Source organism: Ruegeria marisflavi (assembly GCF_025673445.1).
Taxonomy (GTDB): domain Bacteria; phylum Pseudomonadota; class Alphaproteobacteria; order Rhodobacterales; family Rhodobacteraceae; genus Ruegeria_B; species Ruegeria_B marisflavi.
The window spans coordinates 1-112,327 of the sequence record NZ_JAOVQN010000008.1 but is presented as its reverse complement, the minus strand read 5'-3'; the positions used below and the strand labels follow the sequence as shown (position 1 = coordinate 112,327).

103 protein-coding genes and 3 tRNA genes are annotated in these 112,327 nt (G+C 62.5%); 33 read left to right on the top strand and 73 right to left on the bottom strand.

Annotated elements, in window-relative coordinates; genetic code table 11:
- Window positions 1-97: 97 nt before the first annotated feature.
- The 3 genes from OEZ49_RS09730 to OEZ49_RS09720 all read left to right on the top strand — a co-directional run bounded on the left by OEZ49_RS09730 (window position 98) and on the right by OEZ49_RS09720 (window position 3,070).
- Entirely contained in the window at window positions 98-1,183 is a 1,086-nt protein-coding gene (locus OEZ49_RS09730; protein WP_263388179.1) for a flagellar motor switch protein FliG, read from the top strand.
- Between the two features lie 96 nt (window positions 1,184-1,279).
- Complete coding sequence (locus OEZ49_RS09725; protein WP_263388123.1) at window positions 1,280-2,134, top strand: DMT family transporter; 855 nt, start codon at window positions 1,280-1,282, stop codon at window positions 2,132-2,134.
- A 9-nt stretch (window positions 2,135-2,143) separates the two neighbouring features.
- Window positions 2,144-3,070 carry a lysophospholipid acyltransferase family protein gene (locus OEZ49_RS09720; protein ID WP_263388122.1) on the top strand — a complete coding sequence of 309 codons (927 nt, stop codon included), beginning with the start codon at window positions 2,144-2,146 and terminating at the stop codon, window positions 3,068-3,070.
- Here the strand turns inward: OEZ49_RS09720 and OEZ49_RS09715 are convergent, their stop codons facing one another.
- The gene (locus OEZ49_RS09715; protein WP_263388121.1) at window positions 3,071-3,769 is read right to left on the bottom strand and encodes a DUF1223 domain-containing protein; all 699 of its coding nucleotides are present in this window, start codon (window positions 3,767-3,769) and stop codon (window positions 3,071-3,073) included.
- A 250-nt stretch (window positions 3,770-4,019) separates the two neighbouring features.
- Here OEZ49_RS09715 and acnA point away from each other — a divergent pair, with 250 nt between their 5' ends.
- Window positions 4,020-6,710, top strand: coding sequence for an aconitate hydratase AcnA (gene acnA, locus OEZ49_RS09710; RefSeq protein WP_263388120.1), 2,691 nt, complete (start codon window positions 4,020-4,022; stop codon window positions 6,708-6,710).
- Between the two features lie 138 nt (window positions 6,711-6,848).
- On the opposite strand, the gene OEZ49_RS09705 is transcribed toward acnA, so the two are convergent.
- The 10 genes from OEZ49_RS09705 to yajC form a co-directional block, all read right to left on the bottom strand.
- Complete coding sequence (locus OEZ49_RS09705; protein ID WP_263388119.1) at window positions 6,849-7,385, bottom strand: DsbE family thiol:disulfide interchange protein; 537 nt, start codon at window positions 7,383-7,385, stop codon at window positions 6,849-6,851.
- Window positions 7,378-7,536 carry a heme exporter protein CcmD gene (ccmD, locus tag OEZ49_RS09700; protein WP_263388118.1) on the bottom strand — a complete coding sequence of 53 codons (159 nt, stop codon included), beginning with the start codon at window positions 7,534-7,536 and terminating at the stop codon, window positions 7,378-7,380. Before ccmD ends, OEZ49_RS09705 begins: the two co-directional genes overlap by 8 nt.
- Window positions 7,533-8,306, bottom strand: a complete 774-nt coding sequence (locus OEZ49_RS09695) for a heme ABC transporter permease (protein WP_263388117.1) — start codon at window positions 8,304-8,306, stop codon at window positions 7,533-7,535. Before OEZ49_RS09695 ends, ccmD begins: the two co-directional genes overlap by 4 nt.
- A 45-nt stretch (window positions 8,307-8,351) precedes the next feature.
- On the bottom strand, window positions 8,352-9,008 hold the full coding sequence (gene ccmB / locus OEZ49_RS09690; protein WP_263388116.1) for a heme exporter protein CcmB: 657 nt from the start codon (window positions 9,006-9,008) through the stop codon (window positions 8,352-8,354).
- Window positions 9,005-9,619 carry a heme ABC exporter ATP-binding protein CcmA gene (gene ccmA / locus OEZ49_RS09685; RefSeq protein ID WP_263388115.1) on the bottom strand — a complete coding sequence of 205 codons (615 nt, stop codon included), beginning with the start codon at window positions 9,617-9,619 and terminating at the stop codon, window positions 9,005-9,007. Before ccmA ends, ccmB begins: the two co-directional genes overlap by 4 nt.
- Window positions 9,620-9,761: 142 nt before the next feature.
- The gene (locus OEZ49_RS09680; RefSeq protein ID WP_164132669.1) at window positions 9,762-10,115 is read right to left on the bottom strand and encodes an Mth938-like domain-containing protein; all 354 of its coding nucleotides are present in this window, start codon (window positions 10,113-10,115) and stop codon (window positions 9,762-9,764) included.
- Window position 10,116: 1 nt separating this feature from the next.
- Window positions 10,117-10,872 carry a sulfite exporter TauE/SafE family protein gene (locus OEZ49_RS09675; RefSeq protein WP_263388114.1) on the bottom strand — a complete coding sequence of 252 codons (756 nt, stop codon included), beginning with the start codon at window positions 10,870-10,872 and terminating at the stop codon, window positions 10,117-10,119.
- Between the two features lie 68 nt (window positions 10,873-10,940).
- Window positions 10,941-11,909 (bottom strand): protein translocase subunit SecF, encoded by a 969-nt coding sequence (secF, locus tag OEZ49_RS09670; RefSeq protein ID WP_263388113.1) that lies wholly within the window; start codon window positions 11,907-11,909, stop codon window positions 10,941-10,943.
- 1 nt (window position 11,910) lies between these two features.
- Entirely contained in the window at window positions 11,911-13,572 is a 1,662-nt protein-coding gene (gene secD / locus OEZ49_RS09665) for a protein translocase subunit SecD (protein WP_263388112.1), read from the bottom strand.
- 33 nt (window positions 13,573-13,605) lie between these two features.
- Window positions 13,606-13,890 (bottom strand): preprotein translocase subunit YajC, encoded by a 285-nt coding sequence (gene yajC, locus OEZ49_RS09660; RefSeq protein WP_164132673.1) that lies wholly within the window; start codon window positions 13,888-13,890, stop codon window positions 13,606-13,608.
- Between the two features lie 177 nt (window positions 13,891-14,067).
- Between yajC and OEZ49_RS09655 the strand changes: the two genes are divergently transcribed.
- The gene (locus tag OEZ49_RS09655; protein ID WP_263388111.1) at window positions 14,068-15,702 is read left to right on the top strand and encodes a mechanosensitive ion channel family protein; all 1,635 of its coding nucleotides are present in this window, start codon (window positions 14,068-14,070) and stop codon (window positions 15,700-15,702) included.
- Window positions 15,703-15,864: 162 nt separating this feature from the next.
- The gene (locus tag OEZ49_RS09650) at window positions 15,865-16,281 is read left to right on the top strand and encodes an SET domain-containing protein (protein ID WP_263388110.1); all 417 of its coding nucleotides are present in this window, start codon (window positions 15,865-15,867) and stop codon (window positions 16,279-16,281) included.
- Window positions 16,282-16,332: 51 nt separating this feature from the next.
- On the opposite strand, the gene OEZ49_RS09645 is transcribed toward OEZ49_RS09650, so the two are convergent.
- Window positions 16,333-17,148 carry a class I SAM-dependent methyltransferase gene (locus OEZ49_RS09645; protein ID WP_263388109.1) on the bottom strand — a complete coding sequence of 272 codons (816 nt, stop codon included), beginning with the start codon at window positions 17,146-17,148 and terminating at the stop codon, window positions 16,333-16,335.
- 193 nt (window positions 17,149-17,341) lie between these two features.
- Here OEZ49_RS09645 and serS point away from each other — a divergent pair, with 193 nt between their 5' ends.
- On the top strand, window positions 17,342-18,634 hold the full coding sequence (gene serS, locus OEZ49_RS09640; protein ID WP_263388108.1) for a serine--tRNA ligase: 1,293 nt from the start codon (window positions 17,342-17,344) through the stop codon (window positions 18,632-18,634).
- 34 nt (window positions 18,635-18,668) lie between these two features.
- Here the strand turns inward: serS and OEZ49_RS09635 are convergent, their stop codons facing one another.
- The 5 genes from OEZ49_RS09635 to OEZ49_RS09615 all read right to left on the bottom strand — a co-directional run bounded on the left by OEZ49_RS09635 (window position 18,669) and on the right by OEZ49_RS09615 (window position 24,034).
- The gene (locus OEZ49_RS09635; RefSeq protein ID WP_263388107.1) at window positions 18,669-19,223 is read right to left on the bottom strand and encodes a helix-hairpin-helix domain-containing protein; all 555 of its coding nucleotides are present in this window, start codon (window positions 19,221-19,223) and stop codon (window positions 18,669-18,671) included.
- A gap of 84 nt (window positions 19,224-19,307) precedes the next feature.
- Window positions 19,308-20,294 carry a fatty acid desaturase gene (locus tag OEZ49_RS09630; RefSeq protein ID WP_263388106.1) on the bottom strand — a complete coding sequence of 329 codons (987 nt, stop codon included), beginning with the start codon at window positions 20,292-20,294 and terminating at the stop codon, window positions 19,308-19,310.
- A gap of 170 nt (window positions 20,295-20,464) precedes the next feature.
- Window positions 20,465-21,940, bottom strand: coding sequence for a ribosome biogenesis GTPase Der (gene der, locus OEZ49_RS09625; protein WP_263388105.1), 1,476 nt, complete (start codon window positions 21,938-21,940; stop codon window positions 20,465-20,467).
- 49 nt (window positions 21,941-21,989) lie between these two features.
- Window positions 21,990-23,267 carry a PQQ-like beta-propeller repeat protein gene (locus OEZ49_RS09620; RefSeq protein WP_263388104.1) on the bottom strand — a complete coding sequence of 426 codons (1,278 nt, stop codon included), beginning with the start codon at window positions 23,265-23,267 and terminating at the stop codon, window positions 21,990-21,992.
- 101 nt (window positions 23,268-23,368) lie between these two features.
- Window positions 23,369-24,034 (bottom strand): hypothetical protein, encoded by a 666-nt coding sequence (locus tag OEZ49_RS09615; RefSeq protein WP_263388103.1) that lies wholly within the window; start codon window positions 24,032-24,034, stop codon window positions 23,369-23,371.
- 248 nt (window positions 24,035-24,282) lie between these two features.
- On the opposite strand from OEZ49_RS09615, the gene OEZ49_RS09610 reads away from it, so the two are divergent.
- Window positions 24,283-25,524, top strand: a complete 1,242-nt coding sequence (locus tag OEZ49_RS09610) for an efflux RND transporter periplasmic adaptor subunit (protein WP_263388102.1) — start codon at window positions 24,283-24,285, stop codon at window positions 25,522-25,524.
- On the top strand, window positions 25,521-29,339 hold the full coding sequence (locus OEZ49_RS09605) for an efflux RND transporter permease subunit (RefSeq protein ID WP_263388101.1): 3,819 nt from the start codon (window positions 25,521-25,523) through the stop codon (window positions 29,337-29,339). Before OEZ49_RS09610 ends, OEZ49_RS09605 begins: the two co-directional genes overlap by 4 nt.
- A gap of 42 nt (window positions 29,340-29,381) precedes the next feature.
- Here the strand turns inward: OEZ49_RS09605 and OEZ49_RS09600 are convergent, their stop codons facing one another.
- From OEZ49_RS09600 to OEZ49_RS09590, 3 genes are all read right to left on the bottom strand, one after another.
- The gene (locus OEZ49_RS09600) at window positions 29,382-30,935 is read right to left on the bottom strand and encodes a phospholipase D family protein (protein ID WP_263388100.1); all 1,554 of its coding nucleotides are present in this window, start codon (window positions 30,933-30,935) and stop codon (window positions 29,382-29,384) included.
- Between the two features lie 326 nt (window positions 30,936-31,261).
- A complete protein-coding gene (locus OEZ49_RS09595; RefSeq protein ID WP_263388099.1) occupies window positions 31,262-33,088 on the bottom strand; it encodes an ABCB family ABC transporter ATP-binding protein/permease in 1,827 nt (608 codons plus the stop codon).
- A 60-nt stretch (window positions 33,089-33,148) separates the two neighbouring features.
- On the bottom strand, window positions 33,149-34,843 hold the full coding sequence (locus tag OEZ49_RS09590; protein ID WP_263388098.1) for a LysM peptidoglycan-binding domain-containing protein: 1,695 nt from the start codon (window positions 34,841-34,843) through the stop codon (window positions 33,149-33,151).
- 137 nt (window positions 34,844-34,980) lie between these two features.
- Here OEZ49_RS09590 and OEZ49_RS09585 point away from each other — a divergent pair, with 137 nt between their 5' ends.
- Window positions 34,981-35,532, top strand: a complete 552-nt coding sequence (locus tag OEZ49_RS09585; RefSeq protein ID WP_263388097.1) for an LOG family protein — start codon at window positions 34,981-34,983, stop codon at window positions 35,530-35,532.
- Here the strand turns inward: OEZ49_RS09585 and rarD are convergent.
- The 3 genes from rarD to OEZ49_RS09570 form a co-directional block, all read right to left on the bottom strand.
- Window positions 35,469-36,389 carry an EamA family transporter RarD gene (rarD, locus tag OEZ49_RS09580; protein WP_263388096.1) on the bottom strand — a complete coding sequence of 307 codons (921 nt, stop codon included), beginning with the start codon at window positions 36,387-36,389 and terminating at the stop codon, window positions 35,469-35,471. The genes OEZ49_RS09585 and rarD overlap by 64 nt on opposite strands.
- Window positions 36,390-36,461: 72 nt before the next feature.
- Window positions 36,462-37,232: an enoyl-CoA hydratase-related protein gene (locus tag OEZ49_RS09575; protein WP_263388095.1), complete on the bottom strand. Its 771-nt coding sequence runs from the start codon at window positions 37,230-37,232 to the stop codon at window positions 36,462-36,464.
- A gap of 182 nt (window positions 37,233-37,414) precedes the next feature.
- Complete coding sequence (locus OEZ49_RS09570; protein ID WP_263388094.1) at window positions 37,415-38,014, bottom strand: superoxide dismutase; 600 nt, start codon at window positions 38,012-38,014, stop codon at window positions 37,415-37,417.
- A gap of 102 nt (window positions 38,015-38,116) precedes the next feature.
- On the opposite strand from OEZ49_RS09570, the gene OEZ49_RS09565 reads away from it, so the two are divergent.
- Window positions 38,117-38,869 (top strand): FkbM family methyltransferase, encoded by a 753-nt coding sequence (locus OEZ49_RS09565; RefSeq protein ID WP_263388093.1) that lies wholly within the window; start codon window positions 38,117-38,119, stop codon window positions 38,867-38,869.
- A 9-nt stretch (window positions 38,870-38,878) separates the two neighbouring features.
- Here the strand turns inward: OEZ49_RS09565 and OEZ49_RS09560 are convergent, their stop codons facing one another.
- From OEZ49_RS09560 to OEZ49_RS09530, 7 genes are all read right to left on the bottom strand, one after another.
- Window positions 38,879-39,289 carry a hypothetical protein gene (locus OEZ49_RS09560; protein WP_263388092.1) on the bottom strand — a complete coding sequence of 137 codons (411 nt, stop codon included), beginning with the start codon at window positions 39,287-39,289 and terminating at the stop codon, window positions 38,879-38,881.
- A 52-nt stretch (window positions 39,290-39,341) separates the two neighbouring features.
- Window positions 39,342-39,824: a hypothetical protein gene (locus tag OEZ49_RS09555; RefSeq protein WP_263388091.1), complete on the bottom strand. Its 483-nt coding sequence runs from the start codon at window positions 39,822-39,824 to the stop codon at window positions 39,342-39,344.
- A gap of 63 nt (window positions 39,825-39,887) precedes the next feature.
- Window positions 39,888-40,454, bottom strand: coding sequence for a sarcosine oxidase subunit gamma (locus OEZ49_RS09550; RefSeq protein ID WP_263388090.1), 567 nt, complete (start codon window positions 40,452-40,454; stop codon window positions 39,888-39,890).
- On the bottom strand, window positions 40,447-43,479 hold the full coding sequence (locus tag OEZ49_RS09545) for a sarcosine oxidase subunit alpha family protein (RefSeq protein ID WP_263388089.1): 3,033 nt from the start codon (window positions 43,477-43,479) through the stop codon (window positions 40,447-40,449). Before OEZ49_RS09545 ends, OEZ49_RS09550 begins: the two co-directional genes overlap by 8 nt.
- A gap of 45 nt (window positions 43,480-43,524) precedes the next feature.
- The gene (locus tag OEZ49_RS09540) at window positions 43,525-43,854 is read right to left on the bottom strand and encodes a sarcosine oxidase subunit delta (protein WP_263388088.1); all 330 of its coding nucleotides are present in this window, start codon (window positions 43,852-43,854) and stop codon (window positions 43,525-43,527) included.
- 272 nt (window positions 43,855-44,126) lie between these two features.
- Window positions 44,127-44,459 (bottom strand): hypothetical protein, encoded by a 333-nt coding sequence (locus tag OEZ49_RS09535; RefSeq protein ID WP_263388087.1) that lies wholly within the window; start codon window positions 44,457-44,459, stop codon window positions 44,127-44,129.
- 64 nt (window positions 44,460-44,523) lie between these two features.
- Window positions 44,524-45,768 (bottom strand): sarcosine oxidase subunit beta family protein, encoded by a 1,245-nt coding sequence (locus OEZ49_RS09530; RefSeq protein WP_263388086.1) that lies wholly within the window; start codon window positions 45,766-45,768, stop codon window positions 44,524-44,526.
- A 177-nt stretch (window positions 45,769-45,945) separates the two neighbouring features.
- On the opposite strand from OEZ49_RS09530, the gene ccmI reads away from it, so the two are divergent.
- The 3 genes from ccmI to OEZ49_RS09515 are packed head-to-tail and all read left to right on the top strand — an operon-like array spanning window position 45,946 to window position 47,873.
- Window positions 45,946-47,169 (top strand): c-type cytochrome biogenesis protein CcmI, encoded by a 1,224-nt coding sequence (ccmI, locus tag OEZ49_RS09525; RefSeq protein ID WP_263388085.1) that lies wholly within the window; start codon window positions 45,946-45,948, stop codon window positions 47,167-47,169.
- The gene (ruvX, locus tag OEZ49_RS09520; RefSeq protein WP_263388084.1) at window positions 47,166-47,630 is read left to right on the top strand and encodes a Holliday junction resolvase RuvX; all 465 of its coding nucleotides are present in this window, start codon (window positions 47,166-47,168) and stop codon (window positions 47,628-47,630) included. The genes ccmI and ruvX overlap by 4 nt, the downstream gene beginning before the upstream one ends.
- A gap of 12 nt (window positions 47,631-47,642) precedes the next feature.
- Window positions 47,643-47,873: a DUF1289 domain-containing protein gene (locus tag OEZ49_RS09515; RefSeq protein WP_263388083.1), complete on the top strand. Its 231-nt coding sequence runs from the start codon at window positions 47,643-47,645 to the stop codon at window positions 47,871-47,873.
- A gap of 71 nt (window positions 47,874-47,944) precedes the next feature.
- On the opposite strand, the gene OEZ49_RS09510 is transcribed toward OEZ49_RS09515, so the two are convergent.
- From OEZ49_RS09510 to OEZ49_RS09490, 5 genes are all read right to left on the bottom strand, one after another.
- Window positions 47,945-48,730, bottom strand: a complete 786-nt coding sequence (locus OEZ49_RS09510; protein WP_263388082.1) for a hypothetical protein — start codon at window positions 48,728-48,730, stop codon at window positions 47,945-47,947.
- A complete protein-coding gene (locus tag OEZ49_RS09505; protein WP_263388081.1) occupies window positions 48,724-49,548 on the bottom strand; it encodes a sulfite exporter TauE/SafE family protein in 825 nt (274 codons plus the stop codon). Before OEZ49_RS09505 ends, OEZ49_RS09510 begins: the two co-directional genes overlap by 7 nt.
- Before the next feature lie 435 nt (window positions 49,549-49,983).
- Window positions 49,984-51,582 (bottom strand): tripartite tricarboxylate transporter permease, encoded by a 1,599-nt coding sequence (locus tag OEZ49_RS09500; RefSeq protein WP_263388080.1) that lies wholly within the window; start codon window positions 51,580-51,582, stop codon window positions 49,984-49,986.
- A complete protein-coding gene (locus OEZ49_RS09495; protein WP_263388079.1) occupies window positions 51,582-52,136 on the bottom strand; it encodes a hypothetical protein in 555 nt (184 codons plus the stop codon). Before OEZ49_RS09495 ends, OEZ49_RS09500 begins: the two co-directional genes overlap by 1 nt.
- 63 nt (window positions 52,137-52,199) lie before the next feature.
- Window positions 52,200-53,150 (bottom strand): Bug family tripartite tricarboxylate transporter substrate binding protein, encoded by a 951-nt coding sequence (locus OEZ49_RS09490; protein ID WP_263388078.1) that lies wholly within the window; start codon window positions 53,148-53,150, stop codon window positions 52,200-52,202.
- A gap of 119 nt (window positions 53,151-53,269) precedes the next feature.
- Between OEZ49_RS09490 and OEZ49_RS09485 the strand changes: the two genes are divergently transcribed.
- Window positions 53,270-53,761 (top strand): MarR family winged helix-turn-helix transcriptional regulator, encoded by a 492-nt coding sequence (locus OEZ49_RS09485; protein WP_263388077.1) that lies wholly within the window; start codon window positions 53,270-53,272, stop codon window positions 53,759-53,761.
- Window positions 53,758-54,924, top strand: a complete 1,167-nt coding sequence (locus tag OEZ49_RS09480) for a CaiB/BaiF CoA transferase family protein (RefSeq protein ID WP_263388076.1) — start codon at window positions 53,758-53,760, stop codon at window positions 54,922-54,924. The genes OEZ49_RS09485 and OEZ49_RS09480 overlap by 4 nt, the downstream gene beginning before the upstream one ends.
- 500 nt (window positions 54,925-55,424) lie before the next feature.
- Here OEZ49_RS09480 and OEZ49_RS09475 read toward each other — a convergent pair whose 3' ends face one another.
- Together OEZ49_RS09475 and OEZ49_RS09470 are read right to left on the bottom strand one after the other, a co-directional pair.
- Complete coding sequence (locus OEZ49_RS09475) at window positions 55,425-56,969, bottom strand: alanine/glycine:cation symporter family protein (RefSeq protein ID WP_263388075.1); 1,545 nt, start codon at window positions 56,967-56,969, stop codon at window positions 55,425-55,427.
- 23 nt (window positions 56,970-56,992) lie between these two features.
- Window positions 56,993-57,427, bottom strand: coding sequence for a universal stress protein (locus OEZ49_RS09470; protein WP_263388074.1), 435 nt, complete (start codon window positions 57,425-57,427; stop codon window positions 56,993-56,995).
- Window positions 57,428-57,573: 146 nt separating this feature from the next.
- Here OEZ49_RS09470 and OEZ49_RS09465 point away from each other — a divergent pair, with 146 nt between their 5' ends.
- On the top strand, window positions 57,574-58,029 hold the full coding sequence (locus tag OEZ49_RS09465; protein ID WP_164132707.1) for an Lrp/AsnC family transcriptional regulator: 456 nt from the start codon (window positions 57,574-57,576) through the stop codon (window positions 58,027-58,029).
- Between the two features lie 12 nt (window positions 58,030-58,041).
- Here the strand turns inward: OEZ49_RS09465 and OEZ49_RS09460 are convergent, their stop codons facing one another.
- Both OEZ49_RS09460 and dusA read right to left on the bottom strand, forming a co-directional pair.
- Window positions 58,042-58,458 carry a VOC family protein gene (locus OEZ49_RS09460; RefSeq protein ID WP_263388073.1) on the bottom strand — a complete coding sequence of 139 codons (417 nt, stop codon included), beginning with the start codon at window positions 58,456-58,458 and terminating at the stop codon, window positions 58,042-58,044.
- Window positions 58,459-58,487: 29 nt separating this feature from the next.
- The gene (dusA, locus tag OEZ49_RS09455) at window positions 58,488-59,426 is read right to left on the bottom strand and encodes a tRNA dihydrouridine(20/20a) synthase DusA (RefSeq protein ID WP_397545657.1); all 939 of its coding nucleotides are present in this window, start codon (window positions 59,424-59,426) and stop codon (window positions 58,488-58,490) included.
- Between the two features lie 341 nt (window positions 59,427-59,767).
- On the opposite strand from dusA, the gene OEZ49_RS09450 reads away from it, so the two are divergent.
- Window positions 59,768-60,442 carry an ankyrin repeat domain-containing protein gene (locus OEZ49_RS09450; protein WP_263388071.1) on the top strand — a complete coding sequence of 225 codons (675 nt, stop codon included), beginning with the start codon at window positions 59,768-59,770 and terminating at the stop codon, window positions 60,440-60,442.
- 26 nt (window positions 60,443-60,468) lie between these two features.
- Here OEZ49_RS09450 and OEZ49_RS09445 read toward each other — a convergent pair whose 3' ends face one another.
- The 8 genes from OEZ49_RS09445 to pdxR form a co-directional block, all read right to left on the bottom strand.
- Complete coding sequence (locus OEZ49_RS09445; protein ID WP_263388070.1) at window positions 60,469-62,094, bottom strand: GMC family oxidoreductase; 1,626 nt, start codon at window positions 62,092-62,094, stop codon at window positions 60,469-60,471.
- Window positions 62,095-62,101: 7 nt separating this feature from the next.
- Window positions 62,102-63,394 carry an NAD(P)/FAD-dependent oxidoreductase gene (locus tag OEZ49_RS09440; RefSeq protein ID WP_263388069.1) on the bottom strand — a complete coding sequence of 431 codons (1,293 nt, stop codon included), beginning with the start codon at window positions 63,392-63,394 and terminating at the stop codon, window positions 62,102-62,104.
- 100 nt (window positions 63,395-63,494) lie between these two features.
- Complete coding sequence (locus OEZ49_RS09435) at window positions 63,495-64,322, bottom strand: ABC transporter permease (RefSeq protein ID WP_263388068.1); 828 nt, start codon at window positions 64,320-64,322, stop codon at window positions 63,495-63,497.
- A complete protein-coding gene (locus OEZ49_RS09430) occupies window positions 64,322-65,206 on the bottom strand; it encodes an ABC transporter permease (protein ID WP_263388067.1) in 885 nt (294 codons plus the stop codon). Before OEZ49_RS09430 ends, OEZ49_RS09435 begins: the two co-directional genes overlap by 1 nt.
- A 1-nt stretch (window position 65,207) precedes the next feature.
- Window positions 65,208-66,311 carry an ABC transporter ATP-binding protein gene (locus OEZ49_RS09425; protein ID WP_263388066.1) on the bottom strand — a complete coding sequence of 368 codons (1,104 nt, stop codon included), beginning with the start codon at window positions 66,309-66,311 and terminating at the stop codon, window positions 65,208-65,210.
- 61 nt (window positions 66,312-66,372) lie between these two features.
- Entirely contained in the window at window positions 66,373-67,413 is a 1,041-nt protein-coding gene (locus OEZ49_RS09420) for an ABC transporter substrate-binding protein (RefSeq protein WP_164132289.1), read from the bottom strand.
- A 194-nt stretch (window positions 67,414-67,607) separates the two neighbouring features.
- On the bottom strand, window positions 67,608-68,915 hold the full coding sequence (locus OEZ49_RS09415; RefSeq protein ID WP_263388065.1) for an NAD(P)/FAD-dependent oxidoreductase: 1,308 nt from the start codon (window positions 68,913-68,915) through the stop codon (window positions 67,608-67,610).
- 125 nt (window positions 68,916-69,040) lie between these two features.
- The gene (gene pdxR / locus OEZ49_RS09410) at window positions 69,041-70,516 is read right to left on the bottom strand and encodes a MocR-like pyridoxine biosynthesis transcription factor PdxR (protein WP_263388064.1); all 1,476 of its coding nucleotides are present in this window, start codon (window positions 70,514-70,516) and stop codon (window positions 69,041-69,043) included.
- 121 nt (window positions 70,517-70,637) lie between these two features.
- Here pdxR and OEZ49_RS09405 point away from each other — a divergent pair, with 121 nt between their 5' ends.
- Window positions 70,638-71,741: a mandelate racemase/muconate lactonizing enzyme family protein gene (locus OEZ49_RS09405; RefSeq protein WP_263388063.1), complete on the top strand. Its 1,104-nt coding sequence runs from the start codon at window positions 70,638-70,640 to the stop codon at window positions 71,739-71,741.
- 6 nt (window positions 71,742-71,747) lie between these two features.
- Here OEZ49_RS09405 and OEZ49_RS09400 read toward each other — a convergent pair whose 3' ends face one another.
- The 7 genes from OEZ49_RS09400 to OEZ49_RS09370 form a co-directional block, all read right to left on the bottom strand.
- Window positions 71,748-73,178: a C69 family dipeptidase gene (locus OEZ49_RS09400; protein ID WP_263388062.1), complete on the bottom strand. Its 1,431-nt coding sequence runs from the start codon at window positions 73,176-73,178 to the stop codon at window positions 71,748-71,750.
- Window positions 73,175-74,827, bottom strand: coding sequence for an amidohydrolase (locus tag OEZ49_RS09395; RefSeq protein WP_317853165.1), 1,653 nt, complete (start codon window positions 74,825-74,827; stop codon window positions 73,175-73,177). Before OEZ49_RS09395 ends, OEZ49_RS09400 begins: the two co-directional genes overlap by 4 nt.
- Window positions 74,782-75,765, bottom strand: coding sequence for an oligopeptide/dipeptide ABC transporter ATP-binding protein (locus OEZ49_RS09390; RefSeq protein WP_263388061.1), 984 nt, complete (start codon window positions 75,763-75,765; stop codon window positions 74,782-74,784). The genes OEZ49_RS09395 and OEZ49_RS09390 overlap by 46 nt, the downstream gene beginning before the upstream one ends.
- On the bottom strand, window positions 75,762-76,733 hold the full coding sequence (locus OEZ49_RS09385) for an ABC transporter ATP-binding protein (protein WP_263388060.1): 972 nt from the start codon (window positions 76,731-76,733) through the stop codon (window positions 75,762-75,764). Before OEZ49_RS09385 ends, OEZ49_RS09390 begins: the two co-directional genes overlap by 4 nt.
- A complete protein-coding gene (locus tag OEZ49_RS09380; RefSeq protein ID WP_263388059.1) occupies window positions 76,733-77,611 on the bottom strand; it encodes an ABC transporter permease in 879 nt (292 codons plus the stop codon). Before OEZ49_RS09380 ends, OEZ49_RS09385 begins: the two co-directional genes overlap by 1 nt.
- A 10-nt stretch (window positions 77,612-77,621) precedes the next feature.
- Window positions 77,622-78,566, bottom strand: coding sequence for an ABC transporter permease (locus tag OEZ49_RS09375; RefSeq protein ID WP_263388058.1), 945 nt, complete (start codon window positions 78,564-78,566; stop codon window positions 77,622-77,624).
- A gap of 75 nt (window positions 78,567-78,641) precedes the next feature.
- A complete protein-coding gene (locus OEZ49_RS09370; protein WP_263388057.1) occupies window positions 78,642-80,210 on the bottom strand; it encodes an ABC transporter substrate-binding protein in 1,569 nt (522 codons plus the stop codon).
- A 177-nt stretch (window positions 80,211-80,387) separates the two neighbouring features.
- On the opposite strand from OEZ49_RS09370, the gene OEZ49_RS09365 reads away from it, so the two are divergent.
- Window positions 80,388-81,167, top strand: coding sequence for a helix-turn-helix domain-containing protein (locus tag OEZ49_RS09365; protein WP_164132298.1), 780 nt, complete (start codon window positions 80,388-80,390; stop codon window positions 81,165-81,167).
- Window positions 81,168-81,271: 104 nt separating this feature from the next.
- On the opposite strand, the gene ribD is transcribed toward OEZ49_RS09365, so the two are convergent.
- The 13 genes from ribD to OEZ49_RS09300 form a co-directional block, all read right to left on the bottom strand.
- Complete coding sequence (ribD, locus tag OEZ49_RS09360; protein ID WP_263388056.1) at window positions 81,272-82,342, bottom strand: bifunctional diaminohydroxyphosphoribosylaminopyrimidine deaminase/5-amino-6-(5-phosphoribosylamino)uracil reductase RibD; 1,071 nt, start codon at window positions 82,340-82,342, stop codon at window positions 81,272-81,274.
- 20 nt (window positions 82,343-82,362) lie between these two features.
- Window positions 82,363-82,833 carry a transcriptional regulator NrdR gene (nrdR, locus tag OEZ49_RS09355; RefSeq protein ID WP_263388054.1) on the bottom strand — a complete coding sequence of 157 codons (471 nt, stop codon included), beginning with the start codon at window positions 82,831-82,833 and terminating at the stop codon, window positions 82,363-82,365.
- Window positions 82,834-83,003: 170 nt separating this feature from the next.
- Complete coding sequence (locus OEZ49_RS09350; protein ID WP_263388053.1) at window positions 83,004-83,414, bottom strand: secondary thiamine-phosphate synthase enzyme YjbQ; 411 nt, start codon at window positions 83,412-83,414, stop codon at window positions 83,004-83,006.
- An 18-nt stretch (window positions 83,415-83,432) separates the two neighbouring features.
- Window positions 83,433-83,846, bottom strand: coding sequence for a hypothetical protein (locus OEZ49_RS09345; protein ID WP_263388052.1), 414 nt, complete (start codon window positions 83,844-83,846; stop codon window positions 83,433-83,435).
- Window positions 83,847-84,010: 164 nt separating this feature from the next.
- A complete protein-coding gene (gene rpoD / locus OEZ49_RS09340) occupies window positions 84,011-85,996 on the bottom strand; it encodes an RNA polymerase sigma factor RpoD (protein WP_263388051.1) in 1,986 nt (661 codons plus the stop codon).
- 110 nt (window positions 85,997-86,106) lie between these two features.
- Complete coding sequence (dnaG, locus tag OEZ49_RS09335) at window positions 86,107-88,056, bottom strand: DNA primase (RefSeq protein WP_263388050.1); 1,950 nt, start codon at window positions 88,054-88,056, stop codon at window positions 86,107-86,109.
- A gap of 82 nt (window positions 88,057-88,138) precedes the next feature.
- Window positions 88,139-88,435, bottom strand: a complete 297-nt coding sequence (locus OEZ49_RS09330; RefSeq protein WP_164132304.1) for a hypothetical protein — start codon at window positions 88,433-88,435, stop codon at window positions 88,139-88,141.
- Between the two features lie 35 nt (window positions 88,436-88,470).
- Window positions 88,471-89,016, bottom strand: coding sequence for a sarcosine oxidase subunit gamma (locus tag OEZ49_RS09325; RefSeq protein ID WP_263388049.1), 546 nt, complete (start codon window positions 89,014-89,016; stop codon window positions 88,471-88,473).
- Window positions 89,009-91,942 (bottom strand): sarcosine oxidase subunit alpha family protein, encoded by a 2,934-nt coding sequence (locus OEZ49_RS09320; RefSeq protein ID WP_263388048.1) that lies wholly within the window; start codon window positions 91,940-91,942, stop codon window positions 89,009-89,011. Before OEZ49_RS09320 ends, OEZ49_RS09325 begins: the two co-directional genes overlap by 8 nt.
- Window positions 91,939-92,202, bottom strand: a complete 264-nt coding sequence (locus OEZ49_RS09315) for a sarcosine oxidase subunit delta (protein WP_263388047.1) — start codon at window positions 92,200-92,202, stop codon at window positions 91,939-91,941. The genes OEZ49_RS09320 and OEZ49_RS09315 overlap by 4 nt, the downstream gene beginning before the upstream one ends.
- A gap of 54 nt (window positions 92,203-92,256) precedes the next feature.
- Window positions 92,257-93,510, bottom strand: a complete 1,254-nt coding sequence (locus OEZ49_RS09310) for a sarcosine oxidase subunit beta family protein (protein WP_263388046.1) — start codon at window positions 93,508-93,510, stop codon at window positions 92,257-92,259.
- A 245-nt stretch (window positions 93,511-93,755) separates the two neighbouring features.
- Window positions 93,756-94,655 (bottom strand): hypothetical protein, encoded by a 900-nt coding sequence (locus OEZ49_RS09305; RefSeq protein WP_263388045.1) that lies wholly within the window; start codon window positions 94,653-94,655, stop codon window positions 93,756-93,758.
- Between the two features lie 122 nt (window positions 94,656-94,777).
- The gene (locus tag OEZ49_RS09300) at window positions 94,778-96,208 is read right to left on the bottom strand and encodes a Glu/Leu/Phe/Val family dehydrogenase (RefSeq protein WP_263388044.1); all 1,431 of its coding nucleotides are present in this window, start codon (window positions 96,206-96,208) and stop codon (window positions 94,778-94,780) included.
- Between the two features lie 311 nt (window positions 96,209-96,519).
- Here OEZ49_RS09300 and OEZ49_RS09295 point away from each other — a divergent pair, with 311 nt between their 5' ends.
- Genes OEZ49_RS09295 through OEZ49_RS09285 form a run of 3 tightly spaced genes read left to right on the top strand, consistent with a single transcriptional unit; the run spans window position 96,520 to window position 99,279 of the window.
- A complete protein-coding gene (locus OEZ49_RS09295) occupies window positions 96,520-98,193 on the top strand; it encodes a TadE/TadG family type IV pilus assembly protein (protein ID WP_263388043.1) in 1,674 nt (557 codons plus the stop codon).
- Window positions 98,190-98,723, top strand: a complete 534-nt coding sequence (locus OEZ49_RS09290) for a TadE/TadG family type IV pilus assembly protein (protein ID WP_263388042.1) — start codon at window positions 98,190-98,192, stop codon at window positions 98,721-98,723. The genes OEZ49_RS09295 and OEZ49_RS09290 overlap by 4 nt, the downstream gene beginning before the upstream one ends.
- 4 nt (window positions 98,724-98,727) lie before the next feature.
- Entirely contained in the window at window positions 98,728-99,279 is a 552-nt protein-coding gene (locus OEZ49_RS09285; protein WP_263388041.1) for a TadE/TadG family type IV pilus assembly protein, read from the top strand.
- Between the two features lie 3 nt (window positions 99,280-99,282).
- On the opposite strand, the gene OEZ49_RS09280 is transcribed toward OEZ49_RS09285, so the two are convergent.
- Window positions 99,283-99,768 carry a hypothetical protein gene (locus OEZ49_RS09280; RefSeq protein WP_263388040.1) on the bottom strand — a complete coding sequence of 162 codons (486 nt, stop codon included), beginning with the start codon at window positions 99,766-99,768 and terminating at the stop codon, window positions 99,283-99,285.
- Between the two features lie 97 nt (window positions 99,769-99,865).
- Between OEZ49_RS09280 and OEZ49_RS09275 the strand changes: the two genes are divergently transcribed.
- Entirely contained in the window at window positions 99,866-101,056 is a 1,191-nt protein-coding gene (locus tag OEZ49_RS09275) for a 4Fe-4S double cluster binding domain-containing protein (protein ID WP_263388039.1), read from the top strand.
- A gap of 117 nt (window positions 101,057-101,173) precedes the next feature.
- On the top strand, window positions 101,174-102,085 hold the full coding sequence (locus tag OEZ49_RS09270; RefSeq protein ID WP_164132316.1) for a pirin family protein: 912 nt from the start codon (window positions 101,174-101,176) through the stop codon (window positions 102,083-102,085).
- 24 nt (window positions 102,086-102,109) lie between these two features.
- Here the strand turns inward: OEZ49_RS09270 and OEZ49_RS09265 are convergent, their stop codons facing one another.
- Entirely contained in the window at window positions 102,110-102,694 is a 585-nt protein-coding gene (locus OEZ49_RS09265; protein ID WP_164132317.1) for a TetR/AcrR family transcriptional regulator, read from the bottom strand.
- A gap of 102 nt (window positions 102,695-102,796) precedes the next feature.
- On the opposite strand from OEZ49_RS09265, the gene OEZ49_RS09260 reads away from it, so the two are divergent.
- The 6 genes from OEZ49_RS09260 (at window position 102,797) to OEZ49_RS09235 (ending at window position 107,777) form a co-directional block, all read left to right on the top strand.
- The gene (locus OEZ49_RS09260; RefSeq protein ID WP_263388038.1) at window positions 102,797-103,081 is read left to right on the top strand and encodes a hypothetical protein; all 285 of its coding nucleotides are present in this window, start codon (window positions 102,797-102,799) and stop codon (window positions 103,079-103,081) included.
- Between the two features lie 103 nt (window positions 103,082-103,184).
- The gene (locus tag OEZ49_RS09255) at window positions 103,185-104,471 is read left to right on the top strand and encodes a homoserine dehydrogenase (protein ID WP_263388037.1); all 1,287 of its coding nucleotides are present in this window, start codon (window positions 103,185-103,187) and stop codon (window positions 104,469-104,471) included.
- Between the two features lie 90 nt (window positions 104,472-104,561).
- The gene (glpX, locus tag OEZ49_RS09250; protein WP_263388036.1) at window positions 104,562-105,524 is read left to right on the top strand and encodes a class II fructose-bisphosphatase; all 963 of its coding nucleotides are present in this window, start codon (window positions 104,562-104,564) and stop codon (window positions 105,522-105,524) included.
- A 107-nt stretch (window positions 105,525-105,631) separates the two neighbouring features.
- A complete protein-coding gene (gene recJ, locus OEZ49_RS09245) occupies window positions 105,632-107,371 on the top strand; it encodes a single-stranded-DNA-specific exonuclease RecJ (RefSeq protein WP_263388035.1) in 1,740 nt (579 codons plus the stop codon).
- Between the two features lie 111 nt (window positions 107,372-107,482).
- A tRNA-Glu gene (locus OEZ49_RS09240) sits at window positions 107,483-107,557 on the top strand.
- A 145-nt stretch (window positions 107,558-107,702) separates the two neighbouring features.
- Window positions 107,703-107,777, top strand: a tRNA-Glu gene (locus OEZ49_RS09235).
- Window positions 107,778-107,981: 204 nt separating this feature from the next.
- Here OEZ49_RS09235 and OEZ49_RS09230 read toward each other — a convergent pair.
- A tRNA-His gene (locus OEZ49_RS09230) sits at window positions 107,982-108,058 on the bottom strand.
- A gap of 46 nt (window positions 108,059-108,104) precedes the next feature.
- A complete protein-coding gene (locus OEZ49_RS09225) occupies window positions 108,105-108,587 on the bottom strand; it encodes a GNAT family N-acetyltransferase (RefSeq protein WP_263388034.1) in 483 nt (160 codons plus the stop codon).
- 78 nt (window positions 108,588-108,665) lie between these two features.
- Between OEZ49_RS09225 and OEZ49_RS09220 the strand changes: the two genes are divergently transcribed.
- Complete coding sequence (locus tag OEZ49_RS09220; protein ID WP_164132323.1) at window positions 108,666-108,857, top strand: DUF6324 family protein; 192 nt, start codon at window positions 108,666-108,668, stop codon at window positions 108,855-108,857.
- Between the two features lie 9 nt (window positions 108,858-108,866).
- Here OEZ49_RS09220 and OEZ49_RS09215 read toward each other — a convergent pair whose 3' ends face one another.
- Entirely contained in the window at window positions 108,867-109,319 is a 453-nt protein-coding gene (locus OEZ49_RS09215) for an MmcB family DNA repair protein (RefSeq protein ID WP_263388033.1), read from the bottom strand.
- Between the two features lie 400 nt (window positions 109,320-109,719).
- Between OEZ49_RS09215 and ctaD the strand changes: the two genes are divergently transcribed.
- Complete coding sequence (gene ctaD / locus OEZ49_RS09210; RefSeq protein ID WP_263388032.1) at window positions 109,720-111,378, top strand: cytochrome c oxidase subunit I; 1,659 nt, start codon at window positions 109,720-109,722, stop codon at window positions 111,376-111,378.
- 101 nt (window positions 111,379-111,479) lie between these two features.
- Here the strand turns inward: ctaD and OEZ49_RS09205 are convergent, their stop codons facing one another.
- Window positions 111,480-111,944, bottom strand: a complete 465-nt coding sequence (locus tag OEZ49_RS09205; RefSeq protein ID WP_263388031.1) for an L-2-amino-thiazoline-4-carboxylic acid hydrolase — start codon at window positions 111,942-111,944, stop codon at window positions 111,480-111,482.
- Window positions 111,945-112,327 lie beyond the last annotated feature (383 nt).

Here is a 112,327-nt window from a genome sequence, read left to right as displayed (position 1 = left end):
TTCTTTACGCCCACGGCGCTAACCTGGCTGCGACTCAGATCACGGATGACGCAGACAGATGCAGGACAGAAATGCGCTGGCGCCCCTGGACGCCGAGATGTTTGACATCGACACTCCACCCGCGCGGTCGAAGCGCGGTGATGTCTCGCGGCCCGACGACGCTCCCCGCCGCGTTCCGCGCGCGCTCTCCAATCAGGAAAAAGCGGCCGTTGTGGTACGTCTGCTGCTAAACGAAGGGGCCGACATTCCGCTCGAGGCATTGCCAGAAGACTTGCAGGCGTGTCTGATCAAGCAGATGGGCAGCATGGGCCTTGTCGACCGGGTGACGCTCGATGCGGTGGCCGAGGAATTTGCCGAGGCGCTGGAAGGGATTGGCCTCAGCTTTCCCCATGGGCTGGCAGGCGCCTTGTCTGCCATGGACGGCAAGATCAACCCGACCACCGCCGCGCGCCTGCGGCGCGAGGCAGGCGTGCGCCAGATGGGCGACCCCTGGCAGCGTCTGCGCGCCCTGCCCCCCGAGGAACTCGCCGAAATCGCCGAGGCGGAAAGCACAGAGGTCGCCGCCGTTATGCTGTCCAAGCTCGACACCACCAAGGCGGCGGCATTGTTAGGGAAACTGCCGGGTCCGGTGGCCCGGCGCATCACCTATGCCATCTCGCAGACAGGCAAGGTGACGCCCGAAGCAGTTGACAGGATCGGCTGGTCGCTGGCCGCGCAGATCGACGCACGGCCAATCCAGGCCTTTGCCGACCGGCCCGAAAAACGCGTGGGCAATATCCTCAACCAGTCGCCGCAAACCACCCGAGATCAGGTCATGAGCGCGCTGGACGAAGAGGATGCCGCCTTTGCTGTCTCGGTGCGCAAGATGCTGTTCACCTTTGCCGACATCCCTCGCCGCGTCGCCACGCGCGACGTGCCCGCCATCATCCGAGTCGCAGAACCGAATAAATTGGCGGTTGCCCTGGCCGCCGCGACCGAAGGCGACGAAGCCGCTGTGGCCGAGTTTCTGCTGAGCAACATGTCGGCCCGGATGGCCGACAACCTGCGCGACGAGATCCGCGAACGTGGCAAGATCAAGCGTACCGACGGCGAGTCCGCGATGACCGCACTGGTCGCCGGCATTCGAACGCTAGAAGAGGAAGGCGCGCTGAAGCTGCTCGACATCGACGAAGAAGAGAGCTGAGCACTCGCAGACAGCGGCCATGGACAGTGGACGGCGTCACCGCTATCAGCTTCACATGTTCAGCGAACTTTCCTTCAAGGCCCGGAGCGCCGCCCGATGAGCCAGTCTTCCCGCCAGGCCATCGTCTACATGGTGCTCGCCATCCTTTTCTTCACGCTGATGGACGCCTCGGTCAAGGCACTGGCGCCGCGCATTGGCGTGATACCCTCTCTCTGGGCGCGTTACACCGGCCAGATGGCGCTGGTCCTGGTGCTGGTCCTGCCGCGGCTGCGCCGCGTCGCGCGTACGAAATACCCGCGCCTGCAACTGTTGCGGTCTCTGATGCTGATGGGCGCGACCTGGTTCTTCTTCATAGGCATCAGCCGCATCCCCTTGACCGATGCCAGCGCATTGATGGCAGTCAACCCGGTGCTGATCACTCTCGGCGCGGCGCTATTCCTAGGTGAAGCGCTTGGCCCACGGCGCATCCTCGGCATCGCCATCGCGATGATCGGAGCCCTGATCGTCCTGCGCCCAGGCACGGGCTTGTTCCAACCCGCTGCTCTGTTCCCGCTGGCCGCGGCTGCATGTTACTCGACCTATGCGCTGCTCACCCGCCGCGTCGGCCCGGACGAGGATGTCTGGACCTCGCTGCTCTATACCGGGCTGGTCGGCACCATCATCCTCAGTCTGATCGTTCCCCCGTATTGGCAGACACCGGACACGGTCGGATGGGGCCTGATCGTGCTGGTCGTGGGGTTCGGCACCATGGGCCAGCTCAGCCTAATTCGCGCCTTTTCGCAGGGTGAGGCGGCCATGCTGGCCCCCTATGCCTATTGCGGTCTGGGTTTCGCTGCTGCCTGGAGTGCTGCATTTTTTGGCGAGTATCCGGATATCTGGACGGTCCTGGGTGCGCTTGTGATCGCGGGGGCGGGCCTATATGTGTGGCATCGCGAAATGCACAACCGGTAAGAGACCCCGATGCCCCTGGAAAAATCCGAACTCAGCCGTGGCGCACGCGCGTCCTACTATGCCCAGTATCTGGTGTTGCGCGGACTGATCGGCAGCATGCGGTTGCTGCCCTATGACACGCGGATCGCCGCCATGGGCCGGGTGATGAGCGGGCTCGGACCACTGGTGGGGTTCAGCAAGCGCATCCGCGACAACCTCTCACTGACCTGCCCTGACCTGCCCGAGACCGAGGTTCGCCGCCTGTGCCGCGCCGTGCCGGACAATGCGGGACGCGCAATCATGGAACATTTCTCGCCAGAAGGGTTCACACAACGCCAGAAAGGCGCCGAAATCACCGGCCCCGGCATTGCCGCCTTCGATGCGGCGGTTGCCACGGGCAAGCCGGTGATGATGATCACAGCCCATTTTGGCCACTACCTCGCCGCACGCGTCGCGTTGCAGGCCCGGGGCGGGAAACCGATTGGTTGCCTCTATCGCCGCATGGCCAACCCCTATTTCAACGAGATCTACGTAGACGCTTTTCACAAGACCGGCGAGCCGATGTTCGAACAGGGACGGCGCGGTATGATGGAAATGGTCCGGTCGCTGAAACAAGGCGGGATCATCGCGATCGTCTCGGATCTGCACGCTCATGGCGGCGAGCAACTGACGTTCTTTGGTCAGACTGCGGTCACTTCGGTTCTAAATGCCGAGCTGGCCCTGAAGTACGATGCGGTGATGATCCCCTGCTATGCGGTACGCAAGGCCAACGGGCTGGATTTCGAGATCGTTCTGCACGACCCCGTGCCGCATACCGACGCCACCACAATGACCCAGTTCATCAACGATGACCTGGAGAAGATGGTGCGCCAACACATGGGGCAATGGTTCTGGATCCACCGCCGCTGGAAACCCTGGTTCGACGCCGAATCCCAGCCGGCTACGGATGCCGCCTGATCACTTGACCCGGGCTGCGGCCACGATGGGACCGGCGCCAGCCTGCTGCACCAGCACGACGATCGGCAAGTTGCCTTCGACCGGTACGATCAGATCCATCTGCGACCGGCCATCCCAGCGGCCCACGACGCTCAGGCTTTCGACCACATTCGCATAGTCCAGATCGTGTCCTGCAAGCTCACCCCGTTTGATCGACGCATGGCGCAGCGGCGTATAGCGGAACAGTTGTACCACATGATCCTCCGCGACGCTGGCCCCGGTGGGCGCCAGTGCAACCGATAGCTCCTGCCCCATACGAGACACCGAAAGATCAGCCTGCGCGGGCCGTTTCTTGTGCGCTTCGATCAGAGAAACAACGTCCTGTTCCCGCGCGCCTACCACGTCCTCGACTCCCTGCACCACCATCTGCGGGGTATAGATCATCGAGCGTCCGCCAGACCGAGCATAGGCCTGTTGCCGAAGCGTATGGGCCGGGTTGGCAAAAGCATCTTTCCAACCGATGTAATCCCAATAGTCCACATGCAGCGCCAACCCGATCACGTCATCACGCGCTGCAAGCCGATGCATGATCTCATCCGCTGGCGGGCACGAAGAGCATCCCTGCGAGGTGAACAACTCCACCACAACCGGCTGCTCGGCCCGGGCGGCGGCGGACATGAACAGCACGGTCAGCAGAAGACACAGGGCGGTGGATTTCATGACGGTTATCTTTCCTGTCCGGGGGAACTTGCCCAAGCCTACCGTCTGTCCAATCACGGCGCCAATCAAGGTTGCTTGAGTACGTCAAAGCAAATTGTATACCATTGCATGCAGCATATTGCGGTCACATGTGTGCAATGGTATACCATAATTGACGCACCCCCCGTCTTGGAGCTTGAACACAAGGCGGGCGTGATGCAGATAACCCGCAGCGAATCCCATTTCCACGTTCCTTCAGAGGGAGGCCAAGATGCCCATCACAGTCGGACAGGATACCGCCAAGACGCGCCGCACGCTTAGCGTCAATGGCAAATCCATTTCCTATTATTCCATTCCCGCCGCGACCGAAGCCGGTCTTGGCGATTTCTCGAACCTGCCCGCCTCGCTGAAAGTGGTGCTGGAAAACATGCTCCGGTTTGAGGATGGCGGATTCTCGGTTTCGGTCGAGGACATCAAGGCATTCGCCGAATGGGGCGCCAAGGGTGGCAAGAACCCGCGCGAGATCGCCTATCGTCCAGCCCGCGTGCTGATGCAGGACTTTACCGGCGTGCCTGCCGTGGTCGACCTGGCCGCGATGCGTGACGGGATCAAGGGCCTGGGTGGCGACGCGCAGAAGATCAACCCGCTGAACCCGGTCGACCTGGTCATCGACCACTCGGTCATGATCGACGAGTTCGGCAACCCGCGCGCCTTCCAGATGAACGTGGACCGTGAGTACGAGCGGAACCTGGAACGCTACACCTTCCTGAAATGGGGCCAGAACGCGTTCAACAACTTCCGCGTGGTGCCGCCGGGCACCGGCATCTGTCACCAGGTCAACGTGGAGTACCTGGCGCAGACCGTCTGGACCGACACCGACCAGAATGGTGACACCGTTGCCTATCCTGACACTTTGGTCGGCACCGACAGCCACACCACCATGGTCAATGGTCTGGCCGTGCTGGGCTGGGGCGTCGGCGGTATCGAGGCCGAGGCCGCGATGCTGGGCCAGCCGATCTCGATGCTGATCCCCGAGGTTGTGGGCTTCAAGCTGACCGGCGAGATGGTCGAAGGCACCACCGCCACCGACCTCGTGCTGAAAGTGGTCGAGATGCTACGCAAGCACGGCGTGGTGGGCAAGTTCGTCGAATTCTATGGCCCCGGCCTCGATAAACTGCCCCTGCCCGACCGCTCGACCATCGCCAACATGGCGCCCGAATACGGTGCGACCTGCGGTTTCTTCCCGATCGATGACGAGACCCTGCGTTACCTGCGCCAGACCGGCCGCGACGAAGACCGCATCGCGCTGGTCGAAGCCTATGCCAAGGAGAACGGTTTCTGGCGCGGCGCCAACTATGCGCCGATCTACAGCTCGACGCTGGAACTGGATATGGGCACTATCGTGCCGGCGATCTCGGGTCCGAAGCGTCCGCAGGATTACCTGCCGCTGACCGGTGCCAAGTCCGCGTTTGCCCGCGAAATGACCGAGACCTTCAAGCGCCCGGCCGACAAGGAAGTCGCCGTCGAAGGCGAGGATTACACCATGTCCTCGGGCAAGGTCGTGATCGCCTCGATCACCTCCTGCACCAACACCTCGAACCCCTATGTGCTGATCGGCGCCGGTCTGGTTGCCCGCAAGGCACGGGAACTGGGCCTGAACCGCAAGCCCTGGGTCAAGACCTCTCTGGCCCCCGGCAGCCAGGTTGTGACCGAGTACCTGGAGGCCGCTGGCCTGCAAGAGGATCTGGATGCCATCGGCTTCAACCTCGTGGGCTATGGCTGCACCACCTGCATCGGCAACTCCGGCCCGCTGCAACCCGAGATCTCCAAGGCGATCAACGAGGGCGACCTTGTTGCCACCGCCGTTCTCTCGGGCAACCGCAACTTCGAAGGACGCATCAGCCCCGACGTGCGTGCAAACTATCTCGCCTCGCCGCCGCTGGTCGTCGCCTATGCGCTGGCCGGTGACATGAACATCGACCTGACCACCGAGCCGCTCGGCACCTCGAAGGATGGGCAGCCGGTTTACCTGAAAGACATCTGGCCCACCAACAAGGAAATCGCCGACCTGGTGCACGCCACCGTGACGCGCGAGGCGTTCCTCAAGAAATACGCCGACGTGTTCAAGGGCGATGCCAAATGGCAGTCGGTCGAGACCACCGACAGCGAGACCTACGACTGGCCCGCGACCTCGACCTATATCCAGAACCCGCCCTACTTCCAGGGCATGTCCCCTGAAAAGGGTGAGATCACCAATATCGCGGGGGCCCGCGTTCTGGCCATTCTCGGCGACATGATCACCACCGACCACATCTCGCCCGCCGGTTCGTTCAAGGTTGACACCCCGGCAGGCAGGTACCTGACCGAGCGCCAGGTTCAGCCGCGCGAGTTCAACTCCTATGGCTCGCGCCGCGGCAACCACGAGGTGATGATGCGCGGCACCTTCGCCAACATCCGCATCAAGAACGAGATGCTGGACGGTGTCGAAGGCGGCTTTACCAAAGGCCCCGATGGCGCGCAGACTTCGATCTACGATGCCTCGATGGCCTATCAGGAGGCCGGTACCCCGCTGGTGATCTTTGCCGGCAAGGAGTACGGCGCCGGTTCGTCGCGCGATTGGGCGGCCAAGGGCACCGCACTGCTGGGCGTCAAGGCCGTGATCGCGGAAAGCTTCGAGCGTATCCACCGCTCGAACCTGGTCGGCATGGGCGTCATCCCGTTCGAGTTCACCGGCGGCGATACCCGCCAGTCGCTGGGCCTGAAGGGCGACGAAACCGTTTCGATCCGGGGTCTGGACACCATCCAGCCGCTTCAGACCGTACCTTGCGACATCACCTATGGTGATGGCAGCAGCAAGACGATCGAGGTCAAGTGCCGGATCGATACCGCGCCCGAGATCGAATATATCGAGAATGGCGGTGTGCTGCATTACGTGCTGCGCAACCTGGCTAAGGCCAGCTGAGACCGCAGCAAAGAAAAGACAGCGGGCGCCGTTTCGGCGCCCGTTTTTGTTGCGAGGCTCTGCCTCGCGCTCCGGAGTATTTCTTATCAGAAAGAAGCCGGAATGCAGGGCCTGGGAGAATTTCCGCCCCTGAACCGTCTACTGCGCGGCTTTTTCCAGCGCCGGTCGGATGGTGCTGTCTATCACCCGCGAAGTGATCGGACCGGCAAAGCGCAGCACGATGGTTCCGTCGCCCTTAATGACATAGGTCTCGGGCACGCCGTAGACGCCCCAGTCGAGGCCGGTCCGCCCCTGCTCGTCCCGACCCAGGGCCCGAAACGGATTGCCAAGCTCGTCCAGAAACCCTTGCGCGTTCTCGACCTTATCCTTGTAGTTTACACCATAGATCGGGATGCCTTCGGCCGCGAGTTTCTCCAGACTCGGGTGCTCGGCGCGGCATGGCGCGCACCAGCTGGCCCAGAAATTCACCAGCTTGACCTCGCCATCGCGCAGTGTTGCATCGTCGAACCCCGGCGCGCCCGGAAACTCGGTCATCGCAAGTGCCGGAGCAGGTTGTCCTTCACGCGCCGACGGCAACGACTGAGGGTCTTCCCGGAACATGCCGACAGCGGCCAGCAGAACAAAAGCGCCGAAAATCAGCGGCGGCGCCAGCATCAGCGGCGAGACCTTAGCCATTGCGCGACATCCTCTGTTCGACTTGTTCCATTTCCGCCCGGACCTTGCGTCCCCGGCGAATGCTCAGCGCGACCAGTGCCACCAGCAGCACGATGGACGAGCCATAGGCGGACAGCACCGTGCCCGCGTATTTTCCAAGATCCGGGATCATCCGTTTACCCTTTCCCGCGCCAAGAGCGCCTTGATCCGGCGGGCGCGGATTTCGGTTCCCGTCCGATAGAAGACCAGCGCCACGAACAGCAGGAAGAAGCCCGCCATCGAAAACAGCAACGGATAGGCATAGACATTGCTGACCTTTTCAGTGGTATCGGTCCCGGCAACAGCGCCAGCGCGCAGAACAGAGGCCCCCTGATGCAGCCCCTGATTCCAGAAATAGACAGCATAGCGGCTGAGCACGGCAAAAACCGACCCGACAAGGCACAGCACCGAAGTCAGATCGGCAGCGGTATCTGGATCCTCGATCGCCTCCCACAGGGCCATGTACCCAAGGTAGAACAGGAACAGCACCAGAAACGAGGTCAGGCGCGGGTCCCATTCCCACCAGGTGCCCCACATCGGCTGGCCCCAGATCGCCCCGGTGACCAGCGCGATCAGGGTCATCACCGCCCCGATTGGCGCCGCCGCACGCGAAGCCAGCGCGCTGACATGATGCCTGCGGATCAGCCAGACCAGAGAGGTAATCAGCATCATGAACCAGGCACTGGTCGCCAGAAAGGCCGAGGGCACGTGGATATAGATGATCTTGACCGTCGATCCCTGCCGGTAATCGTCGGGCGTGAAGAAGAAGCCCCAGACAAGCCCGCCAATCAGCGTGACAGCCGTGAGCAGCCACAGAACCGGCAGCACCCGCTCGGTGGTGGCCAGGAACTTGCGCGGGTTGGCATATTCCCAGAGCGCGTTGAGTCTCGTTGATATCGACATAGGCCTTATCTAGTCCGAAGCGGTGGCATTCTCAATTGACTTGCGTCAACGCAGATTGACGCGGAGCACGGCAGCGCTGGCAAAGGGCAAAAGCGCGATCACCGCGGCGCTGATCCCCGCCAGCATCATCAGCGGAGTTGCCACCGTCATGCCCTCGGCGCCACGGCGCGCGACCTCGGCCCCGTAGATCAAGGTTGGGACATAGAGCGGCAGCACGAGGAGCGACAATAGCAGTCCGCCGCGTTTCAGCCCAACGGTCAGCGCCGCGCCAAATGTGCCGATGACGCTGAGCGCCGGGGTGCCAAGCGCCAGCGAGATCACCATCCACAAGAAACCCGGCCCGGGCAGGTTCAGCAGCACACCCAGCACCGGCGCGGCCAGCACAAGGGGCAAGCCGGTCGTCAGCCAATGCGCCAGCGCCTTGATTGTGACCACCGATTCCAGCGGCAGGGGCGCCGTTGCCAACAGGTCGAGCGTGCCATCCTCCCAGTCGAGCGCCAGCAGACGGTCGAGCGACAGGAGGCAAGCCAACAAGGCCCCCAGCCACAGCACGCCCGGTGCGATGGTCCCCAGCAGCGACGACTGTGGCCCGACCGAGAAGGGCACCAGAACCGTCACGATCAGAAAGAAGGCAAGGCCCAGCCCGAACCCGCCACCGGCGCGCAGCGCCAGCACAAGGTCGCGTTGCAACAGCGCGATCACAGGAAACCTCCATCGAAATCGCTGTCCAGAACCGGCTTGGCCTTGTAAGGCCCCACGTCCAGGATGGTACCGTCAAGCCCAAGGTCGATATGGGTGGCGATCAAGGCCGACCCGCCCTGGGCCAGGTGGGTCCGCACCGCGTCGGCAAACATTGCAACCGCCTCGCGATCAAGCGATACGGTCGGTTCATCCAGCATCCAGATCGGCCGCCCGGTGACCAGCAGCCGCGACAGGCCTAGGCGACGCTTCTGCCCGGCCGACAGATTCCCCGCATGGCGATCGGCCAGATCATCCAGACGAAACGCCTTCAGGGCAGGACCGATATCGCGCCCGCCAAATACAGAGGCCCAGAATGTCAGGTTCTCGGTCACGCTGAGCGTCGGTTTCAGCCCGTCGGAATGCCCGGCATAGGCGATCCGGTCCTCTGCCCCGTCGATGCGTCCCCCCAGCGGGCGTTGCAGGCCTGCAAGGGTACGTAGAAGGGTTGTCTTTCCTGCACCATTTGGACCGCGCAGGATCAGAGCCTGGCCGGACTCGAGCCTGAAGCTCAGCCCTTCCAGCACAGGTATGCCGCCGCGGGCAATGGCAAGGTCGGTGACGGTAAGTGTCATGTCTTCCGCTTATCTCATTGGTGTCGGGGGCAAAAGGCTGGAAATGACGTATCCACCGCCAGAGCCCTGCAAGCAGGCGCAAGCGAGGGGCCAGCCCCTCGCGCTCCCCGGAGTATTTCTAGCGAAATGAAGTGAAGCGCGCTCAGACAGGCAAAACTGCCAACGCGATCCGGCGGCCTTCGGACAGGAGCACGTTATAGGTGCGGCAAGCGGAGGGCGAACTCATCACCTCGACACCAATTTCTTGCCCTTCCAGCGCCGCACGCAGCGCAGACGGGATATGCGCAACCTCGGCGCCCGTGCCGATGAACAGTACGTCCACCCGGCCCGCGAGCGCCAGCAAAGGCGCCGCATCCTCGTATCCGCCCCAGGCGGAGGTTCCTTCCGCGCCAGTCAGCACAGCACCCTGCCGCACAACGCCGCCAATCCGAAAGAAACCCGGGCCATAACCGTCGACCGGCTGCGCGTCGCTGTAGTTCATTTCGGTCAGGCGCATTTTATTCTCCTGCACTCCAGAAGGGCAACCCCGACAGAGCCGCGCCCAGGATCAACCCGTAGGCCGCCAGCCGGTAGGCCCGCTCGTACCCGGGTACGAATAGCGCCGCGCCGGACACGGTGCCAAGCATATTCGGCACGATCAACATCAGACCGGTCACCAGAAAGCCCGGATCGAGCCGCCCGGCCAGCCCCATCATCGCAAGAACCATCCAGTCATAGCCAAACAAATAGAACGTGATATTGGCCCGGATCGACGTGGCAGGCTTTGGGCTGGCCATGTAGACAAAGATCACAGGTGGTCCAGGAACGCCCACCACGCCCCCGAGAAAGCCGGATGCCGCGCCAGTCGCGGCAACCGCGCGTGGGGGCAGCGCCCCGGCATAGCGCCAGCCCAGGACAAGACCGGTGAGCATGATCAGGGAGGCACCGGACACCAGATAGCGGAAGTCCTGCGAATCCAGCAGGAACAGGGCATAGAGCCCCAGCGGCAATGCGACAACCGCCCCCCCCAGCAGACGGGCAAGATCGCCTTTGTCCACGTGGCGGGCAGCGCGTGGCAGCATCGGCAAGGGGCCCACGATGTCCATCAGCACCAAGACCGTGATCGCCTGTACGGGTGACAGAACCATACCGGCGAAGGGCAAGAAGATCAGCGCGGTCCCAAAACCGGCAAACCCCCGGACCAGCCCGGCAAGATATGCCGCGCCGACCAGTATCCACATTTCAGAAAGCGGCAAGCCCGATCCGAATACCATGACAGCCACCCTTACCTGTTCCGCCACCGGACCTTAGTGCCACCGGCGGCGCAGGTATGACGCCAGCATCAGGCGTCGATATCGGCGAACTGGTTGCCGGTGGTGTTCGTCGGTTTCGACCAGTCGCGCTTGACTCCCAGCCAAAGCAGGATGGTCGACGCCACGAAAATCGACGAATAGGTACCGACAATAATCCCCCAGATCATTGCAAATACGAACCCGCGGATCACGTCACCGCCCAGCACGTACAGCGAGATCAGCGCGAGAAGTGTCGTCAGCGAGGTCATCAACGTCCGGCTGAGGGTTTCGTTGATCGACAGATTCAACAGGTCCTTCAGCTCCATCTTCTTGTATTTGCGCAGGTTTTCCCGAACCCGATCAAACACGACCACCGTATCGTTCAGCGAATAGCCGACAATGGTCAGAAGCGCCGCGATGATGGCCAGATCGAAACGGATCTGAAGCTCGGAAAAGACACCGATCGTCAGGACCACGTCGTGAATGAGCGCAGCAACCGCCCCCACGGCGAATTGCCATTCGAACCGCAGCCAGATGTAGACGAGAACCGACAGGATCGCCAGGGAGACAGCCAGAACCGCCGTCTGGATCAGTTCGCCCGAGACCTTTGGACCAACCGATTCCACCGACACGAATTCGATATCCGGGGTCGTGGCGGCCAGTGCCGTCTCGACAGCGGCAATAGTCTCGGCGCTAACCGCCTCGGCCTCGTCCTGGGCCTGAATTCGGATCATCGCCACGTTTTCATCCGGGCCAAAGGTCGGGTCGAAAATCTCGGTGATGGTCACATCACCCAAACCAAGCGGCGCGATAGCGTCGCGATAAACGCCCACGTCGATGGCTTGGGTGCTTTGCGTGCGGATCGTTGTGCCACCGCGAAAGTCGATGCCGAAGTTCAGTCCTTGCAGGGCAAAGGAGGCAAACCCTATCACCACCATCAGGGCCGAGATGCCCAGCCACAGCTTCCAGCGGCCGAAAAAGTCGAACGAGGTTTCGTCCGGTACGAGTTTCAAGCGCATGTCAGACCTCGATCGTCTTGGGGCGGCGACGTTCGAACCACATCACCACCAACAGGCGGGTGACGAAAATCGCGGTAAAAACCGAGGTCAGGATCCCCAGACCAAGGGTAATGGCAAAGCCGCGCACGGGGCCGGAGCCCATTGCGAAAAGGATCACGGCGGTGATGAACGTGGTTATGTTGGCATCCAGAATGGCGCTTAGTGCCTTTTCATAACCCAGTTCGATGGCGCGTGCCGGGCCTTTGGCGGTTTTCAGCTCTTCCCGGATACGTTCAAAGATCAGAACGTTGGCATCGACTGCCATACCGACGGTCAGAACGATACCGGCAATCCCCGGCAGCGTCAGTGTCCCGCCAATCACGCTGAGAAGACCAAAGATCAACCCGACGTTTATGATCAGTGCCACATTCGCAAAGATCCCGAAGAGACCGTAACTGGCCCACATAAAGCCCAGAACCGCAACAAAGGCGACGACGGTCGCGACCTTGCCTGCGTCGATACTGTCCTGACCCAGTTCTGGCCCGATTGTACGCTCTTCAAGGAAATCGAGCCCAGCCGGCAGAGCGCCCGCGCGCAAAAGGACAGCAAGGTTGGTGCTTTCCTCGACCGTGAAATTGCCGGTGATGATACCCGAACCACCGGGGATGTGGGATTGGATGACAGGAGCGCTGATGACTTCGTTATCCAGCACGATGGCAAAGGGCGCCCCGATATTGTCGCGGGTATAGTCACCAAACTTGCGGGCACCCGAGGTGTTGAAGCGGAAGTTCACCGCAGGCCGGCCGTTCTGGTCGAACGCAGGCTGTGCATCTACCAGTTCTTCGCCAGTCACGACCGGAGCAGCTTCGACAGTATAGAAGACGCCCTGTTGATCCAACGAAGGGATCACCTTTTGCCCGACTTCGGCGCGTGCCTCGGCATCCGTACCGCGCGAAACCACAGGACTGAAGGTCAGCTGCGCCGTGGTGCCGATGATTTCCTTCAACTCGCTGGCGCTGCCGATACCCGGCACCTGGATCAGGATTCGGTCAGTCCCTTGACGTTGAATGGTCGGCTCACGCGTTCCAACTTCGTCGATACGGCGGCGCACGATTTCCAGCGCCTGTCGGACCGTTCTGTCATCCGTGGCCAGTTTCTCGGCCTCGCTTAGGGTCACGACAATCTCGTCGCCTGTACCGCGCACCTCGATATCGTTTGATCCGGCCCCTGTCAGTGTCTGGATCGGGCGGCCCAAACCGCGAACCACTTCCAGAGCGCGCGCCATGCCTTCGGGCTTGCTGATCTTGATCCGAATCTCGTCTCCTGGGGACGGCTGCTTGCGAATTGTACCAACCGTGTCCCGTTCACCGCGCAGCGCGTTGCGGATTTCGGGCCACATGGCTTCCATGCGGGCCTCATAGACATCCGCCACCTGCACTTCGGCCAGCAGATGAGCGCCGCCGCGCAGGTCCAGACCAAGGTTGACCAGCGAAGACGGCATCCAGGACGGCCACTGCCCTGCTGCCGCGGTCAGCTCGGCGGTTTCGCCCTGAACCTCGATCGCCGCACGGGCGTCATTGCTTTGTTCGACGCGGGTGTAGAACGCGTTCGGCAGGGCCAGCAGCAGACCGGCCACACAGACCAGCAGAACCAGCACCCTCTTCCAGGAATCAATTTGCAGCATTACCCTGCCTTTTCAGGAGGTTGAGGCGATAGTTCACTTGGCCGGTTCGGTCTTGTTCAGAACCTGGGCAATGGTCGCCTTGACAACACGCACTTTCACGCCCTCGGCAATCTCGACTTCAAGCTCGCCATCGTCCTTGACCTTGACAACCTTGCCGACAAGACCGCCTTGGGTGATCACCTGATCGCCGCGACGCAGCGCAGCCACCATCGCCTGATGTTCCTTGACCTTCTTTTGCTGCGGACGGATCAGAAGGAAATACATGATCGCAAAGATCAGGATAAGCGGGAGAAACTGGGCGATTGCGCCACCTTCCATGGGAGAATCCTTTGTGCTGGCTGGCGGGAGAGCCCCGCAGATTTCGCCGGGAACCTATGCGCAGAACCGTTCCTTTGCAAGTCGAGCACAAAAGCAGGTTTCTTTGCGCATTTTCCCTTCTGGTCAGGTTTCAATCCGCAGGTATAGTCGGTTCGACAGCTGAGGGGAAATCCAGCCATGATCCGCCTGTTGGTGATAGCGGTACTTGTTGTTCAGACACTCTGTGTATCAATGGCATCGGCACAGGAAACATCGGCCTCGGCGCCAATGTCGTCGGGTGTGTTTCAGGCCCCTGTCATCCTGGACGGGTCCGAGCTTTTCCTGTTGCGCGGCGTCAGTGGCATGCCCGCCGAACGGCGCGCGCTGGAGGTACATGAACGGCTTGTTCAGGTTGCCACGGCCTCCAACAGCACTACCGTTAACATCCAGAAACGAGAAGAACGCTTTGGTTTCGTCATCTTGGCGGATGGCGTTGAAATCCTGACGGTCACACAAGCCGACGCCGCTCTGGAAAAGATCGACCTGGCGTTGCTGGCCGACGTGCATGCCAAGGTCATTAAAGAGGCGATCTTGTCCTACAGGTCGGAACGATCCGACAAGGCCCGGATCGAGGGCGCGATCTATGCCCTGGGGTGGACATTGGCCTTTGCGCTCTTCACCTTCCTGGGCTTCCTTCTTCGCAGGTTCCTCAACACCCGGATCACAAGACTGGTCCACAGAAACCTGGCCGAGGTTGAATCTGCCACCCGGGCCCATGTTCGCGCCGATGCCATCGCCGCGCTGATCCGGTTCGGGATCAACTTCGTCCTGTTGTCGATCTTCTTCCTGGGCGTCTACTACTACCTGTCGTTCATTCTTCTGGCTTTTGCCGAAACGCGTTACGTGGCTCAGCTTCTGCTGACCTATGTCACACGGCCGGTTCTGAACATCGTCCTTGGTTTCTTCAACTACCTTCCCAATCTCGTCACGCTGCTGATCATCGCGGCTGTCACGCAATACATCATCCGCGGCCTGCGGATATTCTTCGAGGCGGTCGAAGCGGGAAGTTTCGAAATCGGCAACTTCGAACGGCATTGGGTCATTCCCACATTCAACATCGTCCGGGCCATTCTGATCCTGATCGCTCTGGTGTTTGCCTTTCCCTATATCCCCGGCTCCGAGTCGGCTGCCTTTCAGGGGTTGACGATCCTTGTCGGGGCGATGCTTTCGCTCGGTTCTAACTCGGTCATGAACAATCTGATTTCGGGGCTTTTCGTGATCTATCGCCGGTCCACCTCGATCGGAGACCGGATCAAGATCGGCGAGCACTTGGGCGATGTGGTCGAAATCAAGATGATGGAAACGCATCTGCGCTCGATCAAGAACGAGCTGATCTCGATCCCGAACGCGCAGCTGCTGAATTCCGAAGTCGTCAACTATTCCAAACACGCCGACGCCAACGGCCTTCTGGTTCATACAACCGTGGGCATCGGCTACGAGGAGCCCACCGAAAAGGTCGAGGCCATGCTGATCGAAGCGGCCAGGCGTACCAATGGCCTCAAGAACCGCCCTGCCCCTTTCGTGCTGTGGGCAGCGCTGGCAGACTATGCAGTCAATTATCAAATCAACGCCTACACGACCCAAGGTGCGATCATTCCTCGGATAAAATCCGATCTTCATCGCAACATACTTGATGTGTTTACCGAAAACGGCGTCCAGATCATGACCCCGTCCTATGTCGCCGACCCACCTGATGCCAAGGTCGCGACGGCGCCCTGGGATGGCAAGCTGGCCCATCAGGACAGCGGCGAAAAGGAACAATCCAAAGCCTAGCCGCCAGACACAGAGCATCGCGGCAAAATACGTTAATTTCCGTTGCGTTGCGACGCGAATCAATGCCTTGATTTCCTGGCGCGAACCGCTGTGCGCAATACAATTTCCTCAGTGTTCCAGACCGGGAAGCGGCCCGGCCAATCTGCTAGAAGGAACAGGCGCATGATGATGGTGCGCTGCTATCTCGCCCCCTCCGAAATCGAAGGACTGGGGGTGTTTTGCCATGACGACATACAACGCGGCGACAAGGTCTGGCGACACGACAGAATGCTCGATGTCACCTTCCCAGAAGCCAAGATCGACAATGTCGAACCACATGTTCGCGAGTTTCTGGAGCGCTACAGCTACCCCGACATACACCGCCCCGGATACCGGATGCTCGAAGGCGACGAAGGCCGCTTCATGAACCATTCCATGTATCCCAACCTGGACTATTCGGATGGGATCTGGGGCATCGCGCTGACGGATATTCCGGCCGGAACCGAACTGACCCGCGACTATGCCGATTTCATGACCGGCGAGATCCGCATGTACCCGCCGCGCCACCGAATGACGCCCCCCAAGGTGGTATTCAACTAACAATCCGCATCGGGCCGGTTCCAAACCGGCCCGAGGTCACACCGTACCGGATCAGGCGCGCGCCGTGACGATATAGGAGACGTGGGGAAACTTTATTCCAACCCCGTCGAAACAACTGCCCAGCCCTGCCATGAAATACTCGATGCTTTCATTACGCTCTTCTTCGGACATGCGAGACATCTTGTCCCCGGTGTGCATTCCCCCCATCGCGCCTCGTGCAAAGGCACGCCCGTCTGGGTGCGAAGGGGTCAGGGTGACGCTTTCGATCTCGATCTCGGCCATGCCGGCATCCTGAAATAGACGGCGCAACGCCTGCTCATCATCAAAGGCGCAAATTGCACGCACTGCATTACCGGCGTCCCTGCCGGCGTATTTGTCGAGCGTCGCTGCCTGCGCCTTGAGTAACGGGTTCAACTCCAGCTTCCGGGACACGCAAAACACAGTCCGCCCTCCCGGCGCCAAAACCCGTTTCAACTCACGCAACGCGGCCGGACGATCGGCAAAGAATTGAAGCGCCTGTTGGCAGAAGGCTACGTCGAAAGAGTTGTCCGGAAACGGCAGGTTGTCGGCACTCGCTTGTAGATACTCCGCTTCGATGCCTGCCTCAGATGCTCTTGAGCGCGCAACTTCAAGCATGCCTTCGCTTATGTCCGCACCGATCAGGACCCCGGGTTCGACGCCCGAGGCGAAAACTTCTCGACCGACCGCGCCGGTTCCGCAAGCAAGATCCAGAATACGTTCGCCACTTTCCGGCACAATCCGCCGGATCAGTTCACGTGCCCAAGGTCGAAAGATGACCGGCACTAGTGTTGTTTCATAGCGCTCGGCAAAAGTACTTGATGCTCCAAACTTATCGTGCCCGCCCATCACGCCCTCCTTAACGGGTTGATGACATGTCACCGCGAAAGGATACCATGTTTTACCCGAACCGTGTGCAGGTAAGCGACCGTCACGCGGTATCCACGTCTCGAATCCAGTACCGTTGCAACGACGCGCTACACCCCGTCCGTCATTTGGTGCATAACCCCGTGCAGTGATTCACCTTTCGAGGACCAGACCCATGCACGACATCCGCGCCATTCGCGAAAATCCCGCAGCCTTTGACGCCGCCCTGGCGCGCCGCGGAGATGCGCCGGTGTCGTCGCAGATCCTGGCTCTGGACGAAGAGCGCCGTGCGCGCATCCTGGCGGCCGAAACCGCGCAAGCCGAACAGAACAAGGCTTCCAAGGAAGTGGGCGCAGCCAAGGCACGTGGTGACGAGGCCGAGTTTGAGCGCCTGCGCGCCCTGGTGACCGAGAAAAAGGCCGAAATAGCCCAGATGCAGGCCGAAGCAAAAGACCTCGACACTCAACTGGCTGACATGCTGTCGCGCATCGCCAACCTGCCCGCCGATGATGTACCAGACGGGGCGGATGAGGCCGACAATGTCGAGATCAACCGCTGGGGCATTCCCCGCAGCTTTGCTTTTGCTCCCAAGGAGCATTTCGAAATCCCCGCCGTCCAGAACGGGATGGATTTCGAAACCGCCGCCAAACTGTCGGGCGCTCGGTTCGTTCTGCTCTCGGGTGGTGTCGCTCGTATCCACCGCGCGCTGGCGCAGTTCATGCTCGACACCCACACCGGAGAGAACGGGCTGACCGAGGTCAATGGCCCGGTTTTGGTGCTGTCCGAGATGATGCAGGGCACTGGCCAGTTGCCAAAGTTCGGCGAAGACAGCTATCAGACCCGCGAGGGCTGGTGGCTGATCCCAACGTCCGAGGTGTCGCTGACCAATATCGTCAATGGCAGCACGATCGAGGAAAGCTATCTGCCCCGCCGCTACACAGCGCATTCGCTGTGCTTCCGGTCCGAGGCAGGGTCGGCAGGTCGCGACACCCGCGGTATGTTGCGCCAGCACCAGTTCGAAAAGGTCGAGATGGTTTCGATCACTCATCCGGACAAGTCGGATGAGGAGCAGAAACGCATGCTGCGCTGCGCCGAAGGTATCCTGGAAAAGCTGGGCATCCCCTACCGCACCGTGGTGCTCTGCACCGGTGACATGGGGTTTGGCGCCCGCCGCACCTACGACATCGAGGCTTGGCTGCCCGGTCAGGACACCTATCGCGAGATCAGCTCGGTCTCGACCTGTGGCGATTTCCAGGCGCGGCGCATGAACGCCCGTTTCAAACCCACCGATGGCGGCAAGCCGCAGTTCGTTCATACGCTGAACGGCTCGGGCCTTGCCGTGGGGCGCTGCCTGATCGCGGTGCTGGAGAACGGTCAGAACGAAGACGGCACCGTCACCCTGCCCGTGGTACTGTCGCCTTACCTGGGTGGCAAGTTGACCCTGGCACTGGACGGCACCCTGATCTGACGCCCACCAGAACCGGACCAAAAAGGCGGAGAAGTTACTTCTTCGCCTTTTTCTTTGCCTTCTTTTTTTTCTTCTTGTCGGACTTCTTCTTGTCGGACTTCTTCTTGACCTTTTCCTTGGCCTTCTTGATCTTTTCCTCGAAGTCCTTCTTCTTCTGTTTAGCCTTGGCTTCCTTGGCTGCAGCCTTGGCTTTTTTCTTGTCCTTGGCCTCATCCTCGGTCAGTTCCGCCACAGCCGCAGCATCCGCTTGTGCGATCTCTGCCTCGCTGCGCGCGGTTGCGGGCCGTTGGACCGGTACGACGGGCGCGCTGCGCGGCGCCTTGCCCCGCGCCGAGCGCCCGGGCCGCGCAACCGGGTTTCGCCTTTGCGACGGGGTTCTTGCCGCAGTGGCCTTACCCGTCGTCGAACTGCCGACCAGCGCTTGAGCCGCGGACAGGATCGCGGCACCCCGTGCCGCTCCAATTCCCGGTATCGCACACAACTGCTCCAGGCTGGATTTCGCGACGGCTTCCGCGCTCTTGAACCCGGCTTCTGTCAACAACTTGCCCAAAGCCGGGCCAACGCCTTCAATCTCGTTTACCGATTTCATCTCAGCTCTCGTCCTGTCCACTATCTTCCAGAAACTGTTCGATTTGTGTTTTTCAAATCCGCCTCATACGCGGCTCCGCCCGTTTTACCCGGCGGCCCGAGCCTTGGCCACAGGGCGCCCCGGCGGGAACGGCACCAGCCGCCGTGTGTCCTCGTCCCACAACTTCAGGTTCAACGCCGCGACCGCTTCCCCGAACTTGATCCGGCGCGGCGCACATTCGGGCGGCAACCCGTAATGGCACGCACGCAACCGGTAAGACGGGATGCGCGCATTGAAATGGTGAATGTCATGCAGGGTGATGCAGGCCACGGCGTTGTCGAACCACCATCCGAAATCCAGCGCTGACGATCCCTGTAACGCCGCAAGCTGCGGATCGAGATCGGGGCGGCGATCCCAGTATGTGTCCTCGAAATTGTGCTGGAGATAGACAAGAAACACCCCCAGCATCCCGCCCAGGAACGAGAAGATCAGCCAGACCAGCACCCCCGTCGTTCCCGCCATCCACCACAGCAAGCCCAGGAAAACCGCGATAGCGCCATTATGCGCAACCACCCCAAAGGCACCAAAGCGGGTCGCGTTCTTGGGCCATCTGTAGCGGATAAAGTACGTAAACGCCGCTCCCAGCGGGATCAGGATGAACGGGTTGCGATACAGCCGATAGATCAGGCGGGTCTTCCAGTCGGCGGCCTGCCATTCCCGCAGGGTCATGGTATGGATCTCGCCGGTCTCCCGATGCTCCAGATTGCCCACACCCGCGTGATGCAGGTTGTGGTTCTGCTTCATCACCTCGAAGGGTGCGAACGTAAACGGTGACAGGACGTGACCCGCGATCTCGTTCTGCTGCCGTGTCTCGAACAGCGAATGATGTCCGCAATCGTGTTGCAGGACGTATAGACGCACTGCGGCAAAGGCAAAGGCCACGCCTGTGGGAAGCAATACATACCAGCGGTCCACATAGGTGATCGCCAGATAGAGAGCGGTAAAATACACCGCAAATGTCCCGAAATAGCTGAGACCCGCCAAGCGATTGTCTTGAACGGCAAACTGGCGTGTATAGGCCCTCAGATCCATGATCGTCTGCTCCCCCAGACCTGACCGCTAAACGACTTTCATCACAACTTAATAAAGCTCCCCCCGCAAACAAGCCGCCCGCGGATGAATTGCGCCCGATGCGCGAATGCTATCGCGAAGCAAGCGGCGCTGTCACGCCCCTTGCGAAAATATGTAGCACTTCGCGGGCCTTAAGACCTCGCCTTGAGGTGCTTGGTCAAAGCACCGGCATTCTTCTTGCGGCGCCCCTTATAAGGGTTCTTATCGCCCTGTCCGCGCAGGGTCAGTCGGATTGGCGTGCCGGGCATGTCAAAATCGGCTCGCAGCCCGTTGACCAGATAGCGCGAATAGCTTTCTGGCATCTTGTCGGGATGGCTGCACATCACCACGAACCCCGGCGGCCGGGTCTTGGCCTGGGTCATGTAGCGCAGCTTGATCCGCTTGCCCTGCGGCGCGGGCGGCGGGTGCTGTTCCAGCATGCCGATCAGCCAGCGATTGAGCGCAGCGGTGGGCACGCGCCGGTTCCAGACCGCATGTGCCCGCAGGATGGCGTCGTGCAACCGGTCCAGCCCCCGGCCCGTCTTGGCCGATACCGTGACCAGCGGCGCACCGCGTAGTTGCGGCAAGAGGCGCTCAAAGCTTTCCTTCAGTTCCCGCAGCTTGTCCTGCTTGTTTTCCTCGACATCCCATTTGTTAACCGCGATCACCACGGCCCGCCCCTCGCGCTCAGCCAGATCGGCGATGCGCAGGTCCTGCTGCTCGAAGGGAATGGCGGCGTCCAGCAGGACCACGACAACCTCGGCGAACTTGACCGCGCGCAAGCCGTCGCTGACCGACAGCTTTTCCAGCTTTTCCTGTACCTTGGCCTTCTTGCGCATACCTGCGGTGTCAAAGATCCGCATCGGCGTGCCATCCCAGTCGATGCGGAGCGAAATGGCATCCCGGGTGATCCCAGCCTCGGGGCCGGTCAATAGCCGTTCCTCGCCGAGGATCTTGTTGATCAGCGTGGACTTGCCCGCGTTCGGGCGCCCGACCACAGCGACTTGCAGGGGCTTTTCGGCAGTGATCGCAGGGGGTTCATTCACACGCGCTTCGGCGTCTTCCTCGTCCTCGCCATCATCCGCAACGTCGACATCCGTTTCGGGCGCCTGGTCTTCGGCCTCTTCCTCCATAGCGTCGGCCAAGGGCATCAGCCGCGAATAAAGGTCGTTCATCCCCTCGCCATGCTCGGCCGACAGGCGGATCGGTTCACCTAAGCCCAGCCCATACGCCTCCAGCACACCGGCATCGGCCGCCGCGCCTTCGGCCTTGTTGGCTGCCAGGATCACATGGGCCGATCGGCGGCGCAGGATATCGGCGAAAATCTCGTCATTGGGGGTGACACCGGCGCGTGCGTCGATCAGGAACAGACAGATATCGGCCATGTCGACCGCGCGTTCGGTCAGCCGTCGCATACGGCCCTGCAAACTGTCGTCGGTGGCGTTTTCCAACCCCGCCGTGTCAATCACGGTAAAGCGCAGGTCGCCCAGCCGTGCCTGCCCTTCGCGCAGGTCGCGGGTCACGCCCGGCTGGTCATCGACCAGCGCCAGCCGTTTTCCGACCAGACGGTTGAACAGGGTGGATTTGCCCACATTGGGCCGCCCCACGATGGCGAGGGTCAGAGACATGGCACTCTACTTTTCTAGACTCAGACGCGCCCTATAGCGCGTCCGCGCGTCAACGGAAAGCGTGCAGTTGGCCCTTTGTGCCCACAACATAGAGCGTGCTGCCCGCCACAACCGGCCCGGTGGTGGCCCCGCCGGGAACCTCGATGCGCTGCAACAACGCGCCGTCCTCGGGGTTGTAAAGCCGCAGAAACCCGTCGTTCGAGGCGACAATAACCCGACCACCCGCCAGCACCGGCCCGTAATGCGCATAGGTCGCGCCACGCTTCTTGGGCTTGTCCTTGACAAACCCCGGCAGGTCTTGGGCCCAGATCACGCTGCCATCGGCGGCATTCATCCGAATTATCTGGTTGCGGTCGCTTACCAGGAAGATGCTGTCACCAGCGGGCCAGACCGGCCCCAACGCACCTTCGGTCGCTGTCCACAACCGCTCGCCATTGTCGACCCGAAAGGCCACGGTGCGGCCGGAATGGTTGCCCGCGTACAATGTGCTGCCAACGATGACGGGGCTGCCGGTCACATCACCGATGCGCGACGCCGCGCGACCCTTGCGCTCTCCGGTGACCGAGGCGCCCCAGCGCCGCACGCCACCTTTGCGGAAAGCCCCGACCAGATCGCCTGAGCCAAACGCGAAGATCGCCAGATCGCTGCTGAGCGCTGGTGCCGGCGCACCCAGAACGTTGCCGACGCTCGGCGTGGCCTGGATCTGCCAGGCGATCCGGCCATCCTTGGTGTTGACCGCCCAGGCGGTATCGTCCCCAGCCACAAGATAGATCAGCCCGTCGCGGATGGTCGGCGCGCCAGAGCCTGTGGCGTTCAGCTTCTGCCGCCAGCGCACACCCCCGGTTTTGGCGTCCAGCGCTGTCAGGTTGCCATAGCCCGAGGACACATAAAGCACACCATCGGCATAGCCCATGCCACCCCCTGTGGCCTGACCCTCGGCCTCTCCAGGCTGGATTAGGTCGGTCTGCCAGACCAGCCCACCGCCCGGCGTTACGGCTGATACACGCTCTGCGCTATCCAAGGTATAGACCAGCCCACCAGCGACCACAGGATCTGCGGTAATACGTTGCCGCTTGCTGTCTCCGGACCCGATTGGCACTGACCAAATCAACTGCGGCGACGACCGCAAGGCGGGATGCGCCGTGCGAAACGCAGGCGTTCCAAAACTCTGTGCCCATTCGGCATTAGATTGCTGCGCAGCCAGCTTTAACGCCCGCGACTGATTAACCTGTTCTGCCTCTGCCGTCGAGCGGATGTCTTCGCGAACGCCGGGCAGGATCACCTCTGGTTCCTCACATCCTGCAAGCAGCAGAAATGCTCCACCCATCAGGGCCATCCCGATCCGGGAGAATGAGCTGGTCACCATGGTCGAACTCGCCTGTCTATCGTTTTTGTTCCGCACCTTCGCCGCCGTCCACATGCCCGGTATCAGCCCTGCCGCGCCAGCGGTGCGGGATCGGCCCCCAGCGCCACCATCAACTGAGTTGCGCGCTGTTGCAAGTCTGAGCTGACTTCGGCGTCTTCCCGGATAGCCCGCAAACGCGTCAGGGCCGCGTCCACGTCTCCTTCGGAAATGTCGATCAGGGCCAATTGTTCAGCCGCAAGCAAGCGCAGCGGCGCACCGGGCCGGGCCAGTGCCTCGAACCGCTGTCGCAAGTCGGCGGCAGACAAGGTTTTCACTTGTAAAATCAGTGACTTGAACCCTGCGATCTCGCGATAGATTTCGGGCAATTCTCCGTTTGTAGCGATTGCCTCCAGCCGCAGCACTGCCGCGGCCTTGTCATCCGCGCTTTCGGCCGAGGCGGTCAGCATGCCAAGTACGGCCGAACCACCCGCAGTGTCCGTTTCAATCTGGCTCAGCGCCGCAGCGCGCCCGGCTGTGTCATCCGCGGCCAGGGCCGCAATGATATCGTCGCCAAGTTTCTGCGCCTTGGCTGTCGCCTGGGCCTTGGAATACTCATTCCACGCTGCCCCGCCGACAATGGCGACCACCGCCAGCGCCCCGACCCAACCCCATCGCTTGAGAAGCAAGAACATACGGTCACGGCGAACTTCTTCGGTGACCTCGTCGATGAAACTGTCAGTGTCGCTCATTCCGGTCCCTGTCTGTCTTTCGGTTCATAGCCCATTTAGTGCCAGACCCTCATAGCGCGCCCCTTCGGGCAAGCCAAGACCACGAACGTGACTGTTGGTCATGCACTTGCGCCGCACTGCCAAAAAAATTGAACTGAACTGATCAGTTCAGTCTGGACATCCGACGGCCCAAACCCCATTTCTCACTCCACAAGCGGCTGCATTTGGTCTTTATTGCGCGGCATGTGTTTTTTGAAGAAAGGTGTTCGATGCGTCTGGTCCCCTTCCTCACCGCGATTCTGGTGACTGTAGGATTATACCTGCTCGTCTTCGAACGCGACAAATTGATGGCCTTTGCAAAGGCCGAAGCGGCCACGACCTTACAAGACGAGACCGCCGCGAAGACGGCATCCAACACCACGGATCAGACCGCTTCCAGCGTGATGCGGGTCGTTGTTCAGCGCTCTGAGGCCAACGAGATCGACAGCGCGGTGATCCTTCGCGGTCAGACGCGCGCCATTCGCCAGGTCGATGTCAGATCCGAGACCACATCGACCGTCCTTTCCGAACCCAAACGCAAAGGCACGTTCGTCACTGCCGGTGACATGCTGTGCGAACTCGACCCGGGCACCCGGCCCGCCCAACTTGCCGAGGCGAAGGCCCGCAAGGCGCAGGCCGAAAGCTCGATGCCCGAAGCAGACGCCCGCCTGGCTGAGGCCAAGGCCCGGCTGGAAGAGGCGCGCATCAACAACAACGCCGCACAGAAGCTGGCCGAGACAGGCTATGCGTCCGAAACCCGCCGCATCTCGACCCAGGCCGCCGTCAGTTCCGCCGAGGCCGGGATCAAATCCGCCGAGGCCGGCCTCGAAACCAGCCGCGCCAGTATCGAAGCGGCAACTGCAGCCGTGGCGGCGGCACAACGCGAGATCGACCGGCTGACCATCGAGGCCCCTTTCCAGGGCTTGTTGGAAAGCGACACGGCTGAGCTTGGCAGCCTCATGCAGCCGGGCTCGCTCTGCGCGACCATCATCCAGCTCAACCCGATCAAGGTCGTGGGATATGTCCCCGAGACCGCGGTCAACCGGGTGCAGGTCGGTGCGCTTGCGGGTGCGGAACTGGCCACTGGGCTTCAAGTGCAAGGCCGTGTCACATTCCTGAGCCGCTCGGCCGATCCGAACACCCGGACGTTCGAAGTCGAAGTGACCGTCGACAACCCCGAACTGCTCATCCGTGACGGCCAGACGGCAACCATCGCGATTTCCTCTGACGGCGCAAAGGCGCATCGCCTGCCGCAATCGGCGCTGACCCTCAACAATGACGGGCAGCTGGGCGTTCGTACCGTCGGGCAGGGCAATATCGTTGCTTTTGTGCCGGTTGAAGTTGTGCGCGATACGCCTGTAGGAGTTTGGCTGACCGGTCTGCCGGAAACCGCGGATGTCATTGTCGTGGGCCAGGACTATGTGATCGAAGGCGTGACCGTGGAACCGACCTGGCGGGAGGCGTCTGAATGATCGGCATCGTCGACTGGGCCGCGTCCCGGGCGCGTATGGTCCTTGCCTTCATTGCGATCTCGATCCTGATCGGAGGCTTTGCCTATGTGAACCTGCCGAAAGAGGGGGAACCGGATATCGAGATTCCGGCCCTCTTCGTATCGGTCCAGTTCCCCGGTATCTCGGCGGAAGACAGCGAAAGTCTGCTGGTCAAACCGATGGAAACCGAGCTTGCCGATCTGGACGGCCTCAAGAAGATGTCCGCCACCGCCGCCGAGAACTACGCAGGCGTTGCGCTCGAATTCGAGTTCGGCTGGGACAAGTCGGCCATCACCGCCGATGTCCGCGACGCGATGAATACCGCCCAGGCGTCGTTCCCGACCGGGGCCGAACAATACACCCTGACCGAGATCAACTTCTCCGAATTCCCAATCGTCATTGTGAACCTTACCGGCGCGGTACCGGAACGCACCATGGCGCGCATCGCCAAGGACCTTCAGGACGAACTGGAAGCGCTCGATGCGGTGCTCGAAGCGGGCATCGCCGGGAACCGCGACGAAATGCTCGAGGTCATCATCGACCCGCTGCGGCTCGAAGCCTACAACGTCACCGCTCTGGAACTGATCAATGTGGTCCAGAACAACAACCAGTTGATCGCGGCGGGCGAGGTCGAGTCGGAACAGGGCGCTTTCTCGGTCAAGATCCCGTCCTCCTTCAAATCCGCGCGTGACGTCTACGAACTGCCGATCAAGGTCAACGGTGACCGCGTGGTGACGCTGGGTGAACTGGCGCAGATCAACTACACTTTCGAAGACCGCGAAGGCACCGCTCGTTTCGACGGCAAAAACACCGTCGCGCTGCAAGTGGTCAAGCGCAAGGGGTACAACCTGATCGACACAGTGGACCTGGTAAAGGCCACGGTCGCCAACGCAAAAGAAGCCTGGCCCGAGCAGATGAAGGCGGCGGTTCAGGTTGGTACATCCAATGACCAGAGCCGCGTTGTCGGCTCGATGGTCAGCCAGCTCGAAGGCTCGGTCCTAACCGCGATTGCATTGGTGATGATCGTGGTGCTCGCCAGCCTTGGCAGCCGCGCGGCGCTTCTGGTCGGTTTCGCCATCCCCACATCGTTCCTGTTGTGTTTCGCCCTGTTGGCGGCGATGGGCGTGTCGATCTCGAACATCGTCATGTTCGGCCTGATCCTTGCCGTGGGCATGCTGGTCGATGGCGCCATTGTGGTGGTGGAATATGCCGACAAGCGGATCAAGGACGGCATCGGACCGATGCATGCCTATGTCGAGGCGGCGCAGCGGATGTTCTGGCCGGTGGTCTCGTCCACGGCGACAACGCTGTGTGCCTTTCTGCCGATGCTGTTCTGGCCGGGTGTGCCGGGCGAGTTCATGGGCATGCTACCGGTAACCCTGATCTTTGTGCTCTCGGCGTCGCTGGTCGTGGCGCTGATCTATCTGCCGGTAATGGGGGGCGTCTCCGGTCGCATCAGCCGCACTTTCGGCCGCATGTCCAACTGGCTGCGCGCACGCACCCCCTGGGTGGTCCGGGCCCTGATGGTGCCTCCGGCGCTTTACGGGATGTTCGTGGGCGCAATGCAGCTTCTGAACCCTGCCTATTTGTTGCCGCCAGGCGCTCCGGGCGGAACAATGATCGGCGTGTTGCTCTTCCTGCTCAGCGCCTTTGCTGCATCGGTCACATTGTCCGCGGCACGGATCGAGCTGCCGCAACGTCGCGTTGCCGCTTCGGGCGGGCATACCCCGTTCGGCCATGTCATCAAGTTCATTGCTGGCAATCCGATTATGCCGATCGTGTCGATCGTCGTTGTCGCCTTTGCGGTCTATCAGGTCACCTTTGTGATGTTCCCGCAAAGATCTCTGGGGGTGGAGTTCTTTGTCGAGAGCGAACCTGAACAGGCGACCACATATGTGCGCGCGCGCGGCAACCTGTCTCTGGCCGAAAAGGACGAGATGGTCCGCCAGGCCGAAGAGGTCATCCGCGCCCACCCGGCAGTGGTGAATGTCTTTTCCTTTGCGGGCAAAGGCGGGTTGAACCAGAATACCGGCGGCGCACAGGCGCCTGCCGATACCGTCGGACAGATCCAGTTCGAGATCATCCCCTGGGAGGACCGCCCGACCGAGGCGCATCCGCTGACCGGCTGGCTTGGCAGCCGCCTCACCAACTGGCTCGGTTTCCAGGAGGAAGTGGTCGCGGTCGAATACGATGGCGATTTTGTGCTGGAACAGCTGAATGCCCAACTGGCACGCCTGCCCGGTTTCGTGACCGAGATCGAGCCGCTGGGCCGCGGCCCGGCTTCGGCCAAGCCGGTGCATCTCCGCATCAAGGGCGACAATTGGGATGACCTGATCGCAGCCACGACGCTGGTGCGCGACCAGTTCGACGCCACGCCCGGCCTGATCAAGACCGAAGACACCCGCCCCCTGCCGGGTATCGACTGGCAGATCGACGTGGATGTGGCCAAAGCGGGCCGCTTTGGCGCGGATGTGGCGACGGTTGGCGCCATGGTACAGCTGGTCACGCGCGGTGTGCTGCTGGGAGAATACCGGCCCGCCGATGCGGATGACGAGATCGAGATTCGCGTGCGCCTCCCCGAAGAGGACCGGGTGCTTTCGACCCTGGACACGCTCAAGGTCCGGACCCCCGATGGGCTGGTGCCACTGTCAAACTTCATCACCCGTAAGCCGGTTGAAAAACTGGCAAAGATCAGCCGTGTTGATCAGCAACGTTACTTCGACGTCAAGTCGGATGTCGAACCGGGGTTGAGCAAAGTGGTCATGGATGCGCCCAAAGGCGGAGAATCCCGACTTGCCGTTGTACGGGCCCTGTCCAACGGCATTCAGGCCAAAGCCGAGGTTCTGACCCGTCCGGTTGACGGGGCGCAGTTCGAGCTTGTGATGCTGACCGGGGCTGACAGCATCGCCGGGATGCAGGAGGCAATTGACAACGGACAGGCCCGCTTTGCCCCGATCAATGCCAACGAACGCATTTCCGTCGTGACGGAGTGGCTGGAGACCTCCCCCCTGCCCGCCGGGCTGGACTGGGAATGGACCGGAGACCAGGAGGACCAGTCCGAGAGCCAGGCCTTCCTGTCCAAGGCGTTTCTGGCCGCGCTGGGGCTGATGTTCATCATCCTGCTGGCGCAGTTCAACAGTTTCTACAACTCAGTTCTGGTACTGCTCGCCGTGGTCCTCAGCACGACCGGTGTGCTGATCGGGATGATGGTCATGAACCAGCCGTTCTCGATCATCATGACCGGCACTGGCATCGTGGCGCTGGCCGGGATCGTGGTGAACAACAACATCGTGCTGATCGACACCTATCAGGAGTTCAGCCGCTACATGCCCCGGATCGAGGCAATCGTACGTACAGCCGAGGCCCGCATCCGCCCGGTGCTGCTGACCACGATCACCACCATGGCTGGCCTGACTCCGATGATGTTTGGGCTCAGCCTCGACTTCATCAACGGGGGCTACTCCATCGACAGCCCGACCGCGCTCTGGTGGAAGCAGCTCGCCACCGCCGTGGTTTTTGGTCTCGGCATTGCGACGGTCCTGACGTTGATTGTTACGCCATCCCTGCTGGCCCTGCGTGTCTGGGCCTCAACTTATGCGGTGATGATCGGGCGCGGATTTGCGCGGATTACCTCGGGCCGCTCCAGCCGCGTCGCCCGCGACATGCGCCTGCGTCGGTCTGCCAAAAAGCTCAAGGCAACCCAGATTATCTGGGACGAAATGGAAAGTGAGCCTCCAACCGAGGAGCCGGATACCGCCTCTGAACCCGACACACTGCCCCTTAAAGCGGCCGAGTAAAGAAGGCTCATCCGGCCCGGTTTGTCCTGGCCGGGAACCGCCCTAGAGCATCCATTGGATCGGCAAGACCCCGATCACACCGACCAGAAACCTCGAAAACACAGTGGTCTTTGGTTCCACATTGTGGATCACCTGGTCGCCGCCTGCGATTGTCTCTTGCCAGGTCAATGCGCCGCTTTGACTGCGGCTGACCGCATAGGTCCATAGCGGGATATTGGCATCGAAATTCTCTGACATGCCCGATGCCAGTTTCGGACTCTCGATGAGAAATCCCATCTCGGTGTTGAGTTTGGCGGATCGCGGGTCGAAGTTGAACGAACCGATGAATGCCCTTTCGCGGTCCATCACGAATGTCTTTGCATGCAAGCTGGTCGTGCCCGACCCGACAAGGCCGAACTGGCGCAATATGTCGGGTTTCTCCAGTGTCGATTTCAACTCGAACACATTCACCCCCACATCTATCAACCTGTCACGATAGTTGCGGTATCCGGCATGAACCGGCAGGACATCGGTCGCCTCCTGCGCGTTGGTGACCGTCCGAACCAGGACACCTGCATGCGCCCACTTGGCGAGCATTTCGGTCAACCGTTCTCCCGGTACGAAATAAGCGGAGACAAGGGAGATCTCCCGTTTCGGCGGTTCCACCATATCCAGCAAGCGCATGATCATCAGGTCTTTGGACTGCGCCTGACCCAGCCCCTTGACCGGATCGTCACTAACCAGTGTCATCCCGACCCAATCAAAACCTTTTGTCCCGTCGAGGATTTGATCCATCAGTTCCAGGTTCGCCACCGCCTCGGCATAGTCCTGGCCTCCCGGTGCTGCGCGCATCCGGTCAACCGATGCAGCAAGAACACCGCCATCCATGTCCCGTTCAGGCAACACCAGGTTGGCAGGAATGGATGATCCGCTTTGCCAGTAGAGATCGAAGTCCTCCGCGACATCCTGTGCCGCCTGCCCCAAGGCTACCACGTCCAGGTCGAAGTAATTTGTCCCTAGGCTGCGTGAGAAATAGATGTCGCCGATGTTGCGCCCGCCGACAACGGTGACCACCCCGTCGATGCTCAGGCTCTTGTTGTGCATCCTGCGATTCAGGCGACGAAAATCCATCACATAGGACAAAATGCGCGGTTCGCGCAGCATGAAAGGATTGAACAGCCGAATCTCGATGCCCGGATGTGCATTCATCTCTGCCAACTCGGCGTCCAGATCCGGAGTTCCGTTATCGTCCAGCAACATTCGGACCCTGACACCGCGATCCGCCGCTGCCCGAAGCGCCTCCAGCAGCAGCAAGCCGGTGAGGTCCTTCTGCCAGATGTAATAGCGAACATCGACACTCTCTTCCGCGGCCTGGATCAGTTGCAGTCTGGAAGCAAAGGCCAGATGTCCATCGGCAAGCGGAGTGACCCCCGACTTTCCAGGATTGGCCCGCGCTTCAGGAAGAACCGCCGCACCCAGAGTTGTCTTTTCATCGGCCGGAAGCGCACTGGAATGGTCGAGGCCCGACGTAGAGGGTACAGCGTATATGCTTCTGAAAACAAAACCGGCCCCCATCAGCAGGATGGCAAGCAGCAACAGGCGGCGCAACAGCTTCATTTCCACTCCTTCCAAAATCGACGCATCTGGTCAAGCCTATGCCCCGATGCCGGAAAAACGCAAATCATCGCTCGCAAGATCCCCATAGAACATGCATCCGAGTGGCAACTTTCTTGCTCACATTCGCCCGACAGACCGGAACCTGACCTGATGCAAGTCACCGCAGACAGTCTTATGGAAAAGACGATAGGCTCCGTTTCGCACAAATCCAGACCGCTGGGTCACAGCTCGTCGCGACCGAGAAACGGGGTTCGATGACACCGGCGCGGCTTCCGTTGGCGGCAGAGGCTGTGGCTAGAGTTCCAAGTCCGTTCGAGGCCCAATATTCAGGCCGCCTCGTCTTCGCCCGCCTGCTGCCGCGCCCATAGCTGGGCATAGCGCCCGCCGCCCGACAGGAGCCCGTCATGAGTGCCTTGCTCGACGATCTCGCCCTTTTCCAGCACCACGATCTTGTCGGCCTCGGCAATGGTGCTGAGGCGATGCGCGATGGTAATCACCGTGCGCCCCTCGCCCGCAAGGGCCAGCGCCTCCTTGATCTCCTGCTCGGTCTCGGTGTCCAGCGCGCTGGTCGCCTCGTCCAGCAGCAGGATCGGAGGGTTTTTGAGCAGCGTGCGGGCGATACCCACCCGCTGCTTCTCACCGCCCGACAGTTTCAGGCCGCGCTCGCCCACCTTTGTCTCATAGCCCTCGGGCAGCGAGGCGATGAAATCGTGGATCTGAGCCGCGCGCGCCACCGCCTCGACATCGTCCTGAGTCGCGTCCTCGCGCCCATAGGCGATGTTATAGCGGATGGTATCGTTGAACAGCACCGTATCCTGCGGCACCACGCCGATGGCGTCATGCAGGCTGGTCTGGGTCACATCGCGGATGTCCTGTCCGTCGATCTTCAACGCGCCGCCGGTCACGTCGTAGAACCGGAACAAGAGCCGCCCGATGGTCGACTTGCCCGAGCCTGTGGCCCCCACGATGGCCACCGTCTGGCCCGCTGGAACGGTCAGCGATACGCCCTTGAGGATCTCGCGTTCCACCTCATAGCCAAAGCGCACATCCTCCAGCGTGATCTCGCCTCCCGTAATCCTGAGTGGAGCCGCACCCGGCTTGTCGCTCACCTCGGCAGGCTGTTCCAGCAAATCGAACATTTCGCCCATATCAACCAGCGCCTGCCGGATCTCGCGATAGACGGTGCCCAGGAAATTCAACGGCACGGTGATCTGGATCATATAGGCGTTGACCATGACGAAATCCCCCACGGTCAATTGCCCCGCCTGCACCCCCAGCGCCGCCAGCACCATCACCCCGATCAGTCCGCAGGTGATCAGAAAGGATTGGCCGAAATTGAGAAAGGCCAGCGAATACGCGGTCTTGAGCGCCGCTTGCGCATAGGCCCGCATCGACTGGTCATAGCGGTGCGCCTCGCGTTCTTCGGCGCCGAAATACTTGACCGTCTCGAAATTCAGCAGGCTGTCGATAGCGCGCTGGTTGGCCTCGGTATCCTGATCGTTCATCTCGCGGCGCAGCTTCACCCGCCATTCGGTCACCGCGAAGGTGAACCAGATGTAAAGCGCGATGGTCCCGACAACAACGGCCAGATACCAGACATCGAACAGGTACATCAGGATACCCGCCACCAGCACCAGTTCCAGCATCAGTGGGCCGATCGAGAACAGCATGAAGCGCAAGAGGAAGTCGACCCCCTTGACCCCGCGCTCGATGATGCGGCTCAGCCCGCCGGTCTTGCGCGTGATGTGATAGCGCATCGATAGCCGGTGAATATGGCGAAAGGTCTCAAGCGCCAGTGCGCGCAGCGCGCGCTGCCCGACCGGGGCAAAGAGCGCATCGCGCAGCTGCTGGAAACCAACGGTCAGCATCCGCGCCATGCCATAGGCAACGGTCAGGCCCACCGCCCCCAGAGCCAAGGGCGGCACGCCCTCGCCAGCCAGCGCGTCGACCGCCCCTTTGTAGAGGATCGGGGTATAGACCGCGATCAGCTTGGCCAGCACCAGCATCGCCATCGCCAAAACCACCCGGCGTTTCACCCATCCCTCGCCCTCGGGCCACAGATAAGGCGCCACCCGCCGGATCGTTCGCCAACCGGAACGCCGTTCGGCATCCGCGTTCTGCTCTGCCGGTGCTGTGTGGGCCAGTCGTCTCATTGCGTGCCTATGACTTGGGTACGTAGTTGGAAACCGGCCCCTGGGGTGCCGTCCAGTGGCTTAGTCCGGAAGAGTGAATATCTGCCCCGGATAGATCAGATCAGGGTTCCGGATGCTGCTGCGATTGGCATCGAACACCTTCACATACAGTAAGCCCTCGCCATATCGCTCCCGCGAAATCGCCCAGAGCGTATCGCCCTTCTGTACGGTGACGGCATGAACCAGTGGCCGCGCCGGCGCTTCGCCGGATTGCGGATCGGCCGGGCGCAATATTTCTGGGGCCTCTCGCTTGAACGGCGTTTCCAACCGGCTGAGAACCGTGCCGCCCTGCCCCAACTCGTCCAGCCGCAGCGTGTAGACGCCCGGTTCCACCCCGTCGATCTCGCCGCGCCATTTGCCCTTGTCATCTGTCGAGACATCGGAAACGGCGCGGTTGTTGAAATAGACCCGCACCACAGATCCGCCATTGGCCCGTCCGGTCAACCGCACGCTGCCGGTCTCGGAGTAACCGATCGTGTCCAGCGCCACTCGGACCGGCTCCAACGACGATTTTACTTCCGGCGCCTGCACCAATTCGACACCCGAGGCATCCGACCGCAATACCGCAACCGGCGCGGTTTGCGCCGCAACGGCTTGTCCTGCCCCGGGCTGCTCCGCTGTCGCCGTAACCGTAGTTGCGGCCTGTTCCGATTGCGCGGTCATGGCTGCCGGGGCGTCGGTCGCGGGCGTCGCCTCTTCTGCGGTTGCAACGTCCTGCTGGACGGGTGCGGTGGCCTCGGCCTGCTGCGTCTGCGGCGCTTTTGTGCTTTCCGCCGCGGCTTCGCCGGGTTCGGATGCGGTGGGCGCAGGTGGCGTCGCAACCGCAGCCGTCTCAGTCTGCGAAGCTTGGGCCGTGGGTTCGGGCTGCGCCTGCTGCGCGGCATCCGCCACTTGTTCCTGCGTCTCTGCGCTGCTTGCCTCGCCGGGCACATCTACGGATGGCTGCACCGCTGCGTCTCCGGTCACCACCGGCGGCTGTGCGTCCGAAGGTTTCGGCGCGTCAGTGGTCTGCGCCTCAGCCGTTTCCACGGCAGCCGGATTGGTGTCTGGCTCGGCCGCCTCTTTGGCCGCCTCCGCAACCTGCACCGGTTCGGGCGCGGGCAGCGCCGCAATGATGTAATCATCCGACATCGTCGTCTGACCATCACGGTCCGCCCTCAGGGCCAGAACCCGCGCCGCATCGCTGAACGACAGTGTCAGGAATTCGGCAAACTTGCCATCGCCCACCACGTCGAACCCATGCATCTCTGCCCCATCAAGCAGCACCGAGATACGGCTGCCAGCCTCGGCGGTTCCGGACAACAGCAGGGTGCCGTCCTGTTCGACAAAAATCTGGTCCAGAACCGGCGCGGCCAGCGCCACGGATTTCTCCTCGGGCTCGACAGAGGGGGCTGCGGCCTGCTCGGCCGCAGGCGCGGCCTCCGTTTCGCTCTTTGCCTGGCCCTGATCGACAGAAGTCTCGGTCCCGGCCTCCGTCTGAGGTTCCTGTTTCGGTTCGGGTTTTGCCACCTCCACAGGTTCCGGTTTGGTTTCCACAGTTTTCGCAGCCTCGGCATCCTGCGCCGGGGCGGGAACCGCAAGCACGGCCTCCTCCGCCTCGCGCGACCCGATCACCCCCAAGGCATAGAGCGCCAACAGTCCCGCAGACAGCGCACCACCCGCGACAACCGCCCAGCCCCCCGTGCTGAGCCCCCCAGTTCCGGCTTCTTTGGCCATCTTTCGTCCTTCCCCATCCCCAAAGCCCCCTTACCGGCGGCTCCGGCCATCACCCCAGTCCACGACGCCGGTTGAGCCCGGCTTTCATTCCCGCTATCAGGATTGCACCCCAATACAGGAAATCCGGAAAGGCCGCCATGACCGTCAAATCCGTTTGTGTCTATTGCGGATCGCGATCCGGAGCAATGCCTGCCTATGCCGCAGCCGCCCGCGACCTTGGCCGCCTGCTGGCGGACGCGGGCTGGCGCCTGGTCTATGGCGCGGGCGACGTGGGGCTGATGGGCGAGGTCGCGCGCGCCGCGCAGCAGGCCGGTGGCCAGACCTTTGGCGTGATCCCGGTGCACCTGTTGCGCCGTGAGGTCGGCAAAACCGACCTGAGCACCTTTGTCGTGACCGAGACCATGCATGAACGCAAGAAGGTGATGATCATGAACGCTGACGCGGTCGTGGTCCTTCCCGGCGGCCCCGGATCCCTCGATGAGCTGTTCGAAGCGCTCACCTGGCGGCAACTCGGCCTGCATGACAAACCGATCCTGGTGATGAATGTGGACGGCTACTGGGACCCGCTGCGCACGCTGATCGAGCGCACGGTGGACCAGGGTTTTGCCGATGCCTCGCTGGCCGGTTACCTCACCTGGGTGGACACGCCCGAAGCGGCCATTGCGGCCCTGCGCACCAGCCTGTCCTGACGCAAAAGTGATAGCGAAAACACTGCCACCGCCAGCCAGATGAGGGCAAAGGCCACCCCGTGCCAGGGGGTGAATATCTCGCCAAACACCAAAACCGCGCACAGGAATTGCAGGGTCGGGTTGATGTACTGCAACACGCCCACCGTCGACAGCGGCACCCGCCGCGCGGCATAGCTGAACAGGATCAGCGGGATCGCCGTCAGCGGCCCGGACCCGATCAGCAGGAACGATGTGGTCAGATCGGTGCCAAACGCCCCCGCGCCCCGCAGGTGTGCCCAGGCCAGCACCGACAGAAAGATCGGCATCAGGATCACTATCTCGGTCGTCACCGAAATCACCGGCCCCAGTGCCAGCCCCTTCTTGACCGCGCCGTATAAGGCGAAACTGGATGACAGGATCAGCGCCACCCAGGGCGCGACCCCAAGGCCCCAGGTCAAAACCAACACCGCCAGCGCCGCCAGACCGATAGCCAGCCACTGCGCCCGCACCAGCCGTTCGGCAAACAGAAACCGGCCCGCCAGCACCGCCATCAACGGAAAGATGTAATAGCCCAAAGAGGCCTCGGTCACCTGCCCCGCCTGAACCGAAAAGATGAACACCAGCCAGTTGAGCGAGATCATCAGCGCGGCTAGCAGGATCAGCCCCGTCTGGCGCAGGCCGGAATAGGCCCGCAGCAACTCGCCCAGCCGCCCCTGAAGTGTCAGGTACGCCCCGAACAGCAGTACGGACCACAGCGTGCGATGCGACAGCACCTCGGGCGGCGGCACATGCGTCAGAAGCTTGTAGTAGAGCGGCGACAGTCCCCAGACCACACAGGCCCCGACCATCGCCAGAATGCCACGCCCGACCTCGCCCATACCCTGCCCCGGATGTTGTTACCCGCCGCTCTTGCCGCGCGCGGACCGGATTGGCAAGCCGGGAAATCCGGATCAGACCTTCCAGTCCAGATGTCTGCGACCCGGATCCATGAAGTGATCGACCATCACCGGCATCGCCAGAGCATAGGCCTCTTCCAGTGACAGGTCGAGGTGACGATAGAGCGTCTGTTTACCCAATCCCACCGGGCCGGGATTGCGCGCCGCCAGCGTCCGGGCCAGTTCGCCCACCACGCCAGGCAATGCATCAGCAGGCACAATCCGGTTGATCAACCCGGCGGCCAGCGCCCAATCCGCATCATAGGCCGCACCGGTCAGGGCCATCTCCATCACCGCCTTGCGCCCGATCGCACGCGACACGGCCACCGCAGGCGTCGTGCAAAAGCCGCCATTCTGCACCCCGGGCAGGCAGAAACTGGCCTCGGGCGCCGCATAGGCCAGGTCGCAGGCCGCAACCAGCTGCAACCCGGCGGCGGTGGCGATACCCTCGATCATCGCGATCACCGGCTTTGGCAGTCGGGTTACCTCCAGCATCATCGCTGAACAGGCCTCGAACAGATCCTCGACAAAGGCCCGGCCTTCATCCGCATCAGCCCGGTGACGCGCGATCTCTTTCAGGTCGTGACCGGCGCAAAAGATCCGCCCCGGCCCGTGGATCACAACCACCCGGACCGCATCGTCCTGCCCGGCCCGGCCGAGCGCGTCATGCAGCGCTCCGATCATCGCCCGCGACAGCGGATGCGCGGGTGCTCGGCCCAGCGTCAGGGTCAACACCCCTTCGTTCAACGCCTCGCTCACCAGCCCGTCTTGCGACATCTCGTTCATGCCTTGGTCCTCCCGGTCGCAGAATGCCGTGCATGACCCAGCCTGACCAGCCCCTTCATTTCGCCCAAAAGACTCCGGGGGAGTCGCGCAAGGCGCGACGGGGGCAGCGCCCCCTCCTGCCCCAAAGAAAAACCCGGCCCCCGAACGGGGGCCGGGCCTGAAGAATTACGCCTTGCGCTGAGTTACATCCGCGAAGCGACGTTTTCCCAGTTCACCAGATTGTCGAGGAAGTTCGACAGATAGGCGGGGCGCTTGTTGCGGAAGTCGATGTAATAGGAATGCTCCCACACATCACACCCTAGCAGAGCGGTCTGGCCAAAGCAGAGCGGGTTCACACCGTTCTCGGTCTTGGTCACCGCCAGCGAGCCATCGGCATTCTTGACCAGCCAGCACCAGCCCGAACCGAACTGCCCGGCACCGGCGGCGGAAAACTGCGACTTGAACTCTTCGACCGAGCCAAAGCTCTCGACCAGCGCCTTTTCCAGCTCGCCCGGCATCTTGCTCTCACCCGGCCCCATCATCTCCCAGAACTGGTTGTGGTTCCACAGCTGGGAAATGTTGTTGAAGATGCCATTCTGCGCCACGGCGGTCTTGTTGTAGGTGCCGACGATGATCTCTTCCATCGACTTCGATTCCCACTCGGTCCCGGCGATCAGCTTGTTGCCGTTGTCGACATAGGCCTTGTGGTGCAGGTCGTGGTGATATTCCAGCGTCTCGGCGCTCATGCCCTTGGATGCCAGCGCGTCATGTGCATAAGGAAGATCAGGAAGTTCAAAAGCCATCTTGGCCCCCTGTTGAAATTGATGTTGCGTTCCCAAGGTTACATGCTTTGGGCATGCCCGCAGGTCAAGGGCCGATGCAAGAAAAGCGGCGGGAAGAGGCGGATGCTGACCAAATTACGCAAGATGATCTACCGCGCGCGCGGCTATGTCCCAGGCCGACTAAACGGCGAGCCCTACCGACTCGACCCCTATCACTCCAAGTTCTGGCACAAGGCCAGCTCCGACGCCTGGGAACCCGAAACCTTTGCCGTGCTCGACCAATATCTTTCACCGGACCGCGACTATGTCGATATCGGCGCCTGGATTGGGCCGACCGTACTTTATGCCGCGCGCAAGGCACGCCATGTCTGGTGTTTCGAGCCTGACCCGGTGGCGCTCCGGCATCTCTTGTGGAACCTGGAGTTGAACGACATCCGCAACGTCTCGGCTTTTGGCGTGGCGCTGTCGGACGGGTTCGGGCTGGCGCGCATGGCGTCTTTCGGCGGAGAGGCTGGGGATTCGATGACCTCGCTGCTCGCCGCAGGGACCCATGGCACCGACGCGCTGACCATCGGCTGGGACGAGTTCGCACAAACCGTCGATCTGTCCGCCGTCTCGCTGGTCAAGATGGATGTCGAAGGGGCCGAGTTCGGCGTGGTGCCGACGCTGAGCGACTGGCTGCACGCCCATCGCCCGGCTTTCTACCTGTCGACCCATGCCCCGTTTCTGGAGGAAACGAAGCGTGCGCAGGCCATGGCAGGCCTCGCAGTCGCGCTGGACTTCTATGCCTCGGCCACCGACGAGGCCGGCGCCCCCGCCGACCTGACCGCGCCCGAGGCGCAAAGCCGCTTTCGCAGTTTCCTGTTCAACGGCTGAGCGCGGGGTTCACTTCGACGTGACCGTGCATTTACCCCAGCCATCGGGCTGATTGTCGAAATACGAGAGCACAGCCCGCACGGTGACGGTCTTTTTCTCGGTATTCAGGATCGCCTTGTACTGGGCGTTCTCCTGGGTATTCACATTGCCGACCGGGATGCCCTTGACCTCCCAGTTCAGCCGCACCGACCCCTTGCCGCGCCGCGACATCTGCGCAGCGACCGGTTTCTTGACCACACCCATGATGATCCCGTCGGCGACCACGGCGGTTCCCCGGCTTTCATCCAGATCAATGATCAATCGCGGCGGGATCCAGCCGTCCTTGGATCTTGGCGTGACCTGACTATCATAGACCTGCCCTGCCCATGCCGCGCCGGACATCAGAGATAAAAGAGAGATCATACCCGGAAGTGTTTTCATTGTCTTGACGTTCATTTCAGCTGCAAACCCAAGGTATTGTCGTTTTCATCTTTCACTCCTGTTTCACGGTACATTTTCCGAACACTCGTCCTTCTCTGAACAACCCCAAACCGGTGCCATTCGAGAATTCGAGAACAAAAGCACCCTTCGCTCTCAAAATGTTCGCCGAAAACCACCCCCGCCCAGTCAACCCGCCTCGCCCCCGCAAACTGAACAGCTCCCATTCGATCCGAAATCGTTCGCCATCGTTCAGCGATATCTGCGCTGGAACCGCGCGGCCAAATTCCTGATGGGTCAACGGGTCCGTCACCATCGCCACATTCCCTTGCGGAAAGACCGAAAACGAATAGACCCAAGGTTCTGGCAGGTCTTTTTTGCTCAACCCTTTGAATTGCCGCACTTTAGGAACGGTACAGGTATAGTGAAACGCTTCTTGGGCATTCGCCATCAACGGCGCAGGCAATAGTGCGGCCAAAAGAAAAACCGGCCCGAAAAAACGAGCCGGTTTGAAAACCTTGGGCGGGTCGTGGTGCATTCCATTCTCCGTCTTACCCGGAGAGTACGCTCACACCTACTTTATTCAACCCTGAATATGCCTTCAAAACACGCCGACAGCGCTTCCCGGTTGTGCGGCCACTTTCAGCAGCTTGAACACGTAATCGGCGACTGAACGGAAGCAGATGATGCAGAAGCTGCCATCCTCCTCCATCCAGAAGGCCCCGGCCACCTGGGCCAGGCGCGAGCGGCGGAAATCGCCGGGGCCGAATGCGCCGGGGGCGAAATCGACCGGGGCGAGCTTGGCCATCACCTCGCGCGCATTTGCGCCCGAGACACGGAACATCGCGCGGGCGTCCGACACGTCCGCCGCCAGGCTGTGGGCATTGCCCAAGGCCTTGGTCATGGCCGCCAGCTTGTCGCCGACTTCAGCATGGGGCACCAGCACCAGCAGCTCGTCGGGCGACATCCAGCACAGTCCGTTTTCGCCCGCCACATTGGCGCGGCGCTGGCCGGGCATGTCCTGCCCGGTGGCGCCGGTGGCCGCGGCAGCAACCGGTTCCGAGGACAGATCGCCCCGCAGGGTGATCATGCCTTGCAGGCCGCAGTCCTCGACCCGCACGATGCCGTCATAGGCGGCACCCATCAATGCGCTGACAGGTTTAGACATTCTGTTTCGCCCCTTCCTTGTCATAGAAAACCGGGTCCACGATCTTGGCCTTGTAGGTCTTGCCGTCGGTTCCGGGGAATTCGACGATCTCGCCCATCCGGTCCGGCCCGTGCTGGATCAGGCCCATGGCGATGCCACGGCCCAGATTGGCCGAGTAGTAGGTCGAGGTGACCCGCCCGATCATGTTGCGCTGGCCATTGGCGTTGACGCCCTCACCCACCGCATAGGCGCCATCCGGCAGCACCGAACCATCAACCGTTTCCAGACCCACCAGTTTCCAGCGGTCGCGGTCGGCCATGTGGCTGCGTTCCTGCGCGCGCTTGCCAAGATAGTCGTCCTTTTTCTTCGAGATCGCCCAGCCGAGCCCCAGATCCTGCGGGATCACGGTGCCGTCGGTCTCGTCCCCGATCATGATGAAGCCCTTTTCAGCGCGTAGGATGTGCAGTGTCTCGGTGCCATAGGGCATGACGCCGAATTCCTTGCCCGCATCCACCAGCGCCTCCCAAAAGGCCAGGCCCTGGCTTGCCGGAACCGCGATCTCATAGCTCAACTCGCCCGAGAACGAGATCCGATAGGCGCGCGCATCGAATTCGCCGATCCGCCCATCGCGCCATTCCATGAAGGGCAGCGCCTCGGCCGACAGATCCATGCCGCCGCCCGCTTTGGCGTTCAGCTTTTCCAGCACCTTGCGGGCCTTCGGGCCAACCACGGCGATCTGGGCATATTGCTCGGTCACGTTGGCGACATAGACTTTCCAGTCCCACCATTCGGTTTGCAGCCATTCTTCCATGTGGCCATGGATGCGCTCGGCGCCGCCGGTGGTGGTGTGACACAGGAAGGTATCTTCGTCGATCCGAGCGACCACGCCATCGTCGATGAGGAAACCGTTTTCCGAACACATCAGGCCATAGCGGCATTTGCCCGGTTTCAGCGTGCTCATCATGTTGGTGTAGAGCATGTCGAGGAACTTGCCCGCGTCCGGCCCCTTGACGATCAGCTTGCCCAGCGTCGAGGCATCGAGCAGCCCGAGGTTCTCGCGGGTGTTCTTGACCTCGCGATTGACCGCGTCATGCACGCTTTCGCCCGGACGGACATAGGCAAAGGGACGCCGCCACTGACCGACCGGTTCCCAGTCGGCGCCATTGGCGTTGCTCCAGTCATAGATCGGCGTCTTGCGCACCGGCTGGAACACCTCGCCGCGCGCCTCGCCGCCGATGGCGCCCATCGAGATCGGCGTATAGGGCGGGCGGAAAGTGGTGGTGCCGACCTGTGGGATATCCGCGTTCAACGCATCAGCAAGGATCGCCAGGCCGTTGATATTGCTCAGTTTACCCTGATCCGTTGCCATGCCCAGCGTGGTATAGCGCTTGGTATGTTCAACGCTTTCGTACCCCTCGCGCGCGGCCAGCTGCACGTCCGAGACCTTGACGTCGTTCTGGAAGTCGAGCCAGGATTTCATCCGCAGCTGGATTTCGGCATTGGCAGGCATCAGCCAGACCGCTTCCATCGCGTTCTCGCCCTCGGCCGCGCCCTCGGGCGCCTTGGTGCGTTTAGGGGAGAAGCCCGCCGCCTTGGCCGCGGCCTTGCCCGCGGCATCGGCGTCAGCCATCACCTGATCCAGCGCCAAGGGGCCGTTGGCGGACCCGGCAGCCACCACAAAACCCTTGCCATCCGCGCCCAGCGGCGGGCGGTCGGGATCGGGGCGGAAATGCGCATTGGCACGGTCCCAGATCAGCTTGCCGCCGCAATGGGACCACATGTGCACCACCGGCGACCAGCCGCCCGACATGGCGACCGCATCGGCCTCGACCTCTTCGCGGGCGCCACCGACGCCGTCCTGGTTGCAGATCGAGATTTTCTTGACCCGTTTGCCGCCCTTGACCTTGGCAATCGCCTTGCCCGGATCGACCCGGATGCCCAGCGCGCGCGCCTCGTCGGCCAGCGCGCCGCCCCCCTCCTTGCGGGCGTCGAGAATGCGCAGCACGTCGACACCGGCCTGTTTCAGGATGATCGCCGTGCGATAGGCGTCGTCATTATTGGTGGCAACCACCACGCGCTGACCCGGAGTCACGCCCCAGTTCACCACATAGTCGCGCATCGCGCCAGCCAGCATCACGCCGGGCACATCGTTGCCGGCAAAGGACAGCGGCCGTTCGATGGCGCCGGTGGCGCTGACGATCTGCTTGGCGCGGATCCGCCACAACCGGTGGCGCGGCCCCGGCACGCCGGGGGTATGGTCGGCCACCCGCTCGTATCCCAGCGCATAGCCGTGGTCATAGACACCGGCGCCCATGGTACGGGCGCGCAAGGTGACGTTGTCCATCGCCTCCAGCTCGGCCAGGGTGCGGCTTACCCATTCGTCGGGCGACAGCCCGTCGATGGTGCCGCCATCGACTGGCGCGCGCCCACCCCAATGTGCGGTCTGCTCGATCAGCAGCACCCGCGCGCCCGAGCTTGCTGCCACCTTGGCCGCCTGCAACCCGGCCACGCCGCCGCCGATCACCAGCACATCGGTGTGGACATGGAAATGCTCGTAGGTATCGGCATCCACCAGCTCCCTGTCGGGCGCCTTGCCCAGACCGGCCGAGCGACGGATGATCGGCTCGTAGACATGTTTCCAGAACGGCGCCGGGTGGATGAACATCTTGTAGTAAAAGCCCGCCGGCAGAAAGCGCGACAGATAGGTGTTCACCGCCCCGATATCGAAATCGAGGTTCGGCCAGTGGTTCTGGCTAGCGGCCTTGAGCCCGTCGAAGAGCTCGGTCGTGGTGGCGCGCTGGTTCGGTTCGAACCGCGTCCCCTCACCCAGACCGACCAGCGCGTTAGGCTCCTCGGCGCCGCTGGCCACCACCCCGCGCGGGCGGTGATACTTGAACGAACGGCCCATCATCATCTGGTCGTTGGCCAGAAGCGCCGAGGCAAGGGTATCGCCCTCGAACCCGCGCATGGTGGTGCCGTTAAAGGTAAAGGTCACCTGTTTCGATCGGTCGATCAGGCGGCCCTGTTTTGCGAGACGGGTGCTCATCTTACGTGAACCTTTCGCAAGAGAAAGACATGACAGAGGCGGACATCAGGAGAATTCCCTCCAGCTCCAGCCGGGGCGTTTTGCGCTGATCGCGTCGCGGATTTCCTGCGGCGGGCCGCTGACCTGCGCCGAATAGGTGCCGAACACCTCGAGCGTGGCGGTGCAGCGCGCGGCGTGAAACCACTTGCCGCAGCCCGAGGCATGGCGCCAGCGTTCCAGATGCACACCCTTGGGGTTTTCGCGGGTAAAGAGATAGCCATGCAGCTCGTCATCGCTCGAGCCCGGGCCGAAACGCTTCAGATGCGCTTCGCCACCGGCGGCAAGCTCGGTCTCGTCGGCATCGACGCCACAATAGGGACAATGAAGGATCAGCATGTTTTCATCCTTTCGGCGGCAGGCCGACCGCGCGGGCCAGCCGAAATACGGTTGGGATAACGACGCGGCACGGCGTCTTCGAAGACATCCGCCCCGGGCCCGGAACAGCAAAAGTCAGCGCTGCCGCATCCTCTCGGGCATCGCGACTGTCGGTCGGCTTCATACGTCCGGACATGAAAAAGCCGCCGTCCCCCTGAGGTAAGTCAGGAAAGGGGAAACGGCGGCGGATTTCGCAGCCCAAAGAGGCTGGAACCATTCGCGCAAGAACGGGATCAGTTGCCGTCAACGGCCTCTTCGGCAGCATTGCCAACGCTTTGCGCTGCGTCATTGACCGCAGAGCCAGCCGCTTCGGCGGCATTGCCCACACCTTCGACCGCGCCTTCGACGGCGCCCGGAACACCTTCGACATTGATGTTGACGTCACGGCTGTCATCGGCCGCACCTGCTCCGAACATGAACCAGGCCATGACTGCAACAACGATGACGAGCGCGCCGACAACAAAGGCCAGCCCGGCATTCGAGCCGCTCGTGGTGACCGAACTTGACGACGATGTCGTTGCGGCGCGGCGCTCAGGGTGAGGGGTCGTATGGTCAAACGAAGACATGCTGATGCTCCTAAACAGTTGCTGTTCGAAGCCTCAACGCATGCCTTGTCCGATTGGTTCCGTGTCAATGCGCCACCCCTGCGGCCACGCTTTCGTCGATGAAGCGGCCTTCCTTGAACCGGTCGAGCGAGAAGGCCTCGGTCAGCGGCGAATGGCCCGTGGCCATCAGCTGCGCCATGCCCCAGCCCGAGCCGGGAATGGCCTTGAACCCGCCAGTGCCCCAGCCGCAGTTGATGAAACAGCCGCCCAGCGGCGTCTTCGACAGGATGGGCGAGCGGTCGCCGGTCATGTCGACGATCCCGCCCCATTGCCGCAACATCTTGAGCCGGCTCAGCATCGGGAAGGTCTCGTTCAACGCCCGCACGGTCTCCTCGACATGGTGGAAGCTGCCGCGCTGGGTAAAGTTGTTGAACCCGTCGGTGCCGCCGCCGATCACCATCTCTCCCTTGTCGGATTGCGACATGTAGCCATGCACCGTGTTGGCCATCACCACCACGTCCATGCAGGGTTTGATCGGCTCGGAAACCAGCGCCTGAAGCGCCAGCGCCTCGACCGGCAGGCGGAAGCCCGCCATCTCGGCCAGCTGGCCGGAATGGCCCGCCACCACGATACCCAGTTTGCCGCAATCGATCGGCCCCTTGGTGGTGTCGACGCCGACAATCTGACCACCCTCGCTGCGCACGCCGGTCACTTCGCATTGCTGGATGATATCCATGCCCATGGCAGAACAGGCCCGGGCATAGCCCCAGGCCACCGCATCATGGCGCGCGGTGCCGCCGCGCTCTTGCCAGAGCGCGCCCAGCACCGGGTAACGCGGCCCGTGCAGGTTGATGATCGGCACCAGCTGCTTGACGCGCTCCGGGCTGATCCACTCGGTCTTGACCCCTTGCAGCGCGTTGGCATGCGCGGTGCGCTTGTAGCCGCGCACCTCGTGCTGGGTCTGGGCCAGCATCATCACGCCGCGCGGGCTGAACATCACGTTATAGTTCAGATCCTGGCTCATGGTCTCGTAGAGACCGCGCGCCTTTTCATAGATCGCCGCCGAGGGATCCTGGAGATAGTTCGAGCGGATGATGGTGGTGTTGCGCCCGGTATTACCGCCGCCCAGCCAGCCCTTCTCGATCACCGCAACGTTCTGGATGCCGTAGTTCTTGCCCAGGTAATAGGCCGTCGCCAGCCCGTGCCCGCCCGCACCGACAATCACCACATCATAACGTTTCTTCGGTTGGGGCGAACGCCAGGCGCGTTCCCATCCGGTGTGATAACGCAGCGCTTCGCGCGCCACGGCAAAGGCAGAATAGTGCTTCATATGCGAATCCGATCCGGTTTCGTGTCTTGCGGCAGGTATGCCGTGCGGCCCCAGAATACCCCCGCCGCATACCGCCGCAATATCGCAAGATTGCGACATGAGACCAACTCGCGTCCTTTTGCCTCTTTTTTCCGCGGCCCCGCGTCGCTAGATGACAGACAACAAAGCGGAGCCCTCATGATATTCTGGATACTCGTTTCTCTGATGGCGCTGGTGGTGGCAGGACTGCTGGCGCTGGCCGCACTCAGGGCGCGCATCACCGCCGAACCGGCAGCAGCCTATGATCTGCGCGTCTATCGCGACCAGCTGGCGGGCGTGGACCGCGACCTTGCGCGCGGCGTGATCGACGCCGCCGATGCCGAACGCATCCGCACCGAGATCTCGCGCCGCATTCTCGCCGCCGATACCCAGATGCAGGCCGAGGCAACGGACCCCGCACAGACCCGCCGGAGCGCACTGATCGTCGCCCTCGCCTCGGCCGTTGTGGTCATCGCCGGATCCCTTTGGTTCTATACCAGCCTAGGCGCGCCCGGCTATGGCGACCTGCCGCTGAAGCTGCGGCTTGAGATCGCCGAACAAAACCGCACCGAACGCCCGGCACAAGCCGAAGCCGAGGCCCGCATGCCTGCCCAGGCGCAACCCCAGCTCGAAGCCGGATACGCAGACCTGCTACAAAAGCTGCGAGACACGGTGGCCAAGCGGCCGGACGACATCCAGGGCCACATTTTGCTGGCACAACACGAGGCCAATACCGGGAACCTGCGCGCCGCCTACGCCGCCAAGGCTCGGGTGATCGAGTTGCTGCAAGGTGATGTCACCGCTGCCGATTTCTCGGAACAGGCGGAACTGATGATTATGGCCGCAGGCGGCTATGTCTCGCCCGAGGCCGAAGGGGTTTTGCGTCAGGCGCTGCAACGCAACCCGGAATATGGTCCTGCACGCTATTACTGGGGCGTCATGCTGCTCCAGGTGGGGCGCCCGGATCTAGCTTTCGAAATCTGGGTCCGCACGCTCGAGGCTGCCCCCGCAGACGCAGCCTGGGCCGAGGCGATCCGCACCCGGATCGGCGAGGTCGCAATGCGCGCGGGCGTCGAGTACACCCCGCCCCCCGTCGCCGCCCTGCCCGGCCCCAGCCAGGAGGACATGCAGGCCGCCTCGGAGATGGATGCCGACTCCCGCAACGAGATGATCCGCGGCATGGTCGAGCGCCTGTCCGAGCGGCTTGCGACCGAAGGCGGCACACCGCAGGAATGGTCTCGCCTGATCGGCGCCCTGGCCGTGCTTGGCGAAACCGAACGCGCCCAGACCATTCTCGCCGAAGCGCGCCAGGTCTATGCCGAAACCCCCGAGGCCCTGACGCTGATCGAGTCCACCGCCCAGCAGGCGGGTCTCGGCCAATGATCTGCGACGAGATCCAGGACTTCGCGGCCGCCCTGCCAGCCTTTGGTGCGCTTGCGGGGCTGGACCTCGGCGACCGCACCATCGGCGTTGCGGTCTCCGACACGATGCGCGGCGTCGCCTCGCCCCTGGAAACTATCCGCAGGCGCAAATTCTCGCTCGACGCGGCCGACCTGCTGACCATCGTCCAGAAACGCCAGATCGCCGGTCTGGTGCTTGGCCTGCCGCGCAACATGGATGGCTCAGAGGGACCGCGCTGCCAATCCACCCGCGCCTTTGCCCGCAACCTCAGCCGCTTGACCGACCTGCCGATCACCTTCTGGGATGAACGGCTCAGCACGGTTGCCGCGGAAAAAGCGCTGCTCGAGGCGGATACGACCAGAAAACGTCGCTCGGAGGTCATTGATCACGTCGCGGCGGGCTATATCTTGCAAGGCGCGCTGGATCGTTTGCGCAACCTCTAGGAGCTTCGGCCGATGACCGACAAGGTCTGGAAACGCAACGAAATCGACTCGCCCTGCATTCGCATCTGCGTGGTCCACCCGACCGAGCGGATTTGCACTGGCTGTTACCGGACTATCGACGAGATCACGCGCTGGTCTCGCATGGAAAGCGACGAGCGCACCCGGATCATGGCCGAACTTCCGGCCCGCGCCCCCAACCTGAGCAAGCGCAGAGGCGGCCGCGCCGCGCGGCTCAGAGGCTGACGTTCCGTTTGGTCCTTCCTTCTCAAGGGCCAAGCTTCCGGCGGGAGTTTTTTCCGAAAAGACAAAGCTGGTCAGGCCGCACCGATCCAGGCGGGCGCTCCACCGGGCATTAGCGGACGGAAATAGGCGATCATGCGACCGTCCGGCCCGGCGGTGGCACCCTCCGCCCATGGGGCAACCCCGTGCAGACAGTGCCGATGCAAGAGATAGGCCTCACCCGGGCGCGCATGCAGGGCGATTCGCGGGCAGGTTTCGAATACCTCGCGCCGTGCAGACTGATAGGCGTCGGTCACGTCGACCCGGTGCCACTCCTCAGGCGGATGACCCGCCATCACGCGCGCCAGCGCAGGACCCAGGATAAGGTGACTGCCCTCCCACAGGATCAGCGGCGCGGCCTCGGGCGGCGCCTCGGTCAGCGGCAGGCCCAGGATCCAGCCATGCGGCTCATCCACGTGGCGGCGCCGGTCAGGGCCATCGGGTTTCAACCCGTCCACATGCGCCGCCCCCCGGTTCAGGCGATAGCGAAACGCTGCCTCACCCTCGCCCCGGCGCGGGCGGGGATAGCCCGGATAGGTCACCGAGACCTGACCGCGATGCAGCGGCAGCATGCCCAGATGGCGGGTGATGAAGTCGATCGCCTGCCCGGCCAGCGCCGGACCGTCCCCCACCCGGCCCTCAGCATTGTTGTCCAGCGCATCGACACCGATGAACCATGTCCCCTCGCAATCCAGCCATTGGGCATGGGCCGGATCGGTCACCGCGCGGCGCGCGACGGGCAGCACATGGTCGACCCAGCCGGCCAGCACCGGGTCGAAGGGAAACCGCAGCCAGCCCCGGCGCAGAAACGCCTCTACCATCCCAGCGCCTTGCGCAACATGTTGAGCGCCACCAGCGTCAGGAATACCGCGAATATGCGTTTCAGCGGCTTGGGGTCCATCGCATGGGCCAGTTTCACCCCCCAGGGGGTGGTGATCAGCGTCATGCAGATGACCACGCCGAATGCCACCAGGTTGACCGCGCCCACCGTCAGCGGCGGCCGCTGCGCCGGGTCGATCTCCAGCAACAGGAACCCCAGCACCGAGGGCACCGCGATGATCACGCCAAAGCCTGCGGCGGTGGCAACAGCGCGGTGAATGGGCGTGTTGTAAAGGCTCATCAGCGGCACGCCAAAGCTGCCACCGCCGATGCCCATCAGCACCGACAGAAAGCCCACCATCGGCGACAGGATCAACCGGCGCAGACCGCCCGGCATCGCCTCTCCCAGCCGCCAATGGGCGCGGCCCAGCCCCAGATAGGCGCCGATCACGATGCCCAGCACACCAAACAGCGCCTGCAAGGCAACCGAGCGCAGCGAGGCCGCCACCATGACTCCCAGAACCGCGCCAACCGCGATCCCCGGCCCCCAGCCGCGCAGGATATCCCAGTCCACCGCGCCCTTCTTGTTGTGGCTCAGGACCGAGCGCAGCGAGGTCACGATAATGGTCGCGAGCGACGTGGCCAGGCACATCTGCATCAACTGCGGCCCACCATAGCCCAGCGTCTGGAATGCGTAGAAAAAGGCCGGGACCAGCACGATCCCGCCCCCCACGCCCAACAGCCCCGCCAGCACCCCGGCAAGGGCACCGATGACGATCAGCAGGGCAAGCATCTGCAATAGCAACATCATGTCGGGCATCGGTCAGTCTCCGCGCTTTGGTCCCGACAGGGGTACAACGCCGACGAGACAAGGAAAAGCGGTCTTGTTGGGGTGTTGCTCTTGTCCAATGTCACAAGCGTTTGACCGTCACGTCATCGGCAGACTGCGGATGCAGCGCGAAGTGAAGAATGGCAGCTTCGAGCCCATACTGTAAGTTGGCTAAGTGCGCAGAAACCGTCTCGAAGGGCGGGAAGCCGACCTTCGCTGCGTTCGCCAACCAGCCAGGGCGTCGAACTGGAAGCCGACATTCGTGCGGCATTGAGACCGAATGGTTCCCTGCAACGCCGCAAAGCGGCTCAGAGCCCAAACTGACCGATTCTGCGGGATTGTATATGTTGGCAGTAGGGGACAACCTTTTTAGTGGCATGGTTAATCTTAGCGGATTTGAAAGCGCCTCAGCATTGGCATCTATGGTTATGCCTGCGTACTGCCGGACCGTTTCTGCCGCAGTGCGAGCACAACCGTCACAACGGACCCAGCCAGAAAAAAGAGGGAGATCCAGCTGGAAAACAGGAAATAAGGATCTCCGCCCGTGGCCGAAAACGCCTGTCGCGCGCTGTTCTCAAGGCTTCCTCCCAAAACGAAAGCAATCACGAAAGGCAGAGGGGACATGTCGACCTTGCGCATCAGATACCCCAAAACTCCGAAAGCTAAAGTGAACCAGAGCGACTCCATGCGTGGCTCCTGGGCATAGACAGCCGTAAAGGTCAGAAGCAAAACAACCGGCAGCAAGGTTCGTTTGGGCACCCTTACCATGATCGTCGCGGCCCGCATGAACGCCCCGCCAACCGTCCAGTTGACGAAGTTGGCAAACAACATCGCTGTGAACAATCCGAAAACCAAAACGAGCTCTGTGTTCACGACGTTTTCGCTGAAACGAAACACCGAAGGACCCGGGGTGAACCCGCCAATGGAATCCGTTGCGAGAATTATAAAGACAGCCGCCGCATTTCCGGGGATGCCCAAGCCAAGCACCGGGATCAAGTTCGATCCGGATACGGAGCTGTTCGCCGCTTCAGTCGCGGCCACTCCCTCGATGGCTCCTTCCCCAAAGGCCGGCGCTCCTTCTGGGCGGCGACGCTCATGCCGTGCGCGCCCCAACTGGTATCCAAGTGCCGCTGCGAGCGTCGTTCCAATTCCGGGAAGGGCACCAATGATCGTGCCCACGATTGACGACTGGCCGATGTAGGGCGCAATCCGCAGGATTTCCGCGCGGGACAGACGCTGGTCCCCGTGATCGACAATCTGAACAGGTGCTGCAGACAGATTGCTTCTGTGCCAAAGGTCCTCGTACTCTTTCAGGACCGCGCCGACGATCAATACCCCCAGAATGGCCGTCATGATTGAAAACCCGCCCGCCAAAGCGTCGATTCCCAAAGACAGGCGAGGGTAAAAGTCTTCGCCACCCCCGATGAAAACAGCAATCAATCCCAATGCGACCGAAATCAGCCCTTTGCCAGGAGAACCGCCAATAACTGCCGCAATAAAACTGAGCGACAGGATCAAAAGCGCGGTCTTCTCGGGAAAATCCAAATAGCTCTCAACCATCAGGGCAACAAAGGGCGCGCACACGAATAGTACTAGGTCGGAGAACGTGTCTCCTGACACAGAGGACAGATGTGCGACCTTCAATGCCTTGCGAGACTGGCCGCGCTTCGTCAAAGGGTAGCCATCCAATGTGGTCAGATATGCATCCGGTGTCCCGGGTGTGTTGAACAGAATGGCTGGAACCGCCCCTCCGAGCGTCGCGCCTTTCATGATGCCGATCAGAAACCCCAAAACGGGCAGCAAGGCTTCGACATTGTATCCAAAGAAAGAAATAAGGATCGGAAGCGAGATCGCCATCGCCATCGGCCCAGCCAGACCAGGCGTTGCGCCAACCAAGATGCCTGTGACTACGCCGGCAAAGACCATCACCAACGTCAGTGGAATCGGAACACCGAGCAGTTCGAAAGCGGCCGGGCCAAAAATAACCGCCTGCATCCCGGCTAAGATATACTCCAGCGGCTGCATCAATAATCACCGTTGGGCGGCAGCAAAAGATCATCGAATGGCACATCGACTAGCGCAATCAAGCCCATTGTCACTGCGATCGCAATCAGGACGGTGCGGGCCTGCACGCGTCCAGCGGACAAAGACGCCATTCCACCAATCATTGTGACACCTCCAAGGAAATAACCGGTGTATTTCCATGGGAAGGTCTCTCGCAACAGGCGGTACTCTGTGTCTGTGGCGCCGAACTCTTCGGCAACGAGCAGAAGGCCCGGGCCCGCATGGCGCATCAACAAAAGACCAAGGACGATGACAGCGACAAGTGCGCCCGTATGAAAAAACGATGCCAATTCCACCTCGGTGGAAGTGTGCTTTCGCTGCTCGATCAGCAGAAGCACGCCACCGATCACCATCAGTGTGAAGGCGATCGTCGGCGCAAGGGCGTCCCCGATGCTGACTTGCCGGCGGACGTGAACGATCAGGCCTGTACCTGTGTCCTGAGGAACCCAGAGAAACAGACCGACAAGCGCCAAAAGCACCGCGCCACTCCCGATATAGATGTTCAAACGGTACATCCGATCTTCCTCAAAAGGCTGTTGGCCGCGCCAACGCAAGCAGGCACGGCACAGAGGCAAAGACTACTCGGAAGCCGCCTGCATCAGCTCCTTGGCTGATACAAAGCTCTTGTCGATAAAGGATTGGAGCGCCTCACCCGAAAGGGCCTCTCCTCCTCCGAAATTCGCTTTGAGCAGCGCCCCCGCCTTCGTGGTCTCGTCCAACACGATTTCCGAAATCGACTGAGCCAATTTGGCCTGAGCTGCGCCGTCCATGTCCTTTGGCCCGAAGTACATGAAATAGATATCAAGGTTGTACGGCACGCCCAGATCGGCCAACAACGGTGCATCCGGTGTGAGGTTCAGCGGGCGGGACATACCCGAAACAAGCTCCACTAATTCGCCAGCTTTGACACCCTTTGAATGCGCGCCGGCGACAAATCCGGCGTCAAGATCGCCAGCATAAAGCGCGTTCAACATCCCGCTCCCACCTTTGACCATCGTGATGTTCATGTCGATGCCGGCTGCTTTACCCATCAGATATGTCACATCAGCGATCTTTGGCGTAATGGCGCCAACTCTCAAAGGCTCGCCGGCCTTGGCCGCCGCGAGAAAATCATCGAAGGTTTTCCAACCTTTCGAGGCGGGTACGACAAACGCAACCTCAGCCAGCGTCGTGGTCACAATCGGCGTCACATCATCCGGTGTCATACCGGCGGTTCCGTCGGCCATGCCGTAGTCAAGTGCTTCTGAAATACCCATACCAAAGACGGTGCCATCTGACGGGGCACCCTGCATTTCCTTTGCCATGATAAGCCCCGCTTTCCCGGGCGTGTTCTGCGGCGTGATCGTCCACCCCAAGCGGTTCTCCAGCTCTTCCGCGATCAACCGCGCCTGGCTGTCCGAGCCACCCCCGGGCGGGAACGCGATGTGCATCGTGATTGGCCCCGGCGGTGTCCAGTCTTCGGCGAGGCTTGCCGTTGTCGTGATGGAATAGCCAAGCGCAATTGCTCCGAGAGCGAGAAATTTTTTCATGGTAGTTCCTCCCAAAATCTCCATGTTGGAGCGGTAACAGCAATAAACCGGACATGTCAACCTTTTACTGGACATGTCCGGCAAGTGTTCGTATTACATTCTAAAGCGAAGGATCACCCATGGAGCAAAAACACCCGAAACCGTTTGACACGAATGAGCCCCTTCAGGAGTCTGTGACATTCAAGATATCCCGGCTCAGTCAAAGACATGCCTCTCAGGCGTCAAGGGTTCTGCGGGAATTGTCGGGCCCACCGCTGTCAGAGTGGAGGGTCTTGATGCTGCTGGCGACCTATGGACCCGGCACAGCCGCCGAAATCGCAAGATATATCCAATCCGACGACTCTTTGATCAGCCGAACCGTGAAAACGATGCTGGGCAAGGGCCTTTTGCACAGCACGCCTGACCCCAAGGATCGCAGAGCCAGCAAGCTCTCGCTCAGCCAGGAGGGAAGCGCGCTTTATGAGCGGATGCGCCCAAGCATGCACCGCCGCCGTGTGGCCGTTCATGACGCTCTCAGCGAAGAGGAGCGGAACACGTTAAACGCGCTATTGGCCAAACTGGACAGGCGCATGGATGAAATCGATGAGGACTTACAGAGGTACATTGGATGACGAACACAACTCCCCCCGTTTCGCACTTGCCACTTGATGGCGTGAGAGTTCTTGATCTGACCCACGTTATCGCGGGTCCGATGGCAACGCATCAATTGTGCATGATGGGGGCCGAGGTGATCAAAGTCGAACGCCCGGGGGAAGGCGACGGCATGCGTGCGTTGCGCACACAACCAGACCAAAACGGGGTACCACCTGCGTTCCGCGCCCTGAATGCCGGAAAAAAATCGGTCGTCTTGGACCTGAAAGTCGCAGCAGACCGCGAAAAGTTACTCGCCCTAGCCAAGTCGTGTGACGTGTTTGTCGAAAACTTCAGACCCGGTGCCGCAGAGCGCCTCGGTCTATCTGCAAAAGACATACGGCGCGTTCGCCCTGACGTGATATACTGCTCCATCTCGGGCTGGGGACAAATCGGAGAGCTGTCTCCGCTGCCAGCCTACGATCACGTGATACAAGCCGCCACAGGAATGATGGCGATGCAGGGCTCAGAGGGACCACCGGTCAAAGTCGGTTTCCCGGTCGTCGATACGGCAACTGGCATGTCGGCAGCCACAGCGATTCTGGCGGCTTTGTTGCGCCGCGCAAAAGGCGACACATCGGACATCGAAATTGATGTTTCCATGGTCGATAGCGCGATGCTGCTGATGGCAACCGTCTATGCGCAGACAATCGCGACAGACGCAGCACCTCCCCGCGTGGGCAATCGAGGATTTGTCGGCAGTCCGGGCGCGAGCACCTTCGAAACCGCTGATGGCTATGTGTCTATTGCCGCCAATACAATGGGTCAGTTTCGAACATTGTGCAGCATCGTGGGCCGAGCGGACTTGGCACTGCCGCCCTACCTGCCAGACGGATTGTCCGACACCGATTTCTTGTTCAACCTTGCCAGCCCCAAACTTGGGTCTGAGCTGTCAGCGGAAATACGAAACCTTGAAGCAACCGCGTTCGAAAAAGCGCTCATCGCAAGAGGCGTTCCGGCCGCGCGGGTTCGCGATCTTCACGAGTTCTTGACAGAGTTGTACCACAAGACACCAAGCTTGAACGTTCCTGAAGAACCAACGGCTCTTATGCCTGGTTTTCGCAGCGAAGGCGCTCTTAAAAAGGAAAGTTGTTACGCGCCACTGCTGGGTGAACATACAAAAGTAACGCCTGAAACTGCTTGACGTCTCCAAGAAGTAACAGAAAATCAAGTACAACTCCGACTAGCCGACAAAGCCAAACCTCCTGTAAAGGATACTGAATTTCATCGCTGAAATAGAAATCGTTGACTGAAACCCCAGTTTTCGTCGCGTAACTATTGCACATACCGTTCTTGCGTTCCGCAACACGACGTAAGGCAGCTGTGTGCCGCATTGTGTGAACTCACCTACCATCTGATTTTGCTGTTGCGGCGAAAGTCCGCAATGGCGAGCCGCACCACAGCATTTTGAGGTGGTGGCTAAGGTCTGCTTTGGGCCGTTCGCACTAGTTTGAGCGGGGTGACCGAAGGTCGGGAAAGTCCGCAAAGCTGGCTTTTTGAGCAGAGCGGCCCGACAACAGCCTTACGACCGCATCGACCTTCCTCCCCAAAGCACGCTCCTTGGCAACAGACCTGCTTAGGGCATGTAGGTTGACCAAAAAAGGGCGGGGTCTCCCCCGCCCTTTTCATCGAAGCATCAGCTAGTTAGCCGAACTTCTTGATCTCGCCCGACTTGAGCCGCGACAGATAGGAGTCGAGCTCGCGCTTGACGATCGGCATCAGCAGATAGAGTGCGATGATGTTGACAACCGCCATGGCAAAGATCGCCGCATCCGAGAAGTCGATGACCGGGCCCAGGCTGGCCGACGCGCCGATTACCACGAAGATGCAGAAGATCACCTTGAACACCAGTTCAGTGGTCTGGCCTTCGCCGAACAGGAAGGTCCAGGCCTTGAGGCCATAATAGGACCAGCTGATCATGGTCGAGAAGGCGAACAGGATCACCGCGATGGCCAGGATGTACTTGAAGAACGGGAAGGCCGAGGAGAAGGCCGCCGAGGTCAGCGCCACGCCCTTGTTGCCGTCAACGGTCTGGATCGTGCTTGCGCCCTCGTCCAGCAGGTAGTGGCCGGTGTTCGGATCGGCAACCAGCTGACCGGTGATGATGATCACCAGCGCGGTCATGGTGCAGATCACCACGGTGTCGATGAAGGGTTCCAGAAGCGACACGAAGCCTTCGGTGATCGGTTCCTTGGTCCGCACCGCCGAGTGGGCGATGGCCGCCGAACCCACGCCCGCCTCGTTCGAGAAGGCGGCCCGCTTGAAGCCCTGGATCAGCGCGCCGACCATACCGCCAGCAATGCCCAGCCCGGTAAAGGCACCGGCAAAGATCTGGCCAAAGGCCCAGCCGATCATGTCCGCGTTCATCAGGATGATCACCAGTGCGGTGGCCACATAGAGCACGCCCATAAAGGGAACCACTTTCTCGGTGACTTTGGCGATGGACTTCAGGCCACCGACGATGACCGCAAAGACGATACCGGCAAAGATCAGGCCGGTGATCCAGCCCGGGAATTCACCCACAACATTGGTGATCTGCGCATGCGCCTGGTTGGCCTGGAACATGTTGCCGCCGCCAAAGGCACCCAGGATACAGAAGATCGAGAACAGGATCGCCAGGAACTTGCCCGCCGGAATGCCGCGTTCTTCAAAACCCTTGGTCATGTAATACATCGGACCGCCCGAAACGGTACCGTCTGCATATTCGTTGCGGTATTTCACACCCAGCGTACATTCGGTGAATTTCGACGCCATGCCCATCAGACCGGCGAGGATCATCCAGAAGGTCGCGCCCGGGCCGCCGATGCCCACGGCAACGGCCACACCGGCGATGTTGCCCAGACCCACGGTGCCCGACAGCGCGGTGGCCAGCGCCTGGAAATGGCTGACCTCGCCCGCGTCGTTGGGGTCGGAATAGTCGCCCTTGACCAACGCGATCGAATGCGGGAACGCCCGGAACTGGATGAACCCGAAATAGAGCGTGAACACCGTCGCGGCGATCACCAGCCACATCACGATCCAGGGGAACGAGGTGCCGGGAAACGGGCTGAAGATGAAATTGACGAACCAACCGGTCGAACTGGCAAAGATCTGGTTGACCTTCTCGTCGACGGATTGAGCCAGTGCCGGAACTGCGGACAGCATGGCAACCGGCGCGGCCAATGCCGCTGCTTTGGAGAGAGATGTCATGTGTTACCTCGACTGTTGGAGAGTTACGGCACGATGGTGCAAGGAACCGGCGCACATTGCGCCAGGGTGCCCGCAACCGATCCGAAGACACGCGCGGCCAGGCCGCTTTCGCCCTTGCGCGCGACAAAGATCTGGGCAGCGCCGCTGTCGGTGGCGATATCACAGATCGTATCGGCCACGTGGCCATAGCGGATCACCGTCTCCACACTGACACCCTGCCCCGCCAGCTGGCTCTTCAGCGGCGCCATCAGGTGGTTTTCCGCACGGGCCAGTTCCTCACCCCGGCGCTTGTGGCGCTCTTCCAACTCGGTCGGGGTCAGGAACGAATAGGGCGACCACTCCAGCACATGTGCAACGATCAGCGTGGCGCCAACGGCCGCCGCACGCTCCATCGCAAAGTCCAGTGCACGCCGGGACGCCGCGCTGCCGTCGTATCCGACGACGAATTTGGTTGTCATGTCTTCCTCCCTGGGAATGCTGCGCGTCCTTCTGACGCACTTGTAAAGTACAACACAGAACCGGGGATTTGTTTCGAAAATTCCTTGTCTGTCGGAAAATTTTCGGAAAATATCCCGAAATAGGGAGTGAGATAAGAAGTTTTCCGATGGATAGCCTAGACAAGAAGATTCTTTCCGTCTTGCAACAGGACGGCCAGATCTCGATGGCGGCCCTGTCCGAGCGGATCGGGCTGTCGTTATCGGCCTGCCACCGACGGGTCAAGCTGATGGAGGCGGACGGCATCATACGCAACTACGCCGCCCAGATCGACCGCCAGACGGTCGGGCTGGAGGTTCAGGTCTTTATCGAGGTCAAGCTGAACTCGCAACGGCGCGAGGACCTGGAAGCCTTTGAAAAGGCGATCCTGTCAATGCCCGAGATCCTGGAATGCCACATGATCACCGGCGAGTTCGATTTCCTGATCCGGGTCTGTGTGCATTCCCCGGCCGATTACGAGGCGCTTTATCGCAGTTCGCTGTCGGCAATCCCGGCTGTGTCTCAGATGAAGACGCTACTCAGCCTGTCGACGGTCAAGGAGTTTCGCGGCTATCACCTGCGCTGACGCCTCGGGGCGTTACCCGTCCCGTCCGGGCTCTGCCGGGTTGCTGGAGAAGAGCGCGATCTTGTTGCCCTGCGGGTCACGCAGATAGCTCACATAGAATTGCGGCCCATAAGCGGCGCGGAACCCCGGCTGCCCTTCGTCATGGCCGCCTGCCGCCAGGGCTGCGGCATGCAGCGCACGCACCTGCGCCTGATTGCGCGCCTCAAAGGCGACCATGACGCCATTGCCGGCAGAGGCGGGGCCACCGTCGAAGGGCGGTTTGACGTAGAAATCCGGAAAAACAGGCGACTGCCCCGGTTCCACCGGCAGCGCATAGCTCAGCCCCTCGGGCCCTTCTTTCAGACCATAACCCAGCGCCGGCAGAAAGGCCGAATAGAACCGTTTCGCGGCAGCGATGTCATCGGCGCCAACAGTGACATAGGCAATCATCGTACCCCCCTTCTCCCAAGTCGCGGCGCTTACCCGGTGACCTGTTCCAGCGCCGCCTCGACCAGCTCCGGCCCGGCACCGGGACGTACTGCGCCCTCGGACAGCATCCGCCGCCAGCCGCGCGCACCGGGACGCCCGGCAAACAGGCCCAACATGTGCCGGGCCACCTGATGCAGCCGCCCGCCTGCCGCCAGATGCGCCTCGATATAGGGCAGCATGGCGCGCGCCACCGTCACCGGATCGCTGGCCTCTCCGGTGCCATAGATCAACGGATCGACCTGGCACAGGATGTCGGCGGGCTGGTGATAGGCCGCCCGCCCGATCATCACCCCATCCAGCCCCGCCTCCAGATGCGCCCGCGCCGCCGCGAGCGTGTCGATACCGCCATTGATCGAGATATGCAGTTCGGGAAACCGCGCCTTCATCCGGTGCACGAGATCGTAATCGAGCGGCGGGATATCCCGGTTCTCCTTGGGGCTCAGCCCTTGCAACCAGGCTTTGCGCGCATGGATGATGACCCGCTGGCACCCGGCCCCGGTGATCTGCTCCAGAAAGACGGGCAGCACGGTCTCGGGGTCCTGATCGTCGACCCCGATCCGGCATTTCACTGTCACCTCGACATCGACCGCCGCGCGCATGGCGGACACACACTCGGCCACCAGTCCGGGATGCTTCATCAGCACCGCCCCGAATGTCCCCGACTGCACCCGGTCCGAGGGACAGCCGCAGTTGAGATTGATCTCGTCATACCCCGCCTCCGCCCCCAGCCGCGCGGCCTGCGCCAGTTCCTCCGGGTCCGAGCCACCCAGTTGCAGGGCCACGGGATGCTCTTCCGGGCTGAACGCCAGCAGATGCAGCGCCCCCCCGCGCACCAGGGCTGGCGCGGTCACCATCTCGGTGTAAAGCAGCGCTCTCCCACTCAGCAGCCTATGCAGATAGCGGCAATGCCGGTCGGTCCAATCCATCATCGGGGCCACGCTCAAACGCGCTGCATCTTGTGCTTTATGTTTCAAAGCGTTAGCCTCGTTCTGCTTGCAAACCGACCGGGCGTGTTGTCCCCGAGTTCCCGATGAATAAGCCGCACCTGCGACGGTTTGCGATTCTGGTTTCGCCCCATGTAGCACAACCGCACCGACAGAACACCGCCCCGGCCGTCCGGGCAATTCATGGCCGGGACAGCACGTGCTGCGAGGATCAACGGGCAACCTGTGTTATTCTCGGGGTCCGGATGCGATTGCAATGAACCCCGGAGGCATATGCGCCACAACCGATCCGGCCAACCGCAAAGCAAAGACGAAAGGTCTCCATCATGTGCCGCCTTACTCTGATCGCCCTTCTTGCCTGCCTTGCCGGATCGCTATCGGCCCAAACTGCGCCTTCGGCGACCGAGGTGGCGGCCTATGACGGCTTGTTCCGCGCCGCACACAGGGGCGATGTTGCCGAGGTCAGGCGGTTGATCGCGGCTGGCGCCGATGTCGGTGCCCGTGACGGCAGAGGCCGGACACCGGCGCATGTGGCGGCGTTTGCGTCCCAGGACGACGCCCTGCGCGCCCTGGCCGAAGCGGGGGTGGACATGAACGCGCTGGAATATCAGGCCTATGACGTCGTGACCATCGCTGCGGTCGCCGACGACCCCAAGCTGATGTCGCTTGCGATAAGGCTTGGCAATGATCCGGGGCTGACGACCAGCCCCTATGATGGCACAGCCCTGATCGCGGCCGCGCATCTGGGGCATGTCGAGGTGGTGCAACGCCTGATCGCGGCGGGTGCGCCGCTTGACCATGTCAACAACCTGCACTGGACCGCCGTGATCGAGGCAGTGATCCTGGGCGATGGCGGCCCCGATCACCAGGCCGTGCTCGACGCGCTCTTGTCCTCAGGCGCCGACCGCACTCTGGCCGATCGCGAAGGGGTCACACCGCTGGAACATGCCCGCGCACGCGGCTTCGCCGAGATGGTTGAGCGTCTGCAACAGGAAGACTGAAGCACCCCAGCCCGATCAGGCAGGGGTCACACGCCCGCCCCGCAATCCTCCAGGATCATGTCGGCGCCCTTTTCGCCGACCATGATCGCCGGGGCGTTAGTGTTGCCCGAGGTCAGCGTGGGAAAGATCGCGGCATCGACCACCCGCAGACCGCCGATGCCGTGCACCCGCAACCGCGCATCCACCACGTCCCTTTGTGTATCCGGCCCCATCCGGCAGGTGCTGACCGGGTGAAACACGGTTCCGGCCCGCTGACGGATGTCGGCGATCAGATCGTCATCGGAGCGAATGTCCGCACCGGGCAATATCTCGGCCTCGATCAGACGTGCCATCGCCGGGGCCTCGGCCAGCCGCCGCACCAAATGCGCGCCCTCCAGCATCTCCTGAACGTCGATCTCGGTCGACAGGTAATTGGGATGGATCGCCGGATGCTCCGATGGATCGACCGAACGGATCTCCAGATGCCCCCGGCTGGTGGGCCGGGTCGGCTGCGCGCTGAGCAGGAATCCGGGGAACGGATCGGGGTTCATCAGCGGCCGCTTGCCCGGCGGTGCCTTGGTATAGCTGACCGGGGAAAAGAACAGCTGCATGTTGGGGCGATCCAGACCGGGGCGTGAGCGCACAAACCCGCCCGCCTGGTTGACGCCCAGCGACAGTGGCCCGCGCCTGGTCAGCACATAGCGCAGCCCGTGCCAAAGCTTGCCATACCACGGGTGCAGCTGGGTGTTCAGCGTCGGCACGCGCGAGCGGTAGAGGTGGTCGATACACAGATGGTCCTGCAGGTTTCGCCCCACCCCGTCCAGCGCATGGACGACCTCTATGCCCTTGTCCCGCAACAGGTGGGCGGGGCCGATGCCGGACAGTTGCAACAGCTGCGGAGAGTTGATCGCCCCACCCGACAGGATCACTTCGCGCCGGGCGCGCACGGTCTTGACCTGCCCGTTCCGGCGATAGGATACACCCACCGCCCGCTTGTCTTCAAACAGTACCCGTTCGGCCAGCGCGCCCGTCTCGACACGCAGGTTCGCGCGCCGCAGAACGGGGCGCAGATAGGCCCGCGCCGCTGACATCCGCAGGCCGCCCTTGGCAGTGTTCTGATAGGTTCCCACCCCCTCTTGCGTGGCGCCGTTGAAATCAGGGTTGTGCGGAAATTGAAGCTCCCCGCCCGCAGCGATGAAATCCCGGCAGAGCGGGTGCAGATCCCGCTCCATGCTCGCCACATGCAGCGGGCCATTGTCGCCGCGAAAGGCGTCGCCACCCCGGTCATTGGTCTCGGAGCGGCGGAAATAGGGCAGCACATCGTCCCAGCCCCAGCCGGGATTGCCCATCGCCTGCCACGCGTCGAAATCCTGCGCCTGCCCCCGGATATAGACCATCGCGTTGATCGAGCTTGACCCGCCCAGCACCTTGCCGCGCGGCCAATAGCTGACCCGCCCGTTCAGCGCCGGATCGGGTTCCGTGTGGTACATCCAGTTGACGCTGGGCCGGTAAAAGGTCTTGCCATAGCCGATCGGCATCCAGATCCAGAAGTTCAGATCGCTGCCTCCCGCCTCCAACAGCAGCACCGTGAACCGGCCATTGGCGCTCAGCCGGTTGGCCAGCACGCAACCCGCCGATCCAGCGCCCACGATGATGAAATCATAGTCCGACATGTTGCCCCTACCGGTTGAAGCTGTCCAACAGGCGATAGGCCCCGATGGTCAGCGCCACGCCTGCGCTTCTGAGCGAATGAAACGGAATGGGCCGCACCGGCGTGACCGGGAAATCCAGCGCATCCTCGGGCACGCCCAGCACCCAATCCGCCAGAATGGTGCCCATCACCGTGGCATTGGCGACACCCCGGCCATTGAACCCCAGCCCCGCCATCACGTTCGGGCTCAGCCGGTGCAGCCCGGGCAGGCTGTCGACCGTCATCGCCACATCACCGCCCCAGGCATGCACCCAATCCGCCGCGCGCAACTGGGGAAACAGCGCCTCCGCCGCCTGCCTCAGTTCCTGTTGCCTGCGCCGGGTGCCCGCCTCGCCCCGCGCGCCGCGCCCGCCCATGACAAACCGCCCGTCCGCGGTCTTGCGATAGTATTGGATCAGCCGACGCGTGTCGGTCGGCGCTTGATCCTCGGGCAGGATCCCCCGGATCACATTGTCCGACAGCGGCGCCGTGGCGACCTGCACCGAGGTTACCGGCACCACCGACCGGCCCAGCGCTCCACCAAAGGGGCCGGTATAGGCATTGGTGCAGACCAGCGCGCGCCGCGCCTTTACCTGGCCCCGCGCGGTGCGTACCATCACCCCCGCACCTTCGTCCTCGAACCCGATGGCCCGGCTATGGCCATGGAGCACCGCGCCGGCGCGGATCGCCGCATGCGCCAGTCCCAGCGCATAGTTCAAAGGGTGGATATTGCCGCCGCGCCGGTCGATCACCGCGCCCAGATAAGCCTCGGCCCCGACCAGCCGCGCGGTTTCAGCCGCGTCCAAATCGTCATAGTCGGCGCCGTGCGCCCGCCACTGGCGCGCGATCTCGCGCAGCATGGCCAGCCCGCGCGTGTTGGTAGCCGTGCGCAGAAACCCGACCGGCCGCGCATCGCAGTCGATCCCGTGCCGCGCGATCAGGTCGAAGACCAACCGCCCGCCATCGCCCCAGCGTGACACCATGCGCCGCCCCAGATCCGCGCCAAACCGGGCGACGAGGTCGTCCGGGTCGGGTTTCAGCGCCGGGTTAACCTGACCGCCATTGCGCCCCGATGCGCCCCAGCCCGGCGTCTCGGCCTCCAGCAGGATAACCCGCTGCCCCGCCTCGGCCAGATGCAACGCCGCCGAAAGCCCGGTGAACCCGCCGCCCACGATCACCACATCCGCCTCGGTCGCACCCGCCAGCGGCGGGCAATCCGGAGCGGCATGCGCGGTCGCGGTCCACAGACTGTCGGCCAGCGCCGCGCGTTCGTTCTCGATCATTGCATCATCCTGTCCGACTAGTCGCAACATCCATCACCGGACATCGACTCGACGGCCGATGATCGACAGACCTTGCCACGAACCATCACCAACTGACCCATCATTTCGATTTCGTCTTCTGCTGTCCAAACACCTGCGCCAGCACCATCATCCCCGTCGTCACCAGGATCATGATGGTCGAGATCGAGGCGATGGTCGGGTCGATCTGGTCGCGCAACGCGTTGAACATGTTGCGTGTCAGGGTCGGGTTGTCACCGCCCGAGACGAACATCGCCACCACCACCTCGTCAAACGAGGTCAGAAAAGACAACAGCGCACTCGTCACCACGGCAAAGCGGATCTGAGGCAGCGTCACGGTCAGAAACGCCTTCCACCGCGGTGCGCCCAGGCTGCGGGCGGCCTCCTCCTGGCTCATGTCAAAACTCTTCAGCGCCGAGCCGGTGACAATCACCACCAGGGGCAGAGCCAGCACCGTATGCGCCAGCACCAGCCCGGTGACGGTATAGAGGATCTGAAGCTGCACATAGGCATAGAACGCCCCGATCGCGACCAGCACCACCGGCACCATCATCGGCGTGATCATCAGCACAAAGGCCGCGCGCACAAAGCGGATTTTCGAGCTGTGCAGGCCATAAGCCGCCAGCACGCCCACCGGTGTCGCCACCAGCATGGTCAGCAACGCGACCTTGAACGAGGTCCGCGTCGCCAGCATCCATTCCGGCGAGCCGAAGTAATGGTCATACCAGCGCGTCGACCAGGTTTCGGGCGGAAACTCCAGATACTGGCTGTCGGAAAACGACATCGGCACCACGATCAGCGTGGGCGTCACCAGCAGCACCATGGTGATCACCGCGATCACATAAAGCCACAGGCGCTGGCCATGGGTGATCTGGGTCTCGGTCGCGGGACTTCGGAACCAGCGCAACATCAGTGCCCTCCCCCGGTCATCTTCTCAAGGTTCAGGAAACGCGAGGCAATCCACAGGATCACCATGGTCGAGACCAGCAGCACCACGCCAAGCGCGCTTGCCGCCCCCCAGTTCACGAAGAGCTCGATATTGGACACGATCTTCATCGACACCATGATCACCTTGCCGCCGCCCAGCACCGCCGGGGTGACAAAGAAGCCAAGGCAGAGGATGAACACCATCAGCGACCCGGCAAAAAGACCCGGCAGGGTCAGCGGAAAGAACACCGTCCAGAACGCCCGGCGCGGGCTGGCGCCCAGGTTCGCGGCCGCCTTCATCAGGTCGCGGTCAATCGCCTTCATCGCGCCATAGACCGGCAGGATCAGAAACGGCAGCATGATATGCACCATGCCGATCAGCGTGCCGGTCATATTGTGCACCATCTTGATCGGCTCGTCCCACAGCCCCAGCGAGATCGCCCATTCATTCACCAGCCCGCGCTTTTGCAACAGCACCAGCCAGGCATAGGTGCGCACCAGAAGCGAGGTCCAGAATGGCAACAGCACCGTGATCAGGCACAGGTTGGCGATCCGGTTGGGCAGGCCCGCGATGAAATAGGCCAGCGGATAGCCGATCAGGATGCACAGGCCGGTGGTCAGGAAACTGACCTCGAACGTGGTCTGAAAGATGCGGGCATAGGATTTCCGCTTCAGCATCCGCTCGTAGTTTTCCAGCGAGAAACTGCCATCCGCCCCGATAAACGAGACATAGAACAGCCAGCCCACCGGAATGACCAGAATGACAAGGATCAGCAGTATCGCGGGCGAGCCGAGGCCAAAGAGCCTGAGCCGCTCCAGCCACTCGTCCCGCCTCAGCCCCGCCTCGTTGGTGCGTATCGCCTCCATCCTAGCCCTCGCTTCCGTCGATCAGCACGGTATCCTCGGGCGCCAGGCAAAGTGTCAGCGCCTCGCCCACCGCAGGCAGGGCGGTGACATTGGCGCCTCGCATGGCGCCGCGCAGCACGATCTGCGCCCCATTGGCCAGCGCCGCATGCAGCAGGAAACTGTCGCCCTGATAGACCACCTCGGTTGCGGTGGCGGCAAAGTTGTTGACCCCCTCGCGCGGCCCTTCGCGTGACAGCACCACCCGTTCCGGGCGGATCATCAACAGCAGGCTGGCCGCCTCGGGCGGCGGGCTGTCATGCAACAGCGGCGTTCCGTCGAACAGGATAGCCGCCCCGTTGCGCGTCACCGGCAAAAAGGTGGATTCCCCGATGAAATCCGCCACGAAGCGGTTGGCGGGCCGCTCGTACAGGTCGCGCGGCGTGGCCAGCTGCATGATCCGCCCATGGTTCACCACCGCGATCCTGTCCGACATGGTCAGCGCCTCGCGCTGGTCATGGGTCACATAGACCGTGGTCATGCCCAGCTTTTCATGCAGGTGCCGCAATTCGATCTGCATCTGGTCGCGCAGCTTCTTGTCCAGCGCTGACAGCGGCTCGTCCATCAACAGGATGCGCGGCTCGAACACGATGGCGCGGGCCACGGCCACGCGCTGGCGCTGGCCACCCGACAACTGGTCGATCCGCCGCTCGCCAAACCCGCCCAGCTGCACCGTTTCCAGCGCCGCCTCGACCCGCTGGGCGATCTCGGGTTTGGGCACCTTTCGCAGCTTCAGCGGGTACCCCACATTGCCCGCCACCGTCATATGCGGAAACAGCGCATAGCTTTGGAATGTCATCCCCACATCACGCAGATGCGGCGGCGTGCGGATCACCTCGCGGTCGCCGAATTTCAGACTGCCGCAATCGGGCCGGGTGAACCCCGCCAGCACCATCAACAGTGTCGTCTTGCCCGACCCCGACGGACCCAAAAGCGTCAGGAACTCGCCACTCTGCACCTCAAGCGACACGTCGTTCAGCGCATGTACCGGACCATAGGTCTTGGTCACGTTCCGGACCGAGATCGGCAGGGCTTCGTTGGTTCTGGAGGTCAAGACAAACCCTCGCATTCTTCGTTCGAGAAACAAGCGGGCGCCGCAGCGCCCGCCCTTGAATGGCAGGAAACCCGCCTCACTCGGTCAGCATTTCCTGATACATCTCGGCCGCGATGGTCTCCCACTTGGCATACCAGTCCAGCGAGACCGGCAGCTGCATCGCCGCGTTATCCGGCGACGAGGGCAGACCCGCCGCCACATCAGCGGTAATCTCACCGGTCTCATAGGCCGCCTTGTTGGTCGGCCCATAGGTGATGTATTTCGGCAGATCGTCCTGATACTCGGGTTTCGAGATCTCGTTGAGGAACATCATCGCCGTATCGCGGTTCGGCGCGCCCTTGGGCACCGCGAAACAGTCGTAGTCGAGCAGTGCCTGGTTGAAGCTATAGGCCACCTTGGCGCCGTCTTTGGCGGCATTGTCGAACCGACCGTTCCAGCCGGTGGTCATGTCGACCTCGCCATCCTTCATCAACTGCGCATGCTGTGCGCCCGAGGTCCAGAAGACCGAGATATGCGGCTTCAGCTCGCGGATCTTGTCGATCGCGCGTTCGATCCCCTCTTCGCTGTCGAGCACGCTATAGACATCGCCGGGCGCCACACCATCGGCCATCAGCGCCCCTTCCAGCGCGCCCGCCACCTTGCCGCGATAGGCGCGTGTGCCGGGGAACTTCTCGACATCCCAGAAATCGGCCCAGCTCTGCGGTCCGTTCTCGCCATAGGTGTTGGTGTTCCAGGCATAGACGGTCGAGAACACATCGCCGCCGATGCAGTAATCGGTGTAAAGACCGGGATAGAAGGTCGAGACGTCGATCACGTTATAGTCGAGCTTCTCCAGCAGCCCCTCGGCCGCAGCCCGCGCCGCAGAACCCGAACCGCTGGCGACGATATCCAGCGTCACCTGCCCCGAGCTGACCTGAAGCCGCACATCGGACATGCCGCCATAGGTCTCCTGCTTGACCTCGATACCGGTATTGGCGGCGGCGGGTTCGAACAGCGCCTTGCTCTGCGCCTCCTGATACGAGCCGCCCCAGGACGCGATGGTCACGCTCTTACCCTGCGCAAAGGCACCCGTCGCCATGACAGCGGCCGTGATCGTCAGAATTGTTCTCGTTTTCATTGGCTTCCTCCCTTTGGTGTTTTCCGGGTCCTGCCCTTGTCTCCGGCAGGCAGCGGGCAATTCGCCCAAGTCATCTTTCCCCTACCGCGATGGTGCGGGCACCACTGCGGCAAGTGATCCTCGAATCCCAAACCTTGGTTTCGATCCGTTAATACCGGGGCCAGCGCGGCACAGGCGCCGCCCTGCCCGGCGCGTCAGGTCATCTGCAAAGCCTTTCGAAACTGTCGTTGATCCTTCCAGCGATACCAGGCCACCGCCGCAGGCAGGAACCAGGGCTTGCCGCGATAGAGGGGCCGTGTGGGAAAGGGCAGACCGTCGAAACCGGTTTGTCCCTCGGCCAGACCCAGCACCTTTTGCCCCGCGCGCATCCCCAGATAGGGCGCCATCGACACGCCCGATCCGCAATAGCCCATGGCGTAATGAATACCGTCCTGCACCCCGGTATGGGCCAACTCGTCGAAACTGTATGCCACCGTGCCGCTCCAGGCATGGCTCAGCGCCACACCCTCAAGCTGGGGAAAGATGCGGCACATGTCCTGCCGCAGCCGGGCCGCCCCGGCCAGCGCCGTGGTTTCCGAGGCCGAGACGCGCCCCCCGAACAGCACCCGCCGACGGTCGGGCGAGGCGCGGTAATAATAGACCACCTTGCAGGTATCGCTGGCGATGCGGTCGCCGGGGAACAGTTCGTCAATGGTCGCCTCGGGCAGTTCCTCGGTGGCGATGATATAGCTGCCGATCGGGATCACCCGGCGCTGCAACCAGGGCGTCAGCGCGGTGGTGTAACCATTGGTGGCGACGATCACGTCCCGCGCCTCGACCACGCCCTTGGCGGTCTCGACCCGGAACCCCGACCCGTTGCGCGCAATCCCCTGCACCCGGCACTGGCCCACAACCTGCGCCCCGGCCCCGAGGGCCAGACGCAGCAATTCGCGGTGAAACTTGCCCGGATGCAGCGAGCAATGGGCCGAAAACACCACCCCGCCGAAATAGGCATCCGTCCCCAACTGGCGGCGTTGCTCGACGCGCGGCACGGCAAAGCTCTCGATCCCTTCCTGATGGCGCAGCGTTTCGGCATCACGCGCCAACTCCTCGTAATGGCCCGGCGTATGCGCCGCATGAAACCGCCCGACCCGGCGGAAATCGCAATCAAGCCCTTCGCGGGAAACAAACTCGCCGATCCAGCGCAGCGCGTTGGCGCCCTCGGCCCGGATACCGCGCGCCCGCTCAAACCCGAACTTCGCGGTCAGTTTCTCCAGCGAGGGTTTCACACTGGTGCTGATCTGGCCGCCATTGCGGCTGCTGCATCCGTAACCCGGATCCTCGGCATCGACGACCAGCGTCGAGCGACCGCCGCGCGCCGTGGTCAGCGCCGCGCTCAGCCCGGTATAGCCCGCCCCGACAATCAGCACATCGACCCTGGCCGATGGCCGCTCCTGCAAGGTCGGCATCGGGCCGAGCTGATCGTGCCAGAATGGCGTCTGCCTGATGCTCGAAAGTGGCATTGGGTTGACCGCGATGCTCCCTTCAGCCGCGGCAGGACATGCCCCACCCGCTGGCTTCGACGGAAACGCTAGGCCAATATTGGCACACAATTCATATCCAATATCACAAAAACGTCATACCAATCCTAACGCAGGGCCGGCAGCTCACGCAGGATGCCCATGCCACGCGCGATATCCTCGGGCGCAGCACAGCCAAAGCCAAAGACCAGACCGGATTGCGAAATTGGCGACAGACAATAGCGCCCCAGCGGCGCCAGGGTCACCCCCTGCTCGGCCGCCTGCGCTACTACCTCCGCCTCGTCCACGCTCCGTTCCAGAAATGCGGGCGTGTGAAACCCGCTGGTCGTCTCTTGCAGGCGGATGCTCTCGGGCAGGTCGCGCGCGGCCTCCAGCAAGGCCTCGTAACGCGCCTTGTAAAGCTGCCGCATCAGCCGGATATGCGTGGCGAAATGCCCCTCGTCCATGAACTCGGCCACGATCGCCTGTGTCGCGGTCGACGGCCCGCTGGCCCAGGTATTGAACATGCCATCAAAGGCCGCGACCATCCGCTCGGGCACCAGCACAAACCCCAGCCGCAGCGACGGGAACAGCGATTTCGAGAAGGTGCCGACATACAGAACCCGCCCATTGGCGTCGATACTGTGCAGCGCCGGGCGCGGCGCGTTGCCAAAGTAGAACTCGCCGTCGTAATCATCCTCGATGATCAGCGCCTGGGCCTGTTCGGCGGCCTGCAACAGCTCCAACCGCCGGTGCAGCGACATGACATGGCCCAGCGGCTGCTGGTGCGAGGGCGTGACAAAGGCCAGCCGGAAATGCGGCGCCTTGGCCAGCCCGTCAGACACCACCATGCCCTGCGCATCCACCTCCACCGGCACCAGCTCGGCGCCCTCGGATAACAGCGCATTGCGCGCACCCGAGGCGCCGGGATTCTCCATCCAGACCCGGTCGCCCGGATTGAGCAAGAGCCGCCCGATCAGCGAAAACGCATGTTGCGCGCCCGAGGTGATGAACACCTGCTCGGGGTCGCAACGAATGCCCTTGAGCGCGCTCAGATGAGTGGCAATCGCCCGGCGCAGCGCGGCCAGCCCCTTGGGCTGGCCATAGCCCATGACGTCGCCGCGCCCGCCGCGCAGGTGCCGCGCCGACAGCCGCGCCCAATGCGCCATCGGAAAGGCATCGAGCGCCGGCAGCGCGGTGACAAAGGCCCGCGGCTTGTGCGGCAGCCAGGCCCGCCGTGCATAGGCGGGTTCGGCATGGCTGATGACATAAGACAGCCTGGGCTTGCGACCGGCACTGACCGCCCCCTGACTGGGGGCGGTTACGCTCTGGTCCTCCAGCGTCTCGCTGACATAGGTCCCGGCCCCGATGCGCGACACCAGCATGCCTTCGGCGACCAGCCGGTCGATGGCGTCGATCACCGTGGTGCGCGACACACCCACCTCCTTGGCCAGCGTCCGCGTCGCCGGCAGCCGCTCACCCGCGCGCAGCGCGCCGGACAAGATCATGTCGCGCAGCGCCATGTAGAGCTGAACGCTGACACTGCGCCTGAGTGTCCGGTCCAGCCGGATCGAGGACAGCAAGGCGCCTGCGGCATGTTTCACGGACAGCTCCTTGTCAATTGGTCTGGCGAAAATGTCGAAATGGATATACCTGCCAGCCCGATTTTTCTCCAGCCTTTTAACAACACCCGTCCGCCCCGGTCGGCCAAACCCGGAAAATCACATGAAGCTTGCCAAACTCGAAACCTTCTCCACCCCATATGTCTGCTTCGTCCGGGCCACCGCCGAGGACGGCGCACAGGGCTGGGGACAGGTGGCGCCCTATTACGCCGACATCACCGCGCAGGTGCTGCACCGGCAGGTCGCACCCTACGCGCTTGGGATGGACTGCACCGACTTTGACGCCATGCTCGACATCGTGCGCGACCGCGAGCACAAGTTCCCCGGCTCCTACCTGCGCCGCGCGATGGGCGGGGTCGACACAGCGCTCTGGGACATGCACGGGCGGCGCGCGGGCAAACCGGTCTGCGAACTGATCGGCGGCACGCCCGGACCGGTGCGCGCCTATGGCTCGTCGATGAAACGCGATATCACGCCGGTGGACGAGGCCGCGCGGCTTGCGCGCCTGCGCGACGAACAGGGCTTTGACGCCTTCAAATTCCGTATCGGCGCCGAGGTCGGCCGCGACCAGGACGAATGGCCCGGCCGCACCGAAGAGATCGTGCCGACCATGCGCCGCGCCATGGGCGACGATGTGGCGCTGCTCGTCGATGCCAATTCCTGCTACTCCCCCGCCCGCGCCATCGAGGTCGGGCGGATGCTGGAACAGCACGGCATCTCGCATTACGAGGAACCCTGCCCTTATTGGGAGTTCGAGCAGACGCGTGAAGTGACCGAGACGCTCGACATCGACGTCACCGGCGGCGAGCAGGACTGCATGATGGAACGCTGGCAGACGATGATCCGCGACCGCGTGGTCGACGTACTCCAGCCCGACATCTGCTACATCGGCGGCATTGCGCGCACCCTGCGCGTGGCCCGCATGGCCGAGGCTTCTGGGATGCCGATCACCCCGCACGCGGCCAACCTGTCTATGGTGACGCTTTTCACCATGCACCTCTTGCGCGCGATCCCCAATGCCGGGAAATACTTGGAGTTCTCGATCGAGGGGCTGGATTACTATCCCTGGCAACAGGGGCTGTTCCTGACCGATCCCTATGTCATCACCGATGGGCAGGCCACGGTGACAGATACCCCCGGCTGGGGGGTCGAGGTCAACCCCGACTGGCTGGCCCGCTCTGCCTATCAGGTCAGCGAAATGCCCTGACCGCGGTCACCAGATCTGCCCGAACCCCGCCGGACGGTCGGGCGCCGGGTGCGGCCCCGCGCCCGTCAGTTGTGCCGCCAGCCCCGCCGCCAGATCGCGCACCAGCGCCAGCGCGGCGCTCAGTTCGCCATTGGCAAAGCTCTCAAGAACCCGCATGGCCTCTGCCGCGCAACCGCCCTGCACAGCCAGTTCCGCCACCTTCAGATGCGCCGCGACCAACTCGTCCAGACACACCTCGCGGCGGGCAAAGGCGCCGTGCACCGGCGCCAGCGCACCCTCACCTGTCAACTGCATCAGGTACATCAACCGTTTGCAGTCCTGGAACGCCCCGACCGTGGTCTCATGCCGCTGCGGCACCAGCGACACCGTGTCCCTGCCGCCGCTCACCGCCTTGCGCAGGTCCATGAACCGATGCGACTCGCCCGTGGTCAGATAGCGGTGCGGCCCGTATTCCGCCGGGATACTTTCCTGCCCCAGGAATACCGGCGAAAACGGCGCCGACAGCGCGCCGCAGGCGGCGTGCCACATAGGCACCAGCCCGGGGTTTGCTGCACGCACCAGCGGCACCACCTGCCCGTATCCGGCCGTGTCCCCGGTCAATCTCTCGGTGCGGATGGCCCAGATCATATCCTCCAGCCCGATCTTCTCGGGCCGGGCGGCGCGTGCCTGCATCTCCGCCTCGATCCAGCGGATACCCTCCCAACGCCCCTTGCCGTCGCCATAGATCGCGTTGGCGTCGAACGGCCCCTGATCATACCACCCCTGCTCGCGCGCAAAGCTGACGAAATTCGGCGCGTAAAGGAAATCGGGGTGATCCGGCTCATCCACCGGCACCTCCAACACATAACCCGGGCGCGAGGCGCGTATGCTGTCGGGACCCAGCCGCTCGGCCACCCACAGCCCCTGCCCGCCCGCGAACTGGATCATCACCCAGGCCTCGTCGGCATCGGCAAAGAGATGCGAGTTGCCGCCATAGCTGGCCTCGCCATGCTCGGCGATCAGCGCCGCACAGAGTTCCACCGCTCCACGCGCGCTGGTGGCGCGCTCCAGTACCGCGCGCGCCAGATCGCTATAGGTGAACCCGCGCTGGTCCCGGGGCGTCATCTCGCGCAGTTCGGCCCGCGAGGTCGACCAGACATCGCGCACCGCAACGCCCGCTGCGTTCACACCGCCATTGGTGATCGGCGCCGGAACGCCCAGGTAATAGGAATAGCTGACCCGCATATGGCGCAGCGTATGCGCCGCCTGCGGCACCGCGATGCGCTGCCCCGGCATGTCGGCGCCCGGCCCGACGCCCACCTCGATGGTCGCGCCCTCGAGGTGATCGGCGGCGGGCACGATCTCCAGCCAGTGCGACGATGGTTCATCGCCATAGCCTGCCAGCCAGGCATGCCCCGTCCGGCTGTGGTTCCGTCCCACATAGATTGCATAGCTCACGCCGGTTCTCCAACCTTTGGCCGGTGGCACAGGTACACCCGCTCCCCCCGCCGCCATGTTTCGCTGACCCCGATCGCACCAATGGTTTCGGGCTGTTCCAACGGGTTATCGTCCAGAATGACCAGATCCGCCAGCTTGCCCACCTCGATCGAGCCGCGCTCGTGCTCGCGGAACACCTGCCAGGCGGCGTCGATCGTGTGGGCCCGCAGCGCGGTCATCACATCCACCCGCTGTTCCAGCCCCAGCACCCGGCCCGACCGGCTGCGCCGATTGACCGTCGTCTCGACCAGCCGCAAGGGCCGCGTCGGCGTCACCGAAGCGTCGTTATGGATGGTGAACCGCACCCCTTCCGCCTTGGCCCACCCGGTGGGAGAGATATGCACCGCCCGCGCGGGCCCTAGGATCTCGTCGTGATGCTGGTCGCCCCAGACCTCGACATGCGCCGGAAAGAAGCTCACCGTCACACCCAGCGCGGCACAGCGGGTCAGCTGGTCGCGCCGCATCACCTGGCCGTGGATGATCGTGTGCCGGTGATCGGCGCGCGGATGCTCGGCCAGCGCCGCCGCCACCGCATCCAGGAACATGTCCGAGGCCGCATCGCCATTGCAATGGGTATGGGTCTGGAACCCCAGCCGGTGCAGCCTGCACACCTCGGCCATCAGGGTATCGCGGTCGATATAGGCCAGCCCGTACTCGTCGCTGCCCAGATACGGCTCGGTCAGAAGCGCGGTGCGCATCAGGAAAGACCCATCCGCCAGCAGCTTGCGCGGCCCCAGCGCAATCGCCCCATTGCCCGGCCACTGCGCGCCCAGCCCTTCACGCGAAAACGCGGGCTCGATCTCGGCCACCGGCAGCAGGATCAGGTCAATCCCCGGATCGCCACCCGCAGCCACACCGGCAAAAAGCTCCAAGAGCGGTAAAGCAGTCCAGGCATTCTGCGCCAGCGTCACCCCCTGCGCCAGGTACTCCGCCCGCGCCGCCGCGAAACTGCGCGCAAAGGCATCCGCATCCAACAGGAAATGCGTATCCCCCATCTCGCCCATCGCCGACAGGCCCTCGATCCCGCCGGCCAGCCGACCGGACCCGTCGCGCAGGTACCGCCCGCCCTCGGGGTCGGGTGTGCCCTCCCCGATCCCCTGCCGCGCCAGCGCCGCCGAATTGGCCACCCCGCAATGGCCCGAGGCATGGATGACCCAGATCGGGTGGTCGCGCGACACCGTGTCGAGCTCGTCGCGCGTCGGCAACCGCCGCTCGGCCAGCCGGCTTTCGTCCAGCGCCGCGCCCATCACCCAGTCGCCCACCGGTGTCCGCGCCACCCGGGCCGCGAGCCGGTGAAACACCTCCGCCAGATCGACGCTTTCGGACAGATCGGCCCGCAACAGGCGCACCATCGCCGAATCCGGGAAATGCCCGTGCGGATCGATGAACGCCGGCAGCAACGTGCGCCCGACCAGATCGTGTTGCACCGCCTCGGGCAGGCTGCGGCGCAGCGCCTCCAGCGACCCGGTGGCAACGATCCGGTCGCCCCTGATCGCCACCGCTTCGGGTCGGGTATCGCTGGCATCCATGCTCAGGATCGGGCCACCGGCAAAGATCACCCCGGTCATGACGCGGCCGCCGCCGTGTCCCAGCCCGCCGGGAAATGGCACCGATGCGCCCCGCCCTTCGCCGCCTGCCAGCGCGGCACCTCAGTCGCGCAGCGCGGCTGTGCAAACGGGCAACGGGTGTGAAACTCGCAGCCCTTCGGCCGCCGCAGGATGCTCGGCGGCTCGCCCTGCAACTCGACCCGCATCAACTGCGCGTCGGGATCGGGCTCGGGGTTGGCGGCCAGCAGGGCCAGCGTATAGGGGTGCTGCGGTTTGGCGAATACCGCCTCGGTCTCGCCCTCCTCAACCAGCTTGCCCAGGTACATGATCCCCACCCGGTCGGTGATATGGCGCACCACGTTCAGGTTGTGGGTGATGATCATGATCGCCAGCCCCAGCTCGTCCTGAAGCCGGGCCAGCAGGTTCAGCATCTCGCCCTGGATCGACACATCGAGTCCCGCCGTCGGCTCGTCCGCGATCAGCAGTTTCGGGCTCAGCGCCAGCGCCCGCGCCACGCCCACCCGTCGCGCCTGCCCGCCCGAGATCTGATAGGGATAGCGCGCCGCAAACTCCGGCGGCAGGCCGACCATGGCCAGCAATCGCCGCGCCTCCCCATCCAGATCGCGCTCGCGCATCCCCTGGATGCGGAACGGTTCGGTGATCAGAGACTTGACCGACAATCGCGGCGACAGAGAGCCGATCGGATCCTGGAACATCATCACGATCTCGCGCCGCAGCGGCCGGAATGCGCCCTCGGCCAGCCCGCGCAACTCCTGCCCGCGATAGAGGATCGAGCCTTCGCTGGCATGGTGCAGCCCCGCCACCGCGCGCGCCAGCGTGGTCTTACCCGAGCCGCTCTCGCCAACGATGCCATAGGTCTTGCCCTCCTCGACATCCAGGCTGACGCCAGACACAGCATCGATGCTCCCGGCCGAGGAGAACACGCCGCCCCGGACCCGGAACCGCACCACGACATCGCGGATCTCAAGCAGCGCGCTCATGCGGTTTCCCTTTCGGTGATCAGGTGACAGGCGGCGCGGTGGCCGTCTCCGGCCAGGGCCATCGCCGGGCGCGCGGCACAGGCCGCATGGCGCCTCTCGCAGCGGTCGGCAAAGATGCAGCCGCCCGGCAGGTTGACCAGATCGGGGATGTTGCCGGGAATGGTCGGCAAAACCCGGGTCTTGACCTTGATATGGCCCGGATCGCACTCCAGCAGCGCCCGCGTATAGGGATGCGCCGGGGCATGGAACACATCGCGCACCGATCCGGTCTCCACCACCTCGCCCGCGTACATCACCACCACCTCGTCACAAAGCTCGGCAATCACCCCCAGATGGTGCGAGATGAACAGCACGCCGCATCCGATCTCGTCCTGCAATTCCCGCAGCCGCTTGATGATCTGCACCTCCAGCGTCGCATCCAGTGCCGTGGTCGGCTCATCCGCGATCAACAGCGCCGGTTTCGCCATCAGCGCCATGGCAATGGCGATCCGCTGGCGCATGCCGCCCGAAAACTCGAACGGATACTGGTTCAGCCGCGCCTCAGGGTCTGGAATGCCCACCAGCGCCAGCATCCGTTCGGCGCGCTGCCGCTTCTCCGCCCGGCTCAGCCGCTCGCGGTACTGGATGTCCATCATCTGCCGCCCCACGGTCAGTACAGGGTTGTGGGTCTGCATCGGATCCTGAAACACCATCGAGATCTGCGTCCCCCGCAGCGCGCGCATCTGCGCCTCGGTCTCGGCCAGCAGGTCACGTCCCTGAAACCGCACCTCGCCCGCGCCGACCCGCGCATTGGGTGCCATCAGCCGGATGATCGCCGAGATCAGCGTGGACTTGCCACAGCCCGACTCCCCCACGATCCCCACGATCTTGCCCTCGGGCACCATCATCGACACGTCGCGCAAGGCCCGCAACTTGCCGCGCGGCGTGCTGTATCCAACCGACAGGCCACGAATGTTCAGAACCGCCATCACTTGCCCCCCTTGCCGCGCAGTTTCGGATCGACCACATCCCGCAGCGCCTCGCCCAGAAAGGTGAAGCCGACCGTGGTCAGAATAAGCGGGATGCCCCCCGCGATGATCAGCCAGGGCGTGTTGCGGATCAGGTTGTAGCCATCGTTCAAGAGCGATCCCCAGGACGGAGTCGGCGGCTTCACCCCCATGCCGAGAAAGGACAGCCCCGCCTCCAGCCCCACCACCGTCGGAATATCCATCGCCGCCAGAACCGCCAGCGGGCCCAGCACATTGGGCAGCAGATGCACGCCCATGATCCGCGCGGTCGAGGCGCCCAGCGCCCGCTCGGCGGTGATGAACTCGGCCTCGCGCAGCGATTGCGTCAGTGTCCGCACCACCCGGCCATAGGTCGGGATCGAGGTCACCATGATTACCAGGATCACCGTGTTCAGGCTTGGCCCCACCAGCGCCACAACCGCCAGCGCGAACATCACGGTCGGAAACGACCGGATGGTGTCGAACAAAAGCACGATCAGGTTGTCCAGCCAGCGCGGCCCATAGCCCGCGATCATCCCCAGAATCAGTCCAAAGAATATCGCCCCGCCGATGGTCGGCAGCGCCACCTGAAGCGCCACGCGCCCGCCCCAGATCACCCGGGAAAACGTGTCGCGCCCCAGCTGGTCGGTGCCCATCAGATGCGCCACACTCGGCCCCTGCAACCGGTCGGGCACATTGAGCGCGACAGGGTCATAAGGCGCAATCCAGGGCGCCAGCACCGCCGAGGCCAGGATCGCCAGCACGATGATCAGCCCGGCCAGCCCCAGCGGATCGCGCGCCAGATGATACAGGATCTCTCCCAACTCGGACCGGGGTTTGGGCAAGCTTGCGTCGGTCATGTCCGGTCCCTCATTTCCCGGCCCGGATCCGCGGATCCAGAATTGCGTTGACGATGTCGGCCAGCGTGGTCGAGGCGACAAAGATCAGGGTGGAAAACAGGACCGATCCCATCACCACCGGGTAGTTGCGGGTTGTGATGCTGTCGATCACCAGCTTGCCCAGCCCGGGGCGCGAGAACACGATCTCGGTGAACACCGCCGCCGAAAGCAGGAACCCCATGCCGACCCCGATCACCGTGACCGTGGGCAGGATCGCCAGCCGCAGCGCATAGCCAAAGACGATCTGCCGCTCGGGCAGGCCAAAGGCGCGCGCGGTGCGGATATGCCCCTCGCCCATCACTTCCAGCATCGAGGCCCGCACCAGCCGCGCGATATAGCCGACCCAGCTCAGCCCGATGGCAAGGCTCGGCAGCACCAGGTGATGCAGCTGGTCGCCCCAGTTCCCCGCATCCCCCGCCCCGATGGCCGGAAACCATTGCAGCTTCACCGCAAAGATCAGCAGCGAGTAGAGTGACACCACAAAGGCGGGCACCGCGATCACCGAGACCGACAAGATCCCGGTCAGCCGGTCGCCCAGCGAATTCCGATGGATGGCCGAATAACAGCCCAGCGCGATCCCCAACACCGCCGACCAGATGATCGAAACCAGGATCAAGACCAGCGTGTAGGGCACCTGCCCCAGCACGATTTCGCTCACCGGCCGGTTGGAAAACACATCCATCCCCAGATCGCCGCGCAGCATGTTGGCAAAGAAGAGGCCAATCTGCACGATCAGCGGCCGGTCCAGCCCCATCCGCGCCTCCAGCGCCGCACGCATTTCGGGCGTGGCGCGCGGCCCCAGCATGGTGGAGACCGGGTCGCCGGGGATCATGTGAACGATCAGGAACAGCGAGGACACGGCCAGAACCGTGATCACCGCCGCCAGACCGATCCGTTTGAAGATGAAGGACAGCATGGGGTACCCCGTCTTTCAGGGAAAAGAAGGGGGCACAGCTCTGACCTGCGCCCCCAAAGGCCTCAGGGAGAGATCTCAGGCCTTGCCGAAATAGCGATAGAGCGGCAGCCCATCGGGCCGCAGCGCCGGGGTGACGCCATCACGATAGATCACCGGCGTCGCCTCGTGGGTCAGGAACTTGTAGGCGCCGCTTTCCTCCATCAGGTCCTGGGCGCGGGCATACATCGCCGCGCGCGCAGCCGGGTCGCCCTCGGACTGCGCCGCCAGATGCAGCTTGTCGAACTCTTCCGACCGGAACCGCTCCCAGTTCCACACGCCCGCCTGCTCGGTGATGAACCACGAGGTCGCGTAATAAGGGTCCGGCGTCATCGAATAACGGTTCAGCACCAGTTCCAGATCCTCGTTCGACCCCAGCTCCCAGAAGGTCGCGCCCTCGTGCAGGCGGATTTCCAGCGTGATGCCGATGGCCGCCAGATTGGCCTGGATGATCTGCGCCGCCGTCACGTTGGCCGATTTGTTCAGAACGTCGATGGCCAGCGACACCCCGGCCTCACCGGACTCGGCCATCAGCGCCTGCGCCTTCTCCAGATCCGCCGCCACACCGGTCAGCGGCACGTCGCGATGCCCCGCCAGACCCGGCGCGATGATCCCTGTCGAGGGTTCCGCCGCCCCGAAATAGGCCGCCGCCATGATCGTCGGCACGTCGATCGCATGCTGGATCGCCTGCCGCAGCTTCAGGTTGCCCAGCTTGGGATTGTCGAGGTTCATCCCGACCCAGACATAATAGAGCGACGGAAACTCCTCCAACGTCGCCCCCGTGATCGGGTTCGATTTCAGCCGCTCGACACTGTCCAGGCTGACGCGGGTAAAGTCGATCTCGCCCGCCTCGAACGCGATCTCGGCGGCCTTCTCGTCGTCGATGTGATAGATCTGGATCTCGTCAAAGGCGGCCGGATCGCCCTTCCAGTCGGGGTTGCGGCGCAGGGTGGTCTTTTGCTTCGGCTCCCAGCCCGCATGCAGATAGGGGCCCGAGGTCGCCACCGGCTGCGTGTCGATCTTGCCGCCGACGCTGTCAAACGCCGCCTTCGACACGATATTGCCCGCGATATAGGGCAGCGTGATCGACCACAGGGGCTGGAACGCGTTCTTCAGCACGATGGTGCCGGTCCGCTCGCCCGTCACCTCGACATGGCTGAGCGGCCCCCAGTCGGGCTTGTTGGTCGATTCCAGCGTATCGTCGATGATCCGCTCGAACGAGAACTTGACGTCCTCGGCGGTCATCGCGCCAAACCCATTGGTGAACCCGATATCGTCGCGCAGGGCAAAGTTGATATGGGTGTCGTCCGCCTGTTCGATCATCGCGGCGGCATCCAGTTGCCAGCCCCATTCGCGGCCCGGCTTGTACTGGATCAGCTTGTTATAGATCGCGGCGTGGATCTCCTCGTCCACCACCCCCTGGCTGAAGGCCGGATCCATCGAGCGGATATCGGCATAGGTGCGGGTTCTGAGCGTCCCGCCCGCCGCCTGCGCCCGACGCGTGGGCAACAGCCCAGCCGCCGCCAGGCCACCCAGCGCGCTTGCGCCCTTCAGAAAGGACCGGCGGGGCAAACCCACACGTGTCCAGGCAATATTGGCTCCGTTCATTTCTCGTCTCCCTGTCAAGAAATCGCGCCGGACAGGCGCCCCTATTGACAGAAAGCAAAGGCCATGCCGGCCGACCGTGCAATTGAGCGGACTGGCGCGACATGAAGCTAATTTAAGCTATCCAAACTCAATACAGCGCCATAATCTGGCGAAATCTTCCTGTTGGAGACTCCCTTTATGGACACGGGCGACTTTGCTTCGAATCTCAAACTCTTGTGTTCGACCCAGGCTTCGGTCTCGGCGCTCTGCCGCCAGATCGGCGTGAACCGGCAACAGTTCAACAAATACCTCAGCGGCGCGGCGCACCCCTCCCCCGCAAACATGCGCAAGATCGCGGTCCATTTCGGCGTCCGCCCCGCCGAGTTCCTGTTGCCCGCAACCGAGTTCGAAGCCCACCCCTCGGTCGCGGGCAAACTGGCCGGGGTGCGGCACCTGCAACCGGGCCGGCCCAGTTTCGAATCCGCCTTTCGCGGCCAGACCCTGGCACTGCGCCGCTACCTCGGGTTCTATCTCAGCTACTTCCTGACCGAGAGCTGGGACAACTCCATCATCTGCGCGCTGGTCCGGCTGGACGAGTTCGACGGCATGGTCCGCAGCCGGTCGCTGGAACGGTCGGTCGACCCCGAGGACGGCACCATCTACCTGTCGAAATACGATGGCCGGGCCGCGATCCTCGGCAACCGGATCTTTGTGATGGAGTACCAGACGCTGGCGCGCGACGCGCTGGTCGAAACGGTTCTCTACCCGGTCGGGCGCGGCCAATTGCAATATCTGCGCGGCACCACCTTTGGCATCACCAGCCGCCAGCGCACCCCCTTCACCTCGCCGGTCGTCTGGCGTTACCTCAGCGAGACGCCGCCACTGATGGAGGCGATGCGCAAGGTCGGCCGCTACGACATCAACTCGCCAAAGCTGGACCAGCGCGCCAGGTCCATCCTGATGGGCAGCCGGGCCTAGCCACAGGCAGCGCGGGCCTCGGAAACGGGCCGGAATACCCTGTACAAAACGGTCAATCGCCCCTTTCGGGGCGGTACAAAACGGTCAAAACAAAGGACAAACCGTCAGGCGCGGCCCCAGCGGTGCAGAACGTCACCGCCGACGTTCTCCGTCTCGATCAGCCGGAACCGGGGCGCATCCGCCAGGCGTTCCACCCCCATGGCGCCAACCGCAGGCACCCCCTCGGCGCCGATTGCCACCCCGGCGGTGAACCCGATCAGCTCATCCACCAGATCCTCCGCCAGAAGCGACGCGGCCAGCGCCGATCCGCCCTCGCAGAACACCCGCGTCAAACCGCGCGCACCCAATTGCTGGACAAGGTCCAACCCATTGATTTGCATACCGGAAACCGCACAGGGGATCAGCTCGGCGCCGGTGCTTTCCCAGGCTTTGGCGCGGTCGGGATCGACCCCCGGACCATGGCACAGCCAGACCGGTACCTGTCGCGCGGTGCGGGCAAGCTGGCTCATCAACGGCAGGTCCAGATAGCGCGATACGACGATCCGCACCGGCTGCCGCGCGATACCCAGGTCGCGTACCGTCAGCGAGGGATCATCCGCCCGCGCGGTTCCCGCGCCCACCATAACCGCGTCGTGCCGCGCCCGCATGGCATGCACGAGCTTTCGCGCATAAGACCCTGTTATCCATTTACTTTCTCCGGTCGCAGTAGCGCTGCGCCCATCGAAACTCGACGCCATTTTCAGGGTGATCCAGGGCCGTCCCTGTTCGGTTTTCAGAAAGAACCCGGCCAGATCCCGCGCCGCCGCATCGGTCAGAACGCCAGTCGTGACCTCGATACCGGCGTCGCGCAACAGCGCAAACCCCTTGCCCGCAACCCGCGGGTCGCTGTCCTCGATGGCCGAGACCACCCGCGCCACCCCCGCCGCGATCAGCGCCTCGGCACAAGGCGGCGTCTTGCCATGATGGGCGCACGGCTCCAGCGTCACATAAGCGACAGCCCCCCGCGCCGCCGCCCCGGCCTGTGCCAGCGCAACGGTCTCTGCATGCGGTCTGCCGCCTTGTTGTGTCCAGCCGCGCCCTACGATCCGGCCTTCGGATACAATCACACAGCCCACCGCCGGGTTCGGCCAGCAGGCGCCTTGCTCTCGCCTGCCAAGGGACAGGGCGAGAGCCATGTAACGTTCGTCAAATCCCGTCACTCTTCGGCGGGCGGGTTGGGCGGACGCAGTTCGTGAACGAATTCCTCGAAATCATCTGCGGCCTGGAAGTTCTTGTAAACACTTGCAAAACGGACATAGGCCACGGTGTCGATCCGGGCCAGAGCCTCCATCACGATCTCGCCGATCTTCTTCGACGGGATGTCGGTTTCGCCCATGCTCTCCAGACGCCGCACGATGCCCGAGATCATCTGATCGATCCGCTCGGGGTCGATAGGACGCTTCTGCATTGAGATTCGGATCGAGCGTTCCAGCTTGTCCCGGTCGAAATCCTCGCGCTTGCCGCTGGTCTTGATCACCACCAGATCACGCAGCTGAACCCGCTCGTAAGTGGTGAACCGCCCACCGCACGCAGGGCAGAACCGCCGCCTGCGAATGGAAACGTGATCTTCTGCCGGACGCGAGTCCTTGACCTGTGTATCGATATTTCCGCAAAACGGGCAGCGCATCCGCCGTCTCCTCGTACTTTGTTCCGCCTCCATGTGAGCGCTTCGGCTCACTTATCCACAACTATAGGGCCAATGCTAGGATTTGGGTAGCACTGATTTTCGAACGCAAGATGCGGATCGAACAACAATATCTAGCTTTTGCTTGGCGTGGATAACCGCAAGCCGGGCGTTCAGCCGAAATGCGCCGCGACCTTGCGATGATGCGGCGCGCGGCGGTGTTCGACCAGATAGATACCCTGCCATGTTCCCAGCATCGGCACCCCGGACTGTACCGGAATACTCAATGAAATCGGCATGATAGCTGCTTTGATATGGGCTGGCATATCGTCAGGACCTTCATAAGTGTGACGCAGATAGGACATCGACGGGTGATCGGAGGACGGCACCAGCCGGTCGAAAAAGGCAGTCAGATCGGTCTGTACCTCGGGGTCGGCGTTCTCCTGGATCAGCAAAGAGCAGGAAGTATGCCGCACCATCAGCGTCATTAGCCCGTCGCCCTGCCCGGCCAGCCAGCGCTTCACCTCTCGGGTGAACTCATAAAGACCCGGCCCCCGGGTCGATACAGAGAACTCGGTCAGCATTGGGTACTGCTCAATGAGTTAGGGCCGCACGGGGCCGAATTCGCAATAACTGTTGCCCTGGTTGACGGTCATGTTGTCGCCGACCTTGAGCCCGGTGCGGATGGTGGTCAGCTCGTTTTCCAGCGGTGTCACCCCCACCGCCTCGGGCGTCAACGAAAATTGTACAGCCGTCTTGCGCCCAGTGGTAACACTCGGCCCCCGTCCCCGCACCAGATAAATCCGGTCACTCCAGCTCGCACCCAACTCGCGCCGGGCGTATTCGGAGGCCGCGCACCAGAAATCTCCGACCCGCTGCTTGCCGCGCGGGATCACCTCGAACACCACGTCATTGACCGGCAGCACCCGGTCCCCCATCCGCGTGGTCAGGGCATCCGCCTGTGTCGAAAGGCCAGTCAAGGTGAAGACAGTCAAAAAGCAGGCGTGGCGGAGCATTTGGGAAATCCTCGTCTTATCAAAGGGAACTTAGTGCGCCCAAGCGGCGATCAACAGAGCATTTCACGGATTACTGACCACGTTGGCGGTTCGTCGCTCAGCCCAGATCGTTCGCAGGACAATCCCGCGCCAAGGAAAAAGACGCCCCGAAGGGCGTCTTCTGTTCATTCGTCCAGGAAACTGCGCAGCTTGCGCGAGCGGCTGGGATGTTTCAGCTTTCTCAGCGCCTTGGCCTCGATCTGGCGGATCCGTTCGCGGGTCACGCTGAACTGTTGCCCCACCTCTTCCAGCGTATGGTCCGTGTTCATGCCGATGCCGAACCGCATCCGCAGCACGCGTTCCTCGCGCGGGGTGAGGCTGGCCAGAACCCGCGTCGTGGTCTCTTTCAGGTTCTCCTGAATGGCGCTGTCCAGCGGCAGAATGGCGTTCTTGTCCTCGATGAAATCGCCCAACTGGCTGTCTTCCTCGTCGCCAATCGGGGTTTCGAGACTGATCGGCTCCTTGGCGATCTTCATCACCTTGCGAACCTTCTCCAGCGGCATTTGCAGCTTTTCGGCCAGTTCCTCGGGCGTCGGTTCGCGGCCGATTTCATGCAACATCTGGCGGCTGGTCCGCACCAGCTTGTTGATCGTTTCGATCATGTGCACCGGGATACGGATGGTGCGTGCCTGATCCGCGATGGACCGGGTGATTGCCTGACGGATCCACCAGGTCGCATAGGTCGAGAACTTGTAACCGCGGCGATACTCGAACTTGTCCACGGCCTTCATCAGACCGATATTTCCTTCCTGAATGAGATCAAGGAATTGCAAGCCACGGTTCGTGTACTTCTTGGCAATCGAGATCACCAGACGCAGGTTGGCCTCGACCATTTCCTTTTTCGCCTGACGGGCCTCTTTCTCGCCCTTCTGGACCTGTTGCACGATGCGGCGGAACTCAGAGATATCCAGACCCACATACTGGCCCACCTGGGCCATGTCCGCGCGCAGTTCCTCAACCTTGTCCGAGGAGCGTTCGATGAACATCTGCCAGCCGCGACCAGGCTTTTCGGCCATCTCAGCCAGCCAGTTCGGGTCCAGCTCGCGCCCGCGATAGGCGTCGATGAACTCGCGGCGGTTGATACGGGCCTGATCGGCCAGCTTGACCATCGAACTGTCAATCGACATCACCCGCTTGTTGATGCCGTAGAGCTGGTCGATCAGCGCCTCGATCCGGTTGTTATGCAGATGCAATTCGTTGACGAGCTTTACGATTTCCGAGCGCAGCGCCTGATAGGTATCTTCGTCCCCGGCCGAAAACGAACCGTCCTCGTTCAGGGTCGCCGAAATCCGGCTGTCCTGCATCTCGGACAGTTGCGCATAGTCGGACGAAATCCGCTCGAGCGTGGTCAGTACCTTGTCCTTGAGCGCGGCTTCCATCGCGGCGAGCGACATGTTGGCCTGCTCGTCGTCTTCGTCGTCATCCTCGCGCGAGATCGGATTGCCGTCGGCATCATATTCCGGATTCTCGTCGCGTTGCGGTTTCGAGGTCTGCACTGCCGACGCATCGACGACCGGCTCTTCATCCTCTTCTTCGTCCAGCTGATTGCCGAACGTAGCCTCCAGGTCGATGACATCGCGCAGCAGGATGTCCTCGGACAGAAGTTCGTCATGCCAGATGGTGATCGCCTGGAAGGTGAGCGGGCTTTCGCAAAGCCCCGCGATCATCGTGTTGCGGCCGGCCTCGATCCGCTTGGCGATGGCGATCTCGCCCTCGCGGCTGAGCAGCTCGACCGAGCCCATCTCGCGCAGATACATGCGCACCGGGTCGTCGGTGCGGTCAAGCTTTTCGGTCTGCGCGCCCGCCAGAGTGACCTCGCGGTTGCTCTCGGTGGCGACCAGTTCGGTCGAGCCTTTCTGCTCTTCCTCCTCGGCCTCTTCGTCTTCGATGATGTTGATGCCCATCTCGCTGAGCATCGACATCACGTCTTCGATCTGTTCCGAATTCACCTGGTCCGGAGGCAGCACCTGGTTCAGCTGATCGTAGGTGATGTACCCGCGTTCGCGGGCCTCGGCGATCATCTTCTTGACTTGCGCCTGGCTCATGTCGAGCGAGACTTCGTCTTCCTGATCTTCCGTCTTCTGGTCTTCGGCGGTGTCCTTGGCGGCCATTCAGTGCTCCTGCAGGGATGGGCGATTCGTTAAGCCGAATCATTAGTGCTCAGAATTGATTCGGCCACCCGTTTACCTGTTTTATTTTGCCAGTTCCTTAGGAAAACGCCTTATCGGCGTTTCCGGTCAAAGTTGATCCCCGCCATGATGGCGGCAAAAGCCTCGCGTTCGTCGCGTTTGATTCGGGCCCCGTTGTCAGCCACTTCGAAGATCGCCTTGTCCTCGTTCTGGCTGCGGCTGGCGCGGTTGCGCTCTTCTGCGGCCCGGCCCACACGGTATGTCAGCGCCTCGTCATCGGTCTCGGAAATATCCTCGCGCGCTTCGTCGACTTCAGCTTCGTGCCCCCGGAGCGCCTTGATTTTCGCGAATTCCTCGGCCAGCGTCATCCGGGCCTTTTCGGCATCGCCAGGTTTGTGCACACAGGGTATGACTGCGACATGGCGTAGGTTCAGGAGGTTTTCAAGGGCCTGCCCCCCCAAACTCCGCTCAATATGATCCTGGAGGTTGTCAGGATCGTCGACGGCGTGACGCAACACCACCTGCCGCAGCATTGCGTGATCGGGGTCGTGGCATTCCAACTCATCCAACTGATGCTCGAACTGCACCACGACCTGCGGGTTGAGGATGGCGATTGCCAGGATGGCCGCCTCGCGCAGCTGGATTTCCGCATTTTGGGTCGAGGCGAGAAACGAGCTGCGGGCGCTGGGGCTGGCGGGAGCGTTTTCGTTTCGCTTTTGGCCACGGGCTTGCCAGCCCGTGGCACGCGACGTGCGCTGCGGCCGGAACAACTGCCAGCGCAGGTCCTTGATCTCTTGCCCGTAATGCGCCCGGATCGAAGGGTCGCGGATCAGCTTGATCTTTTCGCGCAAGCTCTTGTCCAGAGCGGCCTTGCGCTCGGGGCTATCGAAAACCCTGCCTTCGGTCTCGCGTTGCCACAGAAGCTGCACCATGGGCCGGGCCTGATCTAGGACGCTTTGCATGGCTGCCGATCCATCGGCGCGGATCACGTCGTCGGGGTCTTTACCCTCGGGCATTATCGCAAAGCGCAGCGATTTTCCGGCCTCCAGCATCGGCAAGGCGAGGTCGATCACCCGCATCGCCGCGCGCAGGCCAGCAGTATCGCCGTCAAGCGCGATGATCGGCTCGTCGGCGATGCGCCACAGCATATGCAGCTGCTCTTGGGTCACCGCCGTGCCCAAGGGCGCAACCACCGCGCCGAACCCCGCCTCGGAGAGCGCGATCACGTCCATATAGCCCTCTGCCACAACGAGCGGCTGCCCCTGCCCCGCCGCCGTACGGGCGGGGCCATGGTTGAACAGGCTGCGGCCCTTGTCGAAGAGCAGCGTTTCGGGCGAGTTCAGATACTTGGCATTGTCCTTGGGATCCATCGCGCGACCGCCAAAAGCGATGCAGCGCCCGCGCGCGTCCCGAATCGGGAACATGATCCGGTTGCGGAAGGTGTCATAGGGCTTGCCGCCCTTGGTCGAGGGCTTGGCCAGACCGGCGCCGACGATCAGATCCTCGCCCACCCCCTTGCCGCGCAGATGGTCCCACAAGCCCTGCCAGCCATCAGGGGCAAATCCGATCTCCCAGCGTTCCAGCGCCTGCGCGCCAAGGCCCCGCCGGGTCAGGTAGTCGCGCGCAGCACCGCCACCGCCCGCATTGAGGTTCAAACGGAAGAACTGCGCCGCCTGCTCCATCACCTCGGCCAGCTGGCTGCGGTGGTCCTGCTTCTCCTGCGCCTTGGGATCGCGCGCGGGCATCGGCATGCCCGCCTCGCGCGCCAGAATCTCGACCGCCTCCATGAAACCGACATTCTCGGTCTCCTGCACGAACTTCAGCGCGTCGCCCTTGGCATGGCAGCCAAAGCAGTAATAGAATCCCTTGCGGTCATCCACATGGAACGAGGCGGTCTTTTCATGGTGGAACGGGCACGGCGCCCACATATCCCCCTTGCCCTGGTTCGACTTGCGCATGTCCCACATGACCTTTCGCCCGACAACCTGGGTCAGGCTCAGGCGGCTGCGCAGCTCGTCCAGAAATCCGGGGGGTAGTGACATGGGGGCAGGATGGCAGAAACAGAGCGGCGCGCCAAGCGGGCGGCGCGCCTTATCCACAGCGAAGAGCCTTGTTGGCGCGGGCCTACTGCTTGAGACAGAGTTCCAGCCAGGCCGCCGACAGGTCCTTGTTACGGATATCGCCCATCTTCTGCTGATAGACCCATGGCGCGATCAGCGGGATGGCATTGTTGTAGCTCGCAGGCCAGGTCGGGTTGGTCGCAGCCACGGCAGCGGGCACATCCCGTTCCTTGACCCGGTCAAGCCGCGCCTGCTGGATCGACGCCACCACGTCGGCCTGGTACTGGCAGCTCTGCTGCTTTGTCTCGGCCGCCGCCAGCGGCGAGGCTGCGAGAGCGGCAACAAGGGCATAGCGATACATCGGTGATCTCCCGGATTCGAATTGGTCGACCGAGTTTAACCCCGTGCCGCGACCGCTTCCATGGCCGATTTGAGATCATGCACCAGCGTTTCGGCCATTGAGCGGAAAACCATCAGCCAATAGGCATCTTCGCCGACCCGCGTGACCGAGCCGGACATATGCCCGATCTTGCTGCGCGCGGTGGCGCCCACCGGGAAGGACACCAGCCGGAGATCGACCGGAACGAGACGGGCCAGCACGTCCTCGGTCCCTGCCCCTTCGAGGCGCACAACCACCCAGGCATCGGACTGATCGACCAAGGCCGCGTTCTGGCTCAATCCTTCGTCCGGGACCGCCCCGACCAGCATGGCGCTGGAATGACCGAACCATATCGCCCGGACGTCACCCGATACCCCGGCGCTGTTCGGTGCTGGATAGCCCAGTCCATGCGCGGCCTGCATCGCCTTGTTCAAGGCATCGGCCCGGCCCTTGCGCGGCGACAGCATCGTCATCGCGCCCGCGTCCACCTCGGTGGCGGTGACCCGGCCAACTGTCAGCGGCAACAGCCCCGCACAGGGCGATTTCGCAACCAAATTATCCACGCATCCGCCCTCCGTCTGCGTCAAAGAAGACCGGGTTCACAATTTCGCAAAGGGTCGTCACCCCTCGCAACCCGTCGACCATCTTGACGATCTCTCCATACCGCGCGGGGCCGTCGGCTAGGAAGGCGAGCCCGATCATGTGGCCCAGCGTCGGCGAATGGCAGACCGAGGTTATGTAGCCCTGATCGTTGATCCGTTTCGGCTCTGCTTCTTCGCGGTAGATATGCGCGCCTGCCAGCAAGCGCCCGTCGCGTCCAACCGGCTTCAGCCCGACCAGACGCTCGCGCCCCGGCTCTTCCATCCCCGGACGCTGCGACATGGTCTTGCCGATGCAGTCCTTCTTGGCCGAGACCATGCCGCCCATGCCGATGTCATAGGCGGTGGTGCGCCCGTGGATTTCGGAATGGGTGATGAACCCTTTCTCGATCCGCAGGACGTTGAGCGCCTCCATACCGTAGGGTCCGCCGCCCAGCGCCTCGGCCTGTTTGACCAGGATATCGAACAGGCTGGCGCCATAGCGCGCGGGCACCGCGACCTCGTAACCCTGCTCGCCCGAGAAAGAGATCCGGAACAGCCGGGCCGCAACCCCCAGAACCGAGACCGCGCCGCAGGACATGAATGGCCAGTCCGTGGGATCAAACGGCGTATCCAGCACCCCGTTCAACACCTCTTGCGCCTTGGGACCGGCCACTGCGAACTGCGCCCATTGCTCGGTCACCGAGGTCAGTGACGCATCCCATTCCGGGTGGAGACCTTGAGTGACGAACTCCAGATGCTTCATCACTTCGCCGGCCGCGGCGGTGGTCGTGGTCATCACGTAATGGTCCTCGCCCAGCCTTGCAGTGGTGCCGTCATCCATCACATGACCATCCTCACGCAGCATCAGACCATAGCGGACCCTGCCTACTTTCAGCGTCGAGAACATGTTGGTATAGGCGAAATCCAAGAGTTTCGCCGCATCCGCCCCCTGGATGTCGATCTTGCCGAGTGTCGAGACATCGGCCACCCCTACCGTGTTGCGCACATAGCCCACCTCGCGGTCGCAGCTTTGCCGCCAGTCGGTTTCGCCGGGCTTGGGGAAATAGCTGGGGCGATACCACAGCCCCGCCTCGATCATCGGTGCGCCCCGCGCCACCGTTGCCTTGTGGGAGGTGGTGAAGCGTTGCGGCTGGAATCCCTTGCCCTCGGCCCCGGCGCCCAGCGCCGCGATGGCAATCGGGCTATAGGGCGGGCGAAAGGTGGTGGTGCCGGTTTCGGGGATACCGCGCCCGGTGGCATCGGCCAGAACGGCCAGCGCGGCCACGTTCGAGTTCTTGCCCTGGTCGGTCGCCATGCCTTGCGTGGTGTAGCGCTTCATATGTTCGACCGAGCGGAAGTTCTCGACCGCTGCCTGCTTCACGTCCTTGACCGTGACATCGTTCTGGAAATCGAGCCAGGCCCGCCCCTTGCCCGGCACCGCCCAGAGCGGCTCCAGCGCATAAGGCGTATCCTCGGCATCGGGCAGTGCGACCTCCGGCACCTTCATGCCCAGGTCTTCCAGCGCCGCGGCGGCCATGGCGATGCCTTCGCGCAGGCAGGCCGCGGTCGAAAACGCGCCATTACAGGCCCCCGCCGAGCGCAGGTCTGGAACAGCCCCCGGCACCGGAACAAAGGACGCGATGTCGCGCCGCCATTCCGGCCGCCCGTTCATGTGGCAGGTCAGGTGCACGCTGGGGTTCCAGCCGCCCGACATCGCCAGGCAATCGGTCTGAATACGTTCTCCGCCACTGGTGCGGCGCACGGTAATCGCCTCCAACCCGCGACCGCCCATGCTGCCACAGACCTGGCCGCCCCGGATCATGTGTACGCCATCGACCTCGGGCGCGTCGTGGCGGCTGTCGATCAGCGCCGCCACATGCACGCCTGCGGCCATCAGGTCGCGCACGGTGCGATGGGCATCATCATTGTTGCCAAACACGGTGACGGCCTTGCCCGGCGCCACGCCCCAGCGGTTGAGATAGGCGCGCACCGCGCCCGCGGTCATGATCCCCGGACGGTCATTGTCACGAAAGGCTACGGGTCGCTCCAGCGCGCCAGCCGCCAGCACGCTGCGCCTGGCCACGATCCGCCAATAGCATTCAAGCGGCGCGCCCGCGCCCCGGTCGGCGCGGTGGTGCGACACCCGCTCCAGCGCGGCAAAGGTGCCATGGTCATAGGCGCCCGCCACGGTGGTCCGCGTCATCAGTCGCACATTGTCCATTGCGCGCAGTTCGGCCAACACTTCCTCGACCCAGACGTTGCCCGGCTTGCCGTCGACCTCATAGGTTTCCGCCAAGAGACGCCCGCCCATCCGCGCGTCCTCGTCGGCCAGGATTACATCCGCGCCCGCCCGACCCGCGACCAGCGCCGCCATCAGCCCCGCAGGCCCCGCCCCGATCACCAAAAGATCGCAAAAGGCAAAGGCGCGCTCATAGCGGTCGCCGTTGTCCTGCCCCGACAGCGCCCCCAGGCCAGCGGCCTTGCGGATCATCGGCTCGTAAAGCTTCTCCCAGAAGGCGCGCGGCCACATGAAAGTCTTGTAGTAGAACCCTGCGCCAAAAAAGGGCGCCGCCAGATTGTTGACCGACAACAGGTCGAAATCGAGCGACGGCCAGCGGTTCTGGCTGCGCGCCTCCAACCCGTCGTAAAGCTCCTGCACGGTCGCCCGCACATTGGGGTCCTGCCGCCCGCCCGACCCGATGGTCACCAGCGCGTTCGGCTCCTCGCTGCCGGCGGTCAGGATGCCGCGCGGCCGGTGATACTTGAACGAGCGTGCCACCAGTCGCACGTCATTGGCCAACAGCGCCGAGGCCAGCGTATCGCCCTCGAACCCCGAATAGCGCACCCCGTCAAAGGTGAAAGACACCCGGTGATCGCGCGCGATCAGCCCCTTGCCCTCGATCCTCATGCCCGCGCCTCCGATGCTGGTTCGGTGCCCAGCACCTCATGCGTCAGTGTGCTGCGTGTGACCACGACCCAGGCGCCGCAGCCGCCCTCGTGATACCACAGGTCGCGGGTCACCCCGGCCGGGTTCTCTCGCAGGTGCACGTAGTCGTCCCAGGCAGCCTCGCCCGCATCCGCCGCCGGTCGATCCAGCGCCAGCGCATGACCCTTGTAATAGAATTCGCGGTGATCCCGCTCGCCGCAATGCGGACAGGTGATCCTCATGACCGCGCCCTCATCTTCATTTCGCCAGAAATACTCATGCCAACCCCTTCACTCTCAGTGCAGGTTGTGTTGAGAGCCTTTGCCCTCTTCGTCGATGATACCGCGCCCGGTGCGGAACCGGTCGAGCCTGTGCCGGGTCGAGGCCGGGTGATAGTTCCCCGTCGCAATCAGATGCGCAAACACGCTGCCCGAGCCCGGAACTGCCTTGAACCCGCCGTAGTTCCAGCCGCAGTTCACATAAAGCCCGTCGATATGCGTCTTGTCGATGATGGGCGAGCCATCGGGCGACATGTCCATGATCCCGCCCCAGCTGCGCAACACCTTGGCCTTGCCGATCATCGGCATCAGCGCCATGCCCGCCTCCATCACGTGCTCAACTGTCGGCAGGTTGCCGCGTGCCGCATATGAGGCGTAAAAATCCAGATCGCCACCAAAGACCAGCCCGCCCTTGTCGGATTGGCTGATATAGAAATGCCCCATACCAAAGGTGATCACATTGTCGATCACCGGCTTCAGCCCCTCGGTGACAAAAGCCTGGAGGATATGGCTTTCGATCGGCAGGCGCATGCCTGCCATCGCCGCCACCTGGCTGGACCGGCCAGCCGCCACCATCGCCACCTTCTTGGCGCGGATCGGACCGCGCACGGTCTGCACGCCCTTGACCTTGCCGTTCTCGATGTCGATGCCCGTGACCTCGCAGTTCTGGATCAAGTCCACGCCGCGCTGGTCGGCCCCGCGGGCATAGCCCCAGGCGACCGCGTCATGCCGCGCGGTGCCGCCGCGCGGGTGATAAAGGCCGCCATACAAGGGAAACCGCAGGTCGTCGAAATTGAGGTAGGGCACCATCTTGCGCAGTTCTTCGCGGCCCAACAGGATCGCGTCATCGCCCTGGCTGATCATCATGTTGCCACGCCGCGCCGCCGCATCGCGCTGCCCGTCAGAGTGGAACAAGTTGATGATGCCGCGCTGCGAATGCATCACATTGTAGTTAAGGTCCTCTTCTAGCCCCTCCCACAGTTTCAGGGAATGAGAATAGAACTCGGAATTGCCTTGCAGGAAATAGTTGGCGCGCACGATGGTCGTGTTCCGGCCAATGTTGCCGCCACCGATATAGCCGCGCTCGAGCACCGCGATGTTCTTCAGCCCGTGGTCGCGCGCCAGATAGTATGCGGTGCTCAACCCGTGGCCGCCGCCGCCGATGATCACGATGTCATATTCGGGTTTCGGTTCGGGGTCGCGCCAATGTGGCCGCCATCCCTTGTTGCCGGTAAATCCTTCCTTCAACACGCGCAGGCCCGAAAAACGCATCCCTGTCTCCCCTTTCCGGGCACCTGCCCGCTGCTTTAACGACTATCATCCAACCCGCCATTCAGTTGGCCGTAATCGACAACGAATGTCCCATGCGCGACTATTGGTGTCGCTCTCGCGACGGGCGCACATTTACTGTTCTTTCAACGGGGGTCATACCCTGTTGCGCGCGCAACAGGCACAAAGAAATCAGGGTCCAGCCGCCGATTTTCCGAGGGAGTGGCGCGCGTTAAGCAGCCTGGTCATCAGAACCGTATTCTGAAGGCGAAACCTGCGACCGGCGCGGCGCCATAGCTTTGCCGGCTGATCTCTGCTCCGGCCGCATTCTCGAGCACCAGTTGCCCGTCCAGCTCGGCTCCCGCAAACACCGTCAAGCGGGTGCCGGGGTTTGGTGCGTATTCCAGCGAAAGCACGACCGGTATGCTGGTTTCCTCCCCCACGCCGCCCGGTGCAGGGCCGGTGCCATCAAGTCGAAACCGCACGCTTTCCGATCGGGCGCCCAGCGAAAGCTTGATCTCGTCGGACAGCGCGTAGCTCAGCGACAGCCCCGGCCCTTGTGTTGCGCCAAGCCCGGTGCCTGTGCTCAAGGACCAGCGGTCGTCGATCTGCCAGTCGACCAGCAATGCCGGGAACACCTGCGCATCACTGTCCCCCAGTTCCGAAAAAGCGCCGAACGCGGGACCGATCCGCAATCGGTCGTTCACCTGCCAGGCCAGCCCGGCGAACACACCCCATGTGCGCCCGTCTGACGCACTGGCCCCGGCTTCGTAGTTCCACCGCAACTGTGGCGAAATGAACAGGCTGGCACGCTCCCCGACCGGAAACCGCAACGGCGCGGACACCCGGATGTCACGGATGTCGCCCCAAGGGCGCGCGGCAACGCCACCCGAGAAATCGTAATCCACCTGACCATAGCTGACCAGCACCCCGGCCGAGGCGCCATTCTCCGCCCTGTACAAGGCTCCAGCCCTCAAGAAACTGCGTGTCGCCGAGACCTCGCCGCCGCCAGAAAGATCAGCCGCGCCCTGATACAGAACGAGGCCATCCACCACCGGCGTCCAGCCCGGTCGGGGCTGCGCCTGAGCGGCCCCCGCCGTGACGACGATCACGCCGGTAATGGAAAACGCTCGAAGAAATCCTGACATGGCTCGCCCTTTCAACACTGTTTCGTCAAGAATAGTGCCGCATTCGGACCCGCCCACTGCTACTTGTCCCAAAAACAGGAAAGGGCGCGCCGAAGCGCGCCCTTCCATCGTTCGTGTCACGATCAAAGTCCCTTGGCGCGATAGCTCTTGGCGACCCGGTCAATGGACACCAGATAGGCCGCCGTCCGCAGATCCACCGCATCCGCGCGTTCGTGCCAGATCGAGGCCATCGACTGGTATGCCGCCCGCATCGTGTCATCCAGACCCGAGCGCACCAGCTCCAGCTCGTCCGCCCCGCGCAGGTAGTTTTGCTTGAACCCGGGGCTCAGTGTCCAGCCCAGCTGCTTGTCGGCCGACAGCCGTTCCAGCTCGTCCACAAGCATCTGAGTGCGTGTCTCTTCCGCCCGGCGTTGCATGCGGCCGAACCGGATGTGGCTAAGGTTCTTGACCCATTCAAAATAGGACACAGTCACGCCGCCGGCATTTGCATACATGTCAGGAATGATCACGGTTCCCTTGTCGCGCAGCACTTCGTCTGCGCCAGAGGTGATCGGGCCGTTGGCCGCCTCGATGATCAAAGGCGCCTTGATCTTCTTGGCGTTGCCAAGATGGATCACGCCCTCCATCGCGGCCGGGATCAGGATGTCACAGGGTTCCTCCAGCACCTTGGTGCCGTCAGCGACATAGGTACCATCCGGATAGCCGGTGACGCCGCCATGCTTGGCGATCCAGTTCCGTACGGCTTCGACATCCAAGCCGTCCTTGCTGACCAGGGCACCATCGCGTTCGATGATGCCGGTGATCAGCGAGCCGTCCTCCTCGCTCAGGAACTTGGCGGCGTGATATCCCACGTTGCCGAGGCCTTGCACGATGACTCGCTTACCGTCGAGCTTGCCGCTCAAACCCGACTTGGCGACGCCCTGACCGTCGCGGAAGAACTCGCGCAGCGCATATTGCACACCACGTCCCGTCGCCTCGACCCGGCCGGCAATACCACCGGCGTTCAGCGGCTTGCCGGTAACGCAGGCGCGCGCGTTGATGTCGGTGGTGTTCATCCGCGCATACTGGTCGGCGATCCAGGCCATCTCGCGTTCACCAGTGCCCATGTCGGGCGCGGGCACGTTCTGGGACGGGTTGATCAGGTCGCGCTTGGCCAGCTCATAGGCGAAACGGCGGGTGATCTGTTCCAGCTCGTGTTCCTCATACTGGCGCGGGTCAATGCACAATCCGCCTTTTGAGCCTCCGAACGGTGCCTCGACCAGCGCGCATTTATAGGTCATCAGCGCCGCCAGCGCCTCGACCTCGTCCTGGTTCACGGACATGGCGTAGCGGATACCGCCTTTGACTGGCTCCATATGTTCCGAATGGACAGAACGATAGCCAACAAATGTCTGAATCTGGCCTCTGAGCCGGACGCCGAACCGCACCGTATAGGTGGCGTTGCATACGCGGATCTTCTCTTCCAGCCCCGGCGGCAGATCCATCAGGGCGGCTGCCCTGTTGAACATCATGTCCACACTTTCGCGGAAACTGGGCTCATTCTTGCGGGCCATTAACAAAAAACCTCCATGACCTTGTCTGACTCGGGTTATGACACCTTGTCGCAGGCCCCTTATGACGCAACGTTCGCAAAGTGCCAATTTTTTAATCACCCAAACGCGTTGGAAATGGCACGAAGAACGATTCCCAGTTCATTGTAGGAGTACCGGAAACAAACCCGAGCCATACTCGGAAATGTCCTTAACCATTGGTTAACGTTCATTGTTTGGCGCCGATTGCGCCCCAATCCTGCCATCTTTGCCATGCACTACTTCCCATTGAACTTTGATCCCGGCTGGGGTTCTGCCGGAAAGGTAGGTGTATGATGAACATGCCGTTTGGCTGTCGCGCTGCCGTGACACGCAACATTCTAAACCGCACGAAACGCGGGTGCGGCGCCTTCGCAAAAGCCGAAGACGGCGCGATGACCATTCTCGCGCTGTTCCTCTTTCTCGCGATGGTCGGGGCCGCGGGAATCGGCGTCGATCTCATGCGGTATGAGCAAAAGCGCGCCGCGCTCCAGTACACTCTGGATCGCGCGGTTCTGGCTGCCGCCGACCTTGACCAGACTGTTCCGCCGGAAACCGTCGTCCGTTCGTACTTGGAAAAGGCGGGGCTCCTAGAGTACCTGTCCAGTGTCGTCGTCGACGAGGGGCTAGGCTTTCGCAAGGTCTCGGCCACCGCGACTGCTGTACTGCCGACGCATTTCATGAAGCTCTCGGGCTATGACAGCTTAACTATCCCGGCGGCCAGCACGGCCGAGGAAAGCATCGGCAACGTCGAGATTTCGCTTGTTCTCGACGTTTCTGGTTCGATGAACAGCAGCAGCCGTCTTACCTATCTGAAAACCGCCGCCAAGGAATTTGTGGGCCATATGCTGTCAGCAACGGAGGATGGGGCAGTTTCGATCTCGGTCATCCCATATGCCAGCCAGGTTAACGCGGGTCCAGATCTGTTTCAGTTCTACAATGTGAGCACCGAACACGACTACTCGCATTGCGTGAACTTCATCGACGACGAATTTAGCCAACCTGGTTTGTCGCGCACAACGCCGCTGGAACGAACCATGCATTTCGATCCATTCACCTACTCCAAGGATCCGATCCAGACCCCAGTCTGTCCGATACGGGCCAACACGGCGATTCTGCCGTTCACAGCTGACCAGACGGTTCTAAACAATTACATCGACGGCATGACAGCCCGCGGGAATACCTCGATCGACATTGGTGCAAAATGGGGCATCATAATGTTGGATCCAGGCACTCAGAGCGTTATTGACGGGTTGATAACCCAGAAAAAAGTAGATGTGTCTTTCTCGGGCCGCCCATCCGCCTATGACTCAGGCGATGTGCTCAAGGTTCTGATCGTGATGTCGGATGGTGAAAACACCGACCAGTACATGCTGAACCCATCCATGCGCACCGGCGAGTCAAACGTCTGGTATAACGCGTCTGAAGACGCGATCAGCGGTTCGCCGGATACCAACACCACAGACGCCTTCAGCATCTACCATGACAACGGTGGGCACAACTATTACTGGCCTGACCAGGACAAGTGGGCTGACCACCCTTATGGCAATGGCACCAGCCCTGTCTGCGGCTACGACTCCGGCGGGTTGTATTCTTGTACCGAAAAGGATGAGCCGGGCACTGCAGTGCGGCTGACTTATGCCGAACTCCTCAACAAGGTGTCCCTGGCTTACAACGCCTACTACAATTACGAGTTCACAAGCAGCGCCTGGGCTGACTGGTACACCTCAGCATTTACCAAAAAGGAAGCAGAGGCCAAGGACCAACGCACCAAGCACGTCTGTGACGCTGCAAAAGACGAGGGTGTGATCGTCTATACCGTCGGTTTCGAAGCACCGGCAAACGGGCGCCGCGTTCTCAAGGACTGTGCCAGCTCGGACAGCCACTATTACGACGCCACCGGGCTGGAAATCAGTGACGCCTTCACCTCGATCGCTTCATCGATCCGCAAACTGAGGCTGACACAATGACACGCAAGCTGGCCAAATTCCTAAGCCGGTTCCGCAAATGCGAGGACGGCAATGCTACGGTCGAATTCGTCATCGTTTTTCCGGCCATTGTCGGGGTAATGCTGGCGGCGGTTGAACTGACCTTCATGACTCTGAACCACGCCATGCTGGAGCGTGCGGTTGACGTGGTCGTTCGAGAGATCCGCCTCAACACCGGCAGCAGTCCCCAGCATGATGAAATCAAAGTAGCGATCTGCGAAAAGGCTGTGTTCATCCGCGATTGCGGCACCAATCTCAAGCTCGAGATGGTGCGTCAGGATCCGTATGCCGGTATCACTCTGCCGGCCACCCCGGACTGTACCGACCTTTCCGAAGAAGTCCGGCCAGTACGGCAATTCGAAAACGGCCAGGCCAACGAGCTGATGGTTCTGCGCGCCTGCGCAAAAATTAACCCAATCTTCCCCTCGTCAACACTTGGGGCAACCCTGGCAAACGACGAAGGCCAGTACGCCCTGACAGCCATGTCCGTCTTCGTGCAGGAGCCCTTGTAAAGCCATGTTGATAGATCGCATCAAGAAAAGACTGGCCAGTTTCCGGTCGAATGAAGAGGGGTCCATCGCCGTCGAAGCGCTGCTTACGGTTCCGATCCTGTTCTGGACGCTGATGATTGGCTACACGTACTTCGATGGCTATCGCGAAGCGGCCTCGAACGTAAAGGCCGCCTATACCATTGGTGACCTCATCTCGCGCGAGACCCGCACGATCGACGACGCTTACATCGATTCCATGGTCGAGCTTTACGAGCGGATGATCGGCAATCCGAACAATCTCCAGGTTCGAATTTCGCTGCTGCGCTATGAGAAGAAACGCGACCGGCACCGGGTGCGGTGGTCTGCCAATCGTGGTTTCGCCACCAACCTGACCAATACAAATGTTGCCGAAATCAGCCCGGATCTTCCGCCCATGTCCGATCTGGACACATTGATCCTTGTTGAAACCCGCAACACTTATCATGCACCGTTCAATGTCGGCTTAGACGATACGGTAATGGAGAGCTTCATCTTCACGCGGCCACGCTTCACTAACGAAATCGCAGGCAGCGTCTGACGCTCAGCGCATCAGGGTCCCGTCCCGCTCCGCAATCATGGCCGAGATCATCTCGGCCATGAACTTCGTCTGGGATCCGGGCGTGACCCCACCGACTCCGATGCGACGGCCAAAGCGCCACCACAGACCCGGACGCCAGGTACGGGTCGCCGGTGTCCGCGTGCGGATCAGAAACCCGTTGGACGGCTTGAACGCAAAAGCCCCACGTTCGATCTGCTCGATTTCTTCGATCCGTGTGATCACTTCGCCACTGCCGGTGCGCAATTCGCTGTCGGTCAGTTCAACCCGCCCCGCCGTCGCTGCATACATGCTTTGCGCCATCCACAGCGAAGCCGCGCCCAGCGCGATCAGGAATACCTGCCAGATCAGTGTAGGCGGGGTCATCACTGCCACGTAGATCAGCAGCCCCCCCAGCCCGACAAGCATCACCAGGGCAAGCCACCGCCGCGGCGCCGAAGCCTCTACAACCGCCAGTACTTCGTCCTGCATGTTCCGATCCTTTTCTGTTCTGCTTCCCATATCTGATCCCAGGCGACCGGAACAGACCCATTGCCCTACCCACAAACCCCGAGTTAGCCTGCCGGACATGAGTTACCCTGCCAACCGCCCCAGCCTCAGGCGCGACGACGATGCCCTGGCCGGCATCGACGTAACCGAGGAATTCGAGCGCTTCTCGCAGCGCAATGACGTGTTCACCCGTGCAATGTGGGACGACCGGGTGAAATCCAAGCAATCGCAAGCCTTCTTCGCGTCTTACCGGATGGAGGCGACCCCGCGCCGGGGCGATGGTTTCACCCAGCGCGATTTCGCGCTCCGTAACGCATCCTGGCTGATCTCAGACGTGATGACCAACAGGCACGCCGCGGAAGGCCGGCGCGAAGGGTTTCAGGCCCCTATCAGCAATGACACACCAGTTGCGCCGCAACAGGTCGAGATCAATGACCCGGCCCGTATGAGCTCCGAAATAAAGCGCGTTGCGCGGTTCTTCGGGGCTGACCTCTGTGGGATCACCTGGATGGACGAACGCTGGCTCTATACCGCGCGTGTTGATGTGCGCGACATGACCGAAGCGCCACTGGGCCTGCCTGAGGGTATGACATCGGTCATTGTGCTGGGTCACGAGATGGAGGCAGACCTAGTTGCCACCTACCCTTCGGCTCTAGCCGGGGCGGCGACGGGACGCGAATACAGTCACGAGGCTGCCGTAGTGATGCAACTGGCCGCCTATATCCGTAATCTGGGTTACGAGGCGACCGCCTCGATGAACGACACCGGGTTGGTCATTCCCTATGCGATCCAGGCCGGATTGGGCGAGTACGCCCGCAACCAGATGGTTATCACGCCGGAATTCGGGCCACGGCTGAGGTTCTCCAAGATCTTTACCAACTTGCCCCTGGCTCATGACATTCCCCGCCCCTTGGGCGTGCGTGCCTTTTGCGACATATGTACGAAATGCGCCGATGCCTGCCCCGTCAAGGCCCTGCCCTATGGCCCGCCCTCGACCGAGACCGCCAATGTCTCGGCCATACGGGGCGTACGCAAATGGACCTCGGACGCTGAGAAATGCTTCTCGTTCTGGGCCAAACTGTCATCGGATTGCGCCATCTGCATGCGCGTCTGCCCCTTCAACCGAGACTATTCCAAATGGCGCAATCGTATTTGGTTGAAACTGGCCCTTTCGTCCCTGCGCAAACTAGCCCTGCGGTTGGCACAAAGGCATGGCGCCCGGCGCAAACCGTCGGATTGGTGGTCCGGTATTGGTCGAACAGGGCAGTAACTGCACTCCCCCTGTCCACCCTTGCAAATTTGCACAGCCTTGGTGATCGAACGCGGATTTGCCCGGCGCGGTCAAGCGACTATCTTAACGCCAACTCACTTGCCAGGAGGCGTCCTAATGTCCATCCGACCGATCCTCGAAACCCGCCGCGCCACGCCAGCACTCGAAGGCGCGGGCGTCAAGCTTCACCGGGCGTTCGGGTTCCAGGACCCCACGGAACTCGACCCGTTCCTGCTGTTTGACGATTTCCGCAACGAGTATCCGCAGGACTATCTACGTGGCTTTCCATGGCACCCGCATCGCGGCATCGAGACCATCACCTATGTGCTGTCAGGCACCGTCGACCACGGGGATTCGCTGGGCAATACCGGCACACTGGGCGCGGGCGACGTGCAATGGATGACGGCCGGGTCAGGCATCCTGCATCAGGAGATGCCCAAGGGGAACGCGCAGGGCCAAATGCATGGCTTCCAGCTCTGGGGTAACCTGCCGGCAGCACAGAAGATGACCGCGCCCCGCTATCAGGACGTGCGGGGCACCGAGATCCCCGAGATCATCGACGATGACGGCACCCGGGTGAAAGTCATCGTGGGCTCTTTCTGGGGAAAGACCGGCCCGGTGGATGGGATCGCCGCCGATCCGCAATACCTCGACATCTTCGTTCCGGCGGGGGTCCGAAAGACGTTCCAGATCGACACCTACCGCCGCGCCTTTGCCTATGTGTTCGAGGGCGCGGCCGCCTTTGCCGATGCCTCGACCCCCACGGGCGTGTTGTTGGAAAAGGAAGTCGCGGGGCAAGAGGTCAACATCCGTGACCTGTCCGGCAACCGCACCCTGATCCGGTTCGGAACGGGCGACGAGGTGACGGTACAGGCCGGGCCAGACGGGGTGCGCTTTCTGCTGATCTCGGGTGCACCAATCGCCGAACCCGTCGCCTGGCACGGGCCGATCGTGATGAACACGCAAGAAGAGCTGATGCAGGCGATGCGCGACCTGCGCAATGGAACGTTCATCCGCCCCGCACACTGAGACCCACGCCGCGTGACCTGACAGTTACGCGGCAACCGCCTTGCGCACCATGTCCCAGTAGATGCCCTCAACCTGATCCAACGACAGGCGCCCGCCCGCGCGGTACCAGGTATTGACCCCGTTCAGCATCGCAATCACCGCCAAGGTTGCGATCTTGGTATCTGGCACCTCGAAAAGCCTCTCGGACACCCCTGCCCGCAGAATCGCTTCCAGATCATCCTCGTACCGCTTGCGCAGCGCCTCAATGGTGGCGAAATTCTCGGGCGTCAGGTTGCGCAGTTCCATATAGGCGATGAATACCTCGTCGGGCCGATCCAGATGGAACCGGATGTGAAAGCCGACGAAATCGCGCAACCGGGTCATCGCATCACCACTTGCCCGATCCACCCGGGCACCCAGCAATTCATCCATGTGACGATGCATCAGACCGAAAAGCAGGCTCTGCTTGTCCGGCGTGTAATTATAGAGCGCACCCGCCTGCACCCCCACCTCGCCAGCGATCTGGCGCATCGAGACGGCGGCAAACCCGTGCCGCGCAAACAGCCTGAGCGCCGCGTCCTGGATGCGCGGGCCGGTGATATCGGAATGGGAGCCCTGGGTACGTGCCATGACACCACGCTATCTGAACATATGTTCAGATAAAAGCCCCACTTGCACCAATCCCCTGAAAGCGCGACAAGGGCTTGGAAACCAGCAACTCCCGCCGACCGTATGCTCCGCCTCTGCCTCATCTCGCTCTTTCTGATCACGGCCTGCACCCAGGTTCCGGAGCTGGATGAGCGTATCGGACCGGAGTTGCAGGGAAAGCCCTTTCCCAAGCTCGTTTCCTTGGACCAAACGCTGGGCCCGCCCGCCGACCCCGAGGATGAAGCGAAGAAGCTGGCCGCAAACCTCGACGGCCGGCGCGCCGCGCTGGAGGCAAAGGCGCAGCGTCTGCGGCAAGCCGTGCACGACGAGGGCGAAGACACGGATGTGAACGAAACCATCACCGAATAGCGGTGCCACACGTTGCACGGACCCGCCGATCCGGCTAAGGCACGCAATCAGGGTGGCGGCCGGACACGGGCCGCGCCGAGGATGAGCAGAAAGGACTGACAAGATGAAACCGGCATTGCGGCTCGGAATTGCGGGATTGGGAACCGTGGGCGTCGGCGTCGTTCGCATCATCCGTCGGCATGCCGACCTGCTGGAGGCTCGCACCGGCCGCCGTATCGAGATCGTGGCCGTATCGGCCCGCGATGCGGCAAAGGACCGGGGTGTGAACCTGAAATCCTATGCCTGGGAAACCGATCCAGTGGCGCTGGCCCGCCGGGATGACATCGACGTCTATGTCGAACTGATGGGCGGCGAGAACGGGGCCGCAAAGGCTTCGATCGAGGCTGCGCTGGAAACCGGCAAGGACGTGGTCACCGCCAACAAGGCGCTGCTGGCTGTCCACGGACAGGCCCTGGCGGAACAGGCCGAGGCCGCCGATCGCGTGATCCGGTTCGAGGCCGCCGTCGCCGGCGGCATCCCGGTGATCAAGGCGCTGACCGAGGGTTTGGCCGGAAACCAGATCTCCCGCGTGATGGGGGTGATGAACGGCACCTGCAACTATATCCTGACCCGCATGGAATCGCAGCGCAAAGGCTATAACGCGCTGTTCGAGGAATGCGCCCAGCTGGGATATCTGGAGGCCGACCCGAACCTTGATGTGGGCGGCATAGACGCGGCGCACAAACTGGCGCTGCTGGCCTCCATCGCCTTTGGCACCCGGCCGCATTTCGACGGGATCGACATCGAGGGCATCCAGCGGATCAACCTCGAAGACATCACCTATGCCGCCGACATGGGGTATCGCATCAAGCTGTTGGGCGTGGCCCAGCGCACTGGCCGTGGGCTGGAACAGCGCATGCGTCCCTGTCTGGTGCCAGCGGATTCTCCGTTGGGCCAGCTCGAAGGCGGCACCAATATGGTGGTGATTGAGGGCGACGCGGTGGAACAGGTGGTTCTGCGCGGCCCCGGCGCGGGAGAGGGACCAACCGCCAGCGCCGTGCTGGGCGACATCTGCGATATCGCGCGCGGTTTCCGCCTGCCGGTCTTTGGCCAACCAGCGACCACGCTGGCAGATGCCAACAGCGCCCAGTCGAACTCGCCCGCGCCCTACTATCTACGCCTCTTGCTGCCCGACCGCCCGGGCGCGCTGGCCAAGGTGGCGGCCGCACTGGGCGACGCGGGCGTCAGTATCAACCGGATGCGCCAGACCCACCACGAAAGCGCCGAGGCGCCGGTGGTAATCGTCACTCACAAGACCCAACGCGCTGCAATCGACGCGGCCATCGAAGCCATGGTCAACAGCGGCGTTCTGGCCGCCGAACCGGTCGCCCTGCGGATCGAGGCGGTCTGATCCGCCCGCACATAGTTTTCGCAAACATGCTTGTGGACCCCCGCCGCCCTGCGGTAGAGGGTCAATAAGCCCATCTGCAAGGAATTATTCATGTCCTCCAAGCCTGAATTTCATGACCGCATGCTTTCCCTGGGCCTCGCCCGCGTCGCCGAACAGGCCGCGCTGGCCTCGGCCTCACTGATCGGTCGTGGCGACGAGAAGGCCGCTGATCAGGCCGCCGTGAATGCCATGCGCGAGCAGCTGAACCTGCTGGATATCGCCGGTGTGGTGGTGATCGGCGAAGGCGAGCGCGACGAGGCGCCGATGCTGTATATCGGCGAGGAAGTGGGCACTGGCAACGGCCCGGGCGTCGATATCGCGCTGGATCCGCTGGAAGGCACCACGCTGACCGCCAAGGACATGCCCAACGCGCTGACCGTCATCGCCATGGGCCCGCGCGGCTCGATGCTGCATGCGCCCGACGTCTATATGGACAAGCTGGCGATCGGCCCGGGCTATGCCGAGGGCGTGGTCTCGCTCGACATGTCGCCGCGCGAACGGGTCGAGGCGCTGGCCAAGGCCAAGGGCTGCAAACCGTCGGATATCACCGTCTGCATCCTGGAACGCCCGCGCCACGAGGCGATGATTGCCGAGGTGCGCGAAACCGGCGCTTCGATCCGGCTGATCACCGATGGCGACGTGGCGGGCGTGATGCATTGCGCCGAGGCCGAGACCACCGGCATCGACATGTACATGGGCTCGGGTGGTGCGCCCGAGGGGGTGCTGGCGGCGGCTGCGCTGAAATGCATGGGCGGCCAGATCTTTGGCAGGCTCCTGTTCCGCAACGATGACGAGCGTGGCCGCGCCGCCAAGGCCGGCATCACCGATCTGGACCGCGTCTATACCCGCGACGAGATGGTGACGCAGGACGTGATCTTTGCCGCGACGGGCGTGACCGGCGGCTCGCTGTTGCCGCGCATCAAGCGCGAGCCAGGCTGGGTGGAAACCACCACCCTGCTGATGCGGTCCAAGACCGGCTCGGTGCGGCGGATGAGCTATCGCACCCCGGTCTGAGCCTCTGGCGGGGGTGCGGCTGGCGCCGCAGCCTCCGGCGGGAGTATTTGGGGCGAAATGAAGGGCCGGATCCGCGCAGGGTCCGGCCTTTGTGCATGAGGTGACAGGTGGCATATCTAGGAGTGGACAGTTCGCTGAGTGGTCGCCGCTGGGTCGGTCCGGATATCGAGACCGAACGCGCGGCCGAGATGATGCGGCAGCAGAGCGACCTGCCGCAGGCGGTGTGCCAGGTTTTGGCGCGGCGCGGCGTGCCGCTGATGGAGGCGCGCGGCTTTCTCGACCCAAAGCTCAAGGAATTGCTGCCTGATCCCCGGGGCATGAAGGATATGGAGACCGCAGCCGAGCGGTTCCTGGAGGCGGTGCGCAAGCGGCAACGGATCGCGGTCTTCGCAGATTATGATGTCGACGGGGGCAGTTCCGCCGCGCTGCTGATCCGCTGGCTGCGTGAGATGGGGCTGACGGCGACGCTCTATGTGCCCGACCGGATCGACGAGGGCTATGGCCCCAACGTGCCAGCGATGCGCGATCTGGCGGCCAACCACGACCTGATCGTCTGTGTCGATTGCGGCACGCTGAGTCACGAACCAATCGCCGCCGCCAGGGGCGCCGATGTCATCGTGCTGGACCACCATCTGGGGGCCGAGACCCTGCCTGACTGCGTCGCGGTGGTGAACCCAAATCGACAGGATGAAAGCGGCGATCTGGGCTATCTCTGCGCCGCGGGCGTGGTGTTCCTGATGCTGGTCGAGGCGGGCCGCCAGATGCGCGAGGCCGGTACAACCGGTCCCGACCTGATGGGCATGCTCGACCTGGTGGCACTGGCGACGGTGGCCGATGTCGCGCCCCTGATCGGGGCAAACCGGGCGCTGGTGCGTCAGGGACTGAAAGTCATGGCGCAACGGCGACATCCCGGATTGGTGGCGCTTGCAGACGTCGCCCGGATGGATACCGCCCCCAACACCTATCACCTCGGCTTCCTTTTGGGTCCCCGGGTGAATGCCGGCGGCCGGATCGGACAGGCCGATCTGGGCGCGCGGCTGCTGAGTACCGACAACCCGTCCGAGGCCCAGGCGCTGGCCGCACGGCTGGATCAGTTGAACTCGGAACGCCGCGAAATCGAGGAGGCGGTGCGCGCCGCCGCATTGGAACAGGCCGAGGCGCGCGGGCTCGCCGGCCCGCTGACCTGGGCCGCTGGCGAGGGCTGGCATCCGGGCGTGGTGGGCATCGTCGCCTCGCGCCTGAAGGATGCCGCCAATCGCCCCGCCATCGTGATCGGATTCGACGGCGACGAAGGCAAAGGCTCGGGCCGCTCGGTCTCGGGCGTCGATCTGGGCGCCGCGATCCAGCGGCTGGCGTCCGAGGGGCTGCTGGTCAAGGGCGGTGGCCACAGGATGGCCGCGGGCCTGACGGTGATGCGCGACAAGCTGGAGGCGGCCATGGATCGCCTGTCCGACCTGTTGGCGAAACAGGGCGCGGGTCAGGGCGGACCGGCGGATCTGAAACTGGACGGCACCCTGATGCCGGGCGCGGCAACCCTCGATCTGTTGGAACAGATCGAGCAGGCAGGTCCCTTTGGGGCCGGTGCCCCTGCCCCGCGCTATGCCCTGCCCGACCTCCAGATCCGGTTTGCCAAGCGGGTCGGCGCCTCGCATCTGAAACTGTCCCTGGCCGATGGCATGGGCGGCGGTCTGGATGCAATCCTGTTCGGTGCCTTCGACGGCCCGCTCGGCCCCCGGCTGGAAAACCACGGCGGCGCGCGCTTTCACTTCGCAGGGCGGCTCGAGGTCAATTCCTGGGGTGGAAGGCAGAGCGTGCAACTGAGGATCGAGGACGCCGCAGAGGCTTGAGGCTTTGAAAACAAGAGGTTTTTCACCTCTTGCAAAAAAGTTCTCCGAAGCGTGTTTTTCCGCTTGCGAGGGTCAGTGGGACACCGTAAAAGGCCCTCCACAAGCCAGCGTGGCCCGTTCGTCTATCGGTTAGGACGCCAGGTTTTCAACCTGGAAAGAGGGGTTCGATTCCCCTACGGGCTGCCACATCTCCCCTGCATCGCGACCTTGCCGAACCCAAGAAGGGTCAACCAGGGTTTTGATTCAAAACGTTTTCTTTGCCGAGAAAAATCTTCTTCCCCCACTTGCGCCCGCGCACGACTCTCCGTAAAAGCCGCTTCACGCCAAGCATGGCCCGTTCGTCTATCGGTTAGGACGCCAGGTTTTCAACCTGGAAAGAGGGGTTCGATTCCCCTACGGGCTGCCATCTTTCCAGCGGCAACCCCTCCCAAAACCTGTCCAAGTTCGCTGGCCGATCCGACGCTCGATTTGAATCTTGGGTGTTTCCCACCCCCGGGAAAGCCTGCAATGATCCTGGCTTCCTCAGCGCATTGCCGAAAATGCATCATGCCAAACAGACGACCAGGGAGCCGGCTTTGCCAGCACACGTGTCGACGAACTATCAGGAGAATGGTACCGCCTCCCTGGCTTGAACAGGGGACCTCTGGATCCACAATCCAGCGCTCTAACCAACTGAGCTAAGGCGGCACCGTGAGGGGCGATGTACCCAACCGGGTTTCGGATTGCAAGAGGGTCAGAGGGTAATTTTCCAGGTTTGCTCGACCAGGTCGACACCAAAGGATCGCACCGATTTGCTGTCGGTCAGATGCCACCCGGCCGAAACGTAAAGCGCACAGGCCGCGCGGTGGCTTTCGTGGGTCCAGAGCTGCATGTCGCGGTAACCGGCAGCCCGGGCAAAGCCCATACAAGCCTCCAGCAACCGCCGCCCCAGCCCCTTGCCGCGTGCCTCGGGCACCAGCAGGAACAGGCGCAGTTTTGCGGTGGTCTCGTTCAGCCGGACGCAGAATATACTGCCCAGTCGGTGACCGGCTTCCTCGGCGATCCAGCCCTGTTCGCAGGTCGGATCATGATCCGCGATGAAGGCACCCAGGATCTCGGCCACCAGCGGCGCGAAACTGTCGTCGAACCCTTCTGCCTCGGCATAGAGGGTGCCGTGCCGTTCAACAAGCCAGGGGGCGTCATCGGCCCGAAACGGGCGCAGGGTTACACTGTCCATGCACCATCTAACCTTGCAACCGACTTGATTCTCAACCCGCACCGGTCTAGTCGAGCCAGAGCATTCCCGGAGGCACACATGGGCATCAACACCGAACGCGACATCGAGGCGAATCTCCAGATCGGCCCAACCGACGCCGGTATGGTGCGCCTCTTCATCGAGGCAACCGGAATCGAGATCCCGATGGATTTCGACCCCGAAGAAGCCGAAGAAATCGCCGACGAGATCCGTGCGGCGGCCCAGGCTGCCCGGAACATGGGCAAGCGCTGAGGCGAAAGATCAATCGAAAGCGAAGATCCCGTGCCCTTCGGGATCGCGCAGCGCCCACAGTCGGCGCGCCGCATGGGTGGCGAATTTCTGGATCAGCACCTTGCGCCGGGCCGGCGCAACCTTCTGTTCGGGCGCCATGCGCAGGATCTCGGCATCATAGGCATCCGCGATGATCAGCCCCGTATCCGCGGGCAGCAGTTCGGTGGGAAACTCGGCGTCGACCGCCCAGAAATACCGGTCGCACCAATCCAGATACCCCTGCCACTTGGCATCCGTGCGGAAATCGGCGCGGCTGGACTTACACTCGATCACCCAGATCTCGCCCTTCGGGCCCAACCCCATGACATCGACACGCAGGCCGCGCGCCGGGACAAATTCCTCGATCGAGACAAAGCCATGCGCATTCAGATGCCGCGCCACGCCACGCGCTAGTCTCTGTCCGGGTTGCAGAACAAGTACCATGCATCGTACCGTGAACAATAAGTGAACAAAAATCAAGACGTGATCGTTTCTGGGGCACATCATGGGCGTTCTTGCTCCCGACGTCCTTCCTACCGGTTCAAGCGGATGTTGTTGATGCCGGGCAGCGGTTCGGATTCGACGTCAGCTAAGACCGCCGTGCTGACTGGTTGATAGGGGGGAGCGATATGCACAAGCTCCCTTGTGGCACCAACCCGAAAACCGCCTCGGCTTGCCGTGGCATCCCAAAATCACCTCTCGATTCAAGGGGGGTGCGGCCATTTATCTTGATCCAGATCAAACTCCGCCATTGATGCGGCACCGCTCACATTCTAAAACCAGCGGGAATCCGTGTAGCCCGGAGTTGTCCGGCTGCGCGTAAAATCTGCAAGGAGGCACCTAAATGGCAGACGCAGCCATTCATGGTCACGGGCATGAGGACAACCGCGGTTTCTTTACCCGCTGGTTCATGTCGACCAACCACAAGGACATCGGGATCCTGTACCTGATCTTTTCGGCCATCGCCGGTCTGATTTCGGTCCTGATGACCGTCTACATGCGGCTCGAGCTGATGCATCCGGGCGTGCAGTACATGTGTATGGAAGGCTTCATGGCCGACCCCTGCACCCCCAACGGCCATCTATGGAACGTGATGATCACCTATCACGGCGTCCTTATGATGTTCTTCGTGGTGATCCCGGCGTTGTTCGGCGGCTTTGGCAACTTCTTCATGCCGTTGCAGATCGGTGCGCCGGACATGGCCTTCCCGCGTATGAACAACCTCAGCTTCTGGCTCTATGTCGCCGGGACCTCATTGGGCGTCGCCTCGCTGCTGACGCCGGGTGGGAACGACCAGCTGGGCTCGGGTGTGGGCTGGGTTCTTTACCCGCCGCTCAGCACTACCGAGGGCGGCATGTCGATGGATCTGGCGATCTTTGCCGTGCACCTTTCGGGCGCCTCCTCGATCCTGGGTGCAATCAACATGATCACCACCTTCCTGAACATGCGCGCCCCGGGCATGACGCTCTTCAAGGTGCCGCTTTTCTCTTGGTCGATCTTTGTCACCTCATGGCTGATCTTGCTGTCGCTGCCGGTTCTGGCCGGTGCCATCACCATGCTGCTAATGGACCGCAACTTCGGCTTCACTTTCTTTGATCCGGCAGGCGGCGGCGACCCGATCTTGTACCAGCACATACTGTGGTTCTTTGGCCACCCGGAAGTGTACATCGTGATCCTGCCCGGCTTTGGCATCATCTCTCACGTAATTGCTACCTTCTCGCGCAAGCCAGTGTTCGGCTATCTGCCGATGGTCTGGGCGATCATTGCGATTGGCGCGCTGGGCTTTGTCGTCTGGGCGCACCATATGTACACCGTCGGCATGTCGCTGAACCAGCAGGCCTATTTCATGCTGGCCACGATGGTCATCGCGGTGCCCACGGGCGTCAAGGTGTTCAGCTGGATCGCCACCATGTGGGGCGGTTCGATCGAGTTCAAGACGCCGATGCTCTTTGCCTTCGGCTTCCTGTTCTTGTTCACCGTCGGCGGCGTGACCGGCGTGGTGCTCAGCCAGGCATCGCTGGACCGTGCCTATCACGACACCTATTACGTGGTCGCGCACTTCCACTACGTGATGTCGCTGGGCGCTGTCTTTGCGATCTTCGCCGGCATGTATTTCTACCTGGGCAAGATGTCGGGCCGTCAGTACCCCGAGTTCTGGGGCAAGGTTCATTTCTGGATGTTCTTCATCGGCGCCAACCTGACCTTCTTCCCGCAGCACTTCCTGGGCCGTCAGGGCATGCCGCGTCGTTACATCGACTATCCCGAGGCCTTCGCCTACTGGAACTACATCTCGTCCTGGGGCGCATTCATCTCGTTCGCCTCGTTCCTGTTGTTCTTCGGCATCGTGTTCTACACGCTGACCCGTGGCGCCCGTGTCACCCAGAACAACTACTGGAACGAATACGCCGACACGCTGGAATGGACCCTGCCCTGCCCGCCGCCCGAACATACGTTCGAGACGCTGCCCAAGCAGGAAGACTGGGACAAGAGCCACGCGCACTGAACGTCAGGCTAAAAAGAAACCGGAAAACCCCGCCTCGGCGGGGTTTTCTTTTACCGACCGCCTAGGACGGGTCAGTCGACCTGGACGTCGGGCACGACCAGTTAGCGGAACGGGCAACAGGTACCACCAGCCATGATCGTAGTTTCGCGCATCATCTGAACATCCGGTGCGGATCTGTCTGCGATGTGATTGTCAAGCTCGCAAGTCAGGATGGCACCGAGTTCGGGTTCGCAAAGGTTGCGGAAGAAGTCGGCATATCGGCAGCGAGTCACATCGACCGAGAGGGTTCGGTCATTCTGTTCAACCATTTCCAGGTCCAGATTCCCAGTGAACATCTCGGCGATCTTGGCCGAGGTTCCGTGCCAATTCTCGATGAGATTGCCATCTGTCACCGCGATCTCAGCGATCCAGTTCCTCATGGTTTCGCGCAGCACCGGGTATACAAGCTCGTTTGCAGCCTGTTTGCCAAACCTAGTACGGAAGTGCTGCAGCAGCGGCACAAGCACTTCGGTCTGCACCTCGACTCTCTGTCTCAGTGTGAGTGGCGTTGTCTCGTTCTTGTCCATCACATACCTCGGTCGGATCTATCTCTGGCCTTGAAGAGGTAGCCTACACCCAAACTGGCCCCTCTAACTACGACTACCGCAACAGCCCCGCACGCGCTCTACACAGCAACAAGACCCTTGTAAGAGTTGAAGGATCCAAGTTCTTGATGGTGACGCACCTTCGATGCGGCACCGCGTTGGTGAGAAACGCCGAAGGTTGGTGGTTTTGGCAATGCTGGATAATACCCGGCGAGAAACACTGGCGCAGCAGAGACTATGAGATTTCTCTATGCTGTGCGAAGCTCTGGATCTTTTTTCGGTACATCGACTAGGGTCTGTTGAGATTCACTTTGAGTTCAGGAGAGCGGCGCAGGCATTGATGATTGCCGTAAAGCTGAGGTCTG

What these genes read in the sequence shown, in the direction of transcription:
- OEZ49_RS09465 (WP_164132707.1), top strand. Translation starts at nt 57,574, where the DNA reads ATGGATAGCCTAGACAAGAAGATTCTTTCCGTCTTGCAACAGGACGGC.
- OEZ49_RS09460 (WP_263388073.1), bottom strand. Translation starts at nt 58,458, where the DNA reads ATGATTGCCTATGTCACTGTTGGCGCCGATGACATCGCTGCCGCGAAA.
- OEZ49_RS09595 (WP_263388099.1), bottom strand. Translation starts at nt 33,088, where the DNA reads ATGAGACGACTGGCCCACACAGCACCGGCAGAGCAGAACGCGGATGCC.
- OEZ49_RS09450 (WP_263388071.1), top strand. Translation starts at nt 59,768, where the DNA reads ATGTGCCGCCTTACTCTGATCGCCCTTCTTGCCTGCCTTGCCGGATCG.
- ccmD (WP_263388118.1), bottom strand. Translation starts at nt 7,536, where the DNA reads ATGATCCCGGATCTTGGAAAATACGCGGGCACGGTGCTGTCCGCCTAT.
- OEZ49_RS09375 (WP_263388058.1), bottom strand. Translation starts at nt 78,566, where the DNA reads ATGCTGTCCTTCATCTTCAAACGGATCGGTCTGGCGGCGGTGATCACG.
- OEZ49_RS09590 (WP_263388098.1), bottom strand. Translation starts at nt 34,843, where the DNA reads ATGGCCAAAGAAGCCGGAACTGGGGGGCTCAGCACGGGGGGCTGGGCG.
- OEZ49_RS09350 (WP_263388053.1), bottom strand. Translation starts at nt 83,414, where the DNA reads ATGCTGACCGAGTTCTCTGTATCGACCCGGGGGCCGGGTCTTTATGAG.
- OEZ49_RS09615 (WP_263388103.1), bottom strand. Translation starts at nt 24,034, where the DNA reads ATGAGCGACACTGACAGTTTCATCGACGAGGTCACCGAAGAAGTTCGC.
- OEZ49_RS09715 (WP_263388121.1), bottom strand. Translation starts at nt 3,769, where the DNA reads ATGAAATCCACCGCCCTGTGTCTTCTGCTGACCGTGCTGTTCATGTCC.
- OEZ49_RS09470 (WP_263388074.1), bottom strand. Translation starts at nt 57,427, where the DNA reads ATGACAACCAAATTCGTCGTCGGATACGACGGCAGCGCGGCGTCCCGG.
- OEZ49_RS09445 (WP_263388070.1), bottom strand. Translation starts at nt 62,094, where the DNA reads ATGTCGGACTATGATTTCATCATCGTGGGCGCTGGATCGGCGGGTTGC.
- OEZ49_RS09500 (WP_263388080.1), bottom strand. Translation starts at nt 51,582, where the DNA reads ATGCAGCCGCTGGAGTATATCTTAGCCGGGATGCAGGCGGTTATTTTT.
- OEZ49_RS09495 (WP_263388079.1), bottom strand. Translation starts at nt 52,136, where the DNA reads ATGTACCGTTTGAACATCTATATCGGGAGTGGCGCGGTGCTTTTGGCG.
- OEZ49_RS09705 (WP_263388119.1), bottom strand. Translation starts at nt 7,385, where the DNA reads ATGGCTAAGGTCTCGCCGCTGATGCTGGCGCCGCCGCTGATTTTCGGC.
- OEZ49_RS09290 (WP_263388042.1), top strand. Translation starts at nt 98,190, where the DNA reads ATGACACGCAAGCTGGCCAAATTCCTAAGCCGGTTCCGCAAATGCGAG.
- OEZ49_RS09550 (WP_263388090.1), bottom strand. Translation starts at nt 40,454, where the DNA reads ATGTCTAAACCTGTCAGCGCATTGATGGGTGCCGCCTATGACGGCATC.
- OEZ49_RS09430 (WP_263388067.1), bottom strand. Translation starts at nt 65,206, where the DNA reads ATGGAGGCGATACGCACCAACGAGGCGGGGCTGAGGCGGGACGAGTGG.
- OEZ49_RS09645 (WP_263388109.1), bottom strand. Translation starts at nt 17,148, where the DNA reads ATGGGCGGGCACGATAAGTTTGGAGCATCAAGTACTTTTGCCGAGCGC.
- OEZ49_RS09255 (WP_263388037.1), top strand. Translation starts at nt 103,185, where the DNA reads ATGAAACCGGCATTGCGGCTCGGAATTGCGGGATTGGGAACCGTGGGC.
- secD (WP_263388112.1), bottom strand. Translation starts at nt 13,572, where the DNA reads ATGCTGCAAATTGATTCCTGGAAGAGGGTGCTGGTTCTGCTGGTCTGT.
- dusA (WP_397545657.1), bottom strand. Translation starts at nt 59,426, where the DNA reads ATGATGGATTGGACCGACCGGCATTGCCGCTATCTGCATAGGCTGCTG.
- OEZ49_RS09300 (WP_263388044.1), bottom strand. Translation starts at nt 96,208, where the DNA reads ATGGCCCGCAAGAATGAGCCCAGTTTCCGCGAAAGTGTGGACATGATG.
- OEZ49_RS09650 (WP_263388110.1), top strand. Translation starts at nt 15,865, where the DNA reads ATGATGATGGTGCGCTGCTATCTCGCCCCCTCCGAAATCGAAGGACTG.
- OEZ49_RS09365 (WP_164132298.1), top strand. Translation starts at nt 80,388, where the DNA reads ATGGACACGGGCGACTTTGCTTCGAATCTCAAACTCTTGTGTTCGACC.
- ccmA (WP_263388115.1), bottom strand. Translation starts at nt 9,619, where the DNA reads ATGACACTTACCGTCACCGACCTTGCCATTGCCCGCGGCGGCATACCT.
- OEZ49_RS09380 (WP_263388059.1), bottom strand. Translation starts at nt 77,611, where the DNA reads ATGACCGACGCAAGCTTGCCCAAACCCCGGTCCGAGTTGGGAGAGATC.
- OEZ49_RS09260 (WP_263388038.1), top strand. Translation starts at nt 102,797, where the DNA reads ATGCTCCGCCTCTGCCTCATCTCGCTCTTTCTGATCACGGCCTGCACC.
- OEZ49_RS09565 (WP_263388093.1), top strand. Translation starts at nt 38,117, where the DNA reads ATGCTGACCAAATTACGCAAGATGATCTACCGCGCGCGCGGCTATGTC.
- OEZ49_RS09575 (WP_263388095.1), bottom strand. Translation starts at nt 37,232, where the DNA reads ATGAACGAGATGTCGCAAGACGGGCTGGTGAGCGAGGCGTTGAACGAA.
- OEZ49_RS09305 (WP_263388045.1), bottom strand. Translation starts at nt 94,655, where the DNA reads ATGTCAGGATTTCTTCGAGCGTTTTCCATTACCGGCGTGATCGTCGTC.
- OEZ49_RS09435 (WP_263388068.1), bottom strand. Translation starts at nt 64,322, where the DNA reads ATGTTGCGCTGGTTCCGAAGTCCCGCGACCGAGACCCAGATCACCCAT.
- OEZ49_RS09510 (WP_263388082.1), bottom strand. Translation starts at nt 48,730, where the DNA reads ATGGTAGAGGCGTTTCTGCGCCGGGGCTGGCTGCGGTTTCCCTTCGAC.
- OEZ49_RS09505 (WP_263388081.1), bottom strand. Translation starts at nt 49,548, where the DNA reads ATGCCCGACATGATGTTGCTATTGCAGATGCTTGCCCTGCTGATCGTC.
- ccmI (WP_263388085.1), top strand. Translation starts at nt 45,946, where the DNA reads ATGATATTCTGGATACTCGTTTCTCTGATGGCGCTGGTGGTGGCAGGA.
- yajC (WP_164132673.1), bottom strand. Translation starts at nt 13,890, where the DNA reads ATGGAAGGTGGCGCAATCGCCCAGTTTCTCCCGCTTATCCTGATCTTT.
- OEZ49_RS09635 (WP_263388107.1), bottom strand. Translation starts at nt 19,223, where the DNA reads ATGAAATCGGTAAACGAGATTGAAGGCGTTGGCCCGGCTTTGGGCAAG.
- OEZ49_RS09285 (WP_263388041.1), top strand. Translation starts at nt 98,728, where the DNA reads ATGTTGATAGATCGCATCAAGAAAAGACTGGCCAGTTTCCGGTCGAAT.
- OEZ49_RS09605 (WP_263388101.1), top strand. Translation starts at nt 25,521, where the DNA reads ATGATCGGCATCGTCGACTGGGCCGCGTCCCGGGCGCGTATGGTCCTT.
- OEZ49_RS09440 (WP_263388069.1), bottom strand. Translation starts at nt 63,394, where the DNA reads ATGATCGAGAACGAACGCGCGGCGCTGGCCGACAGTCTGTGGACCGCG.
- OEZ49_RS09480 (WP_263388076.1), top strand. Translation starts at nt 53,758, where the DNA reads ATGACGAACACAACTCCCCCCGTTTCGCACTTGCCACTTGATGGCGTG.
- OEZ49_RS09370 (WP_263388057.1), bottom strand. Translation starts at nt 80,210, where the DNA reads ATGAACGGAGCCAATATTGCCTGGACACGTGTGGGTTTGCCCCGCCGG.
- ruvX (WP_263388084.1), top strand. Translation starts at nt 47,166, where the DNA reads ATGATCTGCGACGAGATCCAGGACTTCGCGGCCGCCCTGCCAGCCTTT.
- OEZ49_RS09680 (WP_164132669.1), bottom strand. Translation starts at nt 10,115, where the DNA reads ATGCGCCTGACCGAAATGAACTACAGCGACGCGCAGCCGGTCGACGGT.
- OEZ49_RS09555 (WP_263388091.1), bottom strand. Translation starts at nt 39,824, where the DNA reads ATGCACCACGACCCGCCCAAGGTTTTCAAACCGGCTCGTTTTTTCGGG.
- OEZ49_RS09330 (WP_164132304.1), bottom strand. Translation starts at nt 88,435, where the DNA reads ATGTATCGCTATGCCCTTGTTGCCGCTCTCGCAGCCTCGCCGCTGGCG.
- OEZ49_RS09265 (WP_164132317.1), bottom strand. Translation starts at nt 102,694, where the DNA reads ATGGCACGTACCCAGGGCTCCCATTCCGATATCACCGGCCCGCGCATC.
- OEZ49_RS09725 (WP_263388123.1), top strand. Translation starts at nt 1,280, where the DNA reads ATGAGCCAGTCTTCCCGCCAGGCCATCGTCTACATGGTGCTCGCCATC.
- OEZ49_RS09540 (WP_263388088.1), bottom strand. Translation starts at nt 43,854, where the DNA reads ATGCTGATCCTTCATTGTCCCTATTGTGGCGTCGATGCCGACGAGACC.
- OEZ49_RS09545 (WP_263388089.1), bottom strand. Translation starts at nt 43,479, where the DNA reads ATGAGCACCCGTCTCGCAAAACAGGGCCGCCTGATCGACCGATCGAAA.
- OEZ49_RS09205 (WP_263388031.1), bottom strand. Translation starts at nt 111,944, where the DNA reads ATGGACAAGAACGAGACAACGCCACTCACACTGAGACAGAGAGTCGAG.
- OEZ49_RS09490 (WP_263388078.1), bottom strand. Translation starts at nt 53,150, where the DNA reads ATGAAAAAATTTCTCGCTCTCGGAGCAATTGCGCTTGGCTATTCCATC.
- OEZ49_RS09295 (WP_263388043.1), top strand. Translation starts at nt 96,520, where the DNA reads ATGAACATGCCGTTTGGCTGTCGCGCTGCCGTGACACGCAACATTCTA.
- OEZ49_RS09585 (WP_263388097.1), top strand. Translation starts at nt 34,981, where the DNA reads ATGACCGTCAAATCCGTTTGTGTCTATTGCGGATCGCGATCCGGAGCA.
- OEZ49_RS09425 (WP_263388066.1), bottom strand. Translation starts at nt 66,311, where the DNA reads ATGCGAGGGTTTGTCTTGACCTCCAGAACCAACGAAGCCCTGCCGATC.
- OEZ49_RS09215 (WP_263388033.1), bottom strand. Translation starts at nt 109,319, where the DNA reads ATGGTACTTGTTCTGCAACCCGGACAGAGACTAGCGCGTGGCGTGGCG.
- OEZ49_RS09385 (WP_263388060.1), bottom strand. Translation starts at nt 76,733, where the DNA reads ATGGCGGTTCTGAACATTCGTGGCCTGTCGGTTGGATACAGCACGCCG.
- OEZ49_RS09630 (WP_263388106.1), bottom strand. Translation starts at nt 20,294, where the DNA reads ATGGATCTGAGGGCCTATACACGCCAGTTTGCCGTTCAAGACAATCGC.
- OEZ49_RS09620 (WP_263388104.1), bottom strand. Translation starts at nt 23,267, where the DNA reads ATGGGTGGAGCATTTCTGCTGCTTGCAGGATGTGAGGAACCAGAGGTG.
- OEZ49_RS09280 (WP_263388040.1), bottom strand. Translation starts at nt 99,768, where the DNA reads ATGCAGGACGAAGTACTGGCGGTTGTAGAGGCTTCGGCGCCGCGGCGG.
- OEZ49_RS09405 (WP_263388063.1), top strand. Translation starts at nt 70,638, where the DNA reads ATGAAGCTTGCCAAACTCGAAACCTTCTCCACCCCATATGTCTGCTTC.
- glpX (WP_263388036.1), top strand. Translation starts at nt 104,562, where the DNA reads ATGTCCTCCAAGCCTGAATTTCATGACCGCATGCTTTCCCTGGGCCTC.
- OEZ49_RS09225 (WP_263388034.1), bottom strand. Translation starts at nt 108,587, where the DNA reads ATGGACAGTGTAACCCTGCGCCCGTTTCGGGCCGATGACGCCCCCTGG.
- OEZ49_RS09610 (WP_263388102.1), top strand. Translation starts at nt 24,283, where the DNA reads ATGCGTCTGGTCCCCTTCCTCACCGCGATTCTGGTGACTGTAGGATTA.
- OEZ49_RS09560 (WP_263388092.1), bottom strand. Translation starts at nt 39,289, where the DNA reads ATGAAAACACTTCCGGGTATGATCTCTCTTTTATCTCTGATGTCCGGC.
- OEZ49_RS09530 (WP_263388086.1), bottom strand. Translation starts at nt 45,768, where the DNA reads ATGAAGCACTATTCTGCCTTTGCCGTGGCGCGCGAAGCGCTGCGTTAT.
- OEZ49_RS09415 (WP_263388065.1), bottom strand. Translation starts at nt 68,915, where the DNA reads ATGCCACTTTCGAGCATCAGGCAGACGCCATTCTGGCACGATCAGCTC.
- OEZ49_RS09570 (WP_263388094.1), bottom strand. Translation starts at nt 38,014, where the DNA reads ATGGCTTTTGAACTTCCTGATCTTCCTTATGCACATGACGCGCTGGCA.
- OEZ49_RS09345 (WP_263388052.1), bottom strand. Translation starts at nt 83,846, where the DNA reads ATGCTCCGCCACGCCTGCTTTTTGACTGTCTTCACCTTGACTGGCCTT.
- OEZ49_RS09475 (WP_263388075.1), bottom strand. Translation starts at nt 56,969, where the DNA reads ATGACATCTCTCTCCAAAGCAGCGGCATTGGCCGCGCCGGTTGCCATG.
- dnaG (WP_263388050.1), bottom strand. Translation starts at nt 88,056, where the DNA reads ATGTCACTACCCCCCGGATTTCTGGACGAGCTGCGCAGCCGCCTGAGC.
- OEZ49_RS09270 (WP_164132316.1), top strand. Translation starts at nt 101,174, where the DNA reads ATGTCCATCCGACCGATCCTCGAAACCCGCCGCGCCACGCCAGCACTC.
- OEZ49_RS09315 (WP_263388047.1), bottom strand. Translation starts at nt 92,202, where the DNA reads ATGAGGATCACCTGTCCGCATTGCGGCGAGCGGGATCACCGCGAATTC.
- OEZ49_RS09485 (WP_263388077.1), top strand. Translation starts at nt 53,270, where the DNA reads ATGGAGCAAAAACACCCGAAACCGTTTGACACGAATGAGCCCCTTCAG.
- nrdR (WP_263388054.1), bottom strand. Translation starts at nt 82,833, where the DNA reads ATGCGCTGCCCGTTTTGCGGAAATATCGATACACAGGTCAAGGACTCG.
- ctaD (WP_263388032.1), top strand. Translation starts at nt 109,720, where the DNA reads ATGGCAGACGCAGCCATTCATGGTCACGGGCATGAGGACAACCGCGGT.
- OEZ49_RS09535 (WP_263388087.1), bottom strand. Translation starts at nt 44,459, where the DNA reads ATGTCTTCGTTTGACCATACGACCCCTCACCCTGAGCGCCGCGCCGCA.
- acnA (WP_263388120.1), top strand. Translation starts at nt 4,020, where the DNA reads ATGCCCATCACAGTCGGACAGGATACCGCCAAGACGCGCCGCACGCTT.
- ribD (WP_263388056.1), bottom strand. Translation starts at nt 82,342, where the DNA reads ATGGCTCTCGCCCTGTCCCTTGGCAGGCGAGAGCAAGGCGCCTGCTGG.
- OEZ49_RS09720 (WP_263388122.1), top strand. Translation starts at nt 2,144, where the DNA reads ATGCCCCTGGAAAAATCCGAACTCAGCCGTGGCGCACGCGCGTCCTAC.
- OEZ49_RS09320 (WP_263388048.1), bottom strand. Translation starts at nt 91,942, where the DNA reads ATGAGGATCGAGGGCAAGGGGCTGATCGCGCGCGATCACCGGGTGTCT.
- OEZ49_RS09275 (WP_263388039.1), top strand. Translation starts at nt 99,866, where the DNA reads ATGAGTTACCCTGCCAACCGCCCCAGCCTCAGGCGCGACGACGATGCC.
- OEZ49_RS09220 (WP_164132323.1), top strand. Translation starts at nt 108,666, where the DNA reads ATGGGCATCAACACCGAACGCGACATCGAGGCGAATCTCCAGATCGGC.
- rpoD (WP_263388051.1), bottom strand. Translation starts at nt 85,996, where the DNA reads ATGGCCGCCAAGGACACCGCCGAAGACCAGAAGACGGAAGATCAGGAA.
- OEZ49_RS09695 (WP_263388117.1), bottom strand. Translation starts at nt 8,306, where the DNA reads ATGTCGATATCAACGAGACTCAACGCGCTCTGGGAATATGCCAACCCG.
- OEZ49_RS09310 (WP_263388046.1), bottom strand. Translation starts at nt 93,510, where the DNA reads ATGCGTTTTTCGGGCCTGCGCGTGTTGAAGGAAGGATTTACCGGCAAC.
- serS (WP_263388108.1), top strand. Translation starts at nt 17,342, where the DNA reads ATGCACGACATCCGCGCCATTCGCGAAAATCCCGCAGCCTTTGACGCC.
- secF (WP_263388113.1), bottom strand. Translation starts at nt 11,909, where the DNA reads ATGCGCTTGAAACTCGTACCGGACGAAACCTCGTTCGACTTTTTCGGC.
- OEZ49_RS09515 (WP_263388083.1), top strand. Translation starts at nt 47,643, where the DNA reads ATGACCGACAAGGTCTGGAAACGCAACGAAATCGACTCGCCCTGCATT.
- der (WP_263388105.1), bottom strand. Translation starts at nt 21,940, where the DNA reads ATGTCTCTGACCCTCGCCATCGTGGGGCGGCCCAATGTGGGCAAATCC.
- OEZ49_RS09675 (WP_263388114.1), bottom strand. Translation starts at nt 10,872, where the DNA reads ATGGTATTCGGATCGGGCTTGCCGCTTTCTGAAATGTGGATACTGGTC.
- OEZ49_RS09420 (WP_164132289.1), bottom strand. Translation starts at nt 67,413, where the DNA reads ATGAAAACGAGAACAATTCTGACGATCACGGCCGCTGTCATGGCGACG.
- OEZ49_RS09390 (WP_263388061.1), bottom strand. Translation starts at nt 75,765, where the DNA reads ATGAGCGCGCTGCTTGAGATCCGCGATGTCGTGGTGCGGTTCCGGGTC.
- OEZ49_RS09730 (WP_263388179.1), top strand. Translation starts at nt 98, where the DNA reads ATGTTTGACATCGACACTCCACCCGCGCGGTCGAAGCGCGGTGATGTC.
- OEZ49_RS09655 (WP_263388111.1), top strand. Translation starts at nt 14,068, where the DNA reads ATGATCCGCCTGTTGGTGATAGCGGTACTTGTTGTTCAGACACTCTGT.
- rarD (WP_263388096.1), bottom strand. Translation starts at nt 36,389, where the DNA reads ATGGGCGAGGTCGGGCGTGGCATTCTGGCGATGGTCGGGGCCTGTGTG.
- OEZ49_RS09600 (WP_263388100.1), bottom strand. Translation starts at nt 30,935, where the DNA reads ATGAAGCTGTTGCGCCGCCTGTTGCTGCTTGCCATCCTGCTGATGGGG.